We start from the raw sequence: 115,343 nt of genomic DNA on the forward strand, positions 1-115,343 counted from the left end.
AATCGGTGGTTTCTCTCCGGTTGAGCGCGTTGGTGTGGCTGATGCGCTCACCCTGGGTGTCGTAGGTGTAGCTATCGGTGTCGCCACCCGGCCTGCTGACCTTGATCAGGCGGCCGGCCGTGTCGTACGTATTCGTCGTCACACGGCCGAGCTCGTCCGTCTGCGTGATCACTTCGCCGAAGATGTCGTAGCCGAATGTCTTCTTGACGCCCCCCGCTTCGAACTGCGTCGTCGCGTAGCGGCTATCGCTGCTGTTGCCTGCCGTGCCGAACCCGGCCAGCCGCGTCTGCGTATTGAGGTTGCCGTTGGCATCCTGGACGCCGGCCAAAAGACCCGACGCACCATAGTAGTAATTGGTGGTCGGCGTGACGGAGACGACCGTCCCGTCCTCCTGGGTCGCGTGAGTCTGCGGCGCCGTCTTGCGGATCAGATGCCCGTTCGTATCGTAGGCCAGCGTCGTCGTATTCCCACGCCCATCGGTCTCGGAGACGATATCGCCGAATGCGTCATAGGCCTGACTACGGTGGATGGCATCCTGCGCGTTGTCGGTCGACTTGTTGTTCAGGCCTGTCACGGTCCACGCGAGACGCCACGTGTTGCTGCTACCGTCGGCGTTGATGGTCAGCGTTCCCTCATCGATGGAAAAGCCGTTCGATCCGGCCACCTTGTTGCCGTTTGCATCCAGTAGCGTGTAGGCATATTCCAGATTGAGTGCCCCTGTTGCCGGACGAAGCCCGGTGACATCCCATACGAAGTTTCCGTTGCCGTCCTTCACCAGTGCGACCGGCGTGTACGGTCCGGTCGAACCGGCAGTGCGATACTGCAACGCCATCTGGGTGGCATTGGGCACGTTGGGTGGACTGAAGGTCACCGTTGGCGGCCGCTGGTCCGGTGTGTACGCCGCGGCTTCGCCCGCATTGAATCCCAGTCTGAGTTGCCCATTGCTGCCGGCATTGACGATCGCGCCGTTCTTGTCCTTGACCTTGAAGCTGTAGGTCACAAGGTAGGACTTCATCGGATCGGGCGCCACCGCGCTAGCATCCCAATTGAACTGCTGCCGGGTGGCATCCCAGCCGAGCGTGACGGTCGTTCCTGGTCCTCCGTTCACCGAATACGTCAGGTCCATGGTTGCCGAGCTGGCCGGCTGATTGTTGAACGTGACGTTCTCGGGGATGTTGGTCAACGAGGTCAATGCGGATGCCGACCCGGCAGGGTTGAACGTACCGCGCGCCTCGCTGAGCAGACTCCCGGCGTTCCAGCCGGTATAACTGGCGATCCTGTATTCATAGTCGCCGCTGAGACCCGCGAGCGAGAATTGAAAGCAGCCAGTTGGGTAGGCGCCCAGGACACGAGTCGCCCACGCGCCCGACGGCATTTTCCGATAGCTGACCGTTAGCGATTGTGCCGAAGGCGGCTGACCGAGGAACACCAAATTGCCATCGCTGGTCATGTACGACTGCCCGACACCCCCGATCGGCAGCGCATTTTGACTGATGCCCGGCCAGGACGGATTGGTGGTGTCGATCGTGCCGGTTTCGGCGTTCAGCACCGTGCCGTTTCCGTCGTGCGCGAAGTATTGGTAATCCCACCTGCCGGCCCCCCACCCGGACCAGTCGGTGACGTACCACCCGCTGATAACAGCGCCTGCGGCGGTCATCATGGGCGACAGGTAAAACGGCGTCCATGCCCCGTTCGAACCGGCCGGGCGTCGCATGGCCAGGATCCGGGCCGTCGAAGGAGACTGCCCCTGAATCTGGAGAAGTGACGGCATTCCCCCGCTCCCCGACATGCTGCCGTGCTGCCCGTTGCCAGCCCTAGGGGGTGAAGGATGTGTGATGCCCTGCGTTACAGCAATAAGGCGTCGACCTCCACCAGGAACATCCTGAAATACCTGAAGCGGAAATGGCTGGCCATCAGGATCGAAAGGATCGAAAGGACCGGAATATGGGCCGGACATTGGGTCGGGATAGGACCAGGTAAAAGCGGTTTGATTCCAGTGACAGGGACCCAAAACGTCCCTTCCCCCAACGGCGAAATGGAGGTTGCCCGTGCCATAGCGCAACCCGGCTGGAACCGAAACGTTGTACGTTTCCGCCGTTACAAGCGGCACCCTGAAATTCTCGTTCCGACCAGCTGGCCAAAATGTATAGGTATACGAAAACGTAGCTGATATACCTAGTCCGGTACCACTGATAGCAACCCCGCCCCGCACAGAAGGATCAGGCAGTGCCGACGACTGCGCCGCGTCCGCCGCGGTGGGTCCGACCAGCACCTGCCCGACCGTATAGTTGGTGCCGGCCTGCTGTGTCAGAAACCGCTGGACCACCCCCATGCTCTGCGCGCTTTGCATGGTCGGCTGATAGGTGTCGGTCAACCGGTTGTTCGCGTCGTACACGCTCGCCGTCATGTGAACACCGCCGGCCGCAATCGCTGCGGCCACAACAGGATCGCTCGACGCGCCTTGCGTCAAACTGGTCTGCATGATCTGATCGAGCGTCATGCCGGACAGATCGGCACCGGCCGACTCGATCAACATCGTCGCGTTGCCGTTCTTGTCGTACAGGTAGACCTTGGTCGCCCCGTTTCCTGAGTTGGTTTTCCAGAGACGCCCCAGGCTGTCGTACTGATCGAATTCGGTATAGCTTCCGTTGAGGCCCTTGCCCGTGATTTCGCCGTGGGCGTTGTAGCGGATGTTGTGCGTGACGCTGTTGATCCATCCCTGCGCAGGGTCGCCGTTCTTCGCCGATCGCGCCTGACGGGAGATTTCTCGATTGGCCGCATCGTATCCAATCACGGTCGAATCGAGCGTTGCGTTGCCGTTGGCGTCAAGGCCATACACGTCCACTTCGGTCGTATTGCCCACCGCGTCGGTCTTGTACTGGTAAGACCCGGCGACTCCCTGCGTGAATTGGCCGGTCCGATAGCCCGCTGCGTTATGGGTAAATTGCGTGACCCGGTCGCCCGTGCTGACCTTGCCGCGCGCGATTGATTCCGTCACGTTGCCCAGTCCGTCATAGACGGTGTCGGTCGTTGGCCGCACCAGCGCACCTTCGAAATCCGTGAAGGCAGCCCCCTTCTTCTCGATCTGACGGCCCATCGCGTCGAACGTCCAGTCCGTCACGTCACCGTTCGCCTCGGTTTTTTCGATGACGTTGCCCAAGCCGTCGTAAACGTAACGCGTCGTCGCCGCACCCGTCGTTTGAGTCAGGCCGCCGTTGCCGTCGATCGTTGCGCTCTGTACCGCCAGCCTGCTTTGCGTCAGCAAACGGCCGAGATGATCGTAGGTGGAGTCGGTAATCCGGTCGCTCGTACTGGACCCAACGTTCGCGATCAGCTGGCTGACGGCCGTGGTTGCATCAACCACGAGGGAGAGCCGGTTCGCATAATCACGCTCTTCGGTCGTATTGCCGTTCTGATCGAGGGTCCATACCGTCAGATCGTTGTTCGCGTCGACCTGCGCGATTTTCTGTCCCAGCGCGTTGTAGTACGAGCGCGTCGTATTGCCCCGGCCATCGGTCTGCGCCACCACGTTGCCGAGCGCGTCGTACTGCCGCGACGTCGTGATGGTGGCAGCGACAAAGTAGTCGTAGTTCGTGCCGCCCGGCGGCCGCTCACCGTAGGCTACCCCCGTGACCTGCGTGCCGATCTGGCGATTGCCGGCATCGTACGTATAGGTGGTCTGGCGACAGGCCGCGCCGGCCGCCGGATTGGGAATCGTGCCGTCGGTGTTTGGCGCGACGGCATCGTCGTACACCTGTGCGCTGACCACATTGCTGGCCGCATCGTAGTTCCAGGTCGACAGGGTGCCGACCGCGCTCAGCTCAGCTATTTTCCGGTTGGCCGCATCGTAGGCCCAGCGGCTGACGTTGCCGTTGGCGTCGGTCCATGAAGTCTTATTGCCTGCTGCGTCATAGGTCCAGTGCTGGGTCGGACTCACCGTGCGCGATCCCTGCGCATCCTGAATCGCAATGGCATCGCCCGTTTGCGTGATCAGGCGGTTGTCCGGGTCGTACGCATAGGTCGTGGTGCGCTGCTCGGGCAAGCCTGCCGCTTCGATCATTTGCGTACGGTTGCCGAACGCGTCGTAGCGATATGCGTTGACGACGGACTTCTGCGCACCCGTACTGTCGCTCGACGTGACCGGCAAGGTTTCGCTCAGCAGCAGGCCGCGGTTGTCGTAGGTGCTGACGGTGACACCACCCGTCTTGCCGGTATGACTGACGCGATTGCCGACGCCGTCGTAAGCGAACGACTCGGCATTGCCCTGGGCATCCGTGCTTTTGATCAGGCGAGCGTCCTGGTCATACTCGAACGTCGTGGTGGCGTCGCTCGTGCTGACGGTCAAGGTCGGCGGAGCCGAAATCGACAGCTTGCCGGCGACCGCTGTCGCATAGCGTGTCACCAGACCCGGCTTGCCTGACGGGGCATAGGTCGTCTGCGTGGCATAACCGAGCGGATCGACCTGCAGAACGACACGGTTGTTGTGATCGAAATAGAAATATCCGGTGTGCCCGAGAGGATCAGTTACGGCAACGGCGTTGCCGAACGCGTCGTACTGCGTCGTCGTCACCGCGTACTGCGCGGGGGTCGTGGCGGTCGCAGCACTCAGAAGTACCGAGGTCGAGGTCTTTCTGCCGCAGGCGTCGAACTTCTGCGTGGTCGTGCCGCCTAGTGGATCGGTGGTCTTGGTGAGGTTGCCCGCTGCGTCATAGTCGTACCTGACCGTTGCAGACGCCGTCGCGCCGCTCCTCGTGGTCTTCTGGATCAAACGCCCCGCGGCGTCATAGGTGTTGAGCGTGACGCAATGCGCAGCGCCCGATGTCGAGTCCCAGTTGACCGAGCCGATATATCGGGCATACGCGTCGGCAGCGGTTTTAACGGTGGCGTCGACGAACCGATACTGGACGAGCTTCGCCACGTTGCCGGCAGCATCGACAATCTGCGCCGTGAGTGCCCCGGCAGCGTCCAGCGTAGCGATTCGCCGATTGGCCGTGTCATACGCATACCGGGTCGTCCGGTCAGCTGCACCGGCGACGACCGACGACAGATTCGAACCGGCAGTCAGTGGCCCTTTCAGGCATGTCGCATAGTCGGTTCGCGATGTCAGATTATTGTCTTTGTCGTAGACAAACTGACTGACCGCGCCCGCCGCATTCGCCGTATATTGCAGGCGATTGGCCGCATCGTACTGGTTGACGACATGCCCATCATGGGCTGCATCGGCAACACCTTGAAGGCAGGCTGCAATATTCTGCAACGTTGTGAACTGCTCGGCCGCCATCGCTTTAGCGTAGCTGATGCGCTCGAGCACATTGCCGTTGCCGTCGAAGTGCTGCTCGACCACCGCTCCGGTGGCATCCATCGCATACACCGCACGGCCCAGCGAATCGTAGGCAGTGCGAATGATCTGGTCATGCGCGGCATCCGCGACAGGTAACGGATGACTGTCGGACTTCTGCAACGCGGCGAGATCGCTCGCATTCAGCCGGTTCGCGTAGACCGTGCGTTTCGTCGCATTGCCGTTGGCGTCGTATTCGTAGTGGACTACGCCGCCTGTCCCGTCGACAGTCCACGCTAGACGACCGTCGGCATCGTAACGCCGGATCTGGGTGATATCGGTGGCGGGATTGGCAACGAGCAGCGCCTGTACGTCGCCGATCGCCGGCGTCATGCTCAAGCCGGTCAGACTGACCGCCGTGGCATAAGCGGTGGTCTGCGCGACGTGTCCGGCCTGATCGTAGACCGTCTGCGTCACGTTGCCCATCGGGTCGATCGCAAACACCTGGCGGTCGTTCGCGTCGTAGACGTAACGGGTCGTGTTGCCATCCGGATCAGTGACGCTGACTGCGTTGCCGTTCTTGTCGTACGTCGTGCGCGTAGTCAGGTTCAGGCCACTGGAATCGACATGCTGCTCGATGCGACGGCCGAGAATGTCATAGACATACTGCGTGACAATCCCCGTCGGACTGGTCACCGTAAGCGTCTTGCCGCGTGAGTCGTAGCTGTACTGCGTGACAAGATTCAAGCCGCCCGGATCGACCGTCTGACTGACCTGCTGCCCCTTCGCGTCATAACGGATCTGCGTCACCGTTCCGTTTGGATCGGTGGTGGTGATCCGCTGCCCTTTCGCATCGTATTGATACGACGTAGTCAGGTTCAGTCCATTCGGATCGACCCGTTGCTGAAGCAGCCGATTGGCGGCGTCGTAACTGTAGATGACCGTGTTGCCGTTCGCATCCGTCGTCTGAATCAGCCGGTTGGCAGCGTCATACTGGCTCGCGGTCTGCGTGAGCGGCGTACGGGTCTGGATCAGGTTACCGTTGCTGTCGTACGCAAAGCTGGTCACGTTGCCCAGCCCATCCTTGACGCTGGTTGTCTGGCCGTTGCGCGTGTGCACCGTCGTGATCGACACGCCGCCGGGCGATGTCACCGTCACACTGCGGCCAGCCGTGTCATAGGTGTAGGTGGTCGTCCCGGATGCGTCGGTGGTGCTGAGCACGCGGCTAAAGGCGTCGTATGTCGTCGAGCGCTGTGCATTGACCGGGTCCACGGTCTGGATGACGCGACCCAGGCGGTCGTAACGCTGGGTCCGTACATTGCCGTTCGCATCGACCGAGCGGATCGCACGGCCAAACGCGTCGTACTGCGTCGATGCGGCAGCGGCGATGCCCAGCGGATCGGCTACCGTACCCGTCTGCAAACCGCGGCGGTCGTAGCTGAAGGTCTGCGTCAATGCCTGCGCGGCATCGATTGCGGTATGGCTCGACACGACGTCGCCGAATGCGTCGTAGGTGTTCGAATTCACGTTGCCCAACGCATCGGTCGTCGTCGCGACGAGGCCGGTAGCCGTATAGGTTATCGAGGTATGACTATCGAGCACCGGATTGCGAATCGTATCGAGTGCGTTGATCAACGCCCCATTCGCCAGCCCACCGGTCAAGCCGGTGATGGCAATACGCGTGCCGTATTTCACCGTACCAGTCAGTTGTCCTAACGCGTCGTACTGGCGCTCCTGCACTTCGCCAAGCGCATTGACCGTCTGCGTCAACCGGCCGTCCTGATCGTAGTAGAACAGGGTCGTGTTGCCGTTCGGATCCGTTGCACCGGTACGTCTGCCCGCCGCGTCGTAGGTATACGTGGTGCCGTACTGTGTCCAGATCGCGTTGATCTGATCGGCTGTGAGGCCGTCCTTGAGCAGCGCCGCCCCCTGGGCAGATAACTCGCCGGTCAAACGCCCCTGCAAGTCATAGCGGTTCGTCAGTGTGCGCTGATCGGCCGTACCGGCCGCGCGGTTGGTGGATATCAGGTTGCCGATGCTGTCGTAGCTGTATGCCGTTGTCGTTCCTTCCGCATCGACGCTCGTTGCCCGCTGGTTCAGCGCCGTATAGGTATAGCTGACGACCTGATCTGCTGCACTCGATACCGGCCGCAACGACGCAACCGTAGCGCCTGCTTGCGCGGTCACTGCCGTCGCATAGCGAATGCTCTGCGCGAGATTACCGGCGCTGTCGTAGAGGCTTTCCGTCAGAAAGCCCTCACCGTCGATCTGCCCAGTGACCTGTCCGCGGCTGTTGTAAAGGGTATAGCTGTAAATGTCGGCCGCATCGGCCGACGGCATCAGCGCAGCGAGATTCGCGCTGGCGCGTAGTGACGCATCGGTCTGATGGGCATAGGCGATGCGCTCGACCTGGCGCCCCGACGCGTCATATCGATATTCGACGAGATAGCCTTCGCCATCGAGCGTGCCGCGCAACAGACCATCTTCATCGTAGAAATTCCGGGCAATCCGATCCTGTGCAGACGGCGTCGGTGTAGCACCGGCCATGGTCGGGTTGTCTCCCAGGCTGACGAGATTGACCGGCGTCGCATAACGAATCACCGACACGATCCGCGATGCACCGTCGTACACCGTTTGCGTCACCCCGCCAGCGGCGCCGATCGTGATGGCAAGCCGGCCGGACGCGTCGTAAATGTTTCGCGTGACGTGGTCCGATGGGCTGGATGCGGGTCTGATCGACGCGAGCGTCACATTGGCGGGATTGCCATTTGCATCGAGCAGACTGGCCAGATTCGACGCGCTAACCGATGTGTCGTAGGCGATCGTCTCCGTGACCGCATTGTTCTGGTCGTAGCGTGTCTCGGTCAGTGCGCCGGTGCCGTCGATGTCGGCCACCTTGCGTCCGGCATCGTCGTAGAGCAGGTAATGACGCCCCCCCGTCGGGTCCTGCGTCATCCGCAGCCGGTCATCCGCGTCGTACGTATAGGTTGTCTGCCCGAGCACGTGAGCCGCAGCATCGGTCTGAACCTGGCTGATCAGCAGCCCATCATTGTCGTAGGCCGATATCGTCGTCAGCCCGTTGGCCAGCGCGACGACGGTCTTGTTGTGCGCGTCGTCGTACTGCGTGAGCGTGGTGTGCCTGAGTGCGTCGGTCGTGCTGAGCACACGCCCCAGACCATCGTAGAGAACCTGCGTCGTGTTCCCTTGTGCGTCGATCGTGGTCAGCAGACGGCCGGCCTGATCGTGGACATATTGCGTCTTCGCCTGCTTGCCGTCCTGAATGCCGTTACCCTGCGCATCGACGCTCGCATAGGTGGTCTGACTCGCGAGCAAGCCACGCAAATCGTACGTCATGTCGACCCGCGAGCCCTGCGTCATGTCGGCCTTTGCCTGCCACGACTGCATTTGCGCGAGCGTCGGAGCGTCCGTGGGGCTCAGGGCAGCAAGCGAATAGGCGCTGCTACCGCCGTATTGAATGATCGACGTACGCTCGCCAGTGCCGTTGTAGCGATACTCGGAGACTCGGCCTTCGGGACTGATCGTAAAGCGCAATAACCCCTGATCGTCGTAGACGTTGCGCGTCGTCAGGGGTTGTTGAGGCGCCGTGGTGCCGTTGGCCGGGGTCAAATAGACCGTTTCCGTCAGGAGCCGATTGGACGCACTGAAGGTTCTTGTAATCGTGTTGCCGGAAGCATCCTGTTGCATGACCTGGTTGCCGTTGCCGTCGTACTGCATGGTGACGGCATGGCCGGATGCATCGACGATCTGCGTGACGTGTCCGCCGGTCCCATACGAAAACGTCGTCGTTTGCGCGACGCCTGCGACGGCCGGGCTGCTCAGTTGTGTCAGCCGCCCCTGCGCGTCGTAGCTATAGGTCGACTTCAATCCCAGGGCGTCGGTCACGGTCGTGCTTCGATTGACCGTATCGTAGTCGAAGCGGGTAACGTGCCCATCGCCGCTGGTCAGCGACGCGACGCGATAGTCGGTGCCGACCTGGACGTAGGTCAACGATTGCGTCGTGCCGTCGGACTGGGTCACCGAGGCGATCCGCTCACTACTGCCATCGTAGGTGTAGGTCGTCGTGTAGACGTGTGCTGCGGCACCGCTACCGTTCACCGGATTGAGCGTAACGGACGCACCGGTCAGCCGTTTCTGGCTGTCATACGCATAGTTCACGCCGGTGACGACGGTCCCGTCTTTCAGTTTCGTGCTGATCGACGTGACGTTACCGCTGCCGTCGTAACCGAACGCGATCGATTCACCGCTGGCGTCGCCGATGCTCGCCAGTCGGTTCTGACTGTCGTAGCCATAGACGACCTTGTTGCCTGCGGGATCGGTCGTACTCAGCACCCGCCCGAGACCACCCGACTCATAGCTCTCGCTCACGTTGGACGTGCCATTCGTGAGAATCAGGCCATTCGTTGTCTTGTCGTAGCGGATCCGGTCGTTAGCGCCCGCCCCGTCGCTACTGACATACGTCCCACTGGCAACATCGAATGTGAAGGTGGTTTGTGCGCCGTCCGGACCCGTGCGCGTGATGCTGCTGCTGGTTGCGCCGATGGTGCCGTTGACCTGCAGGCGACACTGGGCTGCGCCGAAAATCCAGTCGCTTCCGCCATCGGCAAACTGACCCTGACTGTTGTAGGTACGCAGCACGCCAACCGGACCGCCGTGGGACGCCAGATAGTCGTCACGGCCCTGCAACACCAGGTTGCCCGTCGCGGCGTTCACGTAAGCGAGTTCCCCGTTGCGCCCGCCTGCGGCATTACCGGTTACCCCACGCTGTCCCAACAGGGACAGGGACGACAAAGACAGACCGCATTGCTCACCCGTAACAATCGCTACCATTCACTATTCCTTGGAAATATTGCCTTGGCTTACGCCATTCTTTCGGGAACGCTTACCGGATCGGCTTGAAAATGCACATTCCGCCGTACGGATCTACTCCCATCTACGCAAGTTATCCAAGGATTTAAGAATTCGTTTAACACTCCGATGTAGAACTCGCACTCCAGCTCTTCTCACTTGGGATGACGCAACTGGCACAAAACAATTTCGAGGCTGCACGCGACTCGCTGCAGCAGGGCATCGAAAGGGAAATAAAAGCCGGCAAAGCGTAAATTTGAAGATCCAAGAGCGAGCGCTGCCTGGAGAGATCTGGAAGGACAGCGCGCCACTACCACGGTGGCAGTGGCCAGGCATCACCCGGCCCTCTACTTCCTTTTCGCATCGACACACCTAACACAAGACAAGGTGCTGCACGTCGGTTGCGAGGACTGCCGCAGTCTTCGATACAAAATTCGACAGAATTCGACACAACTCAACCACTAACCCGGTTGACTCAACGATTTTGTGTTCTTACGATTAATTACAAGACATATAGGCAATAAAAACCTAATGTCTTTCTGCAAACGAGCGCTGCCTTTGTTACACCCGCTCTTTAAATACCAGAAATTCGAATAAGGATAAAAATGAGAGAAAAAAGCACCAAGAATGGCGCTGGAATCGGTCTAGTCGCCCGGCGCGTAGGAGGGACAACGCTGGCGCTGGGCGTGCTCGCGCTGGCAGGATGCGGCGGCGGCGATGATAGTGCCAGCTCCGCTGCGGTGGCCGCCGACCAAACGTACACCGATAACGTCGCCTATTCGCCGAACGCCGGCGATTCGCTGCCTGCGGCGCAGGTCACCGAGCGGGCGGCCGTGATGCATCACCAGTGGTCCAGCGGCGGCAAGACCGTCCTCTATACGACCACCACGGGACACCTGACTGCTTCGGATCTGAGCGGCAATCCGGAAGCCACGATGTCGTACGTCGCGTACGTCGCACAGAACACGAGCGGCTCGCCCCGCCCGGTCACGTTCTTCTATAACGGTGGCCCGGGGTCGTCGTCGGTCTGGCTGCGCCTCGGCTCCTTCGCACCGACTCGCGTCGCGACGCCCGACCCGTTAATGACCAACTGGCCGAACTTCCCGATCGTCGACAATCCGGAGAGCCTGATCGCCACCACGGATATGGTGTTCATCGATCCGCCCGGCACCGGTTTGTCGGAAGCGATCCAGCCGAACACGAACAAGACATTCTGGGGCTCGGATCCCGACGTGCAAGTGATGCGTGACTTCATCCGGCGCTACATCAGCGTGAACAACCTCACCGGCTCGCCGCTTTATTTGTACGGCGAATCGTACGGCACACCGCGCACGGACATGCTCTCGCTGTCGCTCGAATCGGCCGGTGTCCCGTTGACTGGCATCGTGCTGCAATCGTCGATCCTGAACTACATGGCCTCCAACGGAGATACCTCGGCCGGATCGTTCCCGTCCTACGCGGCAGTCGCGGCCTATTTCAACCTGGTCTCGCCGACGCCGACAAATCTCGGTGCCTACTCGCAGCAAGTCCGGAATTTCGTCGCCGCGCAGTACACGCCGATCGTGCAATACTCGACCGCTGCACAACAGGTTGCGATTCCCGCCACCACGCTCGCCAATTGGTCGTCGCAGACGAACCTGACGCCAGCGGCGCTCTCCGCCTACTTCCAGTATTTCTATGACACGGAGGCCTCGCCCGGCCAGACGGCGCTCGTGCCGGGCAGCACGATCGGCCGCTACGATGGACGCGTCTCGTTGCCGAACAGCGATACGCGCCTTGCCGCCGACAACGATCCGTCCGACATCCTGATCACGCAGCCGTTCACGACCGCGCTCGCGACACAGATGCCGGCCTACTTGGGTTACCAGGCACCGAACGCGACGTACCAGACGCTGAACGACAAGATCATCGGCGTGTGGAATTTCAGTCACGCGGGACAGCCCCAACCGGACACGATCCCCGATCTGCTCGCGGCGCTGATGCTCAATCCGAAGCTGAAGGTGCTGTCCTCGAACGGTTATCACGATCTGGCGACACCGTACTTCGAGACGGAGAAGGAATTGGCGCGGCTGCAAACGGTGAAGGGGCTGAATCCGAGCTTGCAGCTCACCTTCTACCAGGGCGGGCACATGATCTATCTGGATAACGTCGCACGACCGCAAATGCAGGCCGACCTCGTGTCGTACTACCAGAACCAGCCGATCTCGAACGCAGTGACGCTGTCGCAACTGGCAGCGCCGTGGCCGGACCAGAGCCCGGCTAACAAGCCGACGGTCACGACTGCCCCCTGATCTTGATGCTGAGCGGAGCCCGATGGTTTGGCCGTGGGCTTCCGCTCGTGACACTTCTTTTTGCGAGTTACGTTATGTCCCAGATCTCATTGTTGCGGTGCGCATCGTTGGCGGCAGCGCTTGTTCTTAGCGCGGGGAGCGCCTTCGCATCGACGCTGCAAGCCGTCTCACCCGCCACGCCACTGCCGGGTGGCGGCGTGGATGGTCCGTTCCTCCAGCGCGGTGCACGCGCCGCGTCCGTTACGCCATCGACTGGCGCAGCACTTCAGCAGGAGGCCCAAAATCGGCTAGCGACGAGCCTCGGCGCGAACAAAGCATTCAGCAACGACGCGGCGATCACGAAGGCTCAGGCGCAGGCGAGCGGCCTGGGCTATGTCTCCCAGCACTTCCAGGAGATCGACACCGCGCAGAGCGGCAAGGTCACGCTGAAGCAGGTGCAGCAGTATCTCCAGCAGCAACAGCAGTAAGCCTGAGCGCGCCGGCCGCCCAACTTCGTGCGGCCGGCCGCGTCACCGCCACGCTGTGACCGCGGCTCCAGCGCCCGTCTGCGCTGCTCGGTAGACTGGCTCGTGTAGCTTGCCGATACGTGATGGCCGATGCCGTTCCCAGCACGGCGAGACGCACCGACAAAATGGACGCACCAAAAACAAAGCCCCGCAAGTCCGAGAACTTGCGGGGCTTTCCGCCATTTCTGGCGGAGACGGAGGGATTCGAACCCTCGATCCAGGTTTTGGCCCAGATGCTCCCTTAGCAGGGGAGTGCCTTCGACCTCTCGGCCACGTCTCCCAAACTTTCGCTCGCGCCGGGAGTGCAGCGCGACGAGACCAAGATATTAACGGGAACAATCAGCCAGGTCAAATCCTACGATGCATTTTTTTACATACATCTCGATCGAGCCTGCCGAACGCCCTTCACGCGGCAGTCGAGCTGCCGCGCGGACATAGCACCGATTACGCCTGATCGAGCTCGAACGCCTTATGCAAGGCACGTACGGCGAGCTCCATGTACTTCTCGTCGATCAGCACCGAAATCTTGATTTCGGAGGTCGAGATCATCTGGATGTTGATGCCCTCTTCCGACAGCGTGCGGAACATCTTGCTGGCGACGCCGACGTGCGAACGCATGCCCACGCCCACCACCGACACCTTCGACACCTTCGGATCGCCGACCACTTCCTCGGCGCTGACGTGGCCCTTCACCTCATTGACGAGGATGTCCATGGCGCGCTGGTAATCGTTGCGGCCAACCGTGAACGTGAAATCGGTCTTGCCGTGCACGCTCTGGTTCTGGATGATCATGTCGACGTCGATGTTCGCGTCGGCCACCGGACCGAGAATCTGATAAGCGATGCCGGGCTTGTCGGGCACGCCCCTGACCGCGATACGCGCTTCGTCACGTGCGAACGCGATGCCGGAGATGACTGCTTTTTCCATGGTCTCGTCTTCTTCAAAGGTAATCAGGGTGCCGGACTTCATTTCCTCTTCGAGCGGCATCAGCGGATCGGTCAGGCTCGACAGCACGCGCGTCTTCACCTGATATTTGCCCGCGAATTCCACCGAGCGAATCTGGAGCACCTTCGAGCCGAGGCTCGCCATTTCCAGCATTTCCTCGAACGTCACGCGATCGAGCCGGCGCGCTTCTTCCACGACGCGCGGATCGGTCGTGTAGACCCCGTCGACGTCGGTGAAGATCAGGCACTCGTCGGCCTCCAACGCGGCCGCGATCGCCACCGCCGACGTATCGGAGCCACCTCGGCCCAGCGTCGTAATGTGACCGTCGGGATCGACACCCTGAAAGCCCGTGACGACGACGACCTTGCCCGCATCGAGATCGCTCATGATGCGTTCGCTGTCGATCTCGTTGATGCGCGCTTTCGTGAACGCGCTGTCGGTCTTGACCGGCACTTGCCAGCCGGCGTAGCTCACTGCCTCGACGTCGGCTTCGTGCAGCGCGATCGACAGAAGGCCAACGCTCACTTGCTCGCCCGTCGACGCGATCATATCGAGCTCGCGCGGGCTGGGTTGACTGGAAAGCTCCTTGGCGAGACCGAGCAGTCGGTTCGTCTCGCCGGACATTGCCGAAGGCACGACGACCATCTTATGGCCTGCCTGGTGCCACTTTGCAATGCGCTTGGCGACGTTCTTGATGCGCTCGACCGAGCCCATCGAGGTGCCGCCGTATTTATGTACGATGAGTGCCATTGTCGTTTTGAACTGGAGGAGAAACCGCGCTTACGCGCTCAAACCTAAACTACAAGATTGCCGTTCGGTCTCGCGGCCTTGTGAGCGCGTCGACGACGACGAGGGATGGCGGCCATTGCATGTGTACAGCGCGCGCGAAAAATGCCTCGATGCGGACGCAAAATTCAATGCATGACGCAAGAAACGCGCACAAACAGCTGGAAATGCGGATCGGGCAAGCGATTGAGCGTACTAGATCGAACGCGAAAAGACAAGCGAGCGCAGCATGCCGGTGTGGCCGGCGATGCCTTACGCCAACAGAAGATCGGGGCGCCATTCGACCCGTCGGCACGGCCCGTCGGCAGCGTCCGGGGGCAATGAGGCGCCTTCCCGCCAAGCGCCGTTCACGCCGATCAACGGAACATAAAGCAGCCGATCACCGACGTAAAACAGCGGCACGTCGCGCTGCCAAGCCGGCACACCCTGCTCCTGGAATAAGTTCTTGAGCGTGCGCGCCGGCGCGCCGGGAAAGCGCCGCATGCGCTCGCCGCCCGTACGGGCGCGCGCCACGAGCGGCGCGCTCGCGAGCCATGCTTCCGGCACCGTGTCAGCCCCCGCTTCCCCGGCGGCCACTGGCGCGAAGACGAGCGAGCCTCGCCACCGCGGCAGATGCCAAACCTCCTGGCCATGCCATTCGAGCACCTCGACGCGATCATCGCCCGACGCACTCGAATCGCCCGCCTCGGCCCACTCGAGCGACGATCGCTCCATAGGCGGCACATCCCAATGAATGAGGTCGCGGTACAAGCGCAGGCAACGTCCCGCATGGTCGATGCGCAGCCCGTGCTCGGCACTCACCTCGCGCAACTGACGCATCATGTCCGTCAGCCGCGCCGTGGAAGCAGCCGGCAAACCACGCTCGCGCACCCACCAGCGCATCACGTTCATGGCACGCGCATCGTCGAGTGCCACCAGCGCCTCACGCGACAACGCGCGGCCGTCGTCGCGCGCGATCAACTCGAAATCGATGCGCGCGAGATCGTCGAGCAGCCGTTGCGCCGTCGCCGCATGAGCAGCGCTGCGCGCCAGCGCGTCGCGAAAGCCGGGGAAATGCACGGTCAGCGCCGGAATCACGTCATGGCGCAACGCATTGCGCGCGTAGCGCGTATCGGCGTTCGATTCGTCCTCGATCCAACGCAGCGCCCGCACTTGGGCGTAGCGTTCGAGCTGCGCACGCAACAGGTTCAGCAACGGCCGCATGCGCGGGACGGGCGCGCTCGCATCGACGCGCTGACGCCCCATCGCCGCCAGCCCCGCGAGCCCCGCGCCGCGCAGCAATTGCAGCAGGACCGTCTCTGCCTGATCGTCGGCATGGTGCGCGAGCCACAACGCCTGCACGCGATGCCGCGCGCACATCGTATCGAGCGCCGCATAGCGTGCCTCGCGCGCCGCCGCTTCCACACTTTCGCCGGCTTGTTGGCGCACCTCGACGCGCTCGGCATCGAACGGCACGCCGAGCGCTTCGGCGGTGGCGCGGCAATGCGCCAGCCAATGGCCGGCGTTCGGACTCAAGCCATGATGGACGTGCAGTGCCACGCAACGCGCCGCACCGGCCACGCGCACGGCCGCATCGAGCAAGACGGTGGAGTCGAGGCCGCCGCTATAGGCGATGGCGATACGCGCATCGGATGGCAGGCCGGAAAGCACACCGCCGAGCGCTTCGAGAACGAGGCGCTCGGCGGCGGGATCGAGGGGGGAAGTCACGGCATCCAGGTCCGGCGGCGCAAAACGCCGCAACTGGGACGAGCCGGCGTGCGCATCATGCGCCCGGCATCGACTCCTTGAACTTGCCATAAGCCATGAGCCGCTCGAAGCGACGCTCGCGCAGCTCTTGCGTGCTCATGCCCTGGAACTGGCGCAGCGTGTCGGCCAGCGCACGACGCAGCAATGCGGCCATGCCCTTCACATCGCGGTGCGCGCCGCCCAGCGGCTCGTTGACGATCTTGTCGATGAGTCCCAGCGCCTTCAGGCGATGCGCGGTGAGGCCCAGTGCCTCGGCAGCCTCGGGCGCCTTGGCGGCACTCTTCCACAGAATCGACGCGCAGCCTTCCGGCGAGATCACCGAATACGTCGAGAATTGCAGCATCAGCACGCTATCGGCCACGGCGATCGCGAGCGCGCCGCCCGAGCCGCCTTCGCCGATGACGGTAGCGATGACCGGCGTCTTCAGCTCGGCCATCACATAGAGGTTGCGGCCGATCGCCTCGGACTGGCCGCGCTCTTCGGCGCCCACGCCCGGATAGGCACCCGGCGTGTCGATGAACGTGAAGATCGGCAGGCCGAACTTCTCGGCCAGGCGCATCAGACGCTCGGCCTTGCGATAGCCCTCGGGCCGCGGCATGCCGAAGTTGCGCCCTGCGCGCTCCTTCGTGTCACGCCCCTTCTGCTGGCCGATCACCATGCAGGCCTGGCCGTTGAAGCGCGCGAGACCGCCCACGATCGACAGGTCGTCGGCAAAGGCGCGGTCGCCGTGAAGCTCGTGAAAATCGGTGAACAGCTCGTTGACGTAATCGAGCGTATAAGGCCGCTGCGGATGACGGGCAATCTGCGAAACTTGCCAAGGCGTCAGATTCGCGTAGAGGTCTTTGGTCAGCTGCTGGCTCTTCTTCGACAGCCGATCGATTTCTTCCGAGATATCGACAGCGGAATCGTCTTGCACGAAGCGCAACTCTTCAATCTTCGCTTCGAGCTCGGCGATCGGCTGTTCGAAATCCAGAAACGTCGTTTTCATAGGTTCCAATCCTTGGGACATCGGCAGCGCGTATTCTAACCGCGCCCGCCCCGGTCCAAATCGAGTCACAACTATCGATCTTCTAAATCAATAGCTTTATTCGGTAGGCGAGGCGTCGAGGCTGCGCCACATATACCAGGTGGCCACCGTGCGCCACGGTTCCCAGTTGGCCGCCACCTCGCGCGCTTCGCTGCGCGTGACGGGCTCGCCGCTGAAATAATTGACGCTGATCGCGCGGATCAGGCCCAGGTCGTCGAGCGGCAGCACATCCGGACGCGACAGGTTGAAGATCAGGAACATCTCGGCCGTCCACCGGCCGATGCCGCGAATCTGCGTGAGCTCGGCGATGACCGCCTCATCCTCCATCGACATCCATTTGTCGACGTGCAGCGCGCCCGAGACGAAGTGCTGCGCGAGATCGAGCAGGTACTCGGTCTTGCGCTTGGACAGCCCGCACCCGATCAGCTTGTCCTGACCGGACTTGATGAACTGCTGAGGGGTGAGCTTCGGACAGGCGAGCTCGATGCGCTCCCACACCGCCTGCGCCGCGTGTACCGAAATCTGCTGACCGACCACGGAACGCGCGAGCGTGACGAACGGATCACTGCCGTTCACGAGATGCACGGGGCCGAACTTCGGAATCAGGCGCTTGAGGATGCGGTCGCGCTTGACGAGGTCCGCGCAAGCGCGATCCCAATACGCGGGCCGCGACACCGACGGCTGCGAACTCCCGATCTGCACCGGCACCTGCGCGTCGGCGCTCGCGCCAGCGCGAGTCTTGCGCGCGGCTTCACCGTCGTGCGCCGTCTCGCGCGCGAACGTTTGCTCGTCACCCGTAGCAGCACCGTTGGGCTTGGCTGCGCGCTTGGGCGCCGCCTTCGTCTTCGGCGGCGTCGCGCCGTTAGGCCCGTGCGAAGCGCGTGCCTCATTGCCCGCCCCGCCGCGCTTGGCCGCGGCCGTGCGCTTACCCTCGGCTTGCTGCTGAACCTGGACGTCGCTCCCTTCAGCCGACGCACTCGCGCGCGGACGCCGTGCGTTCGTCGTCGCCGCTACGCGTTGCGGCGTGGCGCGCTTTACCGGCGCCTTCCTGGCCGTTGCCATCTTGCCTCCTGCCTGGCGAGTCGATCAGCGCGATGCGCGATGCACGTTCATACGCGGCGCCACTCAGTCAGCCCGCCCGGTTTGTCTTCAAGTGCAACCCCGGCTTCGAGCAATTCGGCCCGAATCCGGTCTGCCTCGGCATAGTTCTTCGCACGCTTGGCCGCTACGCGCTCGGCGATTTTCGCCTCGATTGCGGCGGCGTCGAACGCTTCGCCGCCCGTGCTTGCGCCAGCCTGCTGCAAGAACGCGCGCGGCTCGCGCTCGAGCAGGCCGATCGTGCGCGCGAGCTCGCGCAGCTGGCGCGCGAGGGCACGATCCTGCGTGCGATTGACGGCATTCGCGAGTTCGAACAGCACCGACACCGCGACAGGCGTATTGAAGTCGTCGTTCATCGCCGCGCGAAAACGCTCGGCATGCGGCTCGCTCCAGTCGAGCGGCGCATCGTCGCAATGCGCGTCCTTCAACGCCGTATAGAGCCGCGTCAGCGACGCACGCGCATCGTCGAGATGCACATCGCTGTAATTGAGCGGCGAACGGTAATGCGCGCGCGCAATGAAAAAGCGCACGACTTCAGGATCGTACTTGGCGAGCACGTCGCGGATCGTGAAGAAGTTGCCCAGCGATTTGGACATCTTCTCGTTGTCGATCTGGACGAAGCCGTTGTGCATCCAGTAGTTGACGAACGTCTGCCCGGTCGCGCCTTCGCTTTGCGCGATCTCGTTCTCGTGATGCGGAAACTGCAGGTCCTGACCGCCGCCGTGCAGATCGAAATGCTCGCCGAGCAGTTCGCAGCTCATGGCCGAGCACTCGATGTGCCAGCCGGGGCGGCCGCGTCCATACTTCGATTCCCAGATCGAATCGTCCGGCTCCTCGGGTTTCGCGCGCTTCCACAGCACGAAGTCGAGCGGATCTTCCTTCGCATCGTTGGCCGCCACGCGCTCACCCGCGCGCAGGTCTTCGAGCGACTTGCCCGACAGCGCACCATACGGCGCGAACTTGCGCACCGCGTAATTGACGTCGCCGTCCTTGGCCTGATAGGCATACCCGTTCGCCTGGAGTCGCTCGATCATGCCCAGCATCTGCGGGATGTAGTCGGTCGCGCGCGGCTCGATGTCGGGGCGCGCAACGCCGAGCGCATCGGCGTCCTCGTGCATCGCGGCGATGAAGCGGTCAGTCAGCGATTTGATCGTCTCGCCGTTCTCGACGGCGCGACGAATGATCTTGTCGTCGATATCGGTAATGTTGCGCACATAAGTCACACGCAAGCCGAGCGTACGCAACCAGCGCTGCACGACGTCGAACACGACCATCACGCGCGCATGCCCCACGTGACAATAGTCGTAAACGGTCATCCCGCAGACGTACATTCGAACCTCGCCTGCGCGGCGCGGCACGAAGAGTTGCTTGTCACGCGCGAGCGTGTTGTAGATGCGCAGTGATTCCATAGAGACGATGCGTGAGCCTTGAGCAATCCGCACAGGGCGACGTGTGCGACGCGCCCGCAACAGGCCGCGAAGGCAACGCGCACGACGGTGAACGTTTGCGAACGAGTGTCCGCGATGCGCCGCTTAAACCGCGATCGAGGCGAAGACGACCATGACTGGCGAAGGACAGTCTGCCGTTCGAAAAAACGAGCAAACGATTTGTTAGAATGGGCCGGAGTATAACATCCCGATTTGAGCCTATGAAATCTTCCAGCGGCCGCATGCCCCGCACCGCGGCCCTTGCTGCGACTGTCCTCATCGCCTTCACGCTCGCGGCTTTGCCGAGTGCCGCGGTGCATGCCGCAACGGGCGCGACGAACGACGGCACGCCCGAAATCGACGCATCGATCGCGGCACAAAACTGGCGCCAGGCGTTGACTCAGCTCGATGCACGCATCGCCGCCGAGCCGCGCGACGCGCAAGCGAAGTTCAAGCGCGGCACCGTGCTCGTGCACTTGGATCGCGATGACGACGCGATCCGCCAGTTCACCGAGCTCACGCAAAGCTATCCCGAGCTGCCCGAGCCCTACAACAATCTGGCGGCTCTCTATGCGAAGGCAGGCCGCTACGAAGAAGCGCGCGCGGCACTCGAGACGGCGGTCAAGGCGAACCCCGGCTACGGCCTCGCTTACGAAAATCTCGGCGACCTGTACCTGAGGCTCGCGGAGCAATCGTACAAGCGCGCCCAAGGGCTCGGCCACACGAGCGCGACGACCGCACAGCGTCTGGCCGACATCGCACAGATCGTTTCGCCCACGCACGCCGCCAAACCCACGAGCAGCAAACGCGCCAACGCGCCCGCGTCGTTCGTCATTCCCTCTTCGCCGCCGGCGCTTCCGAGCCCGTCGGTTCAATTCGGCACCGGGCCGAACGGTTCGCTCGCGCTGCCGCCCTACGTCGCGCCGTCTTACTAAGCGCGGCGCCCCCTTCTCTTTCACGTTAAAGGATGCTCATGAAACGCTTCTGGTTGGCGCTCGGCAGCGCTGCTCTGATTGCTCACGCACCCGCTTTCGCGCAAACGGCCGCCCCCGCCGGCGGGCACCCGATGGTGCTGCTCAAGACGTCGGAGGGCGACATCAAGGTCGAGCTGTATCCGGAAAAGGCACCGAAGTCGGTCGACAACTTCCTGTCGTACGTGAAGTCCGGTCAGTACAGCGGCACGATCTTCCATCGCGTGATTCGCGGCTTCATGATCCAAGGCGGCGGCTACACGACGAGCTATGCCGAGAAGCCCACGCGCGCACCGATTCCGCTCGAGAGCCGCAACGGGCTGAAGAACGAGACGGGCACGCTCGCGATGGCACGCACGAGCGATCCGAACTCGGCGACGGCCCAGTTCTTCATCAATACCGTCGATAATGCCGGCCTCGACTATCCGAACCCGGATGGCAACGGCTACGCCGTGTTCGGCAAGGTCGTCTCGGGCCTGGACGTAGTCAAGAAAATCGAAGCGACGCCGACCACCTCGCGCGGCATGATGCAAGACGTGCCGCAGAAACAAGTCGTCATCCAATCCGCGAGCGTCGTCACGCACTAAATCCGTCTCATTCGCGCCGGCGCCCTCTTGCGCCGGCCCACGCCATCAGCACTTGAATCGAAGGAATTCATCATGGTCGAACTGCACACGAACCACGGCATCATCAAGCTCGAGCTGGATGCCGAAAAGGCACCGAAGTCGGTCGAGAACTTTCTCGAATACGTGAAGAAAGGTCATTACGACAACACCATCTTCCATCGCGTCATCAACGGCTTCATGATCCAGGGCGGCGGCTTCGAGCCGGGCATGAAGCAAAAGCCGACGGATGAACCGATCGACAACGAAGCGAACAACGGCCTGAAGAACGTCGCGTACTCGATCGCGATGGCACGCACGAACGATCCGCATTCGGCGACGGCCCAGTTCTTCATCAACGTCAACGACAACGACTTCCTGAACCACTCGTCGCCGACGCCGCAAGGCTGGGGCTACGCCGTGTTCGGCCAGGTCGTCGAAGGCCAGGATGTCGTCGATGCCATCAAGCAGGTCCGGACGGGCTCGAAGGGTTTCCATCAAGACGTGCCCATGGACGACGTCATCATCGAAAAAGCGGTCGTGGTCGATTGAGTACTGCTGTCGTCCGCGATAGAGGCGTCTCGGCGCGTCAAGACGCGCCGCCTCACAGCATCGAAGCGAGCGTGCCGCACGCGCACGATCGCACGGGCCCGCATGCGCCGCGCCCGTTGCTGTTCATCTCGGATCTGCATCTGAGCGCCGCGATTCCGCACACGGTCGCGGCGTTCGAACGCTTCATCACCGTGACGGCCGACAGCGCCGACTCCGTGTTCGTGCTCGGCGATCTGTTCGAGTACTGGATCGGCGACGACATGCTCGCTGCCGATCCGTTCGCCGCGCGTATCGCAGCCCTGCTGCATACGCTGAGCGAGCGCGGCATCGCGCTGTACGTGATGCACGGCAACCGCGACTTCCTGCTCGGCAAGCGTTTCATGAAGGCGGCCGGCGCGATCTGGCTGCCCGATCCGTTCGTGATGACGGCATTCGGCACGCGTATCGTGCTCGCGCATGGCGACGCGCTGTGCACGGCCGATCGCAAGTACCAGACGTTTCGCCGCATCGCACGCTTGCGTGCCTTGCAGTTGCTGTTTCTGGCATCGCCATTGAAATGGCGCCGCGCGCTCGCCGAACGCATGCGCGTCTCGAGCGAGGAAGGCCGCACGCGCCCGCCTTCGCCGCTATACGACGTCACGAACGATGGCGTAGAGGCGCTGTTCCGGTCCAGTAAAACGTCGACGATGATTCACGGCCACACGCACCGGCCCGCGCATCACTACGAAACGAGTGGCACGCGCTGGGTGCTGCCCGACTGGGATTTCGATCACGGCACGCATCGTGGCGGCTATCTGCGCGTCGACGCCGAAGGCATCCGCGCGCTACCGCTCGATTGAGGGCGCGAGCGGCCCATCATGGGCGCTCGCTGCTCCTGCTTTTCTCTTCTTTGCTTCCCGCTCAGTCCTGCACGACGGCTTTGCCTTCGATGGCCGCCGACAAACGGCGCAGATCGAGCAACGTCCCATCCGCCCCCTGCAACGCTTCGAGACGCGTGCCGAGCCGCTCGAGCGCCGCGACGATTTCGTCGACGCGCTGCGTCTCCTTCGCCGCGTGGTCGATGAGCCCGTGTAGCGCCAGCGAGACCGGATCTTCGGCATTGGGCGCGATGCCATAGGCGCAGAACGCGCTGCTCCGTTCGGGCTTGCGCTTCTCGTCGGCGGGCATGATGACGCGCGCGGGATTGCCCACGGCCGTGCCGCCAGCCGGCACCGGCTTCACGACGACGGCATTCGAGCCGATCTTCGCCTCGGCACCGATCGTGAAGCCGCCGAGCACCTTGGCGCCCGCACCGACGATCACGCCGCGCTCGAGCGTCGGGTGCCGCTTCGCGCCGCGCGTGAGCATCGTGCCACCGAGCGTCACGCCCTGGTAGATCGTGCAGTCGTCGCCAACCTCAGCCGTCTCGCCGATCACGACGCCCATGCCGTGGTCGATGAAGACGCGGCGTCCGAGCGTCGCGCCCGGATGAATCTCGATGCCCGTCAGAAAACGCGCGAACTGCGAGACGAAGCGCGCGAGCCAGCGCCACCGCATGCGCCAACAGGCATGAGCGAATCGATGCAGCACGAGCGCATGCAGCCCCGGATAACAGGTGAGAACTTCCCACGCGCTGCGTGCGGCGGGGTCTCGCTGTCGGATGGTGGCGATGTCTTCGCGAAGTCTCGTGAACATGGGGATGGCTCGCAGAAAGAAAAGCGCCGCCGTTACGCGCGGCGGCGGACGCGTCGATATGACATCCAGCGATTTCCTTATGAAAAACGCATCGATTGTAGGAGGAACGGACAAGTCCTGCTGAGTACGGCTTTTTCGCCCTCTGATGACCAGGGGCATTGTGTATAGCGGACCTGTCCGTCCATTGAAACTTAAGACGAGCGATCGGTATCGTGCAGGCCGCGCGCTTTCAGCAGGACGTGCTTGGCGATGCCACGCACGATGTTGACTTCCTCGCGCTCGAGCCCGGCGCGTGCGAACAGCTGTCGCAACCTCGACATCAGCTTCTTCGGATTGGCCGGGTCGAGGAACTCGAGTGCGATCAGCGCGTTCTCGAGGTGCACGAACATGCGCTCGATCTCGTCGCTCGAAGCGCGCGGGCCCGGCGCTTCGCCGGCAGCAGCCGTGGCCGCGGGCACGTCGACGCCGAGGTATGCCATGCGCAATTCATAGGCCAGTACCTGCACCGCCTGCGCGAGGTTCAGCGAGCTGTAAGCCGGATTGGCGGGAATGTGGGCAAGCGCGCTGCAACGCTCGACGTGCTCGTTCGAGAGCCCCGTGCGCTCGTTGCCGAACACGAAGGCAATGTCGCCGTGTGCCGCGTAGCGCGTCGCCTCCCCCGCGGCGACCCGCGGCGCCATCTGAGGCGGGCCGTACTCCCGCATGCGGGCCGTCAACGCCACCGACCAATGCACGCCCGCTAGCGCGTCGGCGAGCGTCGGCACGACGCTGGCCGAGGCCAGCACATCGTCCGCCCCGCTCGCCATCGCGATGGCTTCGGGGTCCGTCTGCACGTGACTCACGCGTGGCGCCACGAGCACGAGCCGCGAGAACCCCATCGTCTTGAGCGCACGCGCCGCTGCCCCGACGTTGCCGGGATGACTCGGCTCGACGAGCACGAAAAGGGTCGAGGTAAAGCCGCCGTGCGGCCCTGCCGAGCCCGGCTCGAACACCGGGGACGACGGATGGGAAGTGGGTGAATTCAAGGTGGAAAACCGGTGAGAATCGGGTGAAAACGACCGATCGAGCGCTATGTAAGACCGTATGGTATCGCCAACTGCCCATTGGGAGGCCTTATCGCGTTCGGCCTATCGCCGCCATGGCATGCTGGATCGGAGCGGCTCAGCGCGAAGCATCGGCATCGGCATCGACCTCGGCCTCTCGCCGATGTTTCGTCCAACGAATCGTCGGCAACCGGCGTGGCATATGACATGGCTTTGCCGCGCGGCACCGGACTCGGGTAAAATCACGAAATTCGCGCGTGCCGCTCCCCCAAGATCGTGTACGCGCACTGCTCTTCTTCAATTCGTCTTCGTCGACGGAATCGCGCTCGTCAAGCGTGCGTATTCCGCGCGGTTTGGCCCAACTTCCGTGGCAGCCCCGGCGCTGTCGCGGCATAAGGAACCTGCTCATGCATCCCATGCTTAACATCGCTGTCAAGGCCGCCCGCCGCGCCGGACAAATCATCAACCGCGCATCGCTCGATCTGGAGCAGGTCCAGATCAGCAAGAAGCAGCACAACGATTTCGTCACGGAGGTGGATAAAGCAGCGGAAGCGGCCATCATCGAGACGCTGAAGACGGCTTACCCCGATCACGCCATCCTCGCCGAAGAATCGGGCGAGTCGGAGCAGGAATCCGACTACCAGTGGATCATCGATCCGCTCGACGGCACCACCAACTTCATCCACGGCCTGCCCTACTACTGCGTATCGATCGCGCTCTCGCACAGGGGCATCGTCACGCAGGCAGTCGTCTACGATCCGACGCGCAACGATCTGTTCACGGCTTCGCGCGGCCGCGGCGCCTATCTGAACGACCGCCGCATCCGTGTCGGCCGTCGCGATCGACTCGCCGACGCGCTGATCGGCACGGGCTTTCCGTTCCGCGAAAACGACCATCTCGAAGCCTATTGCGGCCTGTTCGCCGACATGACGCGCGCCTGCGCGGGCCTGCGCCGCCCGGGCGCCGCTGCGCTCGATCTGGCCAACGTGGCGGCCGGCCGCATGGACGGTTTCTTCGAGCAAGGCCTGAGCCCGTGGGACGTGGCGGCGGGCGGCCTGCTCATCACCGAAGCGGGCGGCCTCGTCGGCAATTACACGGGCGAGTCCGACTTCCTGCGCCTTGGCGAAATCGTCGCGGGCAACCCGAAGATCTACGCGCAGATGGTGCCGATCCTGAGCCCGTATTCGCGGACGAAGCAAGAAGCGGCGTAAACGGCGGCGCACGCGCGACGAGGCGCGACCCACGATCAAGGCGGCTTCGGCCGCCTTTTTCTTCGCGCGTGCTGGGTGTGCTGGATACGCGCGCGACGAACCTCGCGCCAACGCACGATGGATGCTGATCGATCAACTCCCCTTTTCGGAGCATCACGCATGAACCGTCTCGCCAGTGCCGCCGGCTACGCCGAGCATGCCGCCGCCCTAGCTGAACAATACGAAGGCATCCCCTTCGAGGCGCTGCATCGCGACGTCCTGCATCTGTTTCCGACCGAGCCCGGCATGGTCCTCGACATCGGTGCCGGTTCGGGACGCGACGCAGCAGCGATGGCCCGACGTGGGCACCGTGTCGTAGCCATCGAGCCAACCGAGGCGTTGCGCCGTGAAGGCCAGCGCATTCATGCCGACGTACCGATTGAATGGATCGACGATGCGCTGCCCGCACTCGCTACGCTATGCGCGAGTGGGCGCGTGTTCGATCTGGTCCTGCTCACCGCCGTATGGATGCATCTGGACCTCCAGGAACGCGCGCAAGCCATGCAGACGGTGGCAAACCTGCTTTCGGCAGGCGGAATCGTCACGATGTCGTTGCGGCATGGCCCTGTGCCCGCTGGACGCAGGATGTACGAGGTATCGGCCGATGAGACCATCGCCCTCGGGAGAGGTCATGGGCTCGAACCCGTCCATTACAGCGAACGCGACGATGCGCAAGGCCGGACGGACGTGAGCTGGAGCTTCGTTGCGTTGCGCAAGCCCTATCCGCATACGCTGCGCTGACGCGCCCGCTTTTTTGCACGCGCCGTTAGCCATTCGGCGAAGTGCCTTTCCGCATCGGCGAGGTACACGCTCGCCCTGTACTTCCAACGCCTGTCGTACTTTGCGCGAACGCAGAGGCCTCGACGTCATGGTTTTCCAGGCAACTTACAGAGGCTGCACCTGCCTGCCGTGCTCACCTGATAGCATCTCGTTACGAATCCAGTCCGTCACGGAGGTTCGCATCGGCCTCCAGCCAAGCTCGCGACGCGCCTTGTCCCCGCGCACGCGGCTGTTCGAGCCGAGTCCGTACGACGCCATCTCATAGCCCCACTGTGCGACCGCATCCTCGAGCGGCCAATCCTGCGGCGCGCCGAGCCCCATGGCGTCGGCAATCGCGGTGGACATCTCATGAAACGACGCCTCCCCGCTCGAAACGAAATAAAAGCTTCCGGCGGGCGCCTTGTCGAGCGCGAGCAGATAAAGAGCGACCACGTCGTCGATGTGGACGTTCGACCAGATGTTGCCACCCGTGCCGACGTGCCGCACCACGCCGCTTTCGCGCGCCTGCGCAACAAGCCGCGGCAACTGCACGCTCGCGCTGCCCGGCACAGCACCGTGACCGTAGATCAAGGTATTGCACAGCACCACGGAACGTACGCCGCGCTTCGCCGCATCGGTAACGGCCCGGTCGATCGCAACGCGTGCTGCCTTGTCGACGGTCGGTTCGGGCAACGTGTCCTCGGTGTAGATAGCGTCGCCCGCGCGGCCGCCTGACGCGTCACCGACGATGCTCGAGCCGCTCGTATGCAAAAGCGCCTTGCGGGAACCGGCGAGTCCGTCGATCAGCACTTCCACCGCCCCGCGGTGATCGCTGCTCGCCGCATTGATGACGGCATCGGCGGTACGCGCTTCGGCGAGCAGCAGTTCGCGGTCGTCGAGCGAGCCCATCACGGGCTCGACGCCGAATGCATGGAGTGCGTCGCATTGTTCAGCTCGGCGCACCAGACCGCGCACGCGGTGACCTGCATTGACGAAACCTGCCGCGAGCGAGCCGCCGATGAAGCCGCCAGCACCGGTGATGAAAACGTTCATGTGAGCTTCTCCTTCGAATATGCGTTGGTTCACAGTATCGGCGTGCGCATCGTTCGGCAGAAGCCGTGTTAGGCTCAAATTAATCTTGACTGCTAGTCAAGAATCGCGGGCCGCCGCCCGGCCCGCACGACTTGTACAACATGCCCGCATGAAAACATCCACCGACGAGCTGCTCGCGTTTGTCACCGTGATCGACAGTGGCTCGATTACCGCCGCTGCGGAAAAGCTGCAGCAGACAGTCTCCGGCGTCAGCCGTGCGCTTGCACGGCTCGAGACCAAGCTCGAGGTCGCGTTAGTGCGGCGCACAACCCGTCGCCTGCAACTGACTGATGAGGGTGAACTATTTCTCACCCGCGCCCGCGCGATTCTCGCGGCGATTGAGGAGGCGGAGGAATCCGTCGCGCGACGTCGCAAACGACCCTCGGGACGGTTGCGCGTCGATGCTGCGTCGCCGTTCATGCTTCACTGCATCGCGCCGCACATGAAGGCGTTCAGCGCCCTCTATCCGGAAATCCGGCTCGAGCTGACAAGCAACGAGCGCATCGTCGATCTGCTCGAACAGAAGTTGGACATCGCGATTCGCATCGGCGCGTTGCAGGACTCGACACTGCATGCGCGTGCACTCGGCAGCAGTAAGCTGAGGATTGTCGCGAGTCCCGCGTATCTGAACGAGCAGGAGATGCCACGTAGCGTGGACGCATTACGCGCACACCGGCTGATCGGGTTCACTGCGCCGGAGCAGTTGAACCGCTGGCCGTTGCGCTGGCCGGACGCCGCGACCGGAGCCCGGAGAAGCACCGATGATCCGAGGCTGAAGATAACGCCATCGATCAGTGCGTCGAGCGGCGAGACGATCCGGCAGTTGGCGCTTTCGCACTGGGGCATCGCGTGTCTCGCCGACTTCATGATTGCAGGCGATGTGCGCGAAGGGCGGCTCGTTCCAATCCTCGAAGACCTGCTGATCGACGAGCGGCAACCTGTCAGCGCCGTCTACTACCGCAGTGCCGCGCTTGCAAGCCGCGTGCGTTGTTTCCTCGACTTCATTGCGCCGCGTCTTCAATTGTGAATCGGGCTGAATAGATGGCCATAGGGTGAAACGGCCCCGGAGGCCGGGCGTGTTGCAGCCAGTCTGGTCGTTGGTCACGGGGCAGATCGAGCCGGACCGGCGTCTCATACTTAACAAGAAAGTCCGTCGTCGGAGCGAAACTGACGCTCGAATGTCACAACGCGAGTACTTGTCAATGGCCGCTCATGGCCGGCAGCCGCCGCTCGTCATCTCCGGCAACTGGCCGAAAGGCGAACTTCGCGGTTGCAGGCCCCCGGCGTCAGAATAGTTGTCGTGTCTCTTGATTCTTAGACGAGGTCCGGGGGCGGCTTTCTTTTCCTATTCGCTTGCCGGTGGACGAGTTGATTCCCAACTAACGGGCTCAGCCGTAGTGATTTGCAGCCGCCCTCTCAACTCGGGATGCGCCCCAGCTTGCATGAGGATCACCAGTCCACCGAGCCGACGGGCATCCTCATCTGTCAGCGGCCTTGCGTCATGCGCCTCTGCGTCCGGCGGGATTGTCATACCGCCACTTCGGGCAATTTCGCGATCAATTACGGACTGCACTTCCCGTCGGAAAACGGTGCACATCTTGACCTGCTCCGTCTCCTCATCGTAGAAAACAATCGTGGCGCGCGGCGGTTTTCCCATTTCAGTATCCTCTGCAAGATTGATAACTCGCGAACGCGCGGGCAGTGCATGCCGCATAGGTACGCGGATCACTATAGATAGCGCGAGCAAACTGGCACTGCTCCATGTCCAACTCATACCGCTCGAAGCACTCAGCCTCGTCGGCCTCGCTAACTCCTCGGGCAGCAACGTTCATCAAGTCGTCGGGTGTCGACTCGACACTGAGATCAAACGGTTCCGCATTTCCGAGAGGCGTGGGTGCATCGACGGCCGTTTCCGCCGCGTCAACCGCCCCGTCGGCGGCGTTACCGATAACGCTCTCGATATATTTAATCAAATCGTCAGCGCTAACGTCATCGTAGCTTTGCATCCAAGAGTACGACTTAGAAGCAAATACCGCATCATCCAGCGGCACCGACAGGGTGCTTGCGCCCGCTGCCATTTCAGCGAATGACTGACGGGAAGGCGCGATCGGGGCGCGCCGGGAGGACGCTGGCGGTGCACTTACGCCCCCTCCAGATCGCGTCCTGGCGCGCTCTATCACGACCATCACCCTGCCGCTTTGCACAGCCGACCGAAGCAAGGCGATCGTATCGGCCGGATTCACGCTGGGTGGCTTGTATGCAACGTAGAGTCCAAGTTGCTGGAGGTAACCGCGCGCCTCATGGTTCGACCGTGTCCGTGGCCAGCGCCGCAAGAACTCCTCAACGTCCCGCTGGTACATCAGCGGCAGTACCCGCGAGACTGTCCGTTCGGACAGGACGGCTTGATCACCGAAACCTAAGTCGATTTTGACCGAGGCCATCAACCGATCTCCTGTACCAAGGGGGGACGCCATCGTAGCGATGGATCCCCGCCGAGGTAACCTCTCAGAAATGAGGTATCGCATCCACTGTCGCCCGCTTCACCTAGCCCAAACCCCAACGTGGCATGAGCAGGAGCATGAGGTTCGCAGCGACGTTGCGTGAATTGCAATCAATAAGTCGGCCTCCACCCGGCAAGAGGTCTGCACTGGCCGAATGGCGAAGATCACGCTGGTCACCGGGGGCCGCTGGTAAACTCCCGCATCCAAGTAACTTTCTGCCGGACCCATGCACACCCCGTCGACCGACTCCCTCGCCGGCCATACGCCCATGATGCAGACGTCTCTCCGCGTTATCTGACAAGGTGTCGATACAAAAGCTACGCTGAAACCTACGCCAACCAATTTCTGGAACGGCCGGCCGCTGGCGACCCAGTGTGGCCGTTCGCCATATACCGCTAAACGGCTGCAATGCAGCGAATAGCGGACGCGACATCCCCACGATTTTTGGAGACCGGTGGCCGATCAGAGCGACGCCTTCCGGTGCAGCGGCCTTCTGGAATTGCACGATTCGGCTGCAGATCAAGGCCCGGCGTTCGCACGAGAACGTGATAGTTCATGAAACCGTCACCAGCCGCAGCACGTGGTCGGCGGGCCGGTATTCGAGGGAAACGACCATTCGCTCCGGATACCCGTCTGCCCTCGGGAATTCGAGCATGATGTTGAACTTGCTGAGCTGGTGCGTGGGCTCATCGACCCACTCCATGTTGTACAGGTAGCTCATCCGCAGTTTCTCGCGGATAGCCGCCTCCAGCTCTGCTTTGGTCAAGTCGGCGAGGCCAGTCTTCATCATTTTCCCAAGCTTCACGGTCTTCAGATACTTCTCGAATTTGTCGTCCTCGATGACAACTGCGAACTCAGCGAGCGGGGCGACCTCCTTAGACATCGCTCGCAACGCGATTTCAAGATCGTCGTCCGACTCCTTTAGGAACATCTGCTCGGGCTTGTAGGACAAAAAAGTGTCGAAGTACATCGACTGAAGGCTCTTTAGCTTGAGGCCAAGGGCTGTGTAGTCATGGAGATGCAGGTTGCAGTTCTCGGTGTTCGGTCGGTCATCCTCATGTCCGAGGATGACCGTATTGCCCTGCTTGATCACCAGATTCACGAGATGCATCGACACGAATGTCTTGGCAAGGCTTGCATAGGTGCAAGGGACGTAGCCAAGGTAGGCTTTGTGTGCCCGTAGCTTGCTGTCGATAGCGGTGACGCCGCCCTCGGAAAGGTTGTTGACGTAGATGACGTAGCAGAAGCATGGATGCTTGAAGCTCAAGTCCTTGGAGACAATCGCTGAACGGCGAAGCAGCGCGCGTGCGATCTCGTCCCTGTCGTCGACCAACTCCCCACCAAGAATGCTGTGCGTCGTTTTGCTATCAAGCGCCTTGAACAGCGCGCCGGCGCATTCCACACCCGGAACGAACGTGTTCTCGCAGCGATGCTCGTCGAAAAGAAACGCCGCCTCGTGCTTCGTCGGTTGCGGCGTCAGCGCACTTCGCAGTGACGAGTAGTCGACACCCTTCGCGCGAAGGATCGTTAGGAGATCGATGTGAAAGCGCTGAATTTCATGGAAGGTGCGCGAATCAGTCCAGCCGTAGTGCTTCCGGATAACCGGGAGCAGCATGTTGCCCCGCGCGTTAAGTGTATGGATGCCAGCCATAGCACGAGTACTCCTCCGGCGTTTGTAACGTAGCGCGACTGGCCCGGTCGCTCATGCTTCTCTCTCCACGCAGCGCACTAGGCTTCCAGCCCGCCCAACTACCCGGCACCTACTCGACGAGTGCCTGCGCCGCACCCCATGTTGCGTCGGCAGCGTCGATTACTTGCCGCAGTTCGGCATCGGTCAGGTCGGTGTAGTGCGATGCCGTTACAACCGCTTGGCACAAAATGCTGACGGCTACATTCAGCAGGCTAGCAGTTAGCGCTTTCGGCGCTTCGACATGGTAGCGAAGCTCGAAACGGTCAGCATGAAGTGCCAACAATGTTGTGAGTTGGTTATGTGCGAACGAGCAAAAGACGCGGTAGGCCACGTATGTAGACAAGATGTTTGCTCTCTTGAATCGCTGGTACACGTCGAGCTTGCCATAGCCCTTCGCTTCCAACTCATCGCGCACCGGTTCCGCATCGGCTTTCCATCTGGCCAATGTTTCCTGCGCGTCCGCGTTGCCCTGCATCTCGGGGTCCGCCGCATATTCAGTGAACAACACGACATCGGCACGCGCGTTGTCGTACCTGATCTGGTCGACAAATGCAGGATCGCCAACTAGGTTCAGTAGATTCGCATGTCCCTCTAGCATTGAGCGCACCATGACTGGTGCATGGGACGAGAAGCCGCCCTCTATCAAGTGCAGGGTCGCCGCAAACTGTTCGGCGATAGTCAGACACAGCGTTGCAGCGACGCGATGTTCGCCACTATCCTGCACGCTCCCACGCAACAGCAGCCCGTCGATCTGTGCCTTTATATCGTGCGCGGCCACAAGCATTGCGGGTATGTTCGGCATTGCGTTCCCCTCTCGCGCGTAGCAGATCCATTCGGCGTCGAATATACGCCGAACTTCGGTCATTCGATGAAACTAGTCGACTGTCCCTTGGTGGCCGCACCTAGCCGCCCGGCTGAGCCGCCGAACCGCATTCGATACTGTTCTGAGGCAAGCGCCGACCATCAGCGGGGTTCACCGTCGAAGCGACATCCGACGAATGCCGACGAGTTACGCCTCAGCAATCAACACTTCCGCTGGAATCTTCAACCCTCGGTTGAGTCGTCGAATCATTGCCAAGCTCAAACCACGCTTTCGGTTCAGTACTTCATATACGCGGTTCAGGTTACCCAAATAGGGCCGCATGTCGCTTGCCGACAGTCCCTCCTGCTCCATCCGAAACTTGATTGCTTCAATCGGATCTGGAAGCTCCATCGGGAAATGATGGCTCTCGTAATTTTCGACGAGAGTCGCCAGGATTTCGAGATGATCGCCCTCGGCCGTTCCTGGCGCGGGGTCAGCGTCGACGAGCGCCGAAAGCACTTTGAGCGCGTCGTTGTAGTCCTGCTCGGTATGCAGCGGTCGAATGTCCATCTTTGTCACTCCAGCTCCACGGTCTCTGCGTCGATCTTGTCGTATTCCGCGTGTGTGCCGACAAATTTGATATAGACGACACCGATGCGGTAAGCGACCGCTACGATGAGCCGGTAGTCGTTCCCCTTGATGTTGAACACGACACGGTTCCGGCCGACGAAGCTCGCTGCCGAATATCGAGCCTTGATGTCCTGCGGCGACGCCCATGCGGCCTTGGCAGTTTCCTCATGCCATGACAACAAGGATTGCTTTGCGGCCGAGTGTTTTTCGCAGAACGCCAGCAGGTTCTTTTTCGCAACGATACGCATTGCCCCATCATAGTCCCATTTTGGGACCATGACAACCAGTATCGCATCCCCTGTCGCCCGCTTTGCCTCGTCCCAACCCCAATATGGCATGAACACGGGCATGAGCTTCGCAGTGACCTGGCGTGAATTGCAATAAATAAGGCGGTCCCCCACCCCGCAAGCAGTCTGCACTGGCCGAATGGCGAAGATCGCGCTGACCACCGGGGCCGCTGGTAAACTCCCGCATCCAAGTAACTTTCTGCCGGACCCATGCACACCCCGTCGACCGACTCCCTCGCCGGCCATACGCCCATGATGCAGCAGTACCTGCGCATCAAAGCGGACCACCCGGGCACGCTCGTCTTTTATCGGATGGGCGACTTTTACGAACTGTTCTTCGACGACGCCGAAAAAGCCGCGCGCCTGCTCGACTTGACGCTGACGCAGCGCGGTGCGTCGGCCGGCAATCCGATCAAGATGGCGGGCGTGCCGCATCATGCCGTCGAACAATATCTGGCCAAGCTCGTGAAGTTCGGCGAGTCGGTCGCGATTTGCGAGCAGATCGGCGACCCCGCCACGTCGAAGGGCCCGGTCGAGCGCAAAGTCATGCGCGTGGTGACGCCGGGCACGCTGACCGATGCGGCGCTGCTCACCGACAAGAACGACGTCTATCTGCTGGCCGTTTGCCCGGGCCACAACAAGCGCGGTGTCGTAACGACGGTCGGCCTGGCATGGCTCAATCTCGCCAGCGGCGCATTGCGTCTGGCAGAAGCGACGCCCGACGACGTGGCCGCCGCACTCGAGCGCATCCGCCCGGCTGAAACGCTGATCGCCGATGCGCCCCCGGGCTTCACGCCGAGTGGCGCCACGGGCACGCTCACGCGTGTGCCGGCCTGGCACTTCGATATCGCCTCGGGCAAGCAACGGCTGTGCGATCAGCTCAACGTCGCGAGCCTCGACGGCTTCGGCGCCGAAGCACTGACGAGCGCGTGCGGCGCCGCCGGCGCGCTGCTGCTGTACGCATCGGCCACGCAGGGGCAACAGCTGCGTCACGTGCGCAGCCTCAAAGTCGAATACGAGTCGGAATACATCGGCCTCGATCCGGCTACGCGCCGCAATCTCGAGTTGACCGAGACGCTGCGCGGCGGCGAGTCGCCGACGCTCTGCTCGCTGCTCGACACTTGCTGCACGACGATGGGCAGCCGTCTGCTGCGTCACTGGCTGCATCATCCGCCACGTGCGGCGCATTGCGCGCAAGCGCGCCATCAAGCGATCGGCGCGCTGCTCGAAGCGCCGCCCGAAGCCAGTCTCGACGCGCTGCGCAGCGCACTGCGCCGCATCGCCGACGTCGAGCGCATCACGGGGCGCCTCGCGCTGCTGTCGGCACGCCCGCGCGATCTGTCGAGCCTGCGCGATACGTTCGCCGCACTGCCCGCATTGCGCGCACAGTTCGCCCCCGTCACCGCGGCAGCCGATGCGCTGACGCGCCTGCACATCGCGCTCGAGCCGCCTGCCGCTTGCGTGGATCTGCTGGCGAGCGCCGTGGCCGAAGAGCCGGCCGCGATGGTCCGCGACGGCGGCGTCATCGCACGCGGCTACGATGCCGATCTCGACGAGCTGCGCGACATCTCCGAGAACTGCGGCCAGTTCCTCATCGATCTCGAAGCACGCGAGCGCGAGCGCACCGGCATCAGCAACCTGCGCGTCGAATACAACAAGGTCCACGGCTTTTACATCGAAGTCACGCGCGGGCAAGTCGACAAGGTGCCGGACGATTACCGCCGCCGCCAAACGCTGAAGAATGCCGAGCGCTACATCACGCCCGAGCTCAAGGCGTTCGAGGACAAAGCGCTATCGGCTCAGGAGCGGGCTCTCGCTCGCGAGCGGGCGCTTTACGATGCGCTGCTGCAGATGCTGTTGCCGTTCATCGAAGACTGCCAGCGTGTCGCAGCGGCACTGGCCGAGCTCGATTTGCTCGCGGCGCTCGCCGAACGTGCCCGCGCGCTCGATTGGGTCGCTCCCGAATTCTCCGAAGACGTCGGCATCGAAATCGAACAGGGGCGCCATCCTGTCGTGGAAGCGCAGGTCGAGCAGTTCGTCGCGAACGATTGCCGCTTCAACGCCGACCGCAAACTGCTGTTGATCACCGGCCCCAACATGGGCGGTAAGTCGACGTTCATGCGTCAGACCGCGCTGATCTCACTGCTGGCCTACGTCGGCAGCTACGTGCCCGCGCGGCGCGCCCGCTTCGGCCCGATTGATCGCATCTTCACGCGGATCGGCGCGGCCGACGATCTGGCCGGCGGACGCTCGACGTTCATGGTCGAAATGACCGAAGCGGCGGCCATCCTCAACGACGCTACACCGCAGAGCCTCGTGCTGATGGACGAGATCGGCCGCGGCACGTCGACGTTCGACGGCCTCGCACTGGCCTGGGCCATTGCGCGTCATCTGCTGGCGCACAACGGCTGCTATACGCTGTTCGCCACGCACTATTTCGAGCTCACGCAATTGCCGGCCGAGTTCCCGCAAGCGGCCAACGTGCATTTGTCGGCCGTCGAGCACGGGCACAGCATCGTGTTCCTGCATGCCGTCAACGAGGGCCCCGCGAGCCAGAGTTACGGCTTGCAGGTGGCGCAGCTCGCGGGCGTGCCCTCGCCCGTGATCCGCGCGGCACGCAAGCATCTCGCGTATCTCGAGCAGCAATCGGTTGCGCATACGACGCCGCAGCTCGATCTGTTCGCATCGGCTCCGTATGCGGAAGACACACTCGACGAAGTCGCTGTGCTCGACGATACGGCCGTGCCCGGCGCCAAGCCTAATGAGGATGCGTCGCCGCACCCGGTGCTCGAACGTCTGCACGCCATCGATCCCAACGATCTGAAGCCGCGCGAGGCGCTCGACCTGATTTACGAGCTACAAGAACTCGCTCGTGCCACCCACGGCGCACGTGACTGAGGCTGAGGCACGCGTGAAATCACACGGCACCGTGCTCGGTCGGCGCCTGACAGCGCTTACGCTCGCGCTGTCGTTCGCGTGCGCCCTGCCCTCGCCTTGCAGGGCACACGCGGCTTCGCAGACGGTCAAACCCCACTACGTGTTTGCCGTCGTGTCCGGCACGATGCAAAGCAGTGCCGACGAAGCATCGACGCAACGGCTTCTTGATGCCATAGGCCACGAGCCACGTATGGCGTTCGTCGTCTACGACGGCAACTTCAAAAGCGCAGCCGAGCCCTGTTCCGATGCGCTTTACACGCAGCGGCAACAACTGCTCGAGGCTTCGCGAGCGCCGCTCGTGCCCGTGCCGGGCCAACACGATTGGGCCGATTGCAATGCCTCGCCAGAGGGTGGCTACGACGTCGCGGAACGCCTCGACTTCCTGCGGCAAACGCTGTTTGCAGCCGATTCGTCGCTGGGTATCAATCCGTTCGCGCTTACGCGGGAAAGCGAAGTGACGCGCTTTCATTCGTATCGGGAGAACGTGCGCTGGCAAACGGACGATACGGTGTTCGTCGGTCTGAACGTCGTCGGCGGCAACAATCACTACCTGAACGCCGGTGGCCGCAACGGCGAGTTCGACGATCGCGCGATCGCCACAGCATTCTGGCTCGAGCACGCGGCCGAATACGCGAAGCGCCGCAATGCGCGTGCGCTCGTGGTATTCCTGCAAGCGAACCCCGACTTCGCCCGCTACGAGCGCGCCACCGAGCGCTTCTCATGGCTGCGCCTGACCAGCTCGCGCGCACGCGACGGCTATCTCGAATTCAAACGCAGTCTCGTCAAAGCCGCGCAGATGTTCCGCGGCCCGATCGTGCTGATCCACGCGGAACAACGCGCGTTGCCGGGAGGCTTTGCGATCGACCAACCCTTGTTCAACGACAAGGGGGGACGCATTGCGAATCTGACGCGCATTGCGATCGCACCGCACGAACGCGCGACGCAATGGGTAAGAGTGGAAGTGGATTTTGCGCGGCAACCGCCATTTCGGGTCAGCGTGCGCGCCGTGCCGAAGACACTGCCGCCGCCGCCGACGTTGCCCGCTGAACCGCAGCCGGCATCGATGCCCGAGAACCCGGAAACAATGCCAGCCATTCCGGCCATCCCTGCGAGCTCGGTTCAGGAGCCACCGATGCTGCCCGACACGGGACATGGCGGTTCGTTCGCTCCCGTGACGCCGGGCGTGATGCCCGGCAACGGCCTACCGTCCAGCTCAGTGCAGGGTGGGAGCTGAGTCGTCGTCCTCCTCGTCCTCGTCTTCGTCGAGGATTTCGATGCCTTCTGCGCCATGCACGTGCGCGTGCTCGATCTCTTCGGCCGTGGCCTCACGCACTTCCTGGACCGTCAGCGCGAAACGCAACGCCATGCCCGCCAACGGGTGATTACCGTCGAGCACCACTTTGTCTTCGGCCAGATCGGTGACGGTATAGATCAGCGTGTCGATCTCTTCGTCGCTGTCCTCGGGCGTTCCCTCGAACTGCATGCCGACTTCGATCGGCTCGGGAAAACGGTTACGCGGCTCGATCTTCACGAGCTCCGGATCGTATTCGCCAAACGCGTCCTGCGGCTCGAGCTGGATCTGCGTTTGAAAGCCCACCTCATGCCCGTCGAGCTCTTCCTCGATCTTGGGGAACGTGCCATCATAGCCGCCGTGCAGATAGACCATCGGCTCGTCGCTCTCCTCGATCAGATTGCCCTGTGCATCCGACAGTTTGTAAGCGACCGACACCACGGTGTTCTTTGCGATTTTCATTCGACTCTCCAAAATACGGTCACATTATACGATGCCCAAGCGGCCCCTTGACGACCGGCGCCATGTCGCCGGCGTTGCCGTTTCTCCCCCGCTACCCGACGTTCCCACGCCGCTTCTCGCCAACCTAACGCCGTCGCAATTCATGCGACGGTATTGGCAGAAGAAACCGCTGCTGATTCGCGGCGCCATTGCCGACATCGCACCACCGCTTTCGCGTAACGAATTGTTCGATCTCGCCTCGAGCGACGAGGCCGAATCGCGCCTCATTACGCACGCGCGCGGCACATGGCGTCTCGAACACGGTCCCTTCGAGCCCGACGATCTGCCGAGCGCGAAACGCCGCGAGTGGACGCTGCTCGTGCAGGGCGTCGACCTGCACGACGACCGCGCCCGCGCGCTGCTCGAGCGCTTCCGCTTCGTTCCCGACGCCCGCCTCGACGATCTGATGATCTCGTACGCGACCGACGGCGGCGGCGTGGGTCCGCACTTCGATTCTTACGATGTCTTTTTGCTGCAAGTCCACGGCAAACGCCGTTGGCGAATTTCCGCGCAAAAGGATCTGACCTTGAAGCCCGGACTGCCGCTGAAAGTTCTGGAGCACTTCGAGCCCGATGAGGAATGGGTGCTCGAGCCCGGCGACATGCTGTACTTGCCGCCGCATATCGCTCACGACGGCGTGGCGCTCGGCGAATGCATGACCTGCTCGATCGGCTTTCGGTCGCCGTCCGCGAACGAGCTGGTCGGCCAGTTCCTGTACCATCTGGCCGAACGCGGGTCGGCTGCGCCTGCCGCGCGTGGCGAAGCGCGCTACCGCGACCCTCGGCAGCCCGCCGTGACGCGCCCGGCGCAACTGCCGCCAGCGATGGTCGAGCAAGTGGGTGAAATCCTTTCGCGCATCCGCTGGAACGAGCGTGACATCGTGTCGTTTCTGGGCAGCTACCTGAGCGAGCCGAAGGCCCACGTGGTCTTCGACGCCCCCGAGCGCGCCCTCGGTGAAGCGGCATTCATGCGCGAAGCGGCCCGATCAGGCATTCGGCTCGACAAGAAAACGGTCTTGCTGTATGGAAACCAGACCTATTTCATTAACGGGGAAGAAGAGCGTTTGCCGAATCCCAAGAAATGGCTGACAGAACTGGCCGATACGCGCCAGATCGAGGGGCAACGCTTTGTAACACTCTCGGGCGATTCGGCGATGACAGCGCTGCTGCACGAGTGGTATTGTGCCGGCTGGGTCAGAGTCGGTGCTTTTGCCTGACGCTGTCGCCCATTGTTGGTTCAAAAACGTCAAAGTTTGTATTACAAAGACAACGTATTGGCCCTGCTTTGTCGACGGTCGGTACGAAAGTGCATATAATTTCCGCCCAAGCCGTGGGGAAGATTCACGCTCTGATGTGCATCCCACCAGCGGCCTAGGTTGGTGTTGGAGCACATTACCGGTATTATTTCGCGCTGTTGCTTACCTTTAACCATAAAAGGACGTGATCATGAAGAAATCCCTCCTCGTAGCATCCCTGTTGGCGGCTGTGGCTCTGGCTGCATGCAACAAGAGCAGCGACCAAGCAGCTGCTCCGGCTGCTAGCGAAGCCGCCGCTGCTTCGGCACCGGCTGCTGCCGCTTCGGACGCAGGTGCTGCTGCTTCGGGCGCTGCTGCTGCGAGCGACACGGGTGCTGCTGCAGCTTCGGCTCCGGCTGCTGCCGCTTCGGACGCAGGCGCTTCGGCTGCTGCTGCTGCTCCGGCTTCGGGCGCAAGCCAGTAAGCTTGACTGCCGCAAGGCAAGAAAAAACCGGCCCATGGGCCGGTTTTTTCTTTTTGGCGAACCGTTAAGCAGTTTGCATCGAGACACGGGCCCGCCCCGCTCTCCAGGCGTCTATCGCCTTTATCCCCTTAGTAGGCCCCTAACCAGCCGAAGCCATCGTCTTGTGAGGCCACTACGACGTCCTCACGGGCCGAACCGAGCACGTGAGCCAGTGCAGCCTGCGCAAGCTCGCCAAGGTTGTTCTGACGGCTCAGATGCGCCGCTACGATGTGTTTCAACCGTGTGCGATCAAGCGAAGCCAGGATAGCAGCTGCGGCGTCATTGCTTAGGTGTCCGTGATTCCCACCGATACGCGCCTTCAGCGAAGCCGGATAGCGACTTTGCGCGAGCATGGCGACGTCATGATTGCATTCGAGCACGAGTGCATCGCAGCCGCTCAGCATCGCCGTGATATGCGGCGTCGACATGCCGACATCGGTCAGCACGCCTAAGCGATAAGCACCGGTGGAGAAAACGAATTGAAGCGGTTCGCGAGCGTCGTGTGGAACGGTATAGGGCAGCACCTCGAGATCGCCGATCGCCGCCGCCTCGTCGCCCCACAGCACGTGTAAATCGACGTCGGCACTATCGGCACCCACGGCGCGGGCCGTGCCCCAGCTCATGTAGATCGGCAGCCCATGCTTACGCGCAAGCGTCAGCGCGCTGCCGATGTGATCGCTATGTTCGTGGGTGATGAGGACTGCATCGAGTTGTTCGATGCCGCACTCGAGCCGCGCAAGCCGCCGCTCGAGCTCTTTGGTGGAAAAACCGCAATCGAGCAGCACGCGCGTGGTCGTGCTGTCGCTCGACGCCTCGACAACGAGCGCATTACCTTCGCTGCCGCTGCCGAGGCTGGCAAAGCGCATGACGCGCTCAGTTCAGTTGCGCATGCAGCAACGACAGGATCTGCTGCGCTTGCGAGGAGGTGTCGACCTGGCCGTTCGCATCGACGACAGCGACTTGCGTCGCATTGTTGCCCGTCGAACGCACGCTGACGAGGAACTCCTGCGCCGCCTTCTCCTTCTGCTCGCTGTGGCCGCTATAGAACAGCTTGCCGAAGATCCCGTCGCCCTTGAGCTCTTCCATCGAATCGGCGTAGCGCACGTAGTACATGCCCTTCGTGCGGTCGCGGTTGTCGACGGTGAAATTCGTGCGATCGAGCGCCAGGCCCACGCGCAGCCATGCGCTATCGAACGACTCGGCCAGATCGAGCGTCGTCGCGCCGGCCGCCTTGTCGAGGTGCACCGGCGTGTTGCCCGGGCGTGCATCGGCCAACAGCTGGCGTGCCTGCGGATCGGTCAAGCCGAACTTCTGCATCAGCTTCGTCAGGAACACGGCCTCGAGGACCGGATTACGCGGGCGCTCGATCCAGCGCGACGACGACTTGTCCTGCCCCGTCAGCATTTCCTCCATCGCGCTGTGCGTGATCGAGATGTCGGTCGTGCCGTCCGGGCCACGCTCGACGAGCGTGCGGAAGCTGTCACGCGTACCCGACGAATAGGCGAAATCGATCACCTTGCCGATCGTGCGGCGGAACCAGTCGTCAGGAATGTTCGCGCGGTTTTCGGCCCAGTCGGTGGACATGATGCCCGTTGCCGGCACATCGTTCTTCAGCGCGAAGCCGTTTTCCTTCCAGAATTCCTCGAGCTGCGGCCACAGCTGATCGGGCTCACGGCCGTCGACGACGAGCCAGCGACGGTCGCCATCGCGTTCGATATGCATGCCGAACGGATCCTGCGCACTGGGCATGCCCTCGGTGGCATTGCCCGCTTGCGTGATGTTGCGCTTCGGCGCGCCGCCAAGCGCGGTACTGACCGGCGGTGCCAGATATTTCGGCTGCGTATTGGCCGTCGTCAGGTCGCTCGGGACGGCCAGCGTCGGCGCCGAGCCCGTTTCCTTGTAATTGACGCGGTCGGACGCGAACCAGTCGTTGAGTGTGTCGCAGCCCGCGAGCGTCGACAACACCAGCACGAGCGACGCCGTGCGGACGGCATGAGTGGAGAAAGCGGAACGTTTCATGGAGTCCTTCTGATGCGCAACGCGTTGCCTGCGGCTGCCGGGAGCGTAAGTCGATGACTGACGGTGAATGAAATGCGATTGACTGCGCGAGCCTGACGTCGGGCGCTCAGCCCTGTACGCCGCCTTCGCGCAACGCCGCACGCACGACCTCGTGATAACGCGCATCGAGCGGCGTCAGCGGCAGACGAATGCCGCCAGCCATCCGCCCCATTTCCTGAAGCGCCCATTTGACGGGGATCGGGTTCGATTCGATGAACAGATTCTTGTGCAGCGACAGCAGGCGCATATGAATCTCGCGCGCCGTCGTCACATCGCCCGCGAGCGCGGCCTTGCACAGCTCGCTCATCGCGCGCGGCGCGACGTTGGCCGTCACGGAGATGTTGCCGTGACCGCCCAGCAGCATCAGCGCGATCGCCGTGGGATCGTCGCCGCTGTAAATGCCGAAGTTGGCCGGCGCCGCCTTGATCAGCTGCGCGCCACGGTCGAGGTTGCCCGTCGCGTCCTTCACGCCGATGATGCCGGGCACCTGTGCGAGACGCAGGATCGTCTCGTTCGCCATGTCCGCCACCGTGCGGCCGGGGACGTTGTAGAGAATCACGGGCAGGTCGACCGCTTCGGCGATCTTCGCGAAATGGCGGTAGATGCCTTCCTGCGTCGGCTTGTTGTAGTACGGCACGACTTGCAGCGTCGCGTCGGCGCCGAGCGCTTTCGCGCGCTCGGTCAGCTCGATGGCTTCTGCCGTCGAATTGCCGCCTGCGCCGGCGATCACGGGGATGCGGCCCGCGGTGTGCTCGACGGCCGTCTTGATCATGAGGACGTGCTCTTCGACCGACAGCGTGGCCGATTCGCCGCTGGTGCCGACCACGACGAGCGCGTCGGTGCCTTCGTCGATGTGCCAGTCGATCAGCTTGCGAAATGCCGCCAGATCGAGCCCGCCGTCTTCGAGCATTGGGGTCACGATCGCGGGAATGCTACCGCGGATACGCACGCCGCCCTGGGTGCCGCTGGATGTGCCGTTAGCCATGAAACGCGATGAATTCAAACGTGAAAGCGCGATTGTAGCGGATTAGACGGCCAAATCGTAACGCGCGGGCGTCGTCGTCGCCGCAACCTCGTTGACCGCGCAGATGCGCTGGATGAAAGCGGGACGCTGTGCCGCACTAAAACCGTCTTCGAATGCGACGACGCGCAACGTGCCCCGCACCATTTCGAGCAATTCGCCGGGCGCGAGCAGGAACGCCGGATTCGATGGTTTGCCGACCGTTTCGTTGCCGCGAGCAAATGTTTCGTACAGCAAAATACCCCCTGGCGTGAGCGCCGCAAACAGCTGCGCCATCAGCGGCCGGTGCAGGTAGTTCGTGACGACGACGGCGCCGAACCGCTGCGTTTGTCCGAGCGGCCACGGGCTGCCGTCTTCGAGATCGGCCTCGACGGGCTGCACGCCCGCGATGCCGCGAAGTGCCGTGATATCGCGATCGATGGCGGTGACGCCGTGCCCGCGCGCGGCGAACCAGCGCGCGTGGCGGCCGCTGCCTGCCGCCACGTCGAGCACGGCCGCACCCGGGGCAACAAGGTGCGACCAGCGCACGATCCACTCGGACGGCCCGCTTGCCTCTTTCACGAGCGGTGCCGATCCCAGCGCAGGCATGCCTTCACTCACGCAACCTTGCATACCACGCCCGTCGCCCGCGCTCACGAGTACGACAGCCCCATCGCTTCGCGCACGTCGCGCATCGTCTCCGTCGCGAACTTGCGCGCCTTGTCGCAGCCGTCGGCCACGATCGCACGCAGCAGCGTCGGATCGTCCATGTACTTCTGCGCGCGCTCGAGCATCGGCTGCTGCTCGCGCAGAATGCCCTCGATGACGGGCTGCTTGCACTCGAGGCAACCAATACCGGCCGAGCGGCAGCCCTTCTGCACCCACTCGTGCGTCGTTTCATCCGTATAGACCTGGTGCAGCTGCCACACCGGGCACTTGTCGGGATCGCCCGGATCGGTGCGACGCACACGCGCCGGGTCGGTCGGCATCGTGCGCACCTTCTTCGTGATCGTTTCGGCGTCTTCACGCAGGCCGATCGTATTGCCATACGATTTCGACATCTTCTGGCCGTCGAGGCCTGGCATACGGGAGGCCTTCGTCAGCAGCACCTGCGGCTCGACGAGGATGATCTTGCGCGAACCTTCGAGGTAGCCGAACAGGCGCTCGCGATCGCTCATCGACAGGCTTTGCGACTCCTGCAGCATCGCGCGCGCTTGCTCGAGCGCCTCATCGTCACCCTCTTGCTGGTAGGCAATGCGCAGCTCGTGGTAGAGCTTCGAGCGCTTGCCGCCGAGCTTCTTCGCCGCTTCGAGCGCCTTTTCCTCGAAGCCCGGCTCGCGGCCATACAGGTAGTTGAAGCGCCGCGCGATCTCGCGCGTCATTTCGACGTGCGGCACCTGGTCTTCGCCGACCGGCACGAGCGAGGCGCGATACAGCAGGATGTCGGCGGCCATCAGGACCGGATAGCCGAGGAAGCCGTACGTCGACAGATCCTTGTCCTTGAGCTTCTCGATCTGCTCCTTGTAGGTGGGCACGCGTTCGAGCCAGCCCAGCGGCGCGCTCATGCCCAGCAGCAGTGCGAGCTCCGCATGCTCGGGCACGCGGCTCTGGATGAACAGCGTCGCCTGCGACGGATCGATGCCCGAGGCGAGCCAGTCGATCAGCACTTCCCACACGTTCTTTTCGATGACCTCGGGCGTTTCGTAGTGCGTCGTGAGCGCGTGCCAGTCGACCACGCAGAAGAAGCACGGGTACTCGGACTGCAGCCGAACCCAGTTCTTCAGCACGCCGTGATAGTGGCCGAGGTGCAGCGAGCCCGTGGGCCGCATGCCGGAAAAGATACGGTCTGGAAACATGGTTTTAGTTGAAGAGCGAAACGAGTGGAGTCAGGATAGCCGTCACGACATCGTAGCCGAGCGACACGAGCGGTCGCAGCCACACCTTCGTCAGAACGCCGGTCATGACGAGCGCCATCACGATGAAAAAACCGTACGGTTCGAGCCGCGCCAGGGCGATGGCCTGACGCGGCGGCAACAACGCGGTTAGCACGCGACCGCCATCGAGCGGCGGCAACGGAAAGAGATTGATCACGCCGAGCACGAGATTCACGCCGACGCCGGCTGCGGCCATGCGCGTGAAAAACGGCTCGTCGATCGACAAAACGGCAAGCGCGACGCCGAACACGCCCCACGCGAGCGCTTGCAAGAAATTGCAAGCCGGGCCGGCCAGCGATACCCACATGCTGCCCCAGCGCGGGTTGCGCAGATTGCGGAATGCGATCGGCACCGGCTTGGCGTAGCCGAACATGAATGCGCCGCCAGTCGCGAAATAAAGCAGCAAGGGAATCGCGATCGTGCCGAGCGGATCGATGTGGCGCATGGGGTTGAGCGACACCCTGCCCATCATGTAAGCGGTGTTGTCGCCGAGCAGCCGCGCCACATAGCCATGCGCCGCCTCGTGCAGCGTGATGGCGAAAATCATCGGCAATGCGTAGACCGCGATCGTTTGTATCAAGGAAGCATCCATAGCGCGTCATTGTAGCAAGGGGGCAAAGCTCGATCGCGCATCGCACCCTCTACCCGACGGCCAACGCGGCGCGCGTGCGGCATCACTACGCCTCGAGCCCGAAAGGCCCGAGCGGGCCACGCCCAGCGCGGACCAGTACGGGCTCGTCGCCGGTCAGATCGACCACGGTCGACGGTTCGCGCGGACAGGCACCACCGTCGATCACCAGATCGAGCTGCTTTTCGAGGCGCTCGCGGATCGCCTCGGGATCGTTGAGCGGTTCGGTATCGGGCGGCAGGATCAGCGTCGTCGCGATGAGCGGTTCGCCGAGCGATTCGAGCAGCGCCAACGTGATCGCGTGATCGGGCACGCGCAGCCCGATCGTCTTGCGCGACGGGTGCGACAACCGTCGCGGCACTTCCTTCGTCGCCTGCAGGATGAACACGTAGGGTCCCGGCGTGACCGACTTGATCAGGCGGAACTGCCGATTGTCGACCATCGCGAACGTTGCCAGCTCCGAGAGATCGCGCACGACCAGCGACAGATGCTGGCGCTCGTCGAGTCCGCGAATGTGGCGCAAGCGCGTGACCGCCTCCTTGTCGTCGAGCCGGCACGCGAGCGCGTAGCTCGAGTCGGTCGGCAACGCGAGCACCCCGCCGTTTTTGACGATCTGCACGGCCTGCGCGATAAGCCTCGGCTGCGGATCGTCGGGGTGAATCCGAAAAAATTGGGACATGGTCCAGGAAATTGGGGGAACGGAGGCCGCGCGACTCACGCGGCGCGCATCTGCATTCGCATTCGGAACAACTTGCGCGCGCCGACCGGCCGCGCGCGAAGACGCAGCGCCCGGCGTTAGAGCCAGCGCTCCCAGACAGGCGTCAGGCCAGCCGGCAACGGCGGCAGGCTGCCGAGTTCGACCCGGCCCTCGCCCGGCCCGTGAAAATCGGAGCCGCGCGACGCTTCGAAGCCGAAACGGCGCGCCACGCCGGCATACTCGCGGTACTGATCGGGCGTGTGGCTGCCCGTGACCACCTCGATCGCCTTGCCGCCCAGATCGATGAACTGGCCGAATAGCGTATCGAACTCGAGCTGCGTGTAGCGATAGCGCCCTGGATGCGCGACGATCGCCACGCCGCCGGCCGCGTTGATCCAGCCGACCGCATCCTCCAGCGAAGCCCAGCGGTGCGGCACATAGCCGGGCTTGCCGTCGCCGAGGAAATGGTCGAACACGTCGGCGGTCGACGCCGCAAAGCCCTGCTCGACCAAGTAGCGCGCAAAGTGCGTACGCGAAATCAGATCGGGATTCGACACGTACTGCAACGCCCCCTCGTACGCACCGGGCATACCCAGCGCCTCGAGCGCCGCGCCGATTTCCCTGGCGCGCGCCGCCCGCCCATGACGCGTCGCATAGAGGCCTTCGGCGAGCGCGGGACAAGCGGGGTCGATGCCGAGACCGACGATATGAACGGTGCGCGAAGCCCACGTCACGGAGATCTCGACGCCCTCCACGTAGCCCATGCCAAGTTCCTCGGCGACCCGGCGCGCTTCGCCCTGACCGGCGACTTCGTCGTGGTCGGTCAGCGCCCACAGCGTTACGCCGCCCTGATGCGCGCGGCGCGCGACGTCGGCGGGCGCGAGCAGGCCGTCGGAAACGTTGGAATGGCAATGCAGATCGGCGTTCATTCTGTAGGACGTGAAGTGGCATCGCCATTCTACTGCAACGCGGGATGCCGCTTCGTCCCGGCGTAGCAAGCCGGCGTACGCCTTCGCGCTACGCGCAAAACGCCTCGATCAGCGCCGCGACCTGCTCGGGCTGATCGTGATGGACCATGTGGCCCGCCTCCTCGATGTACTTTTCGCGCCAGTCGGGAAACGCACGAAAACGCGCCTTGTACTCCGCGAGTGGAATCTCGCCCGCGAGCATGGCCAGCGTCGGCGAGGCCACCGCCTCCACATGCAGCACCTTGGCTTGCACCCGGGACCAGGTCGCCATCACCTCGTCGAGACGGTACAGCAGCGGCCCGTGCAGTTTGTGCGCCGGATCGGCCAGCAGGACGTAGCGGCCGTCCTCTGCGCGCCTCGCCCAATGCTGCGCCAGAAAGCGCGCGCGCTCAGGCGCCAGGCGCGGGTTCGTCTTGATCAGGCGCGCGCCGACGTCTTCGAGCGTCGCGTACGACCTCAGCGTCGGTGGCTCGCGCATGTCGTCAAGCCATGCCGCGAGCCGGCGCGGGGCCTGCTCGGCACGCGCGGGCGCGAGACCGAATCCCTCGAGATCCACCACGCGACGCACCCGTTCGGGCCGCGCGCCCGCATACAGGCACACGACGTTCGCCCCCATGCTGTGGCCGACCAGATTGACCGGCCCCGTCGGCGCGTAATGATCGAGCAGCGCCTCGAGATCGGACAGGTATTCGTGGAACCAGTAACCGCCGCCGCCGCTTTCGGCCACCGGCCAATCCGAGAGTCCGAAGCCGCGCGCATCGGGCGCGATCACCTGCCAGTCCCCGCCGAGCGCGTCGACGACGAACTGGAACGACGCGGACACATCCATCCAGCCATGCAGCATGAACAGCGTCGGCGCGTCGGGACTGCCCCAGCGGCGCACGTGAAGCTTCACGCCGCGCACCGTGACGAAGTCGGATTGTGGAAGGTTCATGAGATCACCGCCCCAAAAAAACGAATGGTCGTTCGATTATATCGGGACAGCGGAAGATTTGCGCAACGCAGCACGCCATGCGCATGATCCATGGCGTGCATAGCGATCGCCGGATGGCATGCCGATGCGGCACCTGATGGCGCCGCGTGCGGCGGCAGCCGATCAGCGTTCGCCGGAGGCAGCGGCATCCAGTGCAACCAGCGCCGCCAGTTCGGCCTCATCGAAACCAGCATCGCGCCGGGCGTCGAAATTGAACGGACCTCGCAAGCGTGGCGCGCGATGCTCGTCGGCAAGCTGGACATAGGCCGCATGCGGATCGAGCCCGCGCCCGTCGCAGAGGTGACGGAACCAGTGATTGCCGATGCGCACATGGCCGACTTCATCGCGCAGGATCACGTCGAGGATCGCGGCGGAAGCCGTGTCCCCGGCCTGCACGAGGCGGGCGCGGATCGGCGGCGAGGCGTCGAGACCGCGCGCCTCGAGCGTGCGCGGCACGAGCGCCATGCGTGCGAGCACGTCGCCGCGCGTACGCTCGCACATGTCCCACAAGCCGTCGTGCGCGGGGAAGTCGCCGTACGCGTGGCCGAATTGGTCGAGCCGCGCCGCAAGCAGCGTGAAATGGTGCGCCTCCTCCGCTGCCACGCGCAGCCAGTCGCCGTAAAACGCCTCCGGCATGCCCGCGAAGCGCCATACGGCATCGAGCGCCAGATTGATCGCGTTGAATTCGATATGCGCGAGCGCATGCAGCAAGACGGCCCTGCCCGCCTCCGACTGCATGCTGCGATGCAAGAGCCGCCGCGGTGCCACGAGCTCCGGTCTCAAAGGACGCCCCGGCAGGCCATCAGGTTCGTCGATCGGCTCGTCCGGATCGCAATCGAGCTCGCCGGCCAGCCAGCACGCATAGAGTGCGCGCACCGCGCTTGCTTTGGCCGGTGGATCGGGCTCGATCAGCGCGGCTAGCGCGGCACGGCGGACACTCGATCGGAGCGAGGCAGGAGTAGCAATAGGGTCGGTCATCGGCAAAGTACAACGGGCCAACGGCCCACCCGGGCCGGGGCGCTTTCGAGCAGCGCGCCGCAGCATGAGAGCGGACCGTTTACAATAAGCGATTCGACTTCCCGCGCATCACGCGATGCGCCGGCGCCAGGCCCTATTTTACCGGCCGATGCGCCGCCCGAAAGCTTTGCATGGGACCAGAGACATTATGGCGATCTACAAGCTCGGCGAGCATGCCCCCACGATCCACGAAAGTGTGTTCCTGGCCGATACCGCAACCATCATCGGCCGCGTGACGCTCGAAGAAAACGCGAGTGTCTGGTTCGGCGCGGCACTGCGCGGGGACAACGAGCCGATCACGATCGGCGCGGGCAGCAACGTGCAGGAAGGTTCGGTGCTGCACACGGACCCGGGTTACCCGCTCGTCGTCGGCGCCGACGTCACGATCGGCCACCAGGCGATGCTGCACGGCTGCACGATTCACGAGGGTTCGTTGATCGGCATTCAGGCCATCATCTTGAATGGTGCGGTGATCGGCCGCAATTGTCTGGTTGGCGCCGGCGCGGTCGTCACCGAAGGCAAGGTGTTTCCCGATCGCTCGCTGATCCTGGGCTCGCCTGCGCGCGTCGTGCGCGAGCTGAGCGACGAGGACGTCGTCCGGCTCCGCCAAAGCGCGGCAATTTATGTGAAACGCCGTGAAGATTTCAAAGCGCAGCTCGTGCGCATCGGCTGACGTGATGGCGAACAAGCTCACGCCATGGCTCACGAGCGGTATCGACGATTGAAGGCAAAAGGATTGAAGGAAAAAGTGGTGGAAGATCAGCTGCAAAAATTCATGTTCAGCGCGGCGCCCGTCCGTGGCGAGATCGTTTCGCTGCGCAACACGTGGCAAGAAGTGCTGGCCCGCAGGCAGTACCCGGGCCCGGTACGGGACATCCTCGGTGAGATGATGGCCGCGTGCGCGTTGCTGTCCGCGAATCTGAAGTTCGACGGCACGCTGATCATGCAGATCTTCGGCGACGGCCCCGTGAAGATGCTGGTCGTGCAGTGCAGCTCGGACCTCACGATGCGCGCGACGGCGAAATTCTCGAACGACCTCACCACCCCGGAAGGCGCGTCATTGCCGTTCGCGGAACTGCTCAACGCGAGCAGCCATGGCCGCTGTGTCATCACGCTCGATCCGAGCGACAAGCGTCGTGGCCAGCAGCCCTATCAAGGCATCGTGCCCTTGAACGGCGAGGACGGCCCGCTGCAGTCGATCGCGCAGGTGCTCGAGCACTACATGCATCATTCCGAACAGCTCGATACCCGGCTGTGGCTGGCCGCGAACACCGAGCGCGCGGTCGGCATGCTGCTCCAGAAGTTGCCGGGCGATGGCGGCATCGTGCCCCACCCGGGCACCCACGATGCGGATACGTGGGACCGCGTCTGCGTGCTCGGCGGAACGCTGTCGCAGGAAGAACTGCTCAAGGAAGAGCCGCACACGCTGTTCAAGCGTCTGTTCTGGCAGGAAAACGTCCAGCATTTCGCGCCGGCCCCGGCCCGCTTCGAATGCAGCTGCTCGCGCGAGAAAGTCGGCGCGATGTTGAAAATGCTGGGACGCGAGGAAGTCGATAGCGTGATCGAGGAAACCGGCCAAGTCGAAATTCACTGCGAATACTGCAATCAGCGCTACGAGTTCGATCCCGTCGACGTCGTACAGCTCTTTACCACCAGCGGTGTATCGGCAGGCATCACGCCTGCCGGCGAACAGCGTCATTGAGCAGGACGAGCGCCGCAACCTAGCACCGCCGAGCGAACGCGACGCCTACCAAGGAGGTCGTCATGAATCCCCCCATCCGCCTGCTTCCCGTCTTGCCGCGCGGCAGCGGCGCACAGGCGCTGCTCGGCGTGCTAGCTGCCGGCGTGTTGCTGTCCGGCTGTGTCGTAGCGCCTTCGGGGCAGGTCCTGAGCCGGCTCGCCCCCGAACAACCAGGGGCCGCTGCGCCGGCGCACCCGCTCACCGAGACTGAGAAAAAGCGTTACGACGAGATCGACCAACAGGTCATCAAGGAACAAAACGAAGCGATGGCCGCCGACGAATGGGCGCGCTATTGGGCACCGAACTACTATCCGGCCTACCCGGCGTACTATCCCGCACCCGTCATGTTCGGCGGGTATTACGGTGGCTGGAACGGTGGAGTGGGCTACTACAGCCCGGGATGGTGGTGGTAACAGACGATGAAGACGATGAGGCCGCGACCTGCAACCGCCCTGCAGCACTCGCCCCGTTCATGAACTCACTCACGAACTAACGCGGATCACTCGCCGCTTTTACCTTTGGGTGCGGCAGCGGCATGCTTGGCCGCAGCCTTCTTATCCTTGTTTTTGTCCGCGTGCTTCTTGTCGGCCTTATCGCCTTTCAGGCGCGAGACCGGATTCGGCACGACGCTGACGGGCGCAGCCGACACTTCGCCGCGCGTCGACGTGTTGCTCGGCGCAGCGGATACGACGCTCGGCGTCGAGTTCGGCGACACGAACTGCACGAACACCTCACCGTCCTTGACCATGCCCATCTCGTAACGGGCGCGTTCCTCGACGGCGGCCGTGCCGTTTTGCAGGTCCTGCACTTCCCCTTCGATCCGCTCGTTACGCACCTTCTCGTCGGCGTTCTTTTGCTGCTGCACGTCCAGTTGCTCGCGCAACTCGTGCACGCGCAACCAACCGCCATGACCCCACCAGAGCGGAAATTGGATCAGCGCGAGCAGGACGACGAGAACGACAGTGACGAGCCGCATGCGAAAGGTGCCGTAAATTCAAAGCCGCCCCGGCTAAAGCACGGGGCGGCGAGCAAAGCGTGGAGAAGCTGGATCGTTCGTTTAACGCAGGTTATAGAACGTCGACTTGCCGGGATAGCTTGCGATATCGCCGAGATCTTCCTCGATGCGCAGCAGCTGGTTGTACTTCGAGATGCGATCGCTACGCGAGAGCGAGCCGGTCTTGATCTGGCCGGCGTTCAGACCGACGGCGATGTCGGCGATCGTCGAATCCTCGGTTTCACCCGAGCGGTGCGAGATCACGGCCGTGTAGCCGGCGCGCTTGGCCATCTCGATCGCCGCGAACGTCTCCGTCAGCGTGCCGATCTGGTTGATCTTGATGAGGATCGAGTTCGCGATGCCCTTCTCGATGCCTTCCTTCAGGATGCGCGTGTTCGTCACGAAGAGGTCGTCGCCGACGAGCTGGATCTTCTTGCCGAGCTTGTCGGTCAGCAGCTTCCAGCCGGCCCAGTCGCTTTCGTGCATGCCGTCTTCGATCGAGACGATCGGGAACTTGTCGGCGAGCGTCGCGAGATAGTCCGTGAACTCGGCCGACGACAGTTGCAGCCCTTCGCCTGCGAGCTGGTACTTGCCGTCGTGGTAGAACTCGCTGGCCGCGCAGTCGAGCGCAAGCAGCACGTCTTCGCCGGCGCGGTAGCCGGCCTTCTCGATGGCCTGCAGGATCGTCGACAGGCACTCATCGTTGCTGCCGAAGTTCGGCGCGAAGCCGCCTTCGTCACCGACCGCCGTGCTCATGCCGCGATCCGAGAGGATCTTCTTCAGCGCATGGAACACTTCCGCGCCGCAACGCAGCGCTTCGCGGAACGTCGGCTGGCTGACCGGGACGATCATGAATTCCTGGATGTCGAGGCTGTTGTTCGCGTGTGCGCCGCCGTTGACGATGTTCATCATCGGCACGGGCAGCTGCATCGCGCCCGAACCGCCGAAATAGCGGTACAGCGGCAGGCCCGCTTCTTCGGCAGCGGCCTTGGCGACAGCCATCGACACAGCCAGCATCGCATTCGCGCCCAGGCGCGACTTGTTGTCGGTACCGTCGAGCTCGAGCAGCGTCTTGTCGAGGAACGCCTGCTCCGATGCATCGAGGCCCATGATGGCTTCGGAAATCTCGGTGTTGATGTGCTCGACCGCCTTCAGCACGCCCTTGCCGGCGTAACGGCCCGCTTCTCCGTCACGCAGCTCGATCGCTTCGCGCGAACCGGTCGATGCGCCCGACGGCACCGCCGCGCGGCCCATCGTGCCCGATTCGAGCAGCACATCGCATTCGACGGTCGGGTTGCCTCGCGAGTCCAGAATCTCACGGCCGATGATGTCTACGATTGCACTCATGATTTCCTCAAGAAATGACGTTGAATTCTGCTTGTGACGATGTCGGCGAAGCCGGCGCGCCCTCGACACTGCGCACTTGCGCGCACGCTGCGTGGCCGCCGGCCGGCATCATCAGTTGAAATCGCTTTCGAGCAACGGCGCGCGCTTGACCACCGAGTCGAGCGCGACGAGCGTCTCGAGCAGTTCGCCCATGCGCTTGAGCGGCACGGCGTTCGGGCCGTCCGACAGCGCGCAGGCCGGGTCCGGGTGCGTCTCCATGAACAGCCCCGCCACGCCAACCGACACCGCCGCGCGCGAGAGCACCGGCACGAATTCGCGCTGGCCGCCTGAGCTCGTGCCTTGCCCGCCGGGCAATTGCACCGAATGCGTCGCATCGAACACGACCGGTGCGCCCGTCTCGCGCATGATCGCCAGCGAGCGCATGTCGGACACGAGATTGTTGTAACCGAACGAAACGCCGCGCTCGCAGGCCATGAAGCGGTCTTCCGACAACCCTGCTTCACGTGCCGCATCGCGCGCCTTGTCGATCACGTTCTTCATGTCGTGCGGCGCGAGGAACTGGCCTTTCTTGATGTTCACGGGCTTGCCCGAGCGCGCGCAAGCCTGGATGAAGTCGGTCTGGCGGCACAGGAATGCCGGCGTCTGCAGCACGTCGACGACGGCCGCGACGGACTCGACCTCTTCGATCGCATGAACGTCCGTCAGGACGGGCACGCCGAGTTGGCGCCGCACTTCGGAAAGGATGCGCAAGCCTTCGTCCATGCCGAGCCCGCGGTAGGACTTGCCCGAGCTGCGATTGGCCTTGTCGTACGACGATTTGTAGATGAACGGAATGCCGAGCTTCGCGCAGATCTCTTTGAGGCGCCCTGCCGTATCGATCGACATTTGCTCCGATTCGATCACGCAGGTGCCCGCGATCAGAAAGAACGGCTTATCGAGACCGACCTCGAAATCGCACAGCTTCATGCCTGCTCCTGACGGTGCGCGAGCGCTGCCTGAACGAACGACTTGAACAACGGATGCCCGTCACGCGGCGTCGACGTGAATTCGGGGTGGAACTGCACACCGACGAACCACGGGTGCATGTCGCGCGGCAACTCCATCATCTCGGGCAGATCCTCGCTCGGGGTACGGGCGCTGATGATAAGGCCGCCCGCTTCGAGCTGGGGCACGAGCCGGTTATTGACTTCATAACGGTGGCGGTGACGCTCGTTCACATCCTTGCCGTAGATCGACTCGGCCAACGTGCCGGGCTTGATCGGGCAACGCTGCGAACCCAGGCGCATCGTGCCGCCGAGATCCGACTCTTCCGTGCGCTTCTCGACGCGCCCTTCGCGGTCGAACCACTCGTTGATCAGCGCGACGACGCGGTGCGGCGTTTCCGGGTCGAATTCGGTGCTGTTCGCGTCCTTGAGGGCGACCACGTCACGCGCGAATTCGATGACTGCGAGCTGCATGCCGAGGCAGATGCCCAGATACGGCACCTTCGCTTCGCGCGCATAGCGGATCGCGGCAATCTTGCCTTCGGTGCCGCGTCGGCCGAAGCCGCCCGGCACGAGCACGGCGTCGAGATGCTTGAGGCTGTCGACACCCTCTTGCTCGATCTGCTCGGAGTCGATGTATTCGATGTTGACCTTCGTCGACGTATGCAACGAGGCGTGCCGCAGCGCTTCGATCAGCGACTTGTAGGACTCCGTCAGATCGACGTACTTGCCGACCATGCCGATCGTCACTTCATGCTCGGGGTGCTCGAGCTTCTGGACGATGTCGGTCCACATCGACAGATCGGCCGGATTCGGCGAGAGCTTGAGCTCGTCGCAGATGATGCTGTCGAGCCCTTGGTCGTGCAGCATCTGCGGAATCTTGTAGATGCTGTCGACGTCCCACACCGAGATGACGGCGTCTTCGGGCACGTTCGAGAACATCGAGATCTTCTTGCATTCGTCGTCGGGAATGCGGCGATCGGCGCGGCACAGCAGCACGTGCGGCAAAATGCCGATCTCGCGCAGCTTCTGCACGCTGTGCTGGGTCGGCTTCGTCTTGAGCTCGCCGGCCGTCGCGATGAACGGCACGAGCGTCAGGTGAACGAAGCAGGCGCTGTTGCGGCCCAGGCGCAGGCTCATCTGCCGCGCGGCCTCGAGGAACGGCAGCGACTCGATGTCGCCGACCGTGCCGCCGATCTCGACGATCGCGACATCAGGCTCCCCGCAGGTTGCCGACGCGGCCCCGCGCTCGATGAACGCCTGAATCTCGTTCGTGATGTGCGGGATCACCTGCACCGTCTTGCCGAGATAGTCGCCACGACGCTCCTTGCGGATCACCGATTCGTAGATCTGGCCCGTCGTGAAGTTGTTGGCCTTGCGCATCTTCGTGCTGATGAAGCGCTCGTAGTGGCCGAGGTCCAGATCCGTCTCCGCGCCGTCTTCCGTCACGAACACTTCCCCGTGCTGGAACGGGCTCATCGTGCCGGGGTCGACGTTGATGTAGGGATCGAGTTTGAGGAGGGTGACTTTGAGGCCGCGCGATTCGAGAATCGCGGCGAGAGAGGCGGCGGCAATGCCCTTGCCGAGGGACGACACTACGCCGCCGGTGACGAAAACATATTTGGTCATCGCTGGATGCTCGCGGGAAAAACGGATTATACCGTAAAGGTAGCCCCGAACCGCAGCATTGCGCGGCTGGCCGTCTAGCTTCCCGCACCGAGCCGGTGCAGCATTCGCTGCAAGGCCCGCGCCGTCTCGATCGGCTTTTCCATGGGGAAAAGGTGTGAGCCCTCTAGCCATTCGAACTGCCCCGCCGTCGCGCGTCGAGTCGCGCCCAGGCCGACCTGCCGGATCTCGCGCGATTGCGTGCCCGCGATGAACCCCACGGGCACCGGCGCACCGTGCGCAAGACGCGCGCCGAGCGTGCGCGGCAACGTGCGGTAAATCAGGTATTCGACCTGCCGGTCGAACGCGAGCGTGCGCGTGCCATCGGCACCCGTCTGCGGAATGCCGAAGTCGACGTAATCGGACAGCATGCGCTCGTCCCAGCGCGCAAACGCGGGCTTCGTATGAAAGTGCCGCCACGCTTCCTCGCGGCTCGCCCACTGCGTTCGGCGCGTACGCGTGGCCGCGGCCGGCGAGAGCCGTTCGTCCAGGCCCGTCCACTGCGTGACGCGCAGCAGGTTCGCGCGCCAGCCCGCGATGACGGGCGAATCGAGCATCACGACGCCGCGCACCCATTGCGGCCGTTTGAGCGCTGCCATCAGCGATAGATAGCCCCCCAGAGAATGGCCGACGAGCCATACGGGACGCTCGAAGCGATTGCCGATGTCTTCAAGCAGCTGGTCGACGAGATGCGGCCAATCGCTCGTGACCGGATAACGCGCGTCGTGCCCGATGCGCTCGATGTGGCGCAGCTCGTAATCGTCGGCGAGCTCCGCAAAAATCGTCCGATACGTGGATGCTGGAAAACCGTTCGCGTGCGAGAAGTGGATGACCTCTTTCAAGCTCCGCTGCTCCTGTTCATATTTGTGTCTTATCCGTCCATCCAATAGCGGCGATGCGTGTCGCGATAGCGCTCGAGCGTCAGCACACCGGCATCGAGTTCGATGCGCGCCGCACCGTCGAGATCGGTGCGTGCCAGTTCGATGCCGCGGGCCGCGAAGCGCGACCAGACGCTCGGATGGGGGTGGCGAAATCGATTGCGATAGCCTAACTGAAAAACCGCGACGCGCGGATCAACCGAATCGAGGAAAAGTTCGGTCGACGAAGTCTTGCTGCCGTGATGCGCGACGAGCAGCACGTCGGCCGCGAGCGCCTGCGGTGCGCGCGTGCGGAGCAGGCGCTCGATGGCGGCATCGATGTCGCCCGTCAGCAACGCCGAGAAACTGGGCGCAGTCACTTTCAGCACGCACGACTGCGCATTCGACTTCGTCGGCAACGGCCCCGCATCGGGCCACAGCACCACGAACTCGACGCCGTCCCATTGCCAGCGCTGCCCTGCCGCACAGCGCACCGTCTCGGCCTGGACGGCGCGAGCCGTATCCCACAGCGCGTTCGCGGACGGCAGGCCGCCCAGCAGTTGCCGAACCCCTCCCACGCCGAGCGCGTCGAGCACGGCCGGCGCCCCGCCCGCGTGATCCGCGTCGGCATGGCTGATCACGAGCGCGTCGAGCGTCGGCACCCCATTCGCGCGCAGGTACGGCACGACGAGGCGCTCTCCCGCATGGGTCGACTCCGGGCCAGGCCCCGCATCGAACAACAGTGCATGGCGGGCCGTCTCGACGACGATCGCCGAGCCCTGCCCGATGTCGAGCGCAGTCAGCCGAAAAGCACCGTGCGCGATGCTTGCCGGTGGCGGCCACGCCAGCGGCAGCCACGCGAGCGGCGCGCAAAAGCGCAACGGCCAGCCGCGCGGCATCAGACACCACAGAATGCCGGCATAGGCCGAGAGCCACGCCCACACGCTCGGGCGCGGCAAATGCCACTCGGCCCACGGCTGGCTCGCCAGCGCCGCGAGCATCCGCATCAGCGGCACCAGCAGCGCGTGCGCACTTTGCCAGGCGAGCGCATCGAGCGGCGCCGGCAGCACGATACCCACCAGGACAGCCGGCACGACGAGCGCGCTGACCCACGGAATCGCCACCGCATTCGCGATCGGGCCCGCGATCGACACCTGTGAGAACCACCATGCCGTCAGCGGCGCGAGCCCGATCGTCACCGCATACTGGGCTCGCAAGGCGCTTGCGACATGCTCGCGTGCCGCCGCCATGCGGCCGCGCATCGCAGTGCGCCAGTCGGGCCGCATCCGCTGTTGCGCGCGGGGCCTGTCGGCATCGGCTGTGTCGTCAGCAGACTCGACGCGCTCCGGGGCGCGAACGCGCAAGCGCGCATGCAACGCGAACAGGATCAGCGCGACGGCGCCGAACGACAGCCAGAAGCCGGCCGTGACGACAGCCCACGGATCGACGATCAGCACGAGTGTCCCGGCCCACGCGAGTGCCAACGACGGCGCGACGCTGCGCCCGAGCGCAAACGCGACGCCGCTGACGGCAAGCATCGCGAGCGCACGCTGCGCCGGCACGTTGAAGCCCGCCAGGGCCGCATACGCGGCGGCACCGCACACGCCGGCCAGCGTTGCGACGATCGGCGCAGGCACGATGAGGGGCCACGCGCGCCGGCCTTTCATCGTCAGGGCTGCGCCGAGCCAGATTGACCGCCGCCAGAGCCAGCCCGAGAGCACCGCAATCCAGCCCGCGACGAAGCCGATGTGCAGCCCCGAGATCGCGACCAGATGACTCGTGCCGGTCCGCCGCAGCACGACGCGCTCCATCTCGTCGATGGCGTCTTGCGCGCCGATCGCGAGCGCCATCACGATGCCGCGATGCGGCGCATTCGTGAGCACCTCGCCCATCCGCGTACGTAACGCGAAACGCCAGCGGTCAATCGTCGTGATCAAGCCACCCGCCGTACCGGGCAGTCGTCGCGCCCGTGCCGGCGACGCCACGTAGCCGGTCGCCCTCACGCCGCGCGCGAGCCATGCGGCTTCGGCATCAGCGCCAGCAAAATTGGCGTAGCCGTGCGGCCGTTTGAGCCGCACCGTCAGGCGCCAGCGATCGCCGGGGACCAGCTCGGGCGCGCCGCGCCCAAAACGGTCGATCCAGCTCAACTGCAGGGTGGAAGGAAAGCGGTCGAGACCGGTCGCACGACGCGCGCTTTCGACGTCGACGGCAAACTGCATGCGCACGCCCCGCTTCTCGAGCACGGGCAGACCGCGCACGTGACCGGTCACGTCGATGTCGCGCCCTTCCCATGCCGTCGGCAGCACCTCGCGCAACCGCAGCTCGGCGCGCCACGCGGCATAGCCAAAGCCCGTGAGCGCTGCCGCAAGCGCGGCCAGGCCCAACACGCCCGCGCGCCGCCAGCCACCCACTGTTTGCGCGTCACACCCGGTACGCCCGCGCATGAAGGCGAGCGCGCCAAGCGCAAGACAAACCAGCGCACCCCCACCCCACTCGACACGCGTGGGCAACGCCGCCTGCTGCTGTAACACGACGACCCCGAGCATGAACGCGCACAGCACGACCCGCATCGCCCCTCCCTTCGACGAGCACGCCGCACGCCGCCTCGAGCGAGCCGGCCATGGCGCAAACTGTTCGGGGGATTATGCGTGGCTCAGCGCGAGGCGGGGCAGCGCTTCGTGCGCGTTAGCCATCGTGCCAAGGGCCAGCGCCTCGGCCGAGAGGCCGCGCAGCTCGGCCAGCACGGCGCCGATGCGCGGCACCTGGTCGGGGGTGTTGCGCTCCTTGTATAGCCAAGCCGGCGAGATGTCGGGCGCATCGGTCTCGACGACGATGGCCTCGAGCGGCAGCTCGGCCGCCAGACGACGAATCTGACGCGCGCGCTCGAACGTCACGTTGCCGCCGAAGCCGAGCCGCATGCCCTGCTCGATGAAGCCGTGCGCCTGCTGAAAGCTGCCGTTGAACGCATGAGCGATGCCGCGCTTGATCGCAAACTGCCGGAGCCCTTTGAGCACGGCGTCTTGCGACTTGCGCACGTGACAGATGACGGGCAGCTCGAACTCGCGGGCGAGCTTGAGCTGGGCCTCGTAGAAGAAGCGTTGCCGCGCCTCGTCGAGGCCCGGCACGAAGAAGTCGAGCCCGATCTCGCCGATGCCGACAAAGCGCGGATCGGCCAGGCTCGCCTCGATCTCGGCGCGCAGCGTGTCCAGGTCGCCGTCGGCCGCCCGCGGCGTATAGAGCGGATGGATACCGAGCGCGTAAGCGCCGCCGTCGAGCGCATGTGCCAGCGCGCGCACGGTCGCGAAGTTGGCGCGTTCGACAGCCGGGATGACCATGCGCGAGACGCCTGCCGCCTGCGCCGAGCGCGCCACCGCCTCGCGGTCGGCGTCGAACTCGCAAGCATCGAGATGGCAATGCGTATCGATCCACATGGCGGCACGCCTCGCTATGGAAACGGAGAAACGGGATGCGGCTCGCCGTCAGACCGGCACGGACGGCTCTTCGCGCAGCACGCCGTCGCGCAAGCGCAACGTGCGGTCGCAGCGCGCCGCGAGATCGGGATCGTGCGTGACGATGATGAAGCTCGTCTCGAGCGTCTCCGACAGCTCCAGCATCAAGTTGAAGACCGTATCGGCCGTCGCGCCGTCGAGGTTGCCGGTTGGCTCGTCGGCCAGCACGCAGGCCGGCTTCGTCACCAGCGCGCGCGCGATCGCGACACGCTGCCGCTCGCCACCGGAAAGCTCGCCTGGACGATGCTTGGCGCGATGCCCGAGCCCGACGCGCTCGAGCGTGGCCAGCGCCTCGCGGCGCGCCTCTTCGGCCGGCAGACGGCGAATGCGCAGCGGCATCGCCACGTTGTCGAGCGCGCTGAATTCGGGCAGCAGATGATGGAATTGATAAACGAAGCCGAGCGCGCGATTGCGCAAGTCGTTGCGCTCACGTTCGGCCAGTTGCGTGAACGGCTTGCCGAGCAGCGACACGCTGCCCGTGCTGGGCTCATCGAGCCCGCCCAGCACATGCAACAGCGTGCTCTTGCCCGAGCCCGACGCGCCGACGATCGCGAGCTTCTCGCCGCGGCGCACCGTCAGATGTGCGCTCGTCAGTACGGAGACGCTCAGGCCGCCCTGAACGAACGATTTCGAAATGCCGCTCGCCTCGAGCACGTATTCGCCTACGCCGGAAGAATTCCGCATGGTTCGGTCGATCCCCGGTTGTTCGATCGTGAGCTCATTCATAGCGCAGTGCCTCCGCTGGCCGCACCTTCGCGCCGCGCCAGCTCGGATAAAGCGTCGCCAGTGACGACAGCGCGAACGCGATCACGCCGATTTTCACCACGTCGCCGGGTATGAGGTCGGACGGCAGCTCGTTAATGAAATAAACGGACGGCGGCAAGAACTGCACGCCGAGCAGATGTTCGATCATCGGTACGAGCCACGGAATGCTCCACGCGATGAGACAGCCGAGCGCCACGCCCGTGGCCGTGCCGACGAAGCCGATCGTCATGCCTTGCACGACGAAGATCTTCATGATCGAGCCCGGCTGCGCGCCGAGCGTGCGCAGAATCGCGATGTCGGCCTGTTTGTTGGTGACGGTCATGACGAGCGACGAAACCAGGTTGAACGCGGCCACGGCGATGATCAAGGTCAGGATGATGAACATCATGCGCTTCTCGATCTGCACGGCCGAGAACCACGTCTTGTTCTGCTGCGTCCAGTCACGGATGTACAGGTCGCCCGACAGCGTGTGCGAGAGCTCGCGCGCGACGGCCGGCGCCTGCTGCATGTCCTTCAGGCGCAGTCGCACGCCCGTGGGCGCCATCAGCCGGAACAGTGCCTCGGCATCGTGGATGTTGATCAGCGCGAGCGAGCTGTCGTACTCGTAATGGCCCGACTCGAATACGCCGGCCACCGTGAACTGCTTGAGCCGCGGCAGCATGCCGGCCGGCGTCATCGAGCCTTCGGGCGCGACGAGCGTGATCTTGTCGCCGACCGTCACACCGAGGTTGGCCGCGAGATCGGCGCCAAGCACGACGTTGAACTGGCCCGGCACGAGGTCGGTCAGACGCCCGGCCTTCATTTCCTTGCCGATATCGGAGACCTGCGGCTCGAGCGAAGGCTCGACGCCGCGCAGCGCCACGCCGCTCACGGCGTCCTGACGCGTGAGCAGCGCCTGCGCGTCGACGTAGGGCGCCGCGCCGATGACCGACGGGTTCTGCTTCGCCTCATGCGCGGTCAGTTGCCATTGGGGCATCGAACCGTTCGGAGAAAACACTTCGACGTGCGCCAGCACCGACAGCATTCTGTCGCGCACCTCTTTCTGAAAGCCGTTCATCACGGAGAGCACGACGATCAGCGCCGCGACGCCGAGTGCGATGCCCGACACCGACACGAGCGCGATGAACGAGATGAAGCCGTTGCCCGTCGTGCGTTTGCCGGCGCGTGTGTAGCGCCAGCCGATCTGCCATTCGTAGGGGAGTTTCAAGCGAGTCCTTAAATCCGTTTCCGCCAAACAACCTGCGGCGCCCGGTGCAGCCGTGCGTCCTCGGGATGCCACCGGTCAAGCGCGAAGTTTGCCATACAATGCCGGCGAAGCGCCGACTGGCGCGCCCTTGAGAAATTCAGGCTGACGTCGTAATTTCCCAAGCAGTCCGTAAGAAACCACGCGCAGCCAAGTAACAAAAAAGCCCGCTCACTGGCAGGCTCTTGCTTGGGTCGCACGTATGACGTGTACCGAATGTGGCGGTTTATTGCGCATGTTTCGCTGAAGATCAAGCGGCCACGGCATGCTGCCTGATCTCCGCAATCTTTTCCGCGCCGATCCGCTCCTTCGCCATCTCGGTGTCGTAGTGCGTCTGAAGGTTCATCCAGCTTTGCGGATCGATGCCGAAGAAAGCGCCCAATCGAACAGCCGTATCGGCCGTGATGGCGCGGCCGTGCTTGATGATCTCGTTGATGCGACGCGGCGGCACGTCGATCGCCTTGGCCAGGGCATATTGCGAAATGCCCATCGGCTCAAGCCACTCGAGCGCCAGAATCTCGCCGGGCGTCGCCAGCGGAACTTCCCGTGCCATAGGTCTCTCCCTTGTGATGGGTTAATGGTAGTCGACGATTTCCACATCCGTCGCATTGCCGTTCGCGAACTTGAAGCACACGCGCCACTGGCCATTGATACGGATGCTGTACTGTCCGACCCGATCTCGCTTAAGCGCCTCCAGCTGGTTGCCGGGCGGAATCTTCAAGAAGTCGAGATCGGCCGCCGCGTGCAACTGCTGCAGCTTACGCATGGCCACGCCCTCAATGTTGACGAAGCGGGCAACCCGCTTGCCATTGAAGAGCGCCGCTGTGTCGCGGCATCTGAACGAAGTGATCATGGCTTAAATATTAACGCGACGCGTTATTAACGTCAAACGTTACTAGTGTGCTGCGCGCCACTATGCGACCGACTTGTGCCGCAGCAGTCCGAGTTCGTCGAAGCGACGTTCGATCACAGACCAGGCGAGCCCTACTAGTGACAGTTCGCAAACCGTTGTGCAACAAGCGCTTGGAAAGAGCACGTAAAACGGCAAGACCGTTTGCCATACAATGCGCACCATCATGCATGCCAACCGTCTCCACCTCCTGCTGCCCTTCGCGCTGCCAACGGCCACCGACGCCGCCAGCGCGCTGCACAACCTGCAAAGCCCCGCCCTCGACAAGCTGCTCGCGCGTGCGACGTTGACCGAACGCGTCGCCGGCGAAGATTTTCAGCGCACGCTGCCGCACGAGCGCTGGGTGGCGCGCCAGTTCGGCGCAATCGCTTCGAACGCAGCCGACGAAGCGCCGCTGGCGCCCTATATGCTGCGCGCCGACGGCGGCACGCCCGGGCAGGCCGTATGGGCCTGCGTCGAGCCCGTCCACGTGCGGATCGCGCACGATCACCTCGTGCTCATCGATCCTGCCGCGCTCGCACTCGGTGACGACGAAGCCGCCACGCTGCTGGCCGTCGCCAAGCCGCTGATCGAAGAGCTCGGAGTGCGCATCGAAGCGCCGACGCCCAAGCGCTGGTACCTCTCGGGCGACGCGCTCGGCATGCTGGCCAGCGCCTCGCCGCTGCGCGCGAGCGGACGCAGCATCGAGATCTGGCTGCCACACGAAGCGCATACCGGGCAACGCTCGCGCGCGTGGATGAAGCTGCAGAACGAAGTGCAAATGGCCTGGTTCGAGCACCCCGTCAATGAAGCACGCGAGGCGCGCGGGCTGCCGGCGGTCAATTCGATCTGGCTGCACGCCCAGGGCGCCGCGCAACCGGTGCGCAGCCCGTTCTCGCGCGTGCTGTCCGATGCAGCGGCCACCCGCGGCCTCGCCCTCGCAGCCGGCGTCGAAACGAGCGCCGCGCCGACCACGTTCGAACAACTGCCCACCGCCAGCGGTGTGACACTGCTCGAGCTCGATCCGTTCTCGGCCCCCTTCGTCCAGCAGGATTGGGCCAGCTGGAACGAAGCGCTCGCCGCGCTCGAGCACGACTGGTTCGCGCCATCGCTCGCGGCGCTCGAGACCGGGCGTCTGAGCGCACTGACGATGACGCTATGCGGCGACACGGCCTCCGTCACGCTGACCGCATCGCGCTCAGACTTGCGCCGCTTCTGGCGCCGCCGCCAGCTCGCGTCGCTGTTCGAATGACACGCGGCCTGCCTGCGGCCGCACCCGGCGGGCGGCGCATCGATACCGCGCCCCGCCGCCCTTCACCCCTTATTCGCTCTCTCGCATGACACGAATCGTGACCCGCGCCGGCTCACCCGCCGACGAAGCCGCGTTGATCCGCCACGGCCTCCACCCGGTGCTCGCGCGCCTTTACGCGGCGCGCGGCGTGCGGCAGCCGGAGGAGATCGAGACGGCGCTCGCGCGCCTGCTCACGCCGCTCGAGCTCAAGGGCGCAGCCGAAGCTGCGCTGCTGTTGGCCGACGCCCTCGAGCAAGGTCGGCGCATGCTCGTGATCGCCGATTACGACTGCGACGGTGCCACAGCCTGCGCGGTCGCGGTGCGTGGGCTGCGCATGTTCGGCGCGCAGGTCGATTACCTCGTGCCGAACCGTTTCGAATACGGCTATGGTCTGACACCGGAGATCGTCGAGCTCGCTGCGACGCGCTCTCCTGATCTCCTAATCACGGTCGACAACGGCATCGCGAGCGTCGAAGGCGTCGCGGCCGCCAACGCGCGCGGCATCGACGTGCTCGTCACCGACCACCACCTGCCCGGCGACACGCTGCCGGCGGCCCGCGCGATCGTGAATCCGAATCAGCCCGGCTGCACGTTCTCGAGCAAATGCATCGCGGGCGTCGGCGTCATGTTCTACGTGCTGCTCGCGCTGCGCGCCCACCTGCGCGAGCGCGGCGCTTTCTCGGCCGATGGCGCGCGTCCCGAGCCCCGCCTCGACGGCCTGCTCGATCTGGTCGCGCTCGGCACGGTCGCCGACGTCGTCAAGCTCGACGGCAACAACCGCGTGCTCGTCGCGCAAGGGCTCACCCGCATTCGACGCGGCAAGATGCAGCCCGGCATCGCCGCCCTCTTTCGCGCCAGCGGACGCGACGCCCGCAACGCCTCCGGCTTCGACCTCGGCTTTGCGCTGGGCCCACGCCTCAATGCCGCGGGGCGCCTGTCCGACATGTCGCTCGGCATCGAATGCCTGACGACCGACGACGTAGGCCGCGCGTGGGAGCTGGCACAGCAGCTCGATGCGATGAACCGCGAGCGCCGCGAAATCGAAGCCGGCATGCAGGAGCAGGCGCTCGCCGATCTGGCCGGAATCGACCCCGAGGGCAAGACGACGATCACGCTGTTCAATCGCGACTGGCACCAGGGCGTCATCGGCATCGTCGCCGGGCGCTTGAAGGAGAAGTTTCATCGGCCCGCGTTCACGTTCGCATTGGCCGACGACGCCGGCACCCTCGTCAAGGGCTCGGGCCGCTCGATCCCAGGCTTTCATCTGCGCGATGCACTCGATTTGATGGCCAAACGCGAACCGGACCTCATCGCGAAGTTCGGCGGCCACGCGATGGCGGCCGGCGTCACGCTGGCCGCGCAGGACGTGCCGCGCTTCGCCGCCGCCTTCGAAGCGGTAGGCCGCGAATGGCTCAGCGACGATGCGCTCGCGCGCGTGGTGGTCACCGACGGCGATCTCGAAGAGGCCTACTTCACGCCGCAGATCGTCGACATGCTCGACACGGCCGTCTGGGGCCAGGGATTTCCGGCGCCGACGTTCTCGGGCGAGTTCGAGGTCGCCTCGCAAGCGCTCGTGAAGGACAAACACTTGAAGCTGCAGCTGCTGCGTGGCCGCCAGCGGTTTCAGGCGATCTGGTTCAACCACACGGAGCCGCTGCCGGCGCGCGCGCGCATCGCCTACCGGCTCGCTCAAGACACCTGGAACGGCGTCACCCGCGTGCAGCTGATCGTCGAGCACGCGACCGCGCACGAAGCCCATTAAGCTCGCGCTGGACGCTCGCGCGTCCCGGCGCACCACGCCGATCGGCTATAATTTTCGTTTTTTACGAAGCCGAAAAGATCGACATGGAAGCGGAACGTCTGAACGCGATCGATAGCTCTCTTGCGGACCTGCGCCGACGCGCGGGCGAGCTACGGGGGTATCTTTGACTGCGACGCCAAAGCTGCGCGTCTAGCCGAAGTCAACAAGGAACTCGAAGACCCGAACGTCTGGAACGACTCCAAGCACGCCCAGGCACTGGGTCGCGAGAAAAAGTCGCTTGAAGGCGTCGTTCTGACCCTCACCGCGCTCGACAACGACCTGCGCGACACGGCGGATCTGTTCGAGATGGGCCGCGAGGAAAACGACGAGGACACCCTCGTCGCCTGCGAAGCCGATGCAGCCAGCCTCGAAGCGCGCGTGGCCGACATGGAGTTTCGCCGGATGTTCGCGAATCCGGCCGACCCGAACAACGCGTTCATCGACATTCAAGCCGGTGCCGGCGGCACCGAGGCCTGCGACTGGGCCTCGATGCTGCTGCGTCAGTACCTGCGCTACTGCGAGCGCAAGGGCTTCAAGACCGAGGTGCTCGAAGAGTCCGAAGGCGACGTGGCCGGCATCAAGAATGCGACGATCAAGGTCGAAGGCGAATACGCCTATGGCTTTCTGCGCACCGAAACGGGTATTCACCGGCTCGTGCGCAAGTCGCCGTTCGACTCGTCGGGCGGTCGCCATACGTCGTTCTCGTCGGTATTCGTCTACCCCGAGATCGACGATTCGATCGAAGTCGACATCAATCCGGCCGACCTGCGCATCGACACTTACCGTGCTTCGGGCGCGGGTGGTCAGCACATCAACAAGACCGACTCGGCCGTGCGGATCACGCACATGCCCAGCGGCATCGTCGTGCAGTGCCAGAACGACCGCTCGCAGCACCGTAACCGTGCCGAAGCCATGGCGATGCTGCGCTCGCGCCTGTACGAAGCCGAGCTGCGCAAGCGCCAAGCCGAGCAGGACAAGCTCGAATCGAGCAAGACCGACGTGGGCTGGGGCCATCAGATCCGTTCGTACGTGCTCGACCAGAGCCGCATTAAAGATTTGCGCACCAACGTCGAAATCAGCAACACGAAAGCCGTGCTCGACGGCGATCTCGACGAGTTCATCAGCGCGAGCCTCAAGCAAGGCGTGTAACGCGCGCCATGGTGTTTTAAAGCCGTGCCAAGCGGCATGCGCATCAACGCATGCCGCGACGCCCGCGCACCGGGCGTCATCTTGACGACGCCCACTCCCGACCAGAAGATCATGACCGAATCCACCCTCCCGAGCCCGGATCTGAACGCCGACGAAAACAAGATCATCGCCGAGCGCCGCGAAAAGCTGCGTGCGCTGCGCGAGGCCGGCGTCGCCTACCCGAACGATTTCCGCCCGACGCATCAAGCCGGCGACCTGCAAACCGGCTATGCCGATGCGGACAAAGACGCGCTCGAAGCGACCGCGCTGCAAGTGGCCGTGGCCGGCCGCATGATGCTCAAGCGCGTGATGGGCAAGGCGAGCTTTGCGACGGTGCAGGACAGCTCCGGTCAGATCCAGTTCTTCGTCACCCCGGCCGACGTCGGCAGCGAAGCCTACGAGGCATTCAAGAAGTGGGACCTCGGCGACATCATCGCCGCGCGCGGCGTGCTGTTTCGCACCAACAAGGGCGAGCTGTCGGTGCGCTGCACCGAGCTGCGTCTGCTCTCGAAGTCGCTGCGCCCGCTGCCCGACAAGTTCCACGGCCTCGCCGACCAGGAAATGCGCTACCGCCAGCGCTACGTCGATCTGATCGTCACGCCCGAAGCGCGCAAGACGTTCGTCGCACGCACGAAGGCCGTCGCATCGATCCGTAAGTTCATGTCCGATGCGCAGTTCATGGAAGTGGAAACGCCGATGCTGCACCCGATTCCGGGCGGCGCCGCGGCCAAGCCGTTCGTCACGCACCACAATGCGCTCGACATGCAGATGTTCCTGCGCATCGCGCCCGAGCTGTATCTGAAGCGGCTCATCGTCGGCGGCTTCGAACGCGTGTTCGAGATCAATCGGAACTTCCGTAACGAGGGTGTTTCGCCGCGTCACAACCCCGAGTTCACGATGATGGAGTTCTATGCCGCGTACACGGACTACACGTGGCTCATGGACTTCACCGAAAGCCTGATCCGTCAGGCCGCGATCGATTCGCTGGGCATGGCCACGATCACCTATCAGGGCCGCGAGCTCGACCTCGCCAAGCCGTTCCATCGGCTGACGATCGTGCAGGCGATCCGCAAGTACGCGCCCGACTACACCGAGGCGCAGCTGGCCGATGCGACGTTCCTGCGCACCGAGCTCAAGCGCTTCGGCGTCGACACGACGCAGCCTGCGTTCCTCAACGCCGGCGTCGGCTCGCTGCAGCTCGCGCTGTTCGAAGAGACGGCCGAGGCGCAGCTGTGGGAGCCCACGTTCATCGTCGACTACCCCGTTGAAGTCTCGCCGCTCGCGCGCGCGTCGGATACCGTCGACGGCATCACCGAGCGCTTCGAGCTGTTCATCACGGGTCGCGAGATCGCCAATGGCTTCTCCGAGCTCAACGATCCCGAAGATCAGGCCGCGCGCTTCAAGAAGCAGGTCGAGCAAAAGGATGCGGGCGATGAGGAAGCCATGTTCTACGACGCCGATTACATCCGCGCGCTCGAGTACGGCATGCCTCCGACGGGCGGCTGCGGTATCGGCATCGACCGCCTCGTCATGCTGCTGACAGACAGCCCCAGCATTCGCGACGTGATCCTGTTCCCTCACCTGCGCCGGGAAGACTGACGTTTTAAACTGACAGTTTTGTAACGATCGGTAAAGGCTGCCCGCCGTTTGACGTCGGGCAGCTTTTTCTTTTTGGGCGTGTGGTCGCGCAGCGCCCCGCAGCTGCCGTTTTCCGCCATGCCGATACATCGTGGCGGCGGCGCGATGCGGTATGGCCCGCGATAGGGCGATAGGCACATCGTTACAAATTGAAACGTCGACCGGCACTTGATGACGGACACTGTGGACTTAGCCACTTGAAAGCCGCCTGCAACGCCAACCGGCGGAGGTCGTCATGAATAATCCCACCCCATCGCCGCGCCGTCTTCATCCGCTGATCGCGACCGCGGCCGGTACCCTCATCGTCGCAAGCCTCGCGGCCACGGCAGCCATCACGGGCCTGTTTCCGAGTGCCTCGAGCAACTCGCTGCAAAACGATCAAACCCACACCGCGCAAGTCGCCCCGCAACAGGCGGTCGTCGATACGGCTGCGCCTGCGGCACCGAGTGCGATGACGAGCGGTCAACAGCCGGCCGGCGCCCCGGCACAGCCGAACCAATCAGGCCAGGCCCAGCTTGCTCAAGCACAGCCGGTTCAGCCCTCGCAGCAGTACGCGCAGCAACCTGCGCAACCCTCTTATGGGCAGCAGCCGCAACAGCAGTACGCCCAACAACCGGACGGCCAGCAACCGTACGCGCAACCGCAACCGCAGTCACAGCCTCAGCAGCAGGCTTCGTGTGCCAGCTGTGGCACGGTGGTGTCGATCGGGACGGTGCGCCACCAAGGCCGGGCGACCGGCATCGGTGCCGTCGGCGGCGCCGTGGCGGGCGGCCTCATCGGTAATCAGTTCGGACGCGGCACCGGCCGTGCGGCCATGACGGTACTGGGCGCCGTGGGCGGCGGTTTTGCCGGCAACTCGGTCGAAAAGCACCTGCGCAGCGAAACCGACTACCAAGTCCGCGTGCGGATGGACAACGGCCATACGCGCTACTTCACGTACCACAACGCGCCGCCGTTCCAACAAGGCGAACCGGTGCGTATCGAAAACGGCACCCTGGTCGCGCGTTAAGCGGGTAACACGCAAAAAAAGGCGATCCATGCCTACGCATGGATCGCCTTTTTTGTATTCCCTCGCGATGCGCATCGCGCACCGCTTGACCCGGCTTACTCGGCCGCGTCTTCGATCCAGGCCAGCTGGATCGCTTCGAGGATCTTTTCGCTCGACCGGTTCGGATCGTCGTCGAAACCTTCAAGCTCCGTCACCCAGCGGTGCAAATCCGTGAAGCGCACGTATTGGGGATCCACGTCACCATGCTTGTCGGTCAGGGCCATCGCGATCTCTTGGATATCGGTCCACTTCATGGCTTCTTCCTCCTGTCGACCAGAGTTAGCGCTTCAGCACTTACTCTGGTCCCATGCTGCGGTTGATTGGAGTCAGCGCTTCAGCGCCTACTCCAATGCCGCAGCGGGTTAGTGATTTTCCTTCGCGTGATTGATCGAATAGCGCGGGATCTCGACCACCAGATCCATGTCCTCGGGCACGTGCGCCTGGCACGACAGCCGCGAGGTGGGCTCGAGGCCCCACGCCTTGTCGAGCAGATCGTCCTCATTTTCCTCCGAAGGTTCGAGCGCGTCGAATCCTTCTCGCACGATCACGTGGCAGGTCGTGCAGGCACAGGACTTCTCACAGGCATGTTCGATTTCGATGCCGTGCTCAAGCAGCGCGTCGCAGACGCTCTTGCCTGGCTCGGCCTCGATCACCGCCCCCTCCGGGCACAGTTCGACGTGGGGCAGAACAACGATTTGAGGCATACGGATTTTCCGGGGTGGCAATGAAGTGCGGCGGCGAGGCGATGCTCGCCTCACCATTGTACGGCGGCGCGCCGCGTCAGATCTCGTCGAGCTTGCGGCCGGTCAGCGCCGCGCGAATGCCCTTGTCCATGCGGCGTGCCGCAAACTCGTCGGTTTCGCCGGCCAGCGCCTTGGTCGCCGCTTCGATCACGTCGGCGTCACTGCCCTGCGCCGTCTCACGCAGCTTCGTGAGCGCCGCATCGACACGGGCACGCTCGTCGGCATCCAGCAATTCGCCGTCGGCAGCCAGTGCCGCATCCGTCGCTTCGATCAGCCGTTGCGCCTCGACCTGTGCCTCGCGCAACGCACGCGCGCGCATGTCGAATTCAGCCGACTGGAAGCTGTCTTCGAGCATACGGGCGATGTCGTCATCGGCCAGTCCGTACGACGGCTTCACGACGACCGAGGCTTCGACGCCCGAATGCTGCTCACGCGCGAACACCGACAGCAAGCCATCGGCATCGACCTGATACGTCACACGAATGCGCGCGGCGCCCGCTGCCATCGGCGGAATGCCGCGCAGCTCGAAGCGCGCGAGCGAGCGGCAGTCGGCTACGAGTTCGCGCTCGCCCTGCACGACGTGAATCGCCATCGCCGTCTGGCCGTCCTTGAACGTCGTGAACTCCTGGGCACGCGCCACCGGAATCGTCGAATTGCGCGGAATGATCTTCTCGACGAGACCGCCCATCGTTTCAACGCCGAGCGACAACGGAATCACGTCGAGCAGCAGCCAGTCGTCACCACCGCGATTGCCGGCCAGCAAGTCGGCCTGGATCGCCGCGCCCAGCGCGACGACCTGATCGGGATCGAGATTGGTCAGCGGCGCCTGACCGAAGAATTCGCCGACCGCACGGCGGATCACCGGCATGCGCGTCGCGCCGCCGACGAGCACGACCCCCTTCACATCCTGTGGCTTGATGCCAGCGTCGCGCAGCGCCTTCTTGGTCGGCCCGAGCGTGCGCTGCACGAGCTGCTGCACGAGCACTGCGAATTCGGCTTCGGTGACCGTCACCGAGACCATCGTGCCATCGGACAGCGTGGCCTCGAGCGCAGCCTGTGCCGCGGAGGACAGCGCCTCCTTGGTCACGCGCACGCGATCGAGCAGCAGGCGCATATCTTCGGGCGCGAGGTTTTGCGGAGCCAAGCCCGCCTGCGTCAGCACGTGACGCAGCAGCACATGGTCGAAATCGTCGCCGCCCAGTGCCGAATCGCCACCGGCCGCGAGCACGCGGAACACGCCCTGCGTCAGCTGCAGGATCGACAGGTCGAACGTGCCGCCGCCCAGGTCGTAGACGGCATACAGCCCTTCTGCGCCATTGTCGAGCCCATAGGCGATCGCCGCCGCCGTCGGCTCGTTGAGCAGGCGCAGCACGTTCAGGCCCGCCAGACGCGCGGCGTCCTTCGTGGCCTGGCGCTGAGCTTCGTCGAAATAGGCCGGGACCGTGATGACGGCACCGACGAGATCATCGCCGAGCGTATCCTCGGCGCGCTGGCGCAACGTGGCGAGAATCTCGGCCGATACCTCGACAGGGCTTTTCACGCCGTCGATGGTCCGAATCTGCACCATGCCCGGCGCATCGACGAAGTCGTACGGCGCGTTCTCGGCGCCCTCCACGTCCGCTTTGCCGCGGCCCATGAAACGCTTGACCGAGACGATCGTATTGCGCGGGTCGAGCGTCGCCTCTTCCTTGGCGGTGTGGCCGATGCGGCGCCCGCCCTTTTCCAGATAGCGCACGACCGACGGGAGCAGCACACGGCCATGCTCGTCGGGCAACGCTTCCGCCACACTGTTGCGCACGGCCGCGACCAGCGAATTGGTCGTACCAAGATCGATACCGACGGCGAGGCGCCGCTGATGCGGTGCGGGGGCCATGCCCGGTTCGGAGATTTGCAGTAAAGCCATCTGTGTCTAGTTGGAAGTTCGTGCGACCCCGACATTATCCCGGCTGGCGAGGGCAAACGCGAGACGCGCGTCAGTGTTCGAGCTTTTCGATTTGCGCATCCACGTCGGCGATGACGCGCTCGATGAACATCAATTGGCGCACCGCTTCAGCCGCTGCCTGGTGCACGCCGCTATCGAGCAGCGCGCCGAGCTTCGCGAAGCGCGTGCGCTCTTCGTCGCGCAACTCCTCGTGCAGCGCTTCGAGCTCGCTCACGTTCTTCGCCCCTGCGGCATCCTCGACGCGCTCGCGCCATTCCATCTGCTGCATCAGGAACGCGCTCTCCATTGCCGTGTTGTCGTGAGCGCCGAGCTCGATGCCGTGCAACGACAGCAGATACGTCGCACGCTTGAGCGGATCGCGTAGCGTACGGTATGCCTCGTTCGCGCGCGTGGCCCACTGCATCGCAATGCGCTTTTGCGCCTCGCCGGCTGCCGCGAAGCGGTCGGGGTGCACCTGCGCCTGCACGGTGCGATAGGCTTGTTCGAGCGCATCCGCGTCGAGCGAAAAGCGTGCTGGCAGATGAAACAGGTCGAAGTGGCTATCGTGGATCGAGGCCATTGAAATCAATCGTCGATTAAAGATGCCGCGGGCATGGGCACAAGGGCGCTGCCGCCGCTCGCGCGCGAGGAAACAAAAAGGCGGCCCACGCCGCCTTTTGCCCGCGCCAGCTTTGTATGGGACCGGAGCGATAACTCCGGTCGACCGCTGCGGGGTGGGAGTAAGCGCTAAAGCGCCAACTCCCACCAACCTCAGCATGGGACCAGAGTAAGTGCTGAAGCACTTACTCTGGTCGCAGCAGCTTTGCTTTACACGCGGAACGACTCGCCGCAGCCGCACTCGTCCTTCACGTTCGGGTTATTGAACTTGAAGCCTTCGTTCAAGCCCTCACGCGCGAAGTCGAGCTCGGTACCGTCGATGTATGCGAGGCTCTTCGGATCGACGACGACCTTCACGCCGTTGCTCTCGAAAACTTGATCCTCGGGCGCGAGCTCGTCGACATACTCGAGCTTGTATGCGAGACCCGAACAGCCCGTCGTACGCACGCCGAGGCGCAGGCCGACGCCCTTGCCTCGACGTGTCAGGTACTTCTGCACGTGCTGCGCTGCCTTTTCGGTCAGAGTGATCGCCATGATTCGATCAAGCGACTTGCGGCTTGCTGTCTTGCGCGGCCGGCTCGTCACCCGTGTGGCGTTGCTTGTAGTCGGCCACGGCTGCCTTGATCGCGTCTTCCGCGAGGATCGAGCAGTGAATCTTCACCGGCGGCAACGCGAGCTCTTCGGCGATCTGCGTGTTCTTGATCGAGAGCGCTTCGTCGAGCGTCTTGCCCTTGACCCATTCGGTCACGAGCGAGCTCGACGCGATCGCGGAGCCGCAACCGTAGGTCTTGAACTTCGCGTCTTCGATCACACCATCCGCGCCCACGCGGATTTGCAGCTTCATCACGTCACCACAGGCCGGCGCACCGACCATGCCTGTACCGACCGCATCGTCGTCCTTGGCAAACGAGCCGACGTTACGCGGGTTTTCGTAGTGATCCAAAACTTTACTGCTGTAAGACATAATCAAACTCCTTGACTCGTGTGAAGCGCGGCCGAGGTGGCCGTCGCACGCTAACGTGCAGCCAGGCTCAGTGCGCGGCCCACTTGATCGTCGACAGATCGATCCCGTCCTGATGCATTTCCCACAGCGGGGACAGGTCACGCAGCTTCCCGATCTTGTTCTTCAGCAGATCGACGACGTAATCGACTTCCTGCTCCGTCGTGAAGCGGCCGACCGTAAAGCGGATCGAGCTGTGCGCGAGCTCGTCGTTGCGGCCCAGCGCGCGCAACACGTACGACGGCTCGAGCGAGGCCGACGTGCAAGCGGAGCCCGACGAGACGGCGACGTCCTTGATCGCCATGATCAGCGATTCGCCTTCGACGAAGTTGAAGCTCAAATTCAGATTGTGCGGGACACGGCGCTCCATGTCGCCGTTCACGTAGACCTCATCCATCTGCGAGAGGCCGCGCAACAGCCGGTCGCGCAGCATGCGGATGCGTTCGTTTTCGGTCGCCATTTCCTCGCGGGCGATGCGGAACGCTTCGCCCATGCCGACGATCTGGTGCGTCGCGAGCGTGCCCGAGCGCATGCCACGCTCGTGACCGCCGCCGTGCATCTGCGCTTCGATACGCACGCGCGGCTTGCGGCGCACGTACAGTGCACCGATGCCCTTCGGGCCGTAAGTCTTGTGCGCCGAGAACGACATCAGATCGACCTTCAGACGATTCAGATCGATCTCGACCTTGCCCGTCGCTTGAGCGGCGTCGACGTGGAAAATGATGCCCTTCTCGCGGCAGATCTCACCGATCGCCTCGATATCCTGGATCACGCCGATTTCGTTGTTCACCGACATCACCGAAACGAGGATCGTGTCGGGACGCAGCGCGGCTTTGAACGTGTCGAGGTCGACCAGACCATCGCTCTTGACGTCGAGATAAGTGACGTCGAAGCCCTCGCGCTCGAGTTCGCGGCACGTGTCGAGCACAGCCTTGTGCTCGGTCTTGACCGTGATGACATGCTTGCCGCGGCTCTTGTAAAAGTGCGCAGCCCCCTTGATGGCGAGGTTGTCCGATTCGGTCGCGCCCGAAGTCCAGATGATTTCGCGCGGATCGGCGTTCACGAGCGCCGCGACTTGCTCACGCGCCTCCTCGACAGCACGCTCCGCCGCCCAGCCATACGAGTGGCTGCGCGATGCCGGGTTGCCGAACTGCTCGCGCAAGTACGGGATCATCTTGTCCACCACGCGCGGATCGATGGGCGTCGTCGCGCTGTAGTCCATGTAGATGGGCAGGTGGGGCATCTCGTTAATCATCAGGGGCTCCGGGGGAAATCGTTGTTTTGGGCTCTACGTTCGTTCAACTCGCGGCGGTGGCTCCGCTCTCTCAGGAACTCGCGATGTTGAACACGGAATTCGGTCCTTTCGGCGTGACGCGCGGTGCCTCGACCGCGGCCGACTCGCTGCGCCGGTCGTGCAGCACATTCGACGCACCCTCGCGGGCTCGTTGCTGATCGACCAGATCCTGCAACGAGACGGAGTCGAGGTACTCGACCATCTTCTGGTTCAGCGTCGACCACAGTTCGTGCGTCATGCAGTGGCCATCGAGTTGCTTCGTGCCGTCGCACGTGCCTTTGCCGCCGCATTGCGTCGCATCGAGCGGCTCGTCGACGGCAATGATGATGTCTGCCACCGTCACCTCCTGCGCGCGGCGCGCGAGATTGTAGCCGCCGCCGGGACCGCGCACGGACTCGACGATCTCATGGCGACGCAGCTTGCCGAACAACTGCTCGAGGTATGACAGCGAAATACGCTGACGCTGACTGATACCGGCGAGCGTCACCGGACCATGCTCCTGGCGCAACGCCAGGTCGATCATCGCCGTGACGGCGAAACGGCCTTTCGTGGTGAGTCTCATAGTGGCGGGGACCGGAATTCTCGACGATTTTGGTCAAGTATAAATACATGACGCTTTTAGTCAAGTATCTCTGTCTTCAGTTAGGTTATTGGTGAACGAGCACGCATTCAGGCGTGCGCCAGCGCTCCGCGCATATGCGCGAGCAGACCACGGCAAGCGTCCTCGCACTGATCGAGCACTTGCTCGAATCCCGCGGCGCCACCGAAATAAGGATCGGCCACCTCGCGCACGCGCGCATCGGTGCCGAATTCCATCAAAAGCCGCACCTTCGAGCGCTGCTGTGCCGGGCACAGCTGTTGCAGATAACGCAGGTTGTTCTCGTCCATCGCGAGCAACAGATCGAAGCGCTCGAAATCCTCGCGCGCGATTTGCCGCGCGCGCAGCGCCGACAAGTCGTAGCCGCGCCGGCGCGCCGCCTGCTGTGCGCGGGCGTCCGGCGCTTCGCCGACGTGCCAGTCGCCCGTGCCGGCCGAATCGACCGCAATCACCTCATGCAGCCCCGCCGCGTCTATCTGAGCGCGCATCACCGCCTCTGCGGTCGGCGAACGACAGATGTTTCCCAAACACACGAAGCACACGGCGAAGTTTTTCAACGTTTCGGTTCCAATCAATCTCACAACACCTGAGGCACCTCGCCGCGGCTCGCGGGCTCCACGGGCGCCGTCGCGTCGTCGAAAAGCCCATACGACACCGCACGCGCGAATTCGGCGGTCACCTGCGCAACGGGCAACGTTTCCCGTGGCCCCGCCTCATCATGCGCGCGCAACCCCGCAATCGCGACGAGCGCTGCTACGACGATCGCCAACGGCCAGTAGCTCGATATTCTCGTTTTTTTCATGTCGTGCCCCTTGTGCGCTCCTGGGCGCACGCCGGTCGCACGCCCTGAACTATCTGGCATGCATTCTATAAACTGAATCTATCGAGACAAAGAGGCAAATAGCGAATTCAGCATTGCGTCTCGATAAACAATCGCGCGAGCCGAGCTCAGCCGAGATGGCTGCGCTGCGCCGCGTACAGCTCGCGGAAGGTGCGACCGACCGGCGCGGGCATGTCGCGGGTCGCGGTCCAGCCTTGGCCGAATGGCAGACGTGCAATTGAGCGCCGCTGCCCGCCGAGCCGCTCGAGCACGCGCACGGCCAGCTTCGTCGTCAGCGCATACAGTGTCGGGCGCATCGCGACGAAGGCCCAGGCCTTCAACGCCATGCGCTCGCCGAGCGGCCTCAGGCGCCGCTCCATCTGCTTTTCGCGCAGCTTGCGCAGCAAGTCGGACAACGGAATGCCGACGGGGCACACGCTATTGCATTCGCCGCACAGCGTGGCGGCCTGCGGCAGATCGAGTGCCTTGTCGAGACCCACGTAGCTGGGCGTGAGCACCGACCCCATCGGCCCCGGATAGACCCAGCCGTAGGCGTGGCCGCCGACCTTCTGATACACCGGGCAATGATTCATGCATGCGCCGCAGCGGATACAGCGCAGCATCTCCTGAAACGCGCCACCGATGAGTCCTGTGCGGCCGCCATCGACGAGCACGACGTACATGTGCTCCGGGCCTTCGCGATCGCCCTCGCCGCGCGGGCCGGTCAACAGCGAGAAATAGTTCGATATGGCCTGCCCCGTTGCGGAGCGCGGCAACAGACGCATGGCGACCGCCAGATCCTCCAGCGTCGGCAGCACCTTCTCGATGCCCGTCACAGCCACGTGCACGCGCGGCATCACCGTGCACATGCCTTCGTTGCCTTCATTGGTGACGATCGCCACCGAGCCGGTCTCCGCGATCAGGAAGTTGCCGCCCGTTACGCCCATATCCGCCGACAAGAAATGCGGCCTCAGCACCTCGCGCGCTTCGCGCGTCATCTGGGGAATCTCGCTGAGGCGCTCGCGTCCATGCGTGCGCGCGAACAGATCGGCAATTTCCTCTTTGTCCTTGTGCACGACGGGCGCAATGATGTGGCTCGGCGGCTCGTTGTCATTGATCTGCAGGATGTATTCGCCGAGGTCTGTCTCGATCGACTCGACCCCCATCTCGCCGAGTACCGCATTCAGGCGCATTTCCTCGGACACCATCGACTTCGTCTTGATGACCTTCTTCACGCCATGTTCGCGCGCGATCTCGGCCACCAGCGCGGCTGCATCGCGCGTCGTCTCGGCGTAGAGCACCGTCACGCCGCGGCGCGTGGCCTCACGCTCGAACGTCTCGAGCCACACGTCGAGATTGTCGAGCGCGCGATTGCGGCGCGCCTTCAACTCGGCACGCGTGGCCGGGAAATCGATCTCCTGCATCGCCACGGCGCGGGCCGAGACGAACTTGGTCGACAGCTTGGTGAGGTTTTGCTGAAGGCGCGGGTTCGCGAGGTTCTCTTTGGCGCGCGCCTTGAAGTGCATCGATTGGACTTGCATGGGCAACCCGGGAAGAAGACTCGAAACGGCGCGTCAGAGGTCGCCGGCCAGCACTTGTGCGACGTGCAGCACGCGCGTCGTCGTATCGCCCGAGCGCCGCAGCCGGCCTTCGATGTTGAGCATGCAGCCGAGATCGCCGAGCACGACGGTTTGCGCCTCGCTCGCGCGGATGTTCGCGCACTTCTCGTCGACGATGGCGGTCGAGATGTTGCCGTACTTGACCGAGAACGTCCCGCCGAAACCGCAGCAGTGCTCGCAATCCTTCATCTCGGTCACTGCGACGCCTTTTTGCGCGAGCAGCGCCCGCGGCTGCATCTTCACGCCGAGCTCGCGCAGACCCGAACACGAATCGTGATACGTGACGGGGCCCGCGAATTCACCGCGAGGCAGTTCGACTTGGGCAACGTTGACTAGAAAGTCGGTCAGCTCGCGCACTTTGCCCTGCAAGCGCGCGTAGCGGGCCATGAGCTCCGGGTCGTCGCGAAACAAGTCGCCGTAGTGGGCCGCGATCATGCCGCCGCATGACCCCGAGGGAACGACGATATGATCGAACTGCTCGAACTCGCGCAGCATCTTTTCGGCGAGATCGCGGGCCGCGGCGCGCTCGCCCGAGTTGTAGGCCGGCTGGCCGCAGCACGTTTGTGCGGGTGGCACGACGACTTCGAAGCCCGCCTGCTCGATCAGCTTGATGGCGGAGAAGCCGATTTCCGGGCGCATCAGGTCGATCAGACAAGTGACGAACAATCCGACTCGCATGCGTGCCCCCCATAAGAAAACGGTCTCGATTATCCGTCGTTTCGGGACCATGACGACACGGATCGACGAAAAAAGCTACCGTATGCTGAGTGGAGGCCGCATTCAAACGCCGTTCGCTTTTTTCACAATACGAGATACAATATTTTCCTGTTATTTGCCGCGTCAATCGATTCACGATGAGCGAGACAAACTCTGATTCCAAGACGTCGATCCAGGTGATCGAACGCATGATGCGTCTGCTCGATGCCCTCGCCGCCCACACCGACCCCGTGAGCCTGAAGGAACTTGCGCTGCGCACCGAGCTGCACCCGTCCACCGCACACCGCATCCTCAACGACATGGTGACGTGTCGTCTCGTCGATCGGTCCGACCCGGGCACCTACCGGCTCGGCATGCGTCTGCTCGAACTCGGCAATCTCGTCAAGGCGCGCCTGTCGGTACGCGACGCGGCCCTCACGCCGATGCGCGAGTTGCACCGCCTGACCGGCCAAACGGTCAATCTGTCGGTGCGTCAGGGCGACGAAATCGTCTACATCGAGCGCGCGTATTCGGAGCGCTCGGGCATGCAAGTCGTGCGCGCGATCGGCGGCCGTGCCCCACTGCACCTGACTTCCGTCGGCAAGCTGTTCCTGGCCGCCGACGAATCGGCGCGTGTGCGCGCTTATGCAACGCGCACGGGCTTGTCGGGCCACACGCAAAACAGCATCACGGATATCACGCGGCTCGAGCGCGAGCTGCTGCAAGTGCGCCAACAGGCGTGCGCGCGCGACAACGAAGAGCTCGAACTCGGCGTACGTTGCATCGCGGCTGGCATCTATGACGATACGGGCAAGCTCGTCGCGGGCTTGTCGTTGTCGGCGCCGGCCGATCGGCTGCAGGACGCCTGGCTCGGTCAGCTCACGCGTACGGCGCTCACGATCTCGGCGTCACTCGGCTATCGCCCCGAGACGGGGACCTCAGACGCGATGAAACAGGCTTGAGGCAAGCTGCCGGCGCCTGCCCGATATCGACTGCCGAAAATGCAAAAAGCCCCGTTTAAACGGGGCTTTTCTTTTGTTGCGAACGAGCCGCAAGCAGGGGTTCAGGTGCCGCGACCGCCAGCATCGGCGCTCGTGAGACGCTGATCACCGCCCTTATCGAGCCAGGCGCGCAGGCGCGTCGCATCGGCAAAGCGCGAGTATTTGCCCGTCGAGTCGAGCAGCACCATGATGACGGGGCGTCCGTTAATGGTCGCCTGCATCACCAGGCACTCGCCAGCCTCGTTGATGAAGCCGGTTTTTTGCAAGCCGATATCCCAGCTCGGATTGCGGACGAGCGCGTTCGTGCTGTTATAGGCGATCGAGCGCTTGCCCGTGGCAACCTCGTAGCTGCGATCGGTCGAGAACTTGCGGATCATCGGGTACTGATACGCGGCATCGACCATCTTCACGAGATCGCGCGCCGTGGAGACGTTGCGGCTCGTCAGGCCAGTCGGGTTCTCGAAGTGCGTATCGGTCATGCCGAGCTCTTTCGCCTTCGCATTCATCGCAGCTAGGAACGCGGGACGGCCGCCCGGGTAATAGCGCGACAACGCGGCCGCTGCGCGGTTTTCCGACGCCATCAGCGCGATGTGGAGCATGTCTTCACGCGACAACACCGAGCCGACGGACAGGCGCGACCCCGTGTTCTTTTCGTAGTCGCGATCTTCATCGGTGACTTCGATCGTGTCGGTCAACGGCAGTTTCGAGTCGAGCACGACCATCGCCGTCATCAGCTTCGTGATCGATGCGATCGGCACGACCGAGTGCGAATTCTTGTCGAACAGCGTCTCGGACGTGTTCTGGTCGACGACATAGGCGACGTTCGAGCGCAGCGCGACCCCTTCAGGGCTGTCCTGCAGACCGAACGCCTGGCCGGCCATGTGCGAACGCGGCTCGAATGCGACTTGGCGCATTGCCGCATGATGGCCATGCAAACGGTAATGGACGCGCTTCTTCTTCGGTTCGGCGGACGCCGCGTCCTGGTCTGCACCGCTCGGCGCGGCTTTGACGGCGCTCTTCTTGCCGTGCTTCTTGTGCTTGACGGTCGCTTTGGCCGGGGCTGCGTCAGCGGAATCCGTGGCCGCGAAGGCGTTGACCGGAGCCGCGAGCGCCGCGGCGACGAGCATGGAGGCGGCTACCGAAACGACGGTAGTGATCGCCACGCCTTGCATCACTTTAAGCGACGAAAACATTGCGGTTTTCATTGGTGTTCTAAACGGTGTGGCGAGAGGTTTCTCGCAAGTGTAGTAAAGCTACGAAAAATTAGCAATTTTAAGCACTTATCGAGCGTCGTTGAACTAATTTGTAAGTAGCGGTTGCACGAACGGCGGGTTCGCTGCCCAATCTTGCAGCGCGCACGCCCGCCGTTATAGGGCCATAACCGCATATCGGCGTATTTTCCGCAAACTTGAGCCCATCGTGTCGCCTGGTGCGAACTACTGCTGGACCAAGTCTCCATACGTTTCCGCTTACACACACAACGTTCGGCTCGAGGTGCGTTCGCCTAACGCATGAACATGACGTTCCGTTTACGCCCTATTTTTGCTCGCATGCCGCATATGATCGGTCAAATTCGGACGCACCGCCGCAATCATCCTGACCAAGCTCGCAAAAATTACTTGATCTACGCGATAACGCATTGTTTTATCGAGAAATTCTCCCCATTGTGCATCGCACAAATTGTGCTTGACATTTGAGCACGCCATCCTAAAATAAGAACCGATGTTGCGACGCACCATACGGCTGTTAAGCATTCGATGCGTCCAAGCTTTGCCATTAACCCCTATCCGACCTGCGCCAGACGGGTCGATCTTCTGGAGCGTAAACATGACTCTGCTGACACCTGAGCAATTCGCTGCGGCACAAAAGGCTAATCTCGAGGCACTTTTCGGCCTGACCAACAAAGCATTCGAAGGCATCGAAAAGCTGGTCGAGCTGAACCTCCAGGTCGTGAAGTCGACCCTCGCGGAAAGCCAGGAAAACGCGCAGCGCGCGCTGTCGGTGAAAGACGCGCAGGAACTGCTCGCGTTGCAAGCAAGCTTCACGCAGCCTGTGGCCGAAAAGGTGCTGTCGTACGGTCGTCATCTGTACGAAATCGCCTCGGCGACGCAAGCCGAGTTCGCCCGCGTGGCCGAAGCCCAGTACGAAGAGCAGAACCGCAAGGTGCAAGCGCTCGTCGACAACGTCGCGAAGAACGCGCCGGCTGGCTCGGAAACGGCTGTCGCCGTGATGAAGTCCGCGATCACGGCCGCGAACACGACGTACGAAACGGTCCACAAGGCCACCAAGCAAGCTGTCGAAATCGCTGAAAGCAACTTCAACGCCGCTGCCACGGCTGCGACGAAGGCCGCTCAGCAAGCTGCTTCGCAAGCCTCGCGCGCTGCCGCGAAGAAGACGGCATAAGCATCCGCCGCCAGGCGCTTTCGCTCCTCGCCAATAGAAACGGCGCACTCTCCTCGCGGGGAGCGCGCCGTTTTTTCATGCCGCCGTTTTCATGTATTCCGCCGCCGCGCCAGGCACAGCGGCTACCTGCACGTTTTACTTCTTGCGCTGGGGCGGCAGGTCGGTACAGACGCCTTCGTACAGCTCCGCCGCCATGCCGATCGATTCGCCGAGCGTCGGGTGCGGGTGGATCGTGCGGCCGATATCGGTCGCATCGGCGCCCATCTCGATCGCCAGGCACACTTCGCTGATGAGGTCACCCGCGTTCAGGCCGACGATGCCGCCGCCGATCACGCGATGCGTCTCTTCGTCGAAAATCAGCTTCGTGAAGCCCTCGTCGCGCCCGTTCGCGATCGCGCGACCCGACGCGGCCCACGGGAACACCGCCTTGCCGTACTTGATGCCCTCGGCCTTGCACTGCTCTTCCGTCTTGCCGGCCCACGCGACTTCCGGATCGGTATAGGCCACCGACGGAATCTGCAACGCGTCGAAGTACGCCTTCTCGCCGTGCGCGACTTCAGCGGCCACGTGCCCTTCGTGCACCGCCTTGTGCGCGAGCATGGGCTGGCCGACGATGTCGCCGATCGCGAAGATGTGCGGCACGTTCGTGCGCATCTGCTTGTCGACTTCGATGAAGCCGCGGTCGGTCACCTTCACGCCCGCGTTCTCCGCACCGATCTTCTTACCGTTCGGGCTGCGGCCGACGGCCACGAGCACGAGATCGTAACGCTGCGGTTCCGCCGGCGCCTTCTCGCCTTCGAACTTGACGTAGATGCCATCGGACTTCGCTTCGGCCGCAGCCGTCTTCGTCTTCAGCATCACGTTGGCGAAATGCTTGCCGCTGTACTTTTCCCACACCTTCACGAGGTCGCGGTCGGCGCCCATCATGAGGCCGTCGAGCATTTCGACGACATCGATCTTCGCGCCGAGCGTCGCGTAGACCGTCGCCATTTCGAGCCCGATGATGCCGCCGCCCACGACGAGCATGCGCTGCGGAATCTGGCGCAACTCGAGCGCGCCCGTGGAATCGACGACGCGCGGGTCCTCGGGCATGAACGGCAGCTTCACGGCTTGCGAGCCTGCCGCGACGATCGCGTGCTTGAACTTGATGACCTTCTTGCCGCTGTCGGTCTGCACCTGCATATGGTGCGGATCGACGAACGAGCCGACCCCCGTCACCACCTCGACCTTGCGTGCCTTGGCCATGCCGGCCAGGCCCGACGTGAGCTTCTTCACGACGCCCGACTTGAAGTCGCGCAGCTTGTCCAGATCGATCTGCGGCTTGCCGAACGTGATGCCGTGCGCAGCCAGCTCGCTGACTTCATCCATGATCAGCGCCGTGTGCAGCAGCGCCTTCGACGGAATGCAGCCAACGTTCAGACATACGCCGCCAAGCGTCGAATAACGCTCGACGAGCACCGTTTTCATGCCGAGGTCGGCCGAGCGGAAGGCAGCCGAATAGCCGCCAGGCCCCGCGCCGAGCACGACCATGTCGCATTCGATGTCGGCGCCGCCCGCGTAGCTGGCGGCTTGCGGAGCGGCAGCCGATGCCGGCTGCTGCGTGCGCGGCGGCTCGGCGGCCGCCACGGCGGGCTTGGCTGCCGGCGCCTGCGGGGCGGCCGCTTCAGCCGCGGCTGCCTCCACGAGCGCGATCACCGTGCCCTGGGACACCTTGTCGCCGGCCTTGATGCGCACTTCCTTCACCGTGCCGGCCGAATCGCTCGGCACTTCCATCGAGGCCTTGTCCGACTCGAGCGTCAGCAGCGACTGCTCCTTTTCGATGACGTCGCCAGGCTTGATGTTGACCTCGATGACATCGACGTCCTTGAAATCGCCGATGTCCGGCACCTTCACTTCGACGAGACTCATTCACACGTCCCCTTCTTGTTGGATTGCGCCGTCACCGACGATCAAAGGATCACGCGCCGGAAATCGGCGAGCAGCGAACCGAGGTACGCGTTGAAGCGGGCCGCTTCGGCACCGTCGATGACGCGATGGTCGTACGACAGCGACAGCGGCAGCGTCAGGCGCGGCACGAACTGCTTGCCGTCCCACACGGGCTTCATCGCGCTGCGCGACAGGCCGAGAATCGCCACTTCGGGTGCGTTGATGATCGGCGTGAAATGCGTGCCGCCGATGCCGCCCAGCGACGAGATCGAGAAGCAGCCGCCTTGCATCTGGTCGGGCTTGAGCTTGCCTTCGCGTGCAAGCTTGGAGAGCTCGGCCATTTCCTTGGCGACCTCGATGAGGCCCTTCTTGTCCGCATCGCGGATCACGGGCACGACGAGGCCGTTCGGCGTATCGGCTGCAAAGCCAACGTGGAAATACTGCTTGTAGACGAGATTGTCGCCGTCCAGGCTCGCGTTGAAGGTCGGGAACTTCTTGAGCGCCGACACGACAGCCTTGATGACGAACGCGAGCATCGTGATCTTCACGCCCGCCTTCTCGTTTTCCTTGTTCAGCTGCACGCGCAACGCTTCGAGCTCGGTGATGTCGGCTTCGTCGTTGTTCGTGACGTGCGGGATCATCACCCAGTTGCGGTGCAGGTTCGCGCCCGAAATCTTCTTGATGCGCGACAGCGGCTTGGGGTCGACGGGGCCGAACTTCGTGAAGTCGATCTTCGGCCATGGCAGCAGGTTCAGCTCGCCGCCTGCGGCCGGCGCCGCGGCCGCAGCGCCCGTGAGTGCGCGCTGCCCGCTCATGATGCTCTTGACGTAAGCCGTCACGTCATCTTGCGTGATGCGGCCCTTCGGTCCCGTGCCGGGCACGAGCGCGACGTCGACGCCGAGCTCGCGCGCGAACTTGCGCACGGAAGGCGAAGCGTGGCTCGGCCGGCGCACGCCGCCCTCGCCTGCCGGAATCAGCGGGGCTTGCGCGAGCGCCGACGGATGCGCGGGCACGCTTTGCGGCGCGGCCGCAACCGGCAAGTCGGACGGCGGCTCGACCTTGTGCGGATGCGCCTCGGCGGCCTGCGCCGAGGCGCCTTCCGCTTCGACGATCAGCAGCAGCACGCCTTCGGATACCGTATCGCCGACCTTGACCTTCAGTTCCTTGACGATGCCGGCCGTCGGGCTCGGCACATCCATCGTGGCCTTGTCCGATTCGAGCGTGACGAGCGATTGCTCCATCTCGATGCGATCGCCGACCTTCACGGCCACTTCGATCACGGGCACGTCCTTGTAGTCGCCGATATCGGGCACCTTCACTTCCCGCAGGCCACCCGCTTTCGACGCCACCGGGGCTGCCGCAGCAGCAGGGGCCGGTGCGGCGCCGTTCGCTTGGGCTTGCCCTTGCGCCGGCTTGGCCGCGACCGCCTGGCCGCCCTCGAGCACGACGATCAGCGTGCCTTCGGACACGGGATCGCCCTGCTTCACCTTGACTTCCTTGACCGTGCCGGCCGCGGGGCTCGGCACGTCCATCGTCGCCTTGTCGGATTCGAGCGTGATCAGGGATTGCTCTTTCTCGACGGTGTCGCCGGCCTTCACCAGCACCTCGATGACGGGGATGTCCTTGTAGTCGCCGATGTCCGGCACCTTGACTTCGATCGCTTCACTCATTCTTCGTATCTCCTGTCGATCGGAGTTGGCGCTTTAGCGCTTACTCCGATCCCATGCAACGCTGGGCCGCGCACGCGTGCCGCCCCGCTCGGGGGCGGCACGCCACGCTGGACGCCGCTCGCGAAGGCGATGCCTTAAACGGTCATCGGGTTGGGTTTGTTCGGGTCGAGGCGATACTTGGCCAGCGCTTCGGCCACGAGCTTACGCTCGATCGTGCCTTCGTCGGCGAGCGCGTTCAGCGCCGCGACGGTGACCCAGTAACGGTCGACTTCGAAGAAGTGACGCAGCTTCTCGCGCGTATCCGAACGGCCGAAGCCGTCGGTGCCGAGCACGACGAAGCGTTGCGGCACGTAGGCGCGGATCTGATCGGCCAGTGCGCGCACGTAGTCGGTCGAGGCGATGACCGGGCCTTGCGCATCCTTGAGCAGCGTCTCGACGTGCGAGACCTTGCGCGGCTCGGTCGGATGCAGCAGATTCCAGCGCTCCGCGGCCTGGCCTTCACGCGCGAGCTCGGTGAAGCTCGGCACGCTCCAGATGTCGGCATCGACGCCCCAGTCGTTCTTGAGCAGATCGGCGGCAGCGATCACTTCGTTCAGGATCGTGCCGGCGCCCATCAGCTGCACGCGCGGCGCCTTCGACGCGCCATCGGCCTTCTTGAACGAGTACATCCCCTTGATGATGTGATCGGCCACGTACTCGCCCTGCGGCATCGCCGGGTGCTCGTAGTTCTCGTTCATCACGGTGATGTAATAGAACACGTCCTCCTGATCCTGCACCATGCGGCGCAGACCGTCCTGCATGATCACGGCGAGTTCGTAGCCGAACGTCGGGTCGTAGCTCAGGCAATTGGGCACAGATTGCGCCCACAGCAGCGAGTGACCGTCTTCGTGCTGCAGGCCCTCGCCGTTCAGCGTCGTGCGGCCTGCGGTGCCGCCGAGCATGAAGCCGCGCGAACGCATGTCGCCGGCGGCCCATACCAGATCGCCGATGCGCTGCAGACCGAACATCGAATAGAAGATGTAGAACGGCACCATGATCTCGCCGTGCGTCGAGTACGACGTCGCCGCCGCAATCCAGTCGCACATGCCGCCCGCTTCGTTGATGCCTTCCTGCAGGATCTGACCCGTCTCCGATTCCCGGTAGAACATCAGCTGATCGGAATCCTCGGGCACGTACTTCTGCCCTTCCTGATTCCAGATGCCGATCTGACGGAACAGGCCTTCCATGCCGAACGTACGCGATTCGTCGGGCACGATCGGCACGACGCGCTTACCCAGCGCCTTGTCCTTGAGCAGGATGTTCAGGATGCGCACGAAAGCCATCGTCGTCGAGATCTCGCGGCCTTCCCCCGTGCCCTTGAGCAGCGGTTCGAACGCGTCGAGCGCCGGCACGGGCAGCGACTCGGCTTTCTGACGGCGCGCCGGCAGATAGCCGCCGAGCTCCTGGCGCCGCGCACGCATGTATTCGAGTTCCTTCGAGCCTTCCTCGAACTTGAGGTAAGGCACGTCGACGATGTCCTCATCCGAGATCGGCAGACGGAACTGGTCGCGGAACTTCTTGAGCTGGTCCACCTGCATCTTCTTTTGCTGGTGGGTGATGTTCATCGCCTGGCCGGCTTCGCCCATGCCGTAGCCCTTGATCGTCTTCGCGAGGATGACGGTCGGCTGGCCCTTGGCGTTCGTGGCCGCCTGGAATGCCGCGTAAATCTTGTGCGGATCATGGCCGCCGCGGTTCAGGTTCCAGATGTCGTCGTCGGACCAGTCGGCCACGAGCGCCTTCAACTCGGGCGAGTTGAAGAAATGCTCGCGCACATAGGCGCCCGACTCGGACTTGTACGTCTGATATTCGCCGTCGACGACTTCCATCATGCGGCGCATCAACGCGCCCGTCTTGTCGCGCGCGAACAGCGCATCCCAGCGGCTGCCCCAGATGACCTTGATGACGTTCCAGCCTGCGCCGCGGAATTCGGATTCGAGCTCCTGGATGATCTTGCCGTTGCCGCGCACCGGACCGTCCAGGCGCTGCAGGTTGCAGTTGATCACGAACACGAGGTTGTCGAGCCGCTCGCGGCCGGCCATGCCGATCGCGCCGAGCGATTCCGGTTCGTCCGTTTCACCGTCGCCCAGGAACGCCCAGACCTTGCGGCCCGCGGCGTTCACGATGCCGCGCGCTTGCAGATACTTCATGAAGCGCGCCTGATAGATCGCCATGATCGGGCCCAGGCCCATCGAGACGGTCGGGAATTGCCAGAAGTCCGGCATCAGCCACGGGTGCGGATACGACGAGATGCCCTCGCCGCCCACTTCCTGACGGAAGTTGTCGAGCTGGTTTTCGTTGAGGCGGCCCAGCAGGAACGCGCGCGAGTAGATGCCCGGCGACGAGTGGCCCTGCACGAACACGAGATCGCCGCCGTGGCTCGGCGACGGAGCGTGCCAGAAATGGTTGAAGCCGACGTCGTACAGCGTGGCCGCCGACGCGAACGACGCGATGTGGCCGCCGACGTTCGTGTGCTTGCCGGCGCGCAACACCATCGCGATCGCGTTCCAGCGCGTATACGAGCGGATGCGGTGCTCGATATCCTGGTCGCCGGGGATCTTGGCCTGGTTGGAGACGGGAATCGTGTTGATGTACGGCGTGTTGGCGGAGAACGGCAGGTGCTCGCCATGCACGCGTGCGAATTCGATCTGCTTCTCGATCAGGTAGTGAGCACGATCCGGGCCAACAGCGGAAATGACACCCTCGAGTGCCTCAAGCCATTCGCCGGTTTCCTGAGGATCGTCGTCTTTATCGGCGGCGACATATTTCATGACTTCGTCGGGCACAGCGGACATTCTCGTCTCCTGATTTGAGGAATGCTGTTTGGAACAGACGACGCAGGCCAGCACCGGCCGCGTGCAGTTGTCGGCGATTGTAAAGAGCCGGATGCCGCCCACGCAATCAATTTTTCGAATGACGAGATTATTTCTCATAATGCGAAATATTGCTGCGCCGCACCGCAATTCAAATCCGATAGTGCGCGGATATGAGTGCATTGGCGCGGATTGCTGCGGGTTTGCCCTTGTTTTACGTCAGTTGGCAGCGACACGCTGAGCTACAATTCGACCCATGTTGACCGATCGGCTTTTCGCACGCTCGGCGCGGGCTCCCGGCTCCCGGGTGGACTCGACGCCGTCACGCTGGCACCACGGACCCTGGTGGTCGAATTCCTATTTGCTGACGCCGCTGCTGTCGATCCTCGTGTTCCTGGTGGTCATGAGTTTGATCCTCTGGAGCCTCAATCGTCGCGAGCAGCAGCAACAGGAAGACACGCTTTATCGCAACGTTGCGTGGGCTCAGCAACAGATCCGCCTGTCCATGACGGGCGCGCAGGAACAATTGCAGGCGCTCGCGCGCGACCTCGCAGCAGGTCACGCCGATCAGCACTCGTTCCAGATGTCGACGACCGACATCATGCAGGGGCACCCCGAGATCCTCTATGTAAACTGGTTCACGAACCAAAAAGAGGCGCGCTGGCCGAACACGCCCGTGCCGCTCGCGGGGCAGCGCTTCGCGCGCCTGACCGACGCGCAAATGGACGAAGCGGTGAAGGCCGCGTTCAGCGATGCGCGCAGCACGCGCCGGCAGGTCTACTCGTCGCTGATCTACGACGACATCGGCAACGGCTATCTGACGCTGCAGACGCCGATCTACCGCGACCGCGAGTTCCTCGGCTCGATCGCGGCCGTGTTCTCGATCGAAGGCATCCTCAAGCACGACATCCCGCCCGAGCTGTCGGCCAAGTACAAGATCTCGCTGCTCGACGCGAACAACCGCGAGCTGTCGACGACCTCGACGCGCCCGCGCCTGCCGCGCGACCTGTTCTATGACCTGCCGCTCGACCCGCCGGGCCAGGGCGTGACGGTGCGCGTCTATGCGTTCCCTCAGATCACGAACTTCACGAACAATACGCTCGTGTGGCTGGTTGCCGGCCTGTCGTGCTTCGTGCTGTGGAGTTTGTGGAGCCTCTGGAAGCACACGCGCCAGCGCTTCGAGGCGCAGCAGGCGCTGTACGCCGAAGCATTCTTCCGGCGCGCGATGGAAAACTCGGTGCTGATCGGCATGCGCGTGCTCGACATGCACGGCCGCATCACGCACGTGAACCCCGCGTTTTGCCGCATGACGGGCTGGGACGAGAGCGATCTCGTCGGCAAGACGGCGCCGTTCCCGTACTGGCCGCGCGATTCCTACCCGGAGATGCAGCGCCAGCTCGACATGACGCTGCGCGGCAAGGCGCCCTCCTCGGGCTTCGAGTTGCGCGTACGGCGCAAGGACGGGTCGTTGTTTCACGCGCGGCTGTACGTCTCGCCGCTGATCGATAGCTCGGGCCGGCAGACGGGCTGGATGTCGTCGATGACCGACATCACCGAACCGAAGCGTGCGCGCGAAGAGCTCGCCGCCGCGCACGAGCGCTTCACGACCGTGCTCGAGAGCCTCGATGCCGCCGTGTCGGTGCTGGCCGCCGACGAGGCCGAGCTGCTGTTCGCGAACCGCTACTACCGGCACCTGTTCGGCATTCGTCCCGACGGCCACCTCGAGCTCGCGGGCGGCGGTTTCGACAGTGCCGAGGCGTCGTCGGACTCGATCGACATGGTCGATGCCTACGCGGGCCTGCCTGCGGCCGCGCTGACCGAAAGCACGGCCGACGCGCAAGAAATTTACGTGCAAAGCATCCAGAAGTGGTTCGAGGTGCGGCGCCAATACATTCAGTGGGTCGACGGCCACCTCGCGCAGATGCAGATCGCGACCGACATCACGACGCGCAAGCAGGCGCAGGAACTCGCGCGGCAGCAGGAAGAGAAGCTGCACTTCACGAGCCGCCTGATGACGATGGGCGAGATGGCCTCGTCGCTGGCCCACGAGCTCAACCAGCCGCTCGCGGCCATCAACAACTACTGCTCGGGCACGGTCGCGCTCGTCAAGTCGGGCCGGACGACGCCCGATACGCTGCTGCCCGTGCTCGAAAAGACCGCCCAGCAAGCCGTGCGCGCGGGCATGATCATCAAGCGCATCCGCGAATTCGTGAAGCGCAGCGAGCCCAAGCGCCAGGCGGCGCGCGTCTCGGACATCGTCGCCGATGCCGTGGGCCTGGCCGAGATCGAAGCGCGCAAGCGCCGCATCCGCATCCTCACCGAGATCCGCTCGCGCCTGCCCGTCATCTACGTCGATCCGGTGCTGATCGAGCAGGTGCTCGTGAATCTCTTGAAGAACGCGGCCGAGGCGATGCACGAGGCGCGGCCCAATGCGATCGACCCGGTGATCCGCGTCGTGGTCCGCATCGATGCCGGGTTCGTCTGCATCAGCGTAGTCGACCAGGGCCCGGGCGTCGACGAGGCCGCCATCGAACGCCTGTTCGAACCGTTCTACAGCACGAAGTCCGACGGCATGGGCATGGGGCTCAACATTTGCCGTTCGATCATCGAATCGCATCGCGGTCGTTTGTGGGTCGTCAACAATGTCGACACGAACGGCCAGATCACTGGCGCAACATTTCACTGTAGTCTGCCGCTCGGCGAACCCGCCGAGCTTGGCCAAGGCGGCGGCACTGAAGCATCGAGACCACAAACTGTCACGGGAGAATTATGAATACCCCAGTCACCACTCAGGAAACCGTCTTTGTCGTCGACGACGACGAGGCCGTACGCGATTCGCTGCGTTGGCTGCTGGAGGCAAACGGCTATCGGGTGCAGTGCTTCTCGAGCGCCGAACAGTTCCTCGAAGCCTATCAGCCGGCGCAGCATGCAGGCCAGATCGCCTGCCTGATCCTCGACGTGCGGATGTCCGGCATGAGCGGTCTCGAACTGCAGGAGCGGCTCATCTCCGAGAACGCTTCGCTGCCGATCATCTTCGTGACGGGCCATGGCGACGTGCCGATGGCCGTCTCGACGATGAAAAAAGGCGCGATGGATTTCATCGAAAAGCCGTTCGACGAAGCCGAGCTGCGCAAACTCGTCGAGCGCATGCTCGAGAAGGCGCGCAGCGAGAGCAGCACCGTGCTGCAGCAGCGCGCGGCCGCCGAGCGGCTCGGCAAGCTCACGGCGCGTGAGCACCAGGTGCTCGAGCGCATCATCGCGGGGCGCCTGAACAAGCAGATCGCCGACGATCTGGGCATCAGCATCAAGACGGTCGAGGCCCACCGCGCCAACATCATGGAAAAGCTCAACGTCAACACGGTCGCCGACCTGCTGCGCCTCGCGTTGTCGAACAAGCCGCAGCAAGCGGCCAAGCCTCAGCCGCAGTAATACATTAATGCAGTAATGCCGCACCGGCGCGGCCGTGCTTGCTGCCACGGCCGGCCGCCTGTTGCATCGGGCCCTCACATCGGCCCCTTCCACGAGCGCCTCACGCCTGGTTCGGCTGCTTGTGCCGCGCGCCTGCGCTCCTCCTCGCCAGCGCGTTGGCGTGCGGTGCAACGGTATAATTCCCTTTTTTTGCGCCACGCGCCGTGTGCTCCGTTTGCCACACGCCTGCCGTGACGCCGCGCCACGCCGCTCGCCTGCCTCGTCCAGCAGCCTGCCTTGCTCGACTGCCGCCTTGCGCGGACAGCGCGGCCGCTACGCCCGATCCGCATTGCAATCCTCTCAATTGTTGACCGACCACCATGACAGCCAAACTGATCGACGGCCTCGCCCTTTCCAAGACCCTGCGCGCTGAAGTCGCCACCCGCGCTGCCGCGTTGACCGCACGCGGCCATCAGCCGGGTCTCGCCGTCGTGCTCGTCGGCGACAATCCGGCGAGCGAAGTCTACGTGCGCAACAAGATCAAGGCGTGCGAGGACAACGGCATCCACTCGTCGTACGACCGCTACCCGGCCACGCTGTCGGAAGCCGAACTGCTTGCGCGCATCGACGCGTTGAACCGCGACCCGAAAATCCACGGGATCCTCGTTCAGCTGCCGCTGCCGTCGCACATCGACAGCCACAAGGTCATCGAAGCCATCGCCCCCGAGAAGGATGTCGACGGCTTTCACGTGGCCAATGCCGGCGCGCTGATGACGGGCAAGCCGCTGTTTCGCCCGTGCACGCCCTATGGCGTGATGAAGATGTTCGAGGCAAACGGCATCGACCTGCGCGGTGCGAACGCGGTCGTGATCGGCCGCTCGAACATCGTCGGCAAGCCGATGGCCCTGCTGCTGCTCGAAGCCGGCGCGACCGTCACGATCTGCCACAGCAAGACGCGCGACCTCGCCGCGCATGCGCGCGCGGCCGACGTCATCGTGGCCGCGACAGGCCGGCGCAACCTCGTGACGGCCGACATGGTCAAACCGGGCGCGGCCGTCATCGACGTCGGCATGAACCGTGACGATGCCGGCAAGCTGTGCGGCGACGTCGACTTCGCCGGCGTATCCGCCGTGGCCGGCCACATCACGCCGGTGCCGGGCGGCGTCGGCCCGATGACGATCACGATGCTGCTCGTGAACACGATCGAAGCGGCCGAGCGCAGCGCCGCGCAGGCTTAAACGACACGAGGCGCGGTCGATCCTCAGCGCTCCGACTCGGCCGGTTGGTCGGAGCATCTGGAAAACGGCGTGTGGCGCCCCAATAATGACGGTATGGGGCGCGTGCGCCCATCCTTACAAACACGACAGACAGGAAGCTCCTCATGGCCTCGAACACGCCCGCAACGTCCAACCCGCTGCTCGATTTTTCCGGCCTGCCGCGCTTCGGCGAGATTCGTCCCGAACACGTCACGCCCGCGCTCGACGTGCTGCTCGCCGACGCCAAGACCGCCATCGAACGCGCGACTGAGCCAGCCCTGCCCGCGACCTGGCAGGACGTCGTCGATGCAACCGACCGCGCGACCGAACCGCTGGCGCGCGCCTGGGGCATCATCGGCCACTTGAACGCGGTGGCCGATACGCCCGAGCTGCGTGCCACCTACGGCGAGAACCTGCCGCGCGTGACCGAATTCTGGTCGAGCGTCGGCCAAAACCTCGCGCTGTTCGACAAGTACAAGGCGATCGTCGCAAGCCCGGCGTTCGCGGGCCTGTCCACCGAGCGCAAGAAGATTCTCGCAAACGCGCTGCGCGATTTCCGGCTCTCGGGCGCCGAGCTCCCCGAGGAGAAAAAGCCGCGCTTCACCGAATTGCAAGAACGCCAGGCGGCGCTCGCGAAGGCCTTCTCCGACCACGTGCTCGACGCGACGAATGCCTACACGTACATCGCGTCGAACCAGACCGAACTCGATGGCCTGCCCGAGGACGTCGTGCAGGCCGCGCGTGAAGCGGCGCAGGACGCCGGTATCGAAGGCTGGAAGTTCACGCTGCACTTCCCGTCGTATTTCCCCGTCATGCAGTACGCCACGCATCGGCCGATGCGCGAAGCGATGTATCGGGCCTACGTCACGCGCGCTTCGGAACTGGGCAGCCTCTACGGTGGCGGCCAGGCCGACTGGGACAACACCGCGAACGTCGCCGAACTCATGAAGCTGCGCGGCGAAGAAGCGCTGATGCTCGGCTATCGCAACTTCGCCGAGGTCTCGCTCGTGCCGAAGATGGCCGACTCGCCCGAGCAGGTCGTCACGTTCCTGGAAGACCTCGCCAAACGCGCCCGCCCGTATGCCGAAAAGGACTGGCAGGAACTGCGCGACTTTGCGGCAAGCGAGCTCGGCCTCACGCAACTCGAGCCGTGGGACGTCGCGTACGCGGGCGAGCGCCTGCGTGAGAAGCGCTATGCGTTCTCCGAAACCGAGGTCAAGCAATACTTCCCGGAAAACGCCGTGCTGGACGGTCTGTTCAAGGTCGCCGAGACGCTGTTCGACGTCACGATTCGCCGCGACGACGCGGCCGTCTGGCATCCGGACGTGCGCTTTTTCCGCGTCGAGGATCGCGACGGCTCGCTGCGCGCACAGTTCTACCTCGACCTGTACGCACGCGAAGGCAAGCGCGGCGGTGCGTGGATGGACGACGCGCGCTCGCGCCACAAGACCGGCGACGGCGGTGTCCAAACACCTGTCGCCTATCTGACCTGCAACTTCTCGGCGCCCGTCGGCGGCAAGCCTGCCTGCTTCACGCACGACGAAGTCATCACGCTGTTCCACGAGTTCGGTCACGGCCTGCATCACATGCTCACGCGTGTGGACGAGCTTGGCGTCTCGGGCATCAACGGCGTGGAGTGGGATGCAGTCGAACTGCCCTCGCAGTTCATGGAGAACTTCTGCTGGGAGTGGGACGTGCTCACCGACATGTCCTCGCATGTCGACACGAGCGCCAAACTGCCGCGCGCCTTGTTCGACAAGATGCTCGCCGCCAAGAACTTCCAGAGCGGCCTGGCGACGCTGCGTCAGATCGTGTTCGCTATGTTCGACATGCGCCTGCACGTCGACTTCGATCCGGCCGGCGCCCAAAGCGCGAACGACCTCGCACGCGAGATCAACGAGCGTTATCACGTGATCCCGCAAGCAGCGTTCTCGCGCTGGCCCAACACGTTCAGCCACGTCTTCGCGGGCGGCTATGCGGCCGGCTACTACAGCTACAAGTGGGCCGAAGTGCTGTCGGCCGATGCGTATGCCGCATTCGAAGATGCCGCGCGCGAAGCCAACGGCAGCGTGCTCGATGCGGCAACGGGCACGCGCTATCGACGCGAGATCCTCGAAGTCGGCGGCAGCCGGCCCGCGATGGACTCGTTCAAGGCGTTCCGCGGTCGCGCGCCGACCATCGACGCCCTGCTGCGCCATCACGGCATGAGCAACACGCCGGCACAGTGAAGCGAGCGAAGTGACGGCTCGGCCGCTGTCGGCTGTCGAAAAAGCAAACGGTGCTGTCCCTCACGGGCAGCACCGTTTTGCTTGGTACGACCGGGCAGGTGTTCCCTATCAACGACGCAGCTTGAAATCGACTTCGGCCGGCCGTCCTTCGATGGCCAGCGTCGCACGCGCCGCTGGCGAGCGAGCGATCACGCGACCGCGCCGGATCACCGCCAGACGCGCCGCGCGTAACCGAATCGCCTCGATCGGATCACGCGCGTCGAGCAGCACGCAGTCGGCCCAGCAGCCCGGTGTGATGCCGTAGTCGGCGAGACCCAGAATGCGCGCCGGATTGAGCGTGACCGCATCGAATGCGGCGTGCATGGCGTCGGTGCCCGTCATCTGCGCGACGTGAAGGCCCATGTGCGCAACCTCGAGCATGTCCCCCGAGCCCAGGCTGTACCACGGGTCCATCGCACAATCGTGGCCAAACGCGACGTCGATACCGGCAGCCAGCATCTCGGGCACGCGCGTCATGCCGCGCCGCTTCGGGTACGTATCGGCGCGCCCCTGCAGCGTGATGTTGATGAGCGGATTGGCGATCGCCGCGACACCCGATTCGCGCATCAACGGCAGCAGCTTGCTCACGTAGTAGTTGTCCATCGAATGCATCGACGTCAAGTGTGAGCCCGCGACGCGACCCGCGAGCCCGAGCCGATGCGCCTGCGCGCATAGCGTTTCGATGTGGCGCGACAGAGGGTCGTCCGATTCGTCGCAGTGCATGTCGACGCGCAGCCCCTTCTGCGCCGCGAATTCGCATAGCAGCCGAACCGATTCGGCGCCCTCGGCCATCGTGCGTTCGAAGTGCGGAATGCCGCCGACCACCTCGACGCCCATCGCGATCGCCCGCTTGAGGTTGTCGAACGCGCCCGGCGCGCGCAGCAACCCATCCTGCGGAAACGCGACAAGCTGCAAGTCGAGATAAGGCGCGACGCGACGCTTGACCTCGAGCAGCGCTTCGACGGCCAGGAGCCGTTGATCGCAGATGTCGACGTGCGAACGAATCGCGAGCAGCCCGCGCGCAACCGCCCAATCGCAGTATTGCAACGCACGTTCGACGAGCGCCTCGTGCGTGAGCTGCGGCTTGAGCTCGCCCCACAGCGCGATGCCTTCGAGCAGCGTGCCCGATGCGTTCACGCGCGGCAGCCCGTACGAAAGCGTGGCATCGAGATGAAAATGCGCATCGACGAAAGGCGGCGTGACGAGCAAGCCGTCCGCTTCGATCTCCTCGCGTGCCTGCGCGGCAAGCCGGGGCTCGACGGCGATGATGCGTTCGCCTTCGATGCCGATGTCGACGGGCGCGTCGCGACCCGCGACATGGGTGGGCAAAACGGCACGGCGAATGATCAGGTCCATCGACAGCTCCTCGAACGCGTGGGCGGTGTGCCGTCGATTCTATCGAGTCATGCCGGCTTGATCATCGGATTCGTCATCGAAGTCGAATAGCGTAAATTGCCCTTGCGCGGCGGCCTCGCCCTCCTCCAACCGCACGCCGACGCCCAGCAGCCGCACAGGCTGATTGCGCCGCGCGAAGCCCTTCTCGAGCAGCGCGAGCAGGGTCGGTAGATCGGTCGCGTCGGCCACGCACTCGACCGTCGTGCGGCGAAAGTCGGCGAAGCGGATCTTCACGAACATCTTGTGGATGGCTGCCGCGGCGTCGCACCGCTCGATGCGCACGTCGAGCTGCTCGGCCAGCCGGCGCAGCTCCGCCGCGCACTCGTCGAGCGTTTGCAGATCGGTGACGTAGGTCGTCTCGACGCTAATGGACTTGCGCTCCTGATCGGCTTCCACCGTGCGGTGATCGATGCCGCGCGACAGGTCGTACAGGCGCCGGCCGAATGCGCCGAAGCGGCGATGCAGATCGATCAGCGACCACTCCCGCAGGTCGGCGCAGGTGGCGATGCCGAGCTTCTCGAGCTTGGCCGCCGTGACCTTCCCGACACCGAAGATCTTGCGCACCGGCAGCGCGGCCACGAACGCGTCGACCTCGTGCGGACGCACAACGAACAGGCCGTCGGGCTTGTTCCAGTCGGACGCGATCTTCGCGACGAACTTGTTCGGCGCCACACCGGCCGACACCGTCACGCCGACCGTCTCGCGCACGCGCGCGCGGATCTCCTCGGCCATCAGCGTCGCACTGCCCTTGCAGCGCGTGGAGTACGTGACGTCGAGATAGGCTTCGTCGAGCGAGAGCGGCTCGACGTCGGCCGTGTAATCGCGATAGATGGCCATGATCTGCCGCGAGGCCGCGCGGTACTTTTCCATCGCCGACGGCAGGATCAGCAGTTCGGGACATTTGCGCATCGCCAGCGCCGAGGACATCGCCGAATGAATGCCGAAGCGGCGCGCTTCGTAGTTGCAGGTAGCGATCACGCCGCGCTGCTCGGGCCGCCCGCCGACCGCCAGCGGCCGACCGCGCAAGCTCGGATCGTCGCGCATCTCGACCGACGCGTAGAAGCAGTCGCAATCGCAGTGGATGATCTTGCGCGCAAACGCCGGCGCCGCGCCGGGCGATTGCGGCGCGGGGGCATCGGCGAAGGGACGATCAGGATTGCTCAAAGTGAGCGTTACTGTACAAAAATACAGTGGTCATTTCAAGCGGCGCCGGTCGCCCCTGCCGGCGGACGCGGCCTGCTGCGCCCGGCTCGCGTGTACCGGCGAGAGCGCCGCCAATCGTACCGCCGCGCGCAACCCACGGCCACCTATACTCGGCGTTCGCTTAGCCCCTTCGACACACCCGCAACATCACAGATCCAACATGAAAACGATCGGCATCATCGGCGGCATGAGCTGGGAATCGTCGGCCGAGTACTATCGGCTACTGAACCGCTATGCCAAAGCCCGCCTGGGTGGCCACCACAATGCGCGCAGCTTGTTGCTGACGGTCGACTTCGCGCCAATCGAAGCGCTGCAGCGCGCGGACGACTGGACCGCGCTCGCTGTGCTGATGGCCGATGCGGCGCGTCAGCTCGAGCGCGGCGGCGCCGACCTCGTGATGCTCGCAACGAACACGATGCATCGCGTGCACGAAGCGATCGAGGCCGCGTTGAACGTGCCCTTCCTGCACATCGCCGATCCCACCGGCCACGCGCTGCGCGACGCTGGCATCGAACGCGTGGGACTGCTCGGCACGCGCTTCACGATGGAGCACACGTTCTATACGGGGCGTCTGGCCGAGCGCTTCGGTCTCGAGACGCTGATTCCTGGCGAAGCCGCGCGTGCCGATGTGCATCGGATCATTTACGACGAGTTGTGTCATGGCATCGTCGATGATGCATCACGCACAATCTATCAACGCACGATCGACGAGCTAGCCTCGCGCGGTGCGCAGGCGGTCATCCTCGGCTGCACGGAGATTACGCTGCTGATCAAGCCGCAGGATTCGTCGCTGCCGGTGTTCGACACGACCGCGCTGCACGCGCAGGCCGCGGTCGATTGGGCATTGCAGGCGTGATTGCCGCGATGCGATGGTTCGACGATGCGCTTCACGCCTCCAGCCACCGCAGCCCGGCGATGCCGGCCATGATCAACGCGACACAGGCGAGGCGCGGCAACGACGCACTGTCGCCGTAAGCAATGATGCCGACGATCGTCACGCCGACCGCGCCGATGCCTGTCCACACCGCGTAGGCCGTACCCGTCGGCAAATCGCGAATCGCGTACGTGAGCAGAAAGATGCTGGCGAGCCCCGCGGCGACGCCGATCGCTGCGGGCACCGGCTTCGTCCACCCGGCGGCCGATTTCAATCCCGCCGCCATCACGATTTCCATTACACCTGCGAGCACGAGCAGCACCCAAGCCATGAACCGATCTCCAAAATTCGACAAGAATGCGAGTGTGGAGACGTTATCCCGTCACGACAAGTACGCACCCGAAGGTTCCTATGTCTCATCGTCTGAATCTTCCTGCACTGCCCTCGTCCGCTACCGTGGACCGCGCGCCTGGCTGCCCGTCGCGTGCCGCGCTAGCGCTCGTCGCGAGCAAGTGGTCGCTGTCGATCGTGCCGGCGCTCGCCGCAGGCCCAGTGCGCAACAACGAGCTGCTGCGCAGGATCGAAGGGATTTCGCAAAAGATGCTGACGCAAACGCTGCGTGAGCTCGAGCGTCATGGACTCGTGGAGCGGATCGATTACGGCACCGTGCCGCCGCGCGTCGACTATCGACTAAGCGCGCTCGGACATTCGTTGAGCGACACGCTGACGGCGCTCGATCGATGGGCACAGGACCATCATGCGGCGCTTGCGGTTGCGCGCGAGCGATTTGATGCCACGAGCAGCGTTTGACGGGTTCCCGATGCCCGCCTTGGCATCGCGTACAGCGTGAACAACAGTCGTTACCGAAGCGCGAGGCATCCCCCTCGCTAGAGTGACAAATCAGACGCGAAGCCCACGCTGCAATATGCTACCGCTGCGGCTACGCCGCCGATATGTGGCCGACGATGGCTTGAAGCGCACGCCGCAGCATTTCGCTGTTATCCGGATCACTCGCGATTGCATCGGGATCAGCCTGCTTTCCCAACAGTGCAAGCGTGATGCAAGCCTCAGGGATGATCGTTGCCGACATGGTTTCCAAGACCAGTTTCAGGGCGGCTTGGGCGGCAGATGCTCGTGGCGACGTGTTGAACAATGCGACCGGCTTACCCGGGAAATCGGGGCTTCCGACCAACCAATCCAGCATGTTTTTGAATGACCCAGGGATACCGCGCGCGTACTCCGGGCACGAAATCAAGAGGCCATCTGCTCGCACGACTCGCGCGCGCAGATCAACAATGGACTCGGGAAGATGGTCTTCAAGATCCGGATTGAAATGGGGTAATTGCCCGATTTCATCGTAATGATCAACGGCTACACCCGGCGGCACAAGTTTGGCCGCCGCGTGAAGAGCCTGTGTATTGGACGACGTCGAGCGCAGGCTACCGGACAAGGAAAGAAGGTGAATCATTTCGACGTGGTCGTTACCGATGTGCGGGATAGTGCTCCATCCCAAGGACGCCATGACGGGAGATGTATGGTCGGGGGAAATCGGTCCGAGTATACGTTGCGCCGCGTTTCGGTGCATTTCGATGCTGGTGCCGGCGCTAAACGGCCACGAGTGTAGCTCCATGTGTAGCACCGCCCGGAATCGGCATAGGTTGCTTCCCAGTGCGCAACAGCCACCTGATTGCGCAAACGCCCTAGCGGGTTACGTGGCCGACTTCGCGTCGAAAACGGCGAGCACGCAGCAAAGCTCATGGCCTCTTGCAAAGGCGAGTGTTGATGAGCCTTAAGCGCAGTCCTGAGGTCCGATGAAGCCCACCTTTCCCCAATCCGCCACCAGACTTCGTGCCAGCTTGGAAAACGCATCCGACGCCGCGCTGCGATAAGCCCCCTTTCGGGTCAGCAAGGCTACCGTCCTGCGTGGCAATGCCGGTTCCAGCCCGATCGCGCGCAACTCAGTACGTTCGCTGGCGATGGCATCGGGCAGAATGGTCGCGACGCGCCCCCTGCGCACGATCTCGACCACTGCATTGATCGAATTCGCTTCGATCATCACGCTCGGCGCCACGCCGTGCGCCTGGAAATACGCGTCGATATGCCCACGCGTAGCAAAATCGCGGGTCAGCAAGGCCAGCGGCGTGTGCTCGATTGCTGCGAGCGTCAGCCCCTCCGAGCGCGCATACGGATGAGCTTGTCCCACGACCATGCTCAGCCTTTCCTCAAACAGGACGTGGCAATCGATTTCCGGCAAGCGCACGTCGGCGAACGCAATCCCCACGTCGATCGAATCGTCGGCCAGCTCGGCTTCCATCCGGTCCTGCGTCGTTTCTCGAATGCTGAGCACGATCCCCGGATAACGAGCGCTGAAGTGCTCCACCAACGGCCCGACCAAATACGACGAAAAGGTGGGCGTGAACGCCAACCGCAGCAAGCCGCGCGAAAGATCCAGCACATCATGGATCGCCCTGCGCCCGGCCTCCAGTTCCCGTAGCGCTTGATTGGCAAAGCGGATATACGCCGCACCAACGTCGGTCGGCCGCACGGTGCGACCGCTACGGTCCAGCAACGGCGCGCCCAGCGCATCCTCCAGTTGTTTGATCTGCTGCGACAGCGTGGGTTGGGAAACATGCAGCGCCTCGGCCGCACGGGTGAAGTTCTGGTGCTCGACCACGGCGAGCAGATAGCGGAGATGACGTAGCAGCATGGCGATCAACTATAAGCATTACCAATCAAGCGAATTATAAATGCGTCTTGGACGCTATAGATCGTCTGGCCCATCATTGCGCCATCACTCAGCCACTGAACGAGGCAAGCCATGCAGGCCACGCGTGCGGGGCATTGAAAGCAAAAATGGCTCGCCCCTTTTCGTTTCGCAATCCTAATTTTCTAAAGGACGAACCGCCTGATCATGTCATCGAATAGCGAAAAACCGGTGCTCTCCAACGCGACGATCCGGCTGTTTGCCTTCGCCTGCGGCGCCGTCATCGCCAATATTTACTATTCGCAGCCGTTGCTCGCCACTATCGCCCTTAGCTTTGGCCACCCTCCGGCCCATCTGGGGTTTCTGGTCACATTGACGCAGCTCGGCTATGCGTGCGGATTGTTCCTGATCGTTCCACTAGGCGATGTGGTCGACCGCCGCAAGCTGATCGTCCGGCTATTGCTCGCCAGCACGCTGGCCTTGTTTGCGGTTGCCGCCAGCACGAACTTTCCGATCTTCGTCCTCGCCAATCTGTGCGTCGGCTTGACGACTTGCGCGGCCCAGCTGCTGGTTCCGTTTGCGGCCTCGTTGGCACCTGACGAGGACCGAGGACGCGTCGTCGGCACGGTGATGAGCGGCCTGTTGCTGGGCATTTTGCTGGCGCGCACCGTTTCGGGCGCGATCGCACAGCTGAGTCACTGGAGGATGGTTTACTGTGTTGCCGCGTTGTCGATGCTGCTGTTGGCGGGCGTATTGTCGCGGGCCCTTCCCGACGACGGACGCGACGTCCAGCTCCGCTACAGCGCCTTGATGGCCTCGCTGTGGAGCTTGGTACGCAGCCATCCCGTGCTGCGTTTGCGATCCTTGTATGGCGCGCTGGTATTTGCTTGCTTCAGCGTCCTGTGGACGGGGCTGACCATGCTGCTGAGCCAGCCGCCCTACGGCTTCTCGGAAGGAAAAATCGGGCTATTCGGGTTAGCCGGCGCGGCCGGGGCCTGGGCAGCGAACCAAGCTGGCCGACTGGCCGACCGGGGACATGGCAACTTGGCTGCCGGCTTGTTCGCAGGCACGGTCTTGATATCGTTTGCGCTGATTGCCGGCGGTAGCCATTCGCTGATCGCCTTGCTATTGGGCATTCTGTTGCTGGATGTCGGCGTCCAGGGACTGCACATCTCCAATCAGAGCGCGATCTACGCGCTGGCCCATCACGCTCGCAGCCGCATCACCACCGTTTATCTGACCAGCTATTTCATCGGCGGTGCGCTGGGCTCTGGAGCGGCCAGCATCGCTTATGCGGCGAGCGGTTGGTATGGGGTCTGCTTGGTTGGCGCGGCTTTTGCCGGATTGCTGGTTGCGCTCTGGCTTGCGACGTTCGCATTGCAGCGGCCCACGGCACCCGAGGCCTCATGAGTCCGCGTCACCCGCGGCGACCAACCCAGAAAGCAAAAAAGCCTGACTTCGCTATGAAATCAGGCTTTTCGCTAAAACTTGGTTGCGGGGGTAGGATTTGAACCTACGACCTTCGGGTTATGAGCCCGACGAGCTGCCAGACTGCTCCACCCCGCGTCAGAGAAAAAAGATTATATGACGTTCTCCGCATCTCGTCAAACGGTTACTACGATTTTTCCGAATTGCTGGTTCGACTCGAGGTAGCGATGCGCTTCGACGATCTGATCGAGCGTGAACACCTTGTCGATGACGGGCTTGAGCCGCCCCGCCGCCAGCGCATCGAGAATGAAGCGTTTGGCCTCGGCAAAACGCGCGGGATCGCGCACGACCTGCTTGTATTGATAGCCGCGCACGGTCAGCAGCTTGTCGATGACCGGGAACAGCGGGAACGGCGTCGCATCGGTACTGAGCGCACCGTACTCGATGATGATGCCGTCATGAGCGAGCGCCGCGGCCAACCGCTCGAGCATCGGCCCCGCGACCGGATCGAACGCCACGCGCGCGCCTCTGCCTCCCGTGATCTCCGCCACGCGTGCGACCAGATCCTCCTCCTGCGTCGCGACGACATGATCGGCACCGAACGACAGCAGCGCATCCTTCTTCGCACTCGTGCGCGTCGTCGCGATCGTCGTGGCGCCGACGCTCTTGGCCAGTTGGATCGCCGCTAAGCCGACGCTGCTGGATGCCGCCGTGATGATGACCGCGTCGTCGCGCGTGAGCTTGGCGAGATCGATCAGCGCGCCCCACACCGTCACGTATTGCATCCAGATCGCCGCCGCCTCGATCCAGCTCAGCGAAGCCGGATGCTTGACCACGACGTCCGCCGGCACGTTCGCTACCTCGCCATACGTGCCCCAGCGCGTGATCGACAGCGGCGGCACGATGCTGACGGCATCGCCGATTTGAAGACTCGTCACTTCACTGCCCAGTGCCGTGACGATGCCCGCCGCTTCGTAGCCGAGCCGCGCGGGAAACACCGGCGACTCCACATAGCGCCCCGAGCGAAACATCGATTCGGCGCGGTTCACGCCGAACGCCTTCACTTGCAGCGTCACCTCAGTGGGCGCTGGCGGCGGCACTTCGACGTTTTCGATCCTCAGAACTTCGGGCCCGCCGTTCTGATGAAACCGTACGATTCGCGACATGGTTGCTTCTCCGATTGGTTTGGGTGAAGCCACTATAATTCGCGACAGAAATGCGATAAATCGTCAATCAAACCCTACTCTCGAAACCGATCGTTTCCAATTGACCATCATGGACCGACTCACGAGCATGGCCGTCTTCGTCAAAGCCGCCGAGACCGGCTCGTTCGCCACGGCCGGCACCATGCTGGGCCTGTCGTCGCAGATGGTGGGCAAGCATGTCCAGTGGCTCGAAGCGCGTTATGGCATGCGACTGATCAATCGCACCACACGCCGCCAGAGCCTGACCGAGGCAGGCCTCGCCTTCTATGAAGGCAGCAAGTCGGTACTGGCCGAAGCACAAGCTGTCGAAGCGCTCGCGGCCAACCTGCAAGCCGCGCCGCGCGGCAAGCTGCGCGTGAACGCACCGATCAGCTTCGGCGCGCACAGTCTCGTACCGAAGCTCGCGCAGTATTTGCGCGACTATCCGGAAGTGGAAGTCGATCTGACGCTGAGCGACCGGGTCGTCGATCTCGTCGACGAAGGCTACGACGCGGTGATCCGCATCGCCCCCCTGCCCGACTCCGGGCTCATCGCCCGGCCGCTCGCGCCGTATCGGCTCATCGCGTGCGCATCGCCCGACTATCTGGCGCGGCACGGTGCGCCATCGCATCCCGACGACCTCGCGCAGCACGAATGCGTCGGCTTCGCGTATTCGGCACGCCCGGCGTGGCCGGAGTGGACCTTCATCGACGAAGACGGACGCCAGTACGTCGTGCCGGTGAAAAGTCGCCTATCGATCAACAACGGCCAAGCCCTGCGCAACGCCGCGCTCGAGGGCCTCGGCATCATCCTGCAGCCATGCGAGTTGCTGCGTGAGGATCTGGCCTCCGGCCGGCTCGTCCAAGTGTTACCGGGCTATGAGGCCCCGTCACGGCCGATGCACCTGCTGTTCTCGCCCGACCGGCATCTGACGCCGAAGCTGCGCAGCTTCATTGATTTCGTTACGGTAACGTTTGGGTAGGCAACGCGAGCCTGCGTGTCGCTGACTCAGCGCGGGGCTTCGGCTCGACAAGCGAAACCGAGATCCCCCCGGCTTCGCAATTGCTAAAAAAGGAAAAGCCCGCCGCGGAGAGATGCCGGGACGGGCTTAGTACAGCTTGTCAATTGTTCCAGCTAAAGGCGGGCTCAGTGTTCGTGTGCCAATGCTTCCAACGCTGCTCGCGCGAGAAACCCACTCCGGGTCTCGTGACGCGCTTCAACGTATGCATCGATCTTATGTAATACAAACCGAGGGATGCTGATATTGATCCTTTCAGGCTTCGAGTCAAACTTAGAAAGGTCAACACTGACCAAAGCCCAGACAGCACCTGCATACTCCGGCTTTCCGGCAAGTTCTTCCACGGTAGAGCATGTGAGCTCGACGTTTTCCCCAAGCTCCACTAGGGTCGAGACGTGCCCCACGATCGCTTCCTTCGTATTTCTAATCACCTCATCGATGGTATCGCCCCAGGAGTGGACGCCGGGGATGTCCGGTACGGTCACTCCATAGACGCTCCCATCGTCCTTGTGCACTGCGATGGGAAATTCCATTACTTTGTCCTCAGCTTGGCTCCATCCAAGCATCCTGTGTCGAGCAAAAACCGCCGATCAACCAAGACCGGCGGTCTTTAGGATGCTCTTCGTAGTACCCATAGGCAGGTCCTTCTTCGGGTGCGGCACCGTCACAAGGCCCGGCTTCTTCGGGTGTTTAAAGTGATGGTGGCTGCCCGTGATTCTTACAAGCTCCCATCCATCCTCCTCGAGCATCCGGATTAGCTTTGATGAGTTCATCGCCCCTCCGCACGTCTTGTGTGTAATTTTACACACCAAAACACCGAGAGCAAGAGAAATTGTGTATATGTGTGTACGCCAAGCCCTACCGCGTGAACGCCGCCTTGGCGATGCTTACCATCCTTCGGGCGACCGTGTCCCGGATGGTCGCTTCTGGTAAATTGCAGACCGTCATCAAACAGCCCGAGAACCGCTCGTGAAAATAGCCACCTGGAACGTCAACTCGCTGAAGGTCCGTCAGCAACACGTGATCGACTGGCTCGAGCTCAGTCACACCGACGTGCTGTGCCTTCAGGAGCTGAAGCTGCCCGACGAGAAATTTCCGCACGAAGAGTTGGCGCAAAAGGGCTATCGCAGCTGGTGCGCGGGCCAGAAGACCTATAACGGCGTCGGCATCCTCGTGCGCGACGGCCTGAAGGTCGACGAGGCCAGCATCGTGCGCAACATCCCCGGCTTCGAGGATCCACAGCAGCGCGTGATCGCCGCGACGGTCGAAGGCGTGCGCGTCATCTCGGCGTATTTCCCCAACGGCCAGGCACCGGGCAGCGACAAGTTCGCCTACAAGCTGCGCTGGCTCGACGCGCTCGAAGCGTGGCTCGCCGACGAAATGCGCACACACGCCGAGCTCGCCCTGCTCGGTGACTACAACATCGCCCCCGAGGATCGCGACGTGCACGATCCGAAAGCATGGGAAGGCCAGAACCTCGTCTCGCCCGAGGAGCGCGCGGCATTCGCCAGGCTCGCCGGGATGGGCCTCGTCGATTCGTTCCGCCAGTTCGAACAACCCGAGAAAATGTACACGTGGTGGGACTATCGGATGCTCGCGTTTCGCCGCAACGCCGGTCTGCGCATCGACCACATCCTGCTCTCGCCCTCGCTCTCCGCACGGTGCACGAGCTGCGAAGTCGACAAGACGCCGCGCAAGTGGGATCAGCCGTCCGATCACGCGCCGGTGATCGCCCAACTCGGTTGAGCGAGGCCGACCCGCACCCGGTGCGAGCCGGCTTAGCGCGTCAAGCGACGCGCGCTCGCGTCACGATTCGAGGTGCAGTTCCTGAATCTTGCGCGTGATCGTGTTGCGGCCGATGCCTAGGCGCTCGGCCGCTTCGACCTTGCGTCCACGTGTGAAGTCGAGCGCCTCGCGTATCACCGCCGCTTCGAAACGGCGTGCCAATTCGTCCATCACGTCGGCCGTGTTCTCGCGCAGCATGTGTGCGACTTCGGCCCGCAAGCCACTCTCCCACACACTGACGGGCATGCCCACCGTACCACCGCCCAAGGTCGACGGCATCGGTGCGGCGACCCCGTTGCGCTCGGCCTCGAACGGCACGGCGTTGGCCATCCCATGCACACCGGCCGCGCCCGCGACGATCTCCCCCGCCGCCCGCTCATTCATGGCCGGCACGAGATCGGGCGGCAGATCCTTGATCTCGATCGTCTGCGCCGGCGCCATCACCGTGAGCCAGTTCGCGAGATTCTCGAGTTGACGCACGTTGCCTGGAAACGGCAGCGATGCAAGATAGGCCAGCGCGGCATCGGAGACACGCTTGGGCTCGACGCCGAGATCGCGCGCGCTCTTTTGCAGGAAGTGTCGAGTGAGCAGCGGGATGTCTTCGCGGCGCTCGCGCAGCGGTGGCAGACGCAAGCGGATCACGTTGAGGCGGTGATACAAGTCCTCGCGGAACAACCCTTGCCGCACGCGCGCTTCAAGATTCTGGTGGGTCGCCGCGATTACGCGCACGTTCGCGCGCAACGGGCTGTGTCCGCCGACACGATAAAACTGGCCGTCCGACAGCACGCGTAGCAGCCGCGTCTGCAGGTCGAACGGCATGTCGCCGATTTCGTCGAGAAACAACGTGCCGTTTTCGGCCTGCTCGAAACGCCCCTGGCGCATCGCCTGCGCGCCCGTGAACGCACCGCGCTCGTGGCCGAACAGCTCCGACTCGAGCAGATCCTTCGGAATCGCCGCCGTGTTCAACGCGATGAACGGACCGCTCGCTCGCGGGCTGTGCCGATGCAGCGCACGCGCGACGAGCTCCTTGCCGGTGCCCGACTCGCCCGTGATCAGCACGGTCGCCGACGAATGCGACAAGCGGCCGATCGCACGGAACATGTCCTGCATCGCGGGCGCCTGCCCCAGCATTTCGGGCGCCTCGGCAAACGGGACGTCGGCCGCATGCGCACCGCGCAAGCTCTCGTCGACGGCGCGATGAATGAGCTCGACGGCACGATCGACGTCGAACGGCTTGGCCAGATACTCGAACGCACCGCCTTGAAACGACGCGACCGCGCTATCGAGATCGGAGTACGCCGTCATGATGATGACGGGCAGCTCGGGCAGCCGCTCGCGAATCGTCTGCAACAGCTCGAGGCCGGATGCGCCCGGCATCCGGATGTCCGATACGAGCACTTGCGGGCTCTCTTGGTGATCGAGCGCAGCAAGCGCTTCGCGCACGTTCGCGAAGCTGCGCGTCGCGAGGCTCTCGCGCGCGAGCGCCTTCTCGAGCACCCAGCGGATCGATTGGTCGTCGTCTACTATCCAGATCGGCTTCATAGATTGGGTCGTTGATGGTGAAGCTCAGTTGTCGAGCGGCAACAAAATCTGAAACTCGGTGTGTCCCGGGCGGCTCTCGACTTCGATCAAGCCGTCGTGCTGCTGCACGAACGTCTGCGCAAGCGTGAGACCGAGCCCGCTGCCGTCCTCTCGGCCGGACACGAGCGGATAAAAAATGCGGTCGCGTATGTCTTCGGGAATCCCCGGCCCGTTGTCGACGACACGCAAGTCCAGTGCCAACTTGCACAAGCGCTTGGCGATCGTGACTTTGCGCGCCACGCGCGTGCGCAGTGCAATGCGTGCGTCACCTTCGCTGATGCGCTCGCGTAGCGCCTGCGCGGCATTGCGCACGATGTTCAGCAGCGCCTGGATCAGCTGCTCTTTGTCGCCGCGCAAATCAGGCACGCTCACGTCGTAGTCGCGCTGGATCGTGAGGCCGCGCGGGAACTCGGCGAGAATCACGGCGCGTACGCGCTCGCACACCTCGTGGATGTTCACGTCGCCGACGATGTGCGGATGACGGTGTGGCTCGAGCAAGCGGTCGACGAGCGTTTGCAGCCGGTCCGACTCCTTCACGATGACCTGCGTGTACTCGCGGAGCTCGTGCCGCTCACGCTCGCCGAGCTCGAATTCGAGCAGTTGCGCGGCACCGCGAATGCCACCGAGCGGATTCTTGATTTCGTGCGCGAGGTTGCGGATCAACTGCTTGTTGGCCGTCGCGAGATCGTGAATGCGCTCCTCGCGATCGGTACGCAGATGCCGCTCGTTTTCGAACAGCTCGAGCAGCACATAGTCGGGCACGCTCTCGAGGAAGCCGACGACCACGTGCACGTGCAGCGGCTCGCGCCCCGGGCGCTCGAGCACGGCATCGAGATGGGTCGAATGAAAGCGCTGCTCGGCGATCGCGGCGATCGTCGTTTCGAGTTCGTCGCCATTCGCGAAGATGTCGGACCACGCCATCTGCTCGAGCTGCCGGCGCGACAAGTCGAGCATCGACTCGGCCGAAGGATTGGCGAACGCCACACGCAACGTGCGCTTCTCGAGCACGAGCGCGACGGTCGGCAACGCCTCGAGCCCCGGCAACAGCCCCGATGCGGCTAGCGCGGCGGCATCGGCGCACGCCTCGTCCAACGCTTTCTTTGCCTTGATCAGATTCTTCAGCACCATCTTCGAGTCATGGCCGCGTAATCACAGCGAACGAAAAAGGGACGGCGCCGCCGTCCCTTCGAGACCGATCGCAAGCCTTGCGTGCGCTTGCCCCGCACGCGAGGGGCCAAGCGCACCGCGCCGCTTACAGCGAGTAGTACATCTCGAACTCGATCGGGTGCGTCGTCATGCGGAAGCGTTGCAGTTCGCCTTCCTTGAGATCCAGGTAGGCGTCGAGCATCGCATCGGTGAACACGCCACCGCGCGTGAGGAACTCGCGGTCCTTGTCGAGCGCTTCGAGCGCTTGATCGAGACCTGCGCAGACGGTCGGGATCTTCGCGTCTTCTTCGGGCGGCAGATCGTACAGGTTCTTGTCCGCGGCTTCGCCCGGATGGATCTTGTTCTGCACGCCGTCGAGACCGGCCATCATCAGCGCCGAGAACGCGAGGTACGGGTTCGCCATCGGATCGGGGAAGCGCGTTTCGATGCGGCGGCCCTTCGGATTGCTCACGTGCGGGATACGGATCGAGGCCGAACGGTTACGCGCCGAGTACGCGAGCTTCACCGGTGCTTCGAAGTGCGGCACGAGACGCTTGTACGAGTTCGTCGTCGGGTTCGTGATCGCGTTCAGCGCGCGAGCGTGCTTGATGATGCCGCCGATGTAGTACAGCGCGAATTCCGACAGGCCAGCGTAGCCGTTGCCCGCGAACAGGTTCTGGCCATCCTTCCAGATCGACTGGTGCACGTGCATGCCCGAGCCGTTGTCGCCGACGACAGGCTTCGGCATGAACGTCGCCGTCTTGCCGTACGTATGCGCGACGTTATGGACGATGTACTTGAGCTGCTGCGTCCAGTCGGCGCGCTGCACGAGCGTCGAGAACTTGGTGCCGATTTCGTTCTGGCCTTGGCCCGCCACTTCGTGGTGGTGCACTTCGACCGGGATGCCGATCTGCTCGAGCAGCAGGCACATTTCCGAACGCATGTCCTGGAACGAATCGACCGGCGCGACCGGGAAGTAGCCGCCCTTGACGCCCGGACGGTGGCCCGTGTTGCCGCCTTCGAATTCCTTGCCCGACGACCACGGTGCTTCTTCCGAGCCGATCTTCACGAAGCAGCCCGACATGTCCGTGTTCCACTGAACCGAGTCGAAAATGAAGAACTCGGGTTCCGGACCGAAGAAAGCCGTGTCGCCCAGGCCCGTGCTCTTCAGGTACGCTTCGGCGCGCTTGGCGAGCGAACGCGGGTCGCGCTCGTAGCCCTTGCCGTCGGCCGGCTCGACCACGTCACAGGTCAGCACGAGCGTCGGCTCTTCATAGAACGGGTCGATGAACGCGGTGTCCGCGTCCGGCACGAGCAACATGTCCGATGCTTCGATGCCCTTCCAGCCGGCGATCGAGGAACCGTCGAACGCATGGCCGCTTTCGAACTTGTCTTCATCGAACGCGGACAGCGGCACCGAAACGTGCTGCTCCTTACCACGCGTGTCGGTGAAGCGAAAGTCGATGAACTTGACGTCCTCGTCCTTGACGAGCTGCATGACGTCGGCCACGGATTTACTCATATCCTCTTCTCCATTTGATAAGTCGGCGGTTCTTCGCTTGCCAAGCCTGCTTCGGTTTATACGTCTTGCCGACGCCGAGTACGGCTTCCAAGCGATCGCCGCCGGTTAGAGCATCTTTCGTGCCAGGTATTGCTGCGCGCCGCACGAGCCCAGCCGGCGCGGGTCGCGCCAGCGAGATGTCACGCCCCGCATTGGCGCCGTCAGACCCGATGCGACCTGCATCGCGCGGCCATCCGCCGTCGCGCATTGCACAAAAACAGTGCGCCGCTGAAGACAGCGCAGCGCACGCGATCTATTTTGGTGCATATCGCACCGTTTTGCACCCCCGGAAAGCGCGCTCCGCGATCGGGCATTCGAAGCAAATCGGTGAAGACGTGAAATAGCACGCGCTAGAATGGTTCTTTGAACCCCGAGGAGGCTGCCTATGAGTACGCTCGAACAACTGATGGCGCGTGCGGACGAGCGCCGCGTGCAAGCGAATCTTCACTATGCGGGCGCCTTCAGCCCGGCCGAAACGTTTGAGCTGCTGCAAATGAACCCGAACGCACGGCTCGTCGACGTGCGCACGCGCGCCGAGCTCGATTGGGTCGGTCGTCCGCTCGTCGGCGACGGGCAATACGTGCACGTCGAATGGACACGTTATCCGGGCGGCGTGCCGAATGCCGAATTCATCAACCAGCTGCGCGAGTGGGTAGCGCCCGAGCAGCCGGTGATCTTTATGTGCCGTAGCGCCGCACGCTCGAAGCTGGCCGCCGTCGCAGCCGCACAGGCCGGCTTTGCGCAAGCGTTCGACCTGCTCGAAGGCTTCGAAGGCGCCAAGGACGCGCAAGGGCATCGCAAGACCGTCGACGGCTGGTGCCAATGCGGCCTGCCGTGGATCGGCGCGTGAGCTGACGCCCGAGGCCTGACACCCGACGCGTCGCGGCCCCGCCCTGCGATGCTGCCCCGCCCGCTTGCGCGTTACCGGCTCGCGGGCGGCTCGCCCTCCGGCTCGACGATGTCGCCGCCGAGCAGATGCACGCCTTCTCGCAGCTTCACGAACGCGGCCGCCACCGCTTCCGGCTCGCCCTTCACGCCGAGATCGATGTGGCGCCGCGTGAACACGCCGCCGCGCTCGGCATCGCCCACGCTGGGCAGGCTGAATACACGCACTCCCGGAAAATCGGCTTCGATTTTTTCCATTAGCGGCGTAAGCGTCGACTCGGCCAATTCGAACACATACAGCGAACGCTCGGCATGGGCGACCTGGTGATGCAGGTGCGCGTACTTCGTGTCGAGCACCCATTCGATCATGGGCCAAGCCATGACGGGAAAGCCCGGCACGAAATGATGATCGCCGACCGAAAAGCCCGGGATCTTGTTGTAGCCGTTAGGAATGATCGAGGCGCCGCGCGGGAACACGCCCATGTTCAGACGGTGGCGATTGTCGGGTGAATCGAGGTCGACTGGCGCGCTGCCTGCCGGTTGCATGTCGCGGATACGCTCGCGGATCAGCGCTGCAGCCTGCGGGTGCAGTTCGAGCGGCACGCCGAGTGCGTCGGCGGCGCATTGACGCGTGTGGTCGTCGGGCGTCGCGCCGATGCCACCTGTCGAAAACACGATGTCGCCCGAGGCGAACGTGCGTGCGAGCGTGGCCGTGATGCGTGCGCGCTCGTCGCCGACGTATTCGGCCCATGACAGCGCAAGGCCGCGTGCGCTCAAGAGCTCGATGAGCTTCGGCAGATGCTTGTCGACGCGCCTGCCCGACAGAATCTCGTCGCCGATGATGATGACGCCAAATGCCATGACCGCCCTCGAGAAAGATGAAGAGCGCTCATCGTGCTCGATCGCGGCCCGGGCGGCAAGGGGCGACCAGGGAAAGCCGTCGAAACCGGCGTCGGCGGGACACGCCTGGGCCGGTACGCTCAGGGCGCCGGCAGCACGTCCCGCCGGTGGGTGCCGTCAACCGGGCCGGCCCCGCCGTCCGCGCCACCGCCAGCTCCTGCCCGCATGCGCTCGAGCGTGTCCAGGCAATAGTGCCCGAACCACAGCGCCGAAAAGACGAGGATGAACGCATACATCCAGATCGTCACGGCGACGATCAACGGAAACAGCACGACGAGCCACAGCGACCAGACCCACAACAGCGTCGGCAGCGAACTCATGAGCCCGCTCGCGATACCGATCGCAAACAGCGGCCAGCGGTGCTCGCGCACGAGCGCGCGGCGCTCGGCCCGGCTCGCGTGCAGTGCAAGTGCGTCGTAGGTCATCACGCGGTAGGTCAGCCAACCCCAGAGCAGCGGCGGCAACAGCGCGAATATCGGGGGAATGAGCCACAGCGGCAGCGTGACGCAGACGAGCACCATGCACACGAGCGTCGTGACGAGCGCATGCACGAAGCTACCGAACCACGAGCCGCCGCGGCGCTGCTCGAGCGTGGCAAAGCGCCGCGCGGACAAGTGGCTCACGACGAGTGGCATCGATATCGTCGCGATCAGCAACAGTACGGTGACGACGATGAGCGGAATCGCGACGGCGCCGACGACGAACGGCGCGATCATCGCGTGCAGCGCCGCGAGCCCCACCCAGTCGAACGCCGTGTAGAGCGCGCTCCCGAGCGGCGAAGCGGTCAGCGCGGCGCGTACGGCATCGACGAGCGTTTGCCACGTGAACCAGAAGAACGTGCTCCACCCGATCGTGGCGATCACGAACGGCACGAACGTGAGCCTTAGCATGCGCGGGTGCAAGGCGCTGGCGAGCGCCCGGCCGAATGCGCGCAAGACGTCGTTCATGTCTGACTTGACGGCACGTGGCCTGCGCCGATCAGAGCGCTGCGCCGCCGCCCGGCGTTACGCGGCGTGGCGCGAGACGCCGCGCGATGCGCACGAAGGC

100 protein-coding genes and 2 tRNA genes (1 of these 102 running past the window's edge) are annotated in these 115,343 nt (G+C 63.6%); 33 read left to right on the forward strand and 69 right to left on the reverse strand.

Going from position 1 to position 115,343, the window contains the following annotated elements; translation table 11 throughout:
• On the reverse strand, positions 1-10,126 hold a 10,126-nt coding region (locus D7S89_RS04550), incomplete at its 3' end, for an RHS repeat domain-containing protein (RefSeq protein ID WP_147426590.1).
• Between the two features lie 623 nt (positions 10,127-10,749).
• Between D7S89_RS04550 and D7S89_RS04555 the strand changes: the two genes are divergently transcribed.
• Positions 10,750-12,435, forward strand: coding sequence for a S10 family serine carboxypeptidase-like protein (locus tag D7S89_RS04555; protein WP_121276119.1), 1,686 nt, complete (start codon positions 10,750-10,752; stop codon positions 12,433-12,435).
• Positions 12,436-12,509: 74 nt separating this feature from the next.
• A complete protein-coding gene (locus tag D7S89_RS04560) occupies positions 12,510-12,902 on the forward strand; it encodes a hypothetical protein (protein ID WP_121276121.1) in 393 nt (130 codons plus the stop codon).
• A 225-nt stretch (positions 12,903-13,127) separates the two neighbouring features.
• On the opposite strand, the gene D7S89_RS04565 is transcribed toward D7S89_RS04560, so the two are convergent.
• The 6 genes from D7S89_RS04565 to cysS form a co-directional block, all read right to left on the reverse strand.
• Positions 13,128-13,221, reverse strand: a tRNA-Ser gene (locus D7S89_RS04565).
• Between the two features lie 164 nt (positions 13,222-13,385).
• Positions 13,386-14,636, reverse strand: a complete 1,251-nt coding sequence (locus tag D7S89_RS04570) for an aspartate kinase (RefSeq protein WP_121276123.1) — start codon at positions 14,634-14,636, stop codon at positions 13,386-13,388.
• A 288-nt stretch (positions 14,637-14,924) separates the two neighbouring features.
• Positions 14,925-16,379: a tRNA lysidine(34) synthetase TilS gene (tilS, locus tag D7S89_RS04575; protein ID WP_245982705.1), complete on the reverse strand. Its 1,455-nt coding sequence runs from the start codon at positions 16,377-16,379 to the stop codon at positions 14,925-14,927.
• Between the two features lie 55 nt (positions 16,380-16,434).
• Positions 16,435-17,406 (reverse strand): acetyl-CoA carboxylase carboxyltransferase subunit alpha, encoded by a 972-nt coding sequence (locus tag D7S89_RS04580; protein ID WP_121276127.1) that lies wholly within the window; start codon positions 17,404-17,406, stop codon positions 16,435-16,437.
• A gap of 96 nt (positions 17,407-17,502) precedes the next feature.
• Positions 17,503-18,507 carry a DNA-3-methyladenine glycosylase family protein gene (locus D7S89_RS04585; RefSeq protein WP_121276129.1) on the reverse strand — a complete coding sequence of 335 codons (1,005 nt, stop codon included), beginning with the start codon at positions 18,505-18,507 and terminating at the stop codon, positions 17,503-17,505.
• A gap of 47 nt (positions 18,508-18,554) precedes the next feature.
• Positions 18,555-19,952 (reverse strand): cysteine--tRNA ligase, encoded by a 1,398-nt coding sequence (cysS, locus tag D7S89_RS04590; protein ID WP_121276131.1) that lies wholly within the window; start codon positions 19,950-19,952, stop codon positions 18,555-18,557.
• Positions 19,953-20,191: 239 nt separating this feature from the next.
• Between cysS and D7S89_RS04595 the strand changes: the two genes are divergently transcribed.
• The 4 genes from D7S89_RS04595 to D7S89_RS04610 all read left to right on the forward strand — a co-directional run bounded on the left by D7S89_RS04595 (position 20,192) and on the right by D7S89_RS04610 (position 22,934).
• Entirely contained in the window at positions 20,192-20,905 is a 714-nt protein-coding gene (locus tag D7S89_RS04595; RefSeq protein WP_183085099.1) for a tetratricopeptide repeat protein, read from the forward strand.
• Between the two features lie 38 nt (positions 20,906-20,943).
• Positions 20,944-21,528: a peptidylprolyl isomerase gene (locus tag D7S89_RS04600; protein ID WP_121277290.1), complete on the forward strand. Its 585-nt coding sequence runs from the start codon at positions 20,944-20,946 to the stop codon at positions 21,526-21,528.
• 72 nt (positions 21,529-21,600) lie between these two features.
• A complete protein-coding gene (locus D7S89_RS04605) occupies positions 21,601-22,095 on the forward strand; it encodes a peptidylprolyl isomerase (RefSeq protein ID WP_121276134.1) in 495 nt (164 codons plus the stop codon).
• Between the two features lie 59 nt (positions 22,096-22,154).
• Positions 22,155-22,934, forward strand: a complete 780-nt coding sequence (locus tag D7S89_RS04610) for a UDP-2,3-diacylglucosamine diphosphatase (RefSeq protein WP_121277291.1) — start codon at positions 22,155-22,157, stop codon at positions 22,932-22,934.
• 61 nt (positions 22,935-22,995) lie between these two features.
• On the opposite strand, the gene cysE is transcribed toward D7S89_RS04610, so the two are convergent.
• Both cysE and D7S89_RS04620 read right to left on the reverse strand, forming a co-directional pair.
• Positions 22,996-23,769: a serine O-acetyltransferase gene (cysE, locus tag D7S89_RS04615; RefSeq protein ID WP_121276136.1), complete on the reverse strand. Its 774-nt coding sequence runs from the start codon at positions 23,767-23,769 to the stop codon at positions 22,996-22,998.
• Positions 23,770-23,960: 191 nt separating this feature from the next.
• Positions 23,961-24,761 (reverse strand): RNA methyltransferase, encoded by an 801-nt coding sequence (locus D7S89_RS04620; RefSeq protein WP_121276138.1) that lies wholly within the window; start codon positions 24,759-24,761, stop codon positions 23,961-23,963.
• A 458-nt stretch (positions 24,762-25,219) separates the two neighbouring features.
• On the opposite strand from D7S89_RS04620, the gene D7S89_RS04625 reads away from it, so the two are divergent.
• Entirely contained in the window at positions 25,220-26,023 is an 804-nt protein-coding gene (locus D7S89_RS04625; RefSeq protein ID WP_121276140.1) for an inositol monophosphatase family protein, read from the forward strand.
• Positions 26,024-26,182: 159 nt separating this feature from the next.
• A complete protein-coding gene (locus D7S89_RS04630; protein ID WP_121276142.1) occupies positions 26,183-26,803 on the forward strand; it encodes a class I SAM-dependent methyltransferase in 621 nt (206 codons plus the stop codon).
• A gap of 144 nt (positions 26,804-26,947) precedes the next feature.
• Here D7S89_RS04630 and D7S89_RS04635 read toward each other — a convergent pair whose 3' ends face one another.
• Positions 26,948-27,874, reverse strand: a complete 927-nt coding sequence (locus tag D7S89_RS04635; RefSeq protein ID WP_121276144.1) for an NAD-dependent epimerase/dehydratase family protein — start codon at positions 27,872-27,874, stop codon at positions 26,948-26,950.
• 148 nt (positions 27,875-28,022) lie between these two features.
• Here D7S89_RS04635 and D7S89_RS04640 point away from each other — a divergent pair, with 148 nt between their 5' ends.
• Positions 28,023-28,940, forward strand: a complete 918-nt coding sequence (locus D7S89_RS04640) for a LysR family transcriptional regulator (protein WP_121276146.1) — start codon at positions 28,023-28,025, stop codon at positions 28,938-28,940.
• Between the two features lie 631 nt (positions 28,941-29,571).
• Here D7S89_RS04640 and D7S89_RS04650 read toward each other — a convergent pair.
• From D7S89_RS04650 to D7S89_RS04670, 5 genes are all read right to left on the reverse strand, one after another.
• Positions 29,572-30,354: a hypothetical protein gene (locus D7S89_RS04650; protein ID WP_121277292.1), complete on the reverse strand. Its 783-nt coding sequence runs from the start codon at positions 30,352-30,354 to the stop codon at positions 29,572-29,574.
• A gap of 613 nt (positions 30,355-30,967) precedes the next feature.
• A complete protein-coding gene (locus D7S89_RS04655) occupies positions 30,968-32,065 on the reverse strand; it encodes a hypothetical protein (protein ID WP_121276150.1) in 1,098 nt (365 codons plus the stop codon).
• Between the two features lie 109 nt (positions 32,066-32,174).
• Positions 32,175-32,906 carry a DUF5677 domain-containing protein gene (locus tag D7S89_RS04660; RefSeq protein ID WP_147426591.1) on the reverse strand — a complete coding sequence of 244 codons (732 nt, stop codon included), beginning with the start codon at positions 32,904-32,906 and terminating at the stop codon, positions 32,175-32,177.
• Between the two features lie 207 nt (positions 32,907-33,113).
• Positions 33,114-33,476 (reverse strand): helix-turn-helix domain-containing protein, encoded by a 363-nt coding sequence (locus D7S89_RS04665; protein ID WP_121276154.1) that lies wholly within the window; start codon positions 33,474-33,476, stop codon positions 33,114-33,116.
• Positions 33,477-33,481: 5 nt separating this feature from the next.
• On the reverse strand, positions 33,482-33,784 hold the full coding sequence (locus tag D7S89_RS04670) for a type II toxin-antitoxin system HigB family toxin (RefSeq protein WP_121276156.1): 303 nt from the start codon (positions 33,782-33,784) through the stop codon (positions 33,482-33,484).
• A gap of 249 nt (positions 33,785-34,033) precedes the next feature.
• Here D7S89_RS04670 and mutS point away from each other — a divergent pair, with 249 nt between their 5' ends.
• Positions 34,034-36,721 carry a DNA mismatch repair protein MutS gene (gene mutS, locus D7S89_RS04675; protein WP_121276158.1) on the forward strand — a complete coding sequence of 896 codons (2,688 nt, stop codon included), beginning with the start codon at positions 34,034-34,036 and terminating at the stop codon, positions 36,719-36,721.
• Positions 36,722-36,734: 13 nt separating this feature from the next.
• Positions 36,735-37,994, forward strand: coding sequence for a hypothetical protein (locus tag D7S89_RS04680; RefSeq protein WP_147426592.1), 1,260 nt, complete (start codon positions 36,735-36,737; stop codon positions 37,992-37,994).
• On the opposite strand, the gene D7S89_RS04685 is transcribed toward D7S89_RS04680, so the two are convergent.
• Positions 37,974-38,513 carry an FKBP-type peptidyl-prolyl cis-trans isomerase gene (locus D7S89_RS04685; protein WP_121276162.1) on the reverse strand — a complete coding sequence of 180 codons (540 nt, stop codon included), beginning with the start codon at positions 38,511-38,513 and terminating at the stop codon, positions 37,974-37,976. The genes D7S89_RS04680 and D7S89_RS04685 overlap by 21 nt on opposite strands.
• A gap of 31 nt (positions 38,514-38,544) precedes the next feature.
• Here D7S89_RS04685 and D7S89_RS04690 point away from each other — a divergent pair, with 31 nt between their 5' ends.
• Together D7S89_RS04690 and D7S89_RS04700 are read left to right on the forward strand one after the other, a co-directional pair.
• Positions 38,545-39,768, forward strand: coding sequence for a cupin domain-containing protein (locus tag D7S89_RS04690; RefSeq protein WP_121276164.1), 1,224 nt, complete (start codon positions 38,545-38,547; stop codon positions 39,766-39,768).
• Between the two features lie 229 nt (positions 39,769-39,997).
• Positions 39,998-40,270: a hypothetical protein gene (locus tag D7S89_RS04700; protein WP_121276166.1), complete on the forward strand. Its 273-nt coding sequence runs from the start codon at positions 39,998-40,000 to the stop codon at positions 40,268-40,270.
• A 128-nt stretch (positions 40,271-40,398) separates the two neighbouring features.
• Here D7S89_RS04700 and D7S89_RS04705 read toward each other — a convergent pair whose 3' ends face one another.
• The 10 genes from D7S89_RS04705 to D7S89_RS04750 form a co-directional block, all read right to left on the reverse strand.
• Positions 40,399-41,175 (reverse strand): MBL fold metallo-hydrolase, encoded by a 777-nt coding sequence (locus D7S89_RS04705; RefSeq protein WP_121276168.1) that lies wholly within the window; start codon positions 41,173-41,175, stop codon positions 40,399-40,401.
• A 7-nt stretch (positions 41,176-41,182) separates the two neighbouring features.
• Positions 41,183-42,328, reverse strand: a complete 1,146-nt coding sequence (bamC, locus tag D7S89_RS04710) for an outer membrane protein assembly factor BamC (protein ID WP_121276170.1) — start codon at positions 42,326-42,328, stop codon at positions 41,183-41,185.
• 106 nt (positions 42,329-42,434) lie between these two features.
• The gene (gene dapA / locus D7S89_RS04715) at positions 42,435-43,352 is read right to left on the reverse strand and encodes a 4-hydroxy-tetrahydrodipicolinate synthase (RefSeq protein ID WP_121276172.1); all 918 of its coding nucleotides are present in this window, start codon (positions 43,350-43,352) and stop codon (positions 42,435-42,437) included.
• A gap of 42 nt (positions 43,353-43,394) precedes the next feature.
• Positions 43,395-43,976: a class I SAM-dependent methyltransferase gene (locus tag D7S89_RS04720; RefSeq protein WP_121277293.1), complete on the reverse strand. Its 582-nt coding sequence runs from the start codon at positions 43,974-43,976 to the stop codon at positions 43,395-43,397.
• Positions 43,977-44,020: 44 nt separating this feature from the next.
• Positions 44,021-45,223 carry a tryptophan--tRNA ligase gene (locus tag D7S89_RS04725; RefSeq protein ID WP_121276174.1) on the reverse strand — a complete coding sequence of 401 codons (1,203 nt, stop codon included), beginning with the start codon at positions 45,221-45,223 and terminating at the stop codon, positions 44,021-44,023.
• Positions 45,224-45,227: 4 nt separating this feature from the next.
• Positions 45,228-45,893, reverse strand: coding sequence for a site-2 protease family protein (locus D7S89_RS04730; RefSeq protein WP_121276176.1), 666 nt, complete (start codon positions 45,891-45,893; stop codon positions 45,228-45,230).
• 85 nt (positions 45,894-45,978) lie between these two features.
• Complete coding sequence (locus D7S89_RS04735) at positions 45,979-46,608, reverse strand: L-threonylcarbamoyladenylate synthase (RefSeq protein WP_121276178.1); 630 nt, start codon at positions 46,606-46,608, stop codon at positions 45,979-45,981.
• A 116-nt stretch (positions 46,609-46,724) separates the two neighbouring features.
• Positions 46,725-47,555: a 3',5'-nucleoside bisphosphate phosphatase gene (locus D7S89_RS04740; RefSeq protein WP_121276180.1), complete on the reverse strand. Its 831-nt coding sequence runs from the start codon at positions 47,553-47,555 to the stop codon at positions 46,725-46,727.
• Positions 47,556-47,643: 88 nt separating this feature from the next.
• Positions 47,644-48,528, reverse strand: a complete 885-nt coding sequence (locus D7S89_RS04745) for an alpha/beta fold hydrolase (protein WP_121276182.1) — start codon at positions 48,526-48,528, stop codon at positions 47,644-47,646.
• Between the two features lie 162 nt (positions 48,529-48,690).
• Positions 48,691-49,545 (reverse strand): ferritin-like domain-containing protein, encoded by an 855-nt coding sequence (locus tag D7S89_RS04750; protein WP_121276184.1) that lies wholly within the window; start codon positions 49,543-49,545, stop codon positions 48,691-48,693.
• A gap of 187 nt (positions 49,546-49,732) precedes the next feature.
• Between D7S89_RS04750 and D7S89_RS04755 the strand changes: the two genes are divergently transcribed.
• The 3 genes from D7S89_RS04755 to D7S89_RS04765 all read left to right on the forward strand — a co-directional run bounded on the left by D7S89_RS04755 (position 49,733) and on the right by D7S89_RS04765 (position 51,738).
• A complete protein-coding gene (locus tag D7S89_RS04755; RefSeq protein WP_121276186.1) occupies positions 49,733-50,257 on the forward strand; it encodes a gamma carbonic anhydrase family protein in 525 nt (174 codons plus the stop codon).
• A gap of 78 nt (positions 50,258-50,335) precedes the next feature.
• Complete coding sequence (gene hslO / locus D7S89_RS04760) at positions 50,336-51,286, forward strand: Hsp33 family molecular chaperone HslO (RefSeq protein ID WP_121277294.1); 951 nt, start codon at positions 50,336-50,338, stop codon at positions 51,284-51,286.
• Positions 51,287-51,348: 62 nt separating this feature from the next.
• Positions 51,349-51,738 (forward strand): hypothetical protein, encoded by a 390-nt coding sequence (locus tag D7S89_RS04765; protein ID WP_245982706.1) that lies wholly within the window; start codon positions 51,349-51,351, stop codon positions 51,736-51,738.
• Positions 51,739-51,824: 86 nt separating this feature from the next.
• On the opposite strand, the gene ftsB is transcribed toward D7S89_RS04765, so the two are convergent.
• The 11 genes from ftsB to D7S89_RS04820 form a co-directional block, all read right to left on the reverse strand.
• The gene (ftsB, locus tag D7S89_RS04770) at positions 51,825-52,301 is read right to left on the reverse strand and encodes a cell division protein FtsB (protein WP_121276188.1); all 477 of its coding nucleotides are present in this window, start codon (positions 52,299-52,301) and stop codon (positions 51,825-51,827) included.
• Between the two features lie 81 nt (positions 52,302-52,382).
• Positions 52,383-53,666, reverse strand: a complete 1,284-nt coding sequence (gene eno, locus D7S89_RS04775) for a phosphopyruvate hydratase (protein WP_121276190.1) — start codon at positions 53,664-53,666, stop codon at positions 52,383-52,385.
• A gap of 111 nt (positions 53,667-53,777) precedes the next feature.
• Positions 53,778-54,632 carry a 3-deoxy-8-phosphooctulonate synthase gene (kdsA, locus tag D7S89_RS04780; protein ID WP_121276192.1) on the reverse strand — a complete coding sequence of 285 codons (855 nt, stop codon included), beginning with the start codon at positions 54,630-54,632 and terminating at the stop codon, positions 53,778-53,780.
• The gene (locus D7S89_RS04785; protein WP_121276194.1) at positions 54,629-56,278 is read right to left on the reverse strand and encodes a CTP synthase; all 1,650 of its coding nucleotides are present in this window, start codon (positions 56,276-56,278) and stop codon (positions 54,629-54,631) included. The genes kdsA and D7S89_RS04785 overlap by 4 nt, the downstream gene beginning before the upstream one ends.
• A 74-nt stretch (positions 56,279-56,352) precedes the next feature.
• Positions 56,353-57,156, reverse strand: coding sequence for an alpha/beta fold hydrolase (locus D7S89_RS04790; RefSeq protein ID WP_121276196.1), 804 nt, complete (start codon positions 57,154-57,156; stop codon positions 56,353-56,355).
• A gap of 29 nt (positions 57,157-57,185) precedes the next feature.
• Positions 57,186-59,741, reverse strand: a complete 2,556-nt coding sequence (locus D7S89_RS04795) for a DNA internalization-related competence protein ComEC/Rec2 (protein WP_121276198.1) — start codon at positions 59,739-59,741, stop codon at positions 57,186-57,188.
• Positions 59,742-59,813: 72 nt separating this feature from the next.
• Positions 59,814-60,602 (reverse strand): TatD family hydrolase, encoded by a 789-nt coding sequence (locus tag D7S89_RS04800; protein WP_121276200.1) that lies wholly within the window; start codon positions 60,600-60,602, stop codon positions 59,814-59,816.
• Between the two features lie 48 nt (positions 60,603-60,650).
• Positions 60,651-61,364: an ABC transporter ATP-binding protein gene (locus D7S89_RS04805; protein ID WP_121277296.1), complete on the reverse strand. Its 714-nt coding sequence runs from the start codon at positions 61,362-61,364 to the stop codon at positions 60,651-60,653.
• Between the two features lie 34 nt (positions 61,365-61,398).
• Complete coding sequence (locus tag D7S89_RS04810) at positions 61,399-62,652, reverse strand: lipoprotein-releasing ABC transporter permease subunit (protein ID WP_121276202.1); 1,254 nt, start codon at positions 62,650-62,652, stop codon at positions 61,399-61,401.
• Between the two features lie 286 nt (positions 62,653-62,938).
• Positions 62,939-63,241 (reverse strand): HigA family addiction module antitoxin, encoded by a 303-nt coding sequence (locus D7S89_RS04815; protein WP_121276204.1) that lies wholly within the window; start codon positions 63,239-63,241, stop codon positions 62,939-62,941.
• Positions 63,242-63,262: 21 nt separating this feature from the next.
• Positions 63,263-63,541 carry a type II toxin-antitoxin system RelE/ParE family toxin gene (locus tag D7S89_RS04820; protein WP_121276206.1) on the reverse strand — a complete coding sequence of 93 codons (279 nt, stop codon included), beginning with the start codon at positions 63,539-63,541 and terminating at the stop codon, positions 63,263-63,265.
• Between the two features lie 211 nt (positions 63,542-63,752).
• On the opposite strand from D7S89_RS04820, the gene D7S89_RS04825 reads away from it, so the two are divergent.
• The 5 genes from D7S89_RS04825 (at position 63,753) to D7S89_RS04845 (ending at position 70,504) form a co-directional block, all read left to right on the forward strand.
• Positions 63,753-64,829, forward strand: a complete 1,077-nt coding sequence (locus tag D7S89_RS04825; RefSeq protein WP_121276208.1) for a regulator — start codon at positions 63,753-63,755, stop codon at positions 64,827-64,829.
• Positions 64,830-64,914: 85 nt separating this feature from the next.
• Positions 64,915-66,630 carry a single-stranded-DNA-specific exonuclease RecJ gene (recJ, locus tag D7S89_RS04830; protein WP_121276210.1) on the forward strand — a complete coding sequence of 572 codons (1,716 nt, stop codon included), beginning with the start codon at positions 64,915-64,917 and terminating at the stop codon, positions 66,628-66,630.
• 83 nt (positions 66,631-66,713) lie between these two features.
• Positions 66,714-67,818 (forward strand): peptide chain release factor 2 gene (gene prfB / locus D7S89_RS04835; protein ID WP_121276212.1). Its coding sequence is split into 2 segments (ribosomal slippage): positions 66,714-66,794 and positions 66,796-67,818, totalling 1,104 coding nucleotides; the frame shifts between segments, so codons are not numbered across the junction.
• Positions 67,819-67,929: 111 nt separating this feature from the next.
• Positions 67,930-69,456: a lysine--tRNA ligase gene (lysS, locus tag D7S89_RS04840; RefSeq protein ID WP_121277297.1), complete on the forward strand. Its 1,527-nt coding sequence runs from the start codon at positions 67,930-67,932 to the stop codon at positions 69,454-69,456.
• Between the two features lie 274 nt (positions 69,457-69,730).
• Positions 69,731-70,504 (forward strand): outer membrane lipoprotein, encoded by a 774-nt coding sequence (locus D7S89_RS04845; RefSeq protein ID WP_121276214.1) that lies wholly within the window; start codon positions 69,731-69,733, stop codon positions 70,502-70,504.
• 95 nt (positions 70,505-70,599) lie between these two features.
• Here D7S89_RS04845 and iscX read toward each other — a convergent pair whose 3' ends face one another.
• From iscX to D7S89_RS04905, 12 genes are all read right to left on the reverse strand, one after another.
• Positions 70,600-70,797, reverse strand: a complete 198-nt coding sequence (gene iscX / locus D7S89_RS04850; protein ID WP_121276216.1) for a Fe-S cluster assembly protein IscX — start codon at positions 70,795-70,797, stop codon at positions 70,600-70,602.
• 108 nt (positions 70,798-70,905) lie between these two features.
• Entirely contained in the window at positions 70,906-71,247 is a 342-nt protein-coding gene (gene fdx, locus D7S89_RS04855; protein WP_121276218.1) for an ISC system 2Fe-2S type ferredoxin, read from the reverse strand.
• A gap of 76 nt (positions 71,248-71,323) precedes the next feature.
• The gene (gene hscA / locus D7S89_RS04860; RefSeq protein WP_121276220.1) at positions 71,324-73,189 is read right to left on the reverse strand and encodes a Fe-S protein assembly chaperone HscA; all 1,866 of its coding nucleotides are present in this window, start codon (positions 73,187-73,189) and stop codon (positions 71,324-71,326) included.
• Between the two features lie 70 nt (positions 73,190-73,259).
• Positions 73,260-73,787 (reverse strand): Fe-S protein assembly co-chaperone HscB, encoded by a 528-nt coding sequence (hscB, locus tag D7S89_RS04865; RefSeq protein ID WP_121276221.1) that lies wholly within the window; start codon positions 73,785-73,787, stop codon positions 73,260-73,262.
• Positions 73,788-74,035: 248 nt separating this feature from the next.
• Entirely contained in the window at positions 74,036-74,359 is a 324-nt protein-coding gene (gene iscA / locus D7S89_RS04870) for an iron-sulfur cluster assembly protein IscA (protein ID WP_121276223.1), read from the reverse strand.
• A gap of 7 nt (positions 74,360-74,366) precedes the next feature.
• Positions 74,367-74,789 carry a Fe-S cluster assembly scaffold IscU gene (gene iscU, locus D7S89_RS04875; protein ID WP_121276225.1) on the reverse strand — a complete coding sequence of 141 codons (423 nt, stop codon included), beginning with the start codon at positions 74,787-74,789 and terminating at the stop codon, positions 74,367-74,369.
• Between the two features lie 67 nt (positions 74,790-74,856).
• Complete coding sequence (locus D7S89_RS04880; protein ID WP_121276227.1) at positions 74,857-76,080, reverse strand: IscS subfamily cysteine desulfurase; 1,224 nt, start codon at positions 76,078-76,080, stop codon at positions 74,857-74,859.
• A gap of 70 nt (positions 76,081-76,150) precedes the next feature.
• Positions 76,151-76,681 carry a Fe-S cluster assembly transcriptional regulator IscR gene (iscR, locus tag D7S89_RS04885; RefSeq protein WP_121276229.1) on the reverse strand — a complete coding sequence of 177 codons (531 nt, stop codon included), beginning with the start codon at positions 76,679-76,681 and terminating at the stop codon, positions 76,151-76,153.
• A 107-nt stretch (positions 76,682-76,788) separates the two neighbouring features.
• A complete protein-coding gene (locus D7S89_RS04890; protein WP_121276231.1) occupies positions 76,789-77,274 on the reverse strand; it encodes a low molecular weight protein-tyrosine-phosphatase in 486 nt (161 codons plus the stop codon).
• A gap of 20 nt (positions 77,275-77,294) precedes the next feature.
• Positions 77,295-77,519 carry a hypothetical protein gene (locus tag D7S89_RS04895; protein ID WP_121277298.1) on the reverse strand — a complete coding sequence of 75 codons (225 nt, stop codon included), beginning with the start codon at positions 77,517-77,519 and terminating at the stop codon, positions 77,295-77,297.
• A gap of 146 nt (positions 77,520-77,665) precedes the next feature.
• Entirely contained in the window at positions 77,666-79,078 is a 1,413-nt protein-coding gene (locus D7S89_RS04900; protein ID WP_121276233.1) for a lactate utilization protein B, read from the reverse strand.
• Positions 79,079-79,111: 33 nt separating this feature from the next.
• Positions 79,112-79,834 carry a (Fe-S)-binding protein gene (locus D7S89_RS04905; RefSeq protein ID WP_121276235.1) on the reverse strand — a complete coding sequence of 241 codons (723 nt, stop codon included), beginning with the start codon at positions 79,832-79,834 and terminating at the stop codon, positions 79,112-79,114.
• 176 nt (positions 79,835-80,010) lie between these two features.
• On the opposite strand from D7S89_RS04905, the gene D7S89_RS04910 reads away from it, so the two are divergent.
• Entirely contained in the window at positions 80,011-80,814 is an 804-nt protein-coding gene (locus D7S89_RS04910) for an IclR family transcriptional regulator (RefSeq protein ID WP_121276237.1), read from the forward strand.
• A gap of 101 nt (positions 80,815-80,915) precedes the next feature.
• Here D7S89_RS04910 and pbpG read toward each other — a convergent pair whose 3' ends face one another.
• A complete protein-coding gene (gene pbpG / locus D7S89_RS04915) occupies positions 80,916-82,058 on the reverse strand; it encodes a D-alanyl-D-alanine endopeptidase (RefSeq protein ID WP_121276239.1) in 1,143 nt (380 codons plus the stop codon).
• Between the two features lie 324 nt (positions 82,059-82,382).
• Positions 82,383-82,682 carry a hypothetical protein gene (locus tag D7S89_RS27105; RefSeq protein WP_147426593.1) on the reverse strand — a complete coding sequence of 100 codons (300 nt, stop codon included), beginning with the start codon at positions 82,680-82,682 and terminating at the stop codon, positions 82,383-82,385.
• Between D7S89_RS27105 and D7S89_RS04920 the strand changes: the two genes are divergently transcribed.
• Complete coding sequence (locus D7S89_RS04920; protein ID WP_121276241.1) at positions 82,681-83,256, forward strand: phasin family protein; 576 nt, start codon at positions 82,681-82,683, stop codon at positions 83,254-83,256. The two genes, D7S89_RS27105 and D7S89_RS04920, sit on opposite strands and share 2 nt — an antisense overlap.
• Positions 83,257-83,391: 135 nt before the next feature.
• Here the strand turns inward: D7S89_RS04920 and lpdA are convergent, their stop codons facing one another.
• The 3 genes from lpdA to aceE form a co-directional block, all read right to left on the reverse strand.
• The gene (lpdA, locus tag D7S89_RS04925; protein ID WP_121276243.1) at positions 83,392-85,164 is read right to left on the reverse strand and encodes a dihydrolipoyl dehydrogenase; all 1,773 of its coding nucleotides are present in this window, start codon (positions 85,162-85,164) and stop codon (positions 83,392-83,394) included.
• Positions 85,165-85,205: 41 nt separating this feature from the next.
• Positions 85,206-86,852, reverse strand: a complete 1,647-nt coding sequence (gene aceF / locus D7S89_RS04930; RefSeq protein WP_121276245.1) for a dihydrolipoyllysine-residue acetyltransferase — start codon at positions 86,850-86,852, stop codon at positions 85,206-85,208.
• Positions 86,853-86,986: 134 nt separating this feature from the next.
• On the reverse strand, positions 86,987-89,683 hold the full coding sequence (aceE, locus tag D7S89_RS04935; RefSeq protein ID WP_121276247.1) for a pyruvate dehydrogenase (acetyl-transferring), homodimeric type: 2,697 nt from the start codon (positions 89,681-89,683) through the stop codon (positions 86,987-86,989).
• Between the two features lie 274 nt (positions 89,684-89,957).
• Between aceE and fixL the strand changes: the two genes are divergently transcribed.
• From fixL to D7S89_RS04955, 4 genes are all read left to right on the forward strand, one after another.
• Positions 89,958-92,474 (forward strand): oxygen sensor histidine kinase FixL, encoded by a 2,517-nt coding sequence (gene fixL / locus D7S89_RS04940; RefSeq protein ID WP_121276248.1) that lies wholly within the window; start codon positions 89,958-89,960, stop codon positions 92,472-92,474.
• Complete coding sequence (gene fixJ, locus D7S89_RS04945) at positions 92,471-93,130, forward strand: oxygen response regulator transcription factor FixJ (RefSeq protein ID WP_121276250.1); 660 nt, start codon at positions 92,471-92,473, stop codon at positions 93,128-93,130. The genes fixL and fixJ overlap by 4 nt, the downstream gene beginning before the upstream one ends.
• A 359-nt stretch (positions 93,131-93,489) precedes the next feature.
• A complete protein-coding gene (folD, locus tag D7S89_RS04950; protein ID WP_121276252.1) occupies positions 93,490-94,347 on the forward strand; it encodes a bifunctional methylenetetrahydrofolate dehydrogenase/methenyltetrahydrofolate cyclohydrolase FolD in 858 nt (285 codons plus the stop codon).
• 143 nt (positions 94,348-94,490) lie between these two features.
• Positions 94,491-96,593 (forward strand): M3 family metallopeptidase, encoded by a 2,103-nt coding sequence (locus D7S89_RS04955; protein WP_121276254.1) that lies wholly within the window; start codon positions 94,491-94,493, stop codon positions 96,591-96,593.
• A 108-nt stretch (positions 96,594-96,701) separates the two neighbouring features.
• On the opposite strand, the gene D7S89_RS04960 is transcribed toward D7S89_RS04955, so the two are convergent.
• Both D7S89_RS04960 and dinB read right to left on the reverse strand, forming a co-directional pair.
• Positions 96,702-97,988, reverse strand: coding sequence for an amidohydrolase family protein (locus tag D7S89_RS04960; RefSeq protein ID WP_121276256.1), 1,287 nt, complete (start codon positions 97,986-97,988; stop codon positions 96,702-96,704).
• 39 nt (positions 97,989-98,027) lie between these two features.
• The gene (dinB, locus tag D7S89_RS04965) at positions 98,028-99,191 is read right to left on the reverse strand and encodes a DNA polymerase IV (RefSeq protein ID WP_121276258.1); all 1,164 of its coding nucleotides are present in this window, start codon (positions 99,189-99,191) and stop codon (positions 98,028-98,030) included.
• 199 nt (positions 99,192-99,390) lie between these two features.
• Here dinB and D7S89_RS04970 point away from each other — a divergent pair, with 199 nt between their 5' ends.
• Positions 99,391-100,086: an aspartate/glutamate racemase family protein gene (locus tag D7S89_RS04970; protein WP_121276260.1), complete on the forward strand. Its 696-nt coding sequence runs from the start codon at positions 99,391-99,393 to the stop codon at positions 100,084-100,086.
• Between the two features lie 31 nt (positions 100,087-100,117).
• On the opposite strand, the gene D7S89_RS04975 is transcribed toward D7S89_RS04970, so the two are convergent.
• On the reverse strand, positions 100,118-100,435 hold the full coding sequence (locus D7S89_RS04975; protein ID WP_121276262.1) for a DMT family transporter: 318 nt from the start codon (positions 100,433-100,435) through the stop codon (positions 100,118-100,120).
• Positions 100,436-100,515: 80 nt separating this feature from the next.
• On the opposite strand from D7S89_RS04975, the gene D7S89_RS04980 reads away from it, so the two are divergent.
• A complete protein-coding gene (locus D7S89_RS04980) occupies positions 100,516-100,914 on the forward strand; it encodes a winged helix-turn-helix transcriptional regulator (RefSeq protein WP_121276264.1) in 399 nt (132 codons plus the stop codon).
• A 130-nt stretch (positions 100,915-101,044) separates the two neighbouring features.
• Here D7S89_RS04980 and D7S89_RS04985 read toward each other — a convergent pair whose 3' ends face one another.
• Positions 101,045-101,572, reverse strand: a complete 528-nt coding sequence (locus tag D7S89_RS04985) for an NADPH-dependent FMN reductase (protein ID WP_121277299.1) — start codon at positions 101,570-101,572, stop codon at positions 101,045-101,047.
• Between the two features lie 321 nt (positions 101,573-101,893).
• Positions 101,894-102,811: a transcriptional regulator CynR gene (cynR, locus tag D7S89_RS04990; RefSeq protein WP_121277300.1), complete on the reverse strand. Its 918-nt coding sequence runs from the start codon at positions 102,809-102,811 to the stop codon at positions 101,894-101,896.
• A gap of 204 nt (positions 102,812-103,015) precedes the next feature.
• Between cynR and D7S89_RS04995 the strand changes: the two genes are divergently transcribed.
• Positions 103,016-104,218, forward strand: a complete 1,203-nt coding sequence (locus D7S89_RS04995; protein ID WP_121276266.1) for an MFS transporter — start codon at positions 103,016-103,018, stop codon at positions 104,216-104,218.
• Between the two features lie 79 nt (positions 104,219-104,297).
• Here the strand turns inward: D7S89_RS04995 and D7S89_RS05000 are convergent.
• Positions 104,298-104,374: transfer RNA gene (locus D7S89_RS05000), tRNA-Met, on the reverse strand.
• 38 nt (positions 104,375-104,412) lie between these two features.
• On the reverse strand, positions 104,413-105,402 hold the full coding sequence (locus D7S89_RS05005) for a zinc-dependent alcohol dehydrogenase family protein (protein ID WP_121276268.1): 990 nt from the start codon (positions 105,400-105,402) through the stop codon (positions 104,413-104,415).
• Between the two features lie 109 nt (positions 105,403-105,511).
• On the opposite strand from D7S89_RS05005, the gene D7S89_RS05010 reads away from it, so the two are divergent.
• Positions 105,512-106,402 (forward strand): LysR family transcriptional regulator, encoded by an 891-nt coding sequence (locus D7S89_RS05010; RefSeq protein WP_183085101.1) that lies wholly within the window; start codon positions 105,512-105,514, stop codon positions 106,400-106,402.
• Positions 106,403-106,566: 164 nt separating this feature from the next.
• Here the strand turns inward: D7S89_RS05010 and D7S89_RS05015 are convergent, their stop codons facing one another.
• A complete protein-coding gene (locus D7S89_RS05015) occupies positions 106,567-106,971 on the reverse strand; it encodes a type II toxin-antitoxin system HicB family antitoxin (RefSeq protein WP_121277302.1) in 405 nt (134 codons plus the stop codon).
• Between the two features lie 57 nt (positions 106,972-107,028).
• Positions 107,029-107,211 carry a type II toxin-antitoxin system HicA family toxin gene (locus tag D7S89_RS05020; RefSeq protein ID WP_121276270.1) on the reverse strand — a complete coding sequence of 61 codons (183 nt, stop codon included), beginning with the start codon at positions 107,209-107,211 and terminating at the stop codon, positions 107,029-107,031.
• Positions 107,212-107,407: 196 nt separating this feature from the next.
• Here D7S89_RS05020 and xth point away from each other — a divergent pair, with 196 nt between their 5' ends.
• Entirely contained in the window at positions 107,408-108,184 is a 777-nt protein-coding gene (gene xth, locus D7S89_RS05025) for an exodeoxyribonuclease III (protein WP_121276272.1), read from the forward strand.
• Between the two features lie 60 nt (positions 108,185-108,244).
• Here the strand turns inward: xth and ntrC are convergent, their stop codons facing one another.
• From ntrC to glnA, 3 genes are all read right to left on the reverse strand, one after another.
• On the reverse strand, positions 108,245-109,765 hold the full coding sequence (ntrC, locus tag D7S89_RS05030; RefSeq protein ID WP_121276274.1) for a nitrogen regulation protein NR(I): 1,521 nt from the start codon (positions 109,763-109,765) through the stop codon (positions 108,245-108,247).
• Positions 109,766-109,789: 24 nt separating this feature from the next.
• The gene (gene glnL, locus D7S89_RS05035) at positions 109,790-110,932 is read right to left on the reverse strand and encodes a nitrogen regulation protein NR(II) (protein ID WP_121276276.1); all 1,143 of its coding nucleotides are present in this window, start codon (positions 110,930-110,932) and stop codon (positions 109,790-109,792) included.
• A 124-nt stretch (positions 110,933-111,056) separates the two neighbouring features.
• Positions 111,057-112,472, reverse strand: coding sequence for a type I glutamate--ammonia ligase (gene glnA, locus D7S89_RS05040; RefSeq protein WP_121276277.1), 1,416 nt, complete (start codon positions 112,470-112,472; stop codon positions 111,057-111,059).
• Between the two features lie 424 nt (positions 112,473-112,896).
• On the opposite strand from glnA, the gene D7S89_RS05045 reads away from it, so the two are divergent.
• Positions 112,897-113,361, forward strand: a complete 465-nt coding sequence (locus tag D7S89_RS05045; protein WP_121276279.1) for a rhodanese-like domain-containing protein — start codon at positions 112,897-112,899, stop codon at positions 113,359-113,361.
• A gap of 71 nt (positions 113,362-113,432) precedes the next feature.
• Here D7S89_RS05045 and D7S89_RS05050 read toward each other — a convergent pair whose 3' ends face one another.
• From D7S89_RS05050 to D7S89_RS05060, 3 genes are all read right to left on the reverse strand, one after another.
• Positions 113,433-114,257 (reverse strand): competence/damage-inducible protein A, encoded by an 825-nt coding sequence (locus tag D7S89_RS05050; protein ID WP_121276281.1) that lies wholly within the window; start codon positions 114,255-114,257, stop codon positions 113,433-113,435.
• A 119-nt stretch (positions 114,258-114,376) separates the two neighbouring features.
• Positions 114,377-115,243, reverse strand: coding sequence for an EI24 domain-containing protein (locus tag D7S89_RS05055; RefSeq protein WP_121276283.1), 867 nt, complete (start codon positions 115,241-115,243; stop codon positions 114,377-114,379).
• 31 nt (positions 115,244-115,274) lie between these two features.
• Positions 115,275-115,343 carry the end of a sterol desaturase family protein gene (locus tag D7S89_RS05060; RefSeq protein WP_121276285.1) on the reverse strand. The gene runs 927 nt beyond the window's last position, so only the last 69 of its 996 coding nucleotides appear in the window; its start codon lies off the right edge, out of view; its stop codon occupies positions 115,275-115,277.

Source organism: Trinickia fusca (assembly GCF_003628145.1).
Classification (GTDB): domain Bacteria; phylum Pseudomonadota; class Gammaproteobacteria; order Burkholderiales; family Burkholderiaceae; genus Trinickia; species Trinickia fusca.

Excerpts from the sequence above, each read along its gene's own strand:
- D7S89_RS04920 (WP_121276241.1), top strand. The coding sequence starts at position 82,681 with ATGACTCTGCTGACACCTGAGCAATTCGCTGCGGCACAAAAGGCTAAT.
- aceF (WP_121276245.1), bottom strand. The coding sequence starts at position 86,852 with ATGAGTGAAGCGATCGAAGTCAAGGTGCCGGACATCGGCGACTACAAG.
- D7S89_RS04765 (WP_245982706.1), top strand. The coding sequence starts at position 51,349 with ATGAATCCCCCCATCCGCCTGCTTCCCGTCTTGCCGCGCGGCAGCGGC.
- fdx (WP_121276218.1), bottom strand. The coding sequence starts at position 71,247 with ATGCCTCAAATCGTTGTTCTGCCCCACGTCGAACTGTGCCCGGAGGGG.
- D7S89_RS05020 (WP_121276270.1), bottom strand. The coding sequence starts at position 107,211 with ATGAACTCATCAAAGCTAATCCGGATGCTCGAGGAGGATGGATGGGAG.
- D7S89_RS05005 (WP_121276268.1), bottom strand. The coding sequence starts at position 105,402 with ATGTCGCGAATCGTACGGTTTCATCAGAACGGCGGGCCCGAAGTTCTG.
- D7S89_RS04635 (WP_121276144.1), bottom strand. The coding sequence starts at position 27,874 with ATGAACGTTTTCATCACCGGTGCTGGCGGCTTCATCGGCGGCTCGCTC.
- D7S89_RS04725 (WP_121276174.1), bottom strand. The coding sequence starts at position 45,223 with ATGTTTCCAGACCGTATCTTTTCCGGCATGCGGCCCACGGGCTCGCTG.
- D7S89_RS04690 (WP_121276164.1), top strand. The coding sequence starts at position 38,545 with ATGCCCAAGCGGCCCCTTGACGACCGGCGCCATGTCGCCGGCGTTGCC.
- D7S89_RS04685 (WP_121276162.1), bottom strand. The coding sequence starts at position 38,513 with ATGAAAATCGCAAAGAACACCGTGGTGTCGGTCGCTTACAAACTGTCG.
- D7S89_RS04975 (WP_121276262.1), bottom strand. The coding sequence starts at position 100,435 with ATGGCTTGGGTGCTGCTCGTGCTCGCAGGTGTAATGGAAATCGTGATG.
- iscU (WP_121276225.1), bottom strand. The coding sequence starts at position 74,789 with ATGTCTTACAGCAGTAAAGTTTTGGATCACTACGAAAACCCGCGTAAC.
- D7S89_RS05050 (WP_121276281.1), bottom strand. The coding sequence starts at position 114,257 with ATGGCATTTGGCGTCATCATCATCGGCGACGAGATTCTGTCGGGCAGG.
- D7S89_RS04585 (WP_121276129.1), bottom strand. The coding sequence starts at position 18,507 with ATGGCAACGGCCAGGAAGGCGCCGGTAAAGCGCGCCACGCCGCAACGC.
- D7S89_RS04815 (WP_121276204.1), bottom strand. The coding sequence starts at position 63,241 with ATGGCACGGGAAGTTCCGCTGGCGACGCCCGGCGAGATTCTGGCGCTC.
- D7S89_RS04755 (WP_121276186.1), top strand. The coding sequence starts at position 49,733 with ATGGCGATCTACAAGCTCGGCGAGCATGCCCCCACGATCCACGAAAGT.
- D7S89_RS04625 (WP_121276140.1), top strand. The coding sequence starts at position 25,220 with ATGCATCCCATGCTTAACATCGCTGTCAAGGCCGCCCGCCGCGCCGGA.
- hscB (WP_121276221.1), bottom strand. The coding sequence starts at position 73,787 with ATGGCCTCGATCCACGATAGCCACTTCGACCTGTTTCATCTGCCAGCA.
- glnL (WP_121276276.1), bottom strand. The coding sequence starts at position 110,932 with ATGGTGCTGAAGAATCTGATCAAGGCAAAGAAAGCGTTGGACGAGGCG.
- D7S89_RS04655 (WP_121276150.1), bottom strand. The coding sequence starts at position 32,065 with ATGGCTGGCATCCATACACTTAACGCGCGGGGCAACATGCTGCTCCCG.
- D7S89_RS04660 (WP_147426591.1), bottom strand. The coding sequence starts at position 32,906 with ATGCCGAACATACCCGCAATGCTTGTGGCCGCGCACGATATAAAGGCA.
- D7S89_RS04640 (WP_121276146.1), top strand. The coding sequence starts at position 28,023 with ATGAAAACATCCACCGACGAGCTGCTCGCGTTTGTCACCGTGATCGAC.
- ftsB (WP_121276188.1), bottom strand. The coding sequence starts at position 52,301 with ATGCGGCTCGTCACTGTCGTTCTCGTCGTCCTGCTCGCGCTGATCCAA.
- eno (WP_121276190.1), bottom strand. The coding sequence starts at position 53,666 with ATGAGTGCAATCGTAGACATCATCGGCCGTGAGATTCTGGACTCGCGA.
- bamC (WP_121276170.1), bottom strand. The coding sequence starts at position 42,328 with ATGAAACGTTCCGCTTTCTCCACTCATGCCGTCCGCACGGCGTCGCTC.
- D7S89_RS04735 (WP_121276178.1), bottom strand. The coding sequence starts at position 46,608 with ATGTCCCAATTTTTTCGGATTCACCCCGACGATCCGCAGCCGAGGCTT.
- recJ (WP_121276210.1), top strand. The coding sequence starts at position 64,915 with ATGACACGAATCGTGACCCGCGCCGGCTCACCCGCCGACGAAGCCGCG.
- D7S89_RS04665 (WP_121276154.1), bottom strand. The coding sequence starts at position 33,476 with ATGGACATTCGACCGCTGCATACCGAGCAGGACTACAACGACGCGCTC.
- D7S89_RS04805 (WP_121277296.1), bottom strand. The coding sequence starts at position 61,364 with ATGCGGAATTCTTCCGGCGTAGGCGAATACGTGCTCGAGGCGAGCGGC.
- cynR (WP_121277300.1), bottom strand. The coding sequence starts at position 102,811 with ATGCTGCTACGTCATCTCCGCTATCTGCTCGCCGTGGTCGAGCACCAG.
- D7S89_RS04905 (WP_121276235.1), bottom strand. The coding sequence starts at position 79,834 with ATGCGAGTCGGATTGTTCGTCACTTGTCTGATCGACCTGATGCGCCCG.
- lysS (WP_121277297.1), top strand. The coding sequence starts at position 67,930 with ATGACCGAATCCACCCTCCCGAGCCCGGATCTGAACGCCGACGAAAAC.
- D7S89_RS04825 (WP_121276208.1), top strand. The coding sequence starts at position 63,753 with ATGCGCACCATCATGCATGCCAACCGTCTCCACCTCCTGCTGCCCTTC.
- D7S89_RS04560 (WP_121276121.1), top strand. The coding sequence starts at position 12,510 with ATGTCCCAGATCTCATTGTTGCGGTGCGCATCGTTGGCGGCAGCGCTT.
- D7S89_RS27105 (WP_147426593.1), bottom strand. The coding sequence starts at position 82,682 with ATGTTTACGCTCCAGAAGATCGACCCGTCTGGCGCAGGTCGGATAGGG.
- iscA (WP_121276223.1), bottom strand. The coding sequence starts at position 74,359 with ATGGCGATCACTCTGACCGAAAAGGCAGCGCAGCACGTGCAGAAGTAC.
- D7S89_RS04820 (WP_121276206.1), bottom strand. The coding sequence starts at position 63,541 with ATGATCACTTCGTTCAGATGCCGCGACACAGCGGCGCTCTTCAATGGC.
- D7S89_RS04795 (WP_121276198.1), bottom strand. The coding sequence starts at position 59,741 with ATGCGGGTCGTGCTGTGCGCGTTCATGCTCGGGGTCGTCGTGTTACAG.
- D7S89_RS04995 (WP_121276266.1), top strand. The coding sequence starts at position 103,016 with ATGTCATCGAATAGCGAAAAACCGGTGCTCTCCAACGCGACGATCCGG.
- D7S89_RS05045 (WP_121276279.1), top strand. The coding sequence starts at position 112,897 with ATGAGTACGCTCGAACAACTGATGGCGCGTGCGGACGAGCGCCGCGTG.
- fixL (WP_121276248.1), top strand. The coding sequence starts at position 89,958 with ATGTTGACCGATCGGCTTTTCGCACGCTCGGCGCGGGCTCCCGGCTCC.
- D7S89_RS05055 (WP_121276283.1), bottom strand. The coding sequence starts at position 115,243 with ATGAACGACGTCTTGCGCGCATTCGGCCGGGCGCTCGCCAGCGCCTTG.
- D7S89_RS04800 (WP_121276200.1), bottom strand. The coding sequence starts at position 60,602 with ATGTGGATCGATACGCATTGCCATCTCGATGCTTGCGAGTTCGACGCC.
- D7S89_RS04845 (WP_121276214.1), top strand. The coding sequence starts at position 69,731 with ATGAATAATCCCACCCCATCGCCGCGCCGTCTTCATCCGCTGATCGCG.
- D7S89_RS04705 (WP_121276168.1), bottom strand. The coding sequence starts at position 41,175 with ATGCGCTTTGCCAGCCTCGGCAGCGGCAGCGAAGGTAATGCGCTCGTT.
- D7S89_RS04730 (WP_121276176.1), bottom strand. The coding sequence starts at position 45,893 with ATGGATGCTTCCTTGATACAAACGATCGCGGTCTACGCATTGCCGATG.
- D7S89_RS04970 (WP_121276260.1), top strand. The coding sequence starts at position 99,391 with ATGAAAACGATCGGCATCATCGGCGGCATGAGCTGGGAATCGTCGGCC.
- D7S89_RS04595 (WP_183085099.1), top strand. The coding sequence starts at position 20,192 with ATGAAATCTTCCAGCGGCCGCATGCCCCGCACCGCGGCCCTTGCTGCG.
- D7S89_RS04750 (WP_121276184.1), bottom strand. The coding sequence starts at position 49,545 with ATGACCGACCCTATTGCTACTCCTGCCTCGCTCCGATCGAGTGTCCGC.
- D7S89_RS04740 (WP_121276180.1), bottom strand. The coding sequence starts at position 47,555 with ATGAACGCCGATCTGCATTGCCATTCCAACGTTTCCGACGGCCTGCTC.
- D7S89_RS04955 (WP_121276254.1), top strand. The coding sequence starts at position 94,491 with ATGGCCTCGAACACGCCCGCAACGTCCAACCCGCTGCTCGATTTTTCC.
- iscR (WP_121276229.1), bottom strand. The coding sequence starts at position 76,681 with ATGAGACTCACCACGAAAGGCCGTTTCGCCGTCACGGCGATGATCGAC.
- D7S89_RS04785 (WP_121276194.1), bottom strand. The coding sequence starts at position 56,278 with ATGACCAAATATGTTTTCGTCACCGGCGGCGTAGTGTCGTCCCTCGGC.
- D7S89_RS04605 (WP_121276134.1), top strand. The coding sequence starts at position 21,601 with ATGGTCGAACTGCACACGAACCACGGCATCATCAAGCTCGAGCTGGAT.
- pbpG (WP_121276239.1), bottom strand. The coding sequence starts at position 82,058 with ATGAAAACCGCAATGTTTTCGTCGCTTAAAGTGATGCAAGGCGTGGCG.
- D7S89_RS04600 (WP_121277290.1), top strand. The coding sequence starts at position 20,944 with ATGAAACGCTTCTGGTTGGCGCTCGGCAGCGCTGCTCTGATTGCTCAC.
- D7S89_RS04895 (WP_121277298.1), bottom strand. The coding sequence starts at position 77,519 with ATGAAAAAAACGAGAATATCGAGCTACTGGCCGTTGGCGATCGTCGTA.
- D7S89_RS04910 (WP_121276237.1), top strand. The coding sequence starts at position 80,011 with ATGAGCGAGACAAACTCTGATTCCAAGACGTCGATCCAGGTGATCGAA.
- D7S89_RS04980 (WP_121276264.1), top strand. The coding sequence starts at position 100,516 with ATGTCTCATCGTCTGAATCTTCCTGCACTGCCCTCGTCCGCTACCGTG.
- glnA (WP_121276277.1), bottom strand. The coding sequence starts at position 112,472 with ATGAGTAAATCCGTGGCCGACGTCATGCAGCTCGTCAAGGACGAGGAC.
- iscX (WP_121276216.1), bottom strand. The coding sequence starts at position 70,797 with ATGAAGTGGACCGATATCCAAGAGATCGCGATGGCCCTGACCGACAAG.
- kdsA (WP_121276192.1), bottom strand. The coding sequence starts at position 54,632 with ATGAAGCTGTGCGATTTCGAGGTCGGTCTCGATAAGCCGTTCTTTCTG.
- D7S89_RS04555 (WP_121276119.1), top strand. The coding sequence starts at position 10,750 with ATGAGAGAAAAAAGCACCAAGAATGGCGCTGGAATCGGTCTAGTCGCC.
- hscA (WP_121276220.1), bottom strand. The coding sequence starts at position 73,189 with ATGGCTTTACTGCAAATCTCCGAACCGGGCATGGCCCCCGCACCGCAT.
- cysS (WP_121276131.1), bottom strand. The coding sequence starts at position 19,952 with ATGGAATCACTGCGCATCTACAACACGCTCGCGCGTGACAAGCAACTC.
- D7S89_RS04580 (WP_121276127.1), bottom strand. The coding sequence starts at position 17,406 with ATGAAAACGACGTTTCTGGATTTCGAACAGCCGATCGCCGAGCTCGAA.
- dapA (WP_121276172.1), bottom strand. The coding sequence starts at position 43,352 with ATGGCTAACGGCACATCCAGCGGCACCCAGGGCGGCGTGCGTATCCGC.
- D7S89_RS04570 (WP_121276123.1), bottom strand. The coding sequence starts at position 14,636 with ATGGCACTCATCGTACATAAATACGGCGGCACCTCGATGGGCTCGGTC.
- D7S89_RS04880 (WP_121276227.1), bottom strand. The coding sequence starts at position 76,080 with ATGATTAACGAGATGCCCCACCTGCCCATCTACATGGACTACAGCGCG.
- D7S89_RS04900 (WP_121276233.1), bottom strand. The coding sequence starts at position 79,078 with ATGCAAGTCCAATCGATGCACTTCAAGGCGCGCGCCAAAGAGAACCTC.
- ntrC (WP_121276274.1), bottom strand. The coding sequence starts at position 109,765 with ATGAAGCCGATCTGGATAGTAGACGACGACCAATCGATCCGCTGGGTG.
- D7S89_RS04670 (WP_121276156.1), bottom strand. The coding sequence starts at position 33,784 with ATGCGTATCGTTGCGAAAAAGAACCTGCTGGCGTTCTGCGAAAAACAC.
- D7S89_RS04720 (WP_121277293.1), bottom strand. The coding sequence starts at position 43,976 with ATGCCTGCGCTGGGATCGGCACCGCTCGTGAAAGAGGCAAGCGGGCCG.
- cysE (WP_121276136.1), bottom strand. The coding sequence starts at position 23,769 with ATGTTCACGAGACTTCGCGAAGACATCGCCACCATCCGACAGCGAGAC.
- mutS (WP_121276158.1), top strand. The coding sequence starts at position 34,034 with ATGCACACCCCGTCGACCGACTCCCTCGCCGGCCATACGCCCATGATG.
- D7S89_RS04700 (WP_121276166.1), top strand. The coding sequence starts at position 39,998 with ATGAAGAAATCCCTCCTCGTAGCATCCCTGTTGGCGGCTGTGGCTCTG.
- D7S89_RS04960 (WP_121276256.1), bottom strand. The coding sequence starts at position 97,988 with ATGGACCTGATCATTCGCCGTGCCGTTTTGCCCACCCATGTCGCGGGT.
- D7S89_RS04985 (WP_121277299.1), bottom strand. The coding sequence starts at position 101,572 with ATGATTCACCTTCTTTCCTTGTCCGGTAGCCTGCGCTCGACGTCGTCC.
- D7S89_RS04745 (WP_121276182.1), bottom strand. The coding sequence starts at position 48,528 with ATGAACCTTCCACAATCCGACTTCGTCACGGTGCGCGGCGTGAAGCTT.
- aceE (WP_121276247.1), bottom strand. The coding sequence starts at position 89,683 with ATGTCCGCTGTGCCCGACGAAGTCATGAAATATGTCGCCGCCGATAAA.
- folD (WP_121276252.1), top strand. The coding sequence starts at position 93,490 with ATGACAGCCAAACTGATCGACGGCCTCGCCCTTTCCAAGACCCTGCGC.
- lpdA (WP_121276243.1), bottom strand. The coding sequence starts at position 85,164 with ATGAGTCTCGTCGAAGTGAAGGTGCCGGACATCGGCGATTTCAAGGAC.
- D7S89_RS05010 (WP_183085101.1), top strand. The coding sequence starts at position 105,512 with ATGGACCGACTCACGAGCATGGCCGTCTTCGTCAAAGCCGCCGAGACC.
- D7S89_RS05015 (WP_121277302.1), bottom strand. The coding sequence starts at position 106,971 with ATGGAATTTCCCATCGCAGTGCACAAGGACGATGGGAGCGTCTATGGA.
- fixJ (WP_121276250.1), top strand. The coding sequence starts at position 92,471 with ATGAATACCCCAGTCACCACTCAGGAAACCGTCTTTGTCGTCGACGAC.
- D7S89_RS04650 (WP_121277292.1), bottom strand. The coding sequence starts at position 30,354 with ATGGCCTCGGTCAAAATCGACTTAGGTTTCGGTGATCAAGCCGTCCTG.
- D7S89_RS04630 (WP_121276142.1), top strand. The coding sequence starts at position 26,183 with ATGAACCGTCTCGCCAGTGCCGCCGGCTACGCCGAGCATGCCGCCGCC.